The organism is Cystobacter fuscus, from assembly GCF_002305875.1.
Taxonomy (GTDB): domain Bacteria; phylum Myxococcota; class Myxococcia; order Myxococcales; family Myxococcaceae; genus Cystobacter; species Cystobacter fuscus_A.
The window spans coordinates 5,336,933-5,452,275 of sequence record NZ_CP022098.1 but is presented as its reverse complement, the minus strand read 5'-3'; the positions used below and the strand labels follow the sequence as shown (position 1 = coordinate 5,452,275).

At 67.6% G+C, this 115,343-nt stretch carries 66 protein-coding genes, 1 tRNA gene and 1 pseudogene (2 of these 68 running past the window's edge); 35 read left to right on the top strand and 33 right to left on the bottom strand.

Annotated elements, in window-relative coordinates:
* Positions 1–1,199, top strand: the 3' portion of a protein-coding gene (locus CYFUS_RS22210) for a diguanylate cyclase (protein ID WP_095987044.1). It extends 178 nt beyond the left edge of the window; only the last 1,199 of its 1,377 coding nucleotides appear in the window; the start codon falls outside the window, past its left edge; the stop codon is at positions 1,197–1,199.
* Between the two features lie 110 nt (positions 1,200–1,309).
* Positions 1,310–2,866, top strand: coding sequence for a hybrid histidine protein kinase/response regulator SinK (gene sinK / locus CYFUS_RS22205; RefSeq protein WP_095987043.1), 1,557 nt, complete (start codon positions 1,310–1,312; stop codon positions 2,864–2,866).
* A 101-nt stretch (positions 2,867–2,967) separates the two neighbouring features.
* Here the strand turns inward: sinK and groL are convergent, their stop codons facing one another.
* Together groL and CYFUS_RS22195 are read right to left on the bottom strand one after the other, a co-directional pair.
* Positions 2,968–4,608 (bottom strand): chaperonin GroEL, encoded by a 1,641-nt coding sequence (groL, locus tag CYFUS_RS22200; RefSeq protein WP_095987042.1) that lies wholly within the window; start codon positions 4,606–4,608, stop codon positions 2,968–2,970.
* Positions 4,609–4,775: 167 nt separating this feature from the next.
* Complete coding sequence (locus CYFUS_RS22195) at positions 4,776–5,132, bottom strand: response regulator (protein ID WP_043433682.1); 357 nt, start codon at positions 5,130–5,132, stop codon at positions 4,776–4,778.
* A gap of 79 nt (positions 5,133–5,211) precedes the next feature.
* On the opposite strand from CYFUS_RS22195, the gene CYFUS_RS22190 reads away from it, so the two are divergent.
* Together CYFUS_RS22190 and CYFUS_RS22185 are read left to right on the top strand one after the other, a co-directional pair.
* A complete protein-coding gene (locus CYFUS_RS22190; protein WP_157758590.1) occupies positions 5,212–6,297 on the top strand; it encodes a metallopeptidase family protein in 1,086 nt (361 codons plus the stop codon).
* 113 nt (positions 6,298–6,410) lie between these two features.
* Positions 6,411–6,752 carry a hypothetical protein gene (locus tag CYFUS_RS22185; RefSeq protein ID WP_095987041.1) on the top strand — a complete coding sequence of 114 codons (342 nt, stop codon included), beginning with the start codon at positions 6,411–6,413 and terminating at the stop codon, positions 6,750–6,752.
* Between the two features lie 716 nt (positions 6,753–7,468).
* On the opposite strand, the gene CYFUS_RS50820 is transcribed toward CYFUS_RS22185, so the two are convergent.
* Entirely contained in the window at positions 7,469–7,855 is a 387-nt protein-coding gene (locus CYFUS_RS50820) for a hypothetical protein (protein WP_157758589.1), read from the bottom strand.
* A gap of 266 nt (positions 7,856–8,121) precedes the next feature.
* Here CYFUS_RS50820 and CYFUS_RS50815 point away from each other — a divergent pair.
* The 4 genes from CYFUS_RS50815 to CYFUS_RS22165 all read left to right on the top strand — a co-directional run bounded on the left by CYFUS_RS50815 (position 8,122) and on the right by CYFUS_RS22165 (position 12,385).
* A tRNA-Sec gene (locus CYFUS_RS50815) sits at positions 8,122–8,217 on the top strand.
* 103 nt (positions 8,218–8,320) lie between these two features.
* On the top strand, positions 8,321–8,734 hold the full coding sequence (locus tag CYFUS_RS22175) for a hypothetical protein (RefSeq protein WP_157758588.1): 414 nt from the start codon (positions 8,321–8,323) through the stop codon (positions 8,732–8,734).
* A gap of 142 nt (positions 8,735–8,876) precedes the next feature.
* The gene (locus tag CYFUS_RS22170) at positions 8,877–11,048 is read left to right on the top strand and encodes a hypothetical protein (RefSeq protein WP_232537710.1); all 2,172 of its coding nucleotides are present in this window, start codon (positions 8,877–8,879) and stop codon (positions 11,046–11,048) included.
* Positions 11,045–12,385, top strand: coding sequence for a hypothetical protein (locus CYFUS_RS22165; protein WP_095987038.1), 1,341 nt, complete (start codon positions 11,045–11,047; stop codon positions 12,383–12,385). The genes CYFUS_RS22170 and CYFUS_RS22165 overlap by 4 nt, the downstream gene beginning before the upstream one ends.
* A 106-nt stretch (positions 12,386–12,491) precedes the next feature.
* Here CYFUS_RS22165 and CYFUS_RS22160 read toward each other — a convergent pair whose 3' ends face one another.
* Positions 12,492–26,438 (bottom strand): non-ribosomal peptide synthetase, encoded by a 13,947-nt coding sequence (locus CYFUS_RS22160; RefSeq protein ID WP_095987037.1) that lies wholly within the window; start codon positions 26,436–26,438, stop codon positions 12,492–12,494.
* Between the two features lie 515 nt (positions 26,439–26,953).
* On the opposite strand from CYFUS_RS22160, the gene CYFUS_RS22155 reads away from it, so the two are divergent.
* Positions 26,954–28,207 (top strand): MFS transporter, encoded by a 1,254-nt coding sequence (locus tag CYFUS_RS22155; RefSeq protein ID WP_232537709.1) that lies wholly within the window; start codon positions 26,954–26,956, stop codon positions 28,205–28,207.
* Here the strand turns inward: CYFUS_RS22155 and CYFUS_RS22150 are convergent.
* Both CYFUS_RS22150 and CYFUS_RS22145 read right to left on the bottom strand, forming a co-directional pair.
* The gene (locus CYFUS_RS22150; protein ID WP_157758587.1) at positions 28,173–29,045 is read right to left on the bottom strand and encodes an MBL fold metallo-hydrolase; all 873 of its coding nucleotides are present in this window, start codon (positions 29,043–29,045) and stop codon (positions 28,173–28,175) included. The genes CYFUS_RS22155 and CYFUS_RS22150 overlap by 35 nt on opposite strands.
* Before the next feature lie 36 nt (positions 29,046–29,081).
* The gene (locus tag CYFUS_RS22145) at positions 29,082–30,026 is read right to left on the bottom strand and encodes a hypothetical protein (protein ID WP_095987034.1); all 945 of its coding nucleotides are present in this window, start codon (positions 30,024–30,026) and stop codon (positions 29,082–29,084) included.
* A gap of 86 nt (positions 30,027–30,112) precedes the next feature.
* Here CYFUS_RS22145 and CYFUS_RS22140 point away from each other — a divergent pair, with 86 nt between their 5' ends.
* The 4 genes from CYFUS_RS22140 to CYFUS_RS22125 all read left to right on the top strand — a co-directional run bounded on the left by CYFUS_RS22140 (position 30,113) and on the right by CYFUS_RS22125 (position 34,600).
* The gene (locus CYFUS_RS22140) at positions 30,113–30,769 is read left to right on the top strand and encodes a hypothetical protein (RefSeq protein WP_157758586.1); all 657 of its coding nucleotides are present in this window, start codon (positions 30,113–30,115) and stop codon (positions 30,767–30,769) included.
* 12 nt (positions 30,770–30,781) lie between these two features.
* The gene (locus CYFUS_RS22135; RefSeq protein ID WP_095987032.1) at positions 30,782–31,579 is read left to right on the top strand and encodes an ASCH domain-containing protein; all 798 of its coding nucleotides are present in this window, start codon (positions 30,782–30,784) and stop codon (positions 31,577–31,579) included.
* Between the two features lie 53 nt (positions 31,580–31,632).
* Positions 31,633–33,072, top strand: coding sequence for an MBL fold metallo-hydrolase (locus tag CYFUS_RS22130; RefSeq protein ID WP_095987031.1), 1,440 nt, complete (start codon positions 31,633–31,635; stop codon positions 33,070–33,072).
* An 88-nt stretch (positions 33,073–33,160) separates the two neighbouring features.
* Positions 33,161–34,600 (top strand): hypothetical protein, encoded by a 1,440-nt coding sequence (locus CYFUS_RS22125; RefSeq protein ID WP_095987030.1) that lies wholly within the window; start codon positions 33,161–33,163, stop codon positions 34,598–34,600.
* Positions 34,601–34,636: 36 nt separating this feature from the next.
* Here CYFUS_RS22125 and CYFUS_RS22120 read toward each other — a convergent pair whose 3' ends face one another.
* From CYFUS_RS22120 to CYFUS_RS22100, 5 genes are all read right to left on the bottom strand, one after another.
* A complete protein-coding gene (locus CYFUS_RS22120; protein ID WP_095987029.1) occupies positions 34,637–35,524 on the bottom strand; it encodes a kinase in 888 nt (295 codons plus the stop codon).
* A 194-nt stretch (positions 35,525–35,718) separates the two neighbouring features.
* The gene (locus tag CYFUS_RS22115) at positions 35,719–37,782 is read right to left on the bottom strand and encodes an AMP-binding protein (protein WP_095987028.1); all 2,064 of its coding nucleotides are present in this window, start codon (positions 37,780–37,782) and stop codon (positions 35,719–35,721) included.
* Positions 37,779–39,005, bottom strand: a complete 1,227-nt coding sequence (locus tag CYFUS_RS22110) for an MFS transporter (RefSeq protein ID WP_095987027.1) — start codon at positions 39,003–39,005, stop codon at positions 37,779–37,781. The genes CYFUS_RS22115 and CYFUS_RS22110 overlap by 4 nt, the downstream gene beginning before the upstream one ends.
* On the bottom strand, positions 39,002–41,314 hold the full coding sequence (locus tag CYFUS_RS22105; protein ID WP_095987026.1) for a M20/M25/M40 family metallo-hydrolase: 2,313 nt from the start codon (positions 41,312–41,314) through the stop codon (positions 39,002–39,004). The genes CYFUS_RS22110 and CYFUS_RS22105 overlap by 4 nt, the downstream gene beginning before the upstream one ends.
* A complete protein-coding gene (locus CYFUS_RS22100) occupies positions 41,311–42,009 on the bottom strand; it encodes a hypothetical protein (protein ID WP_095987025.1) in 699 nt (232 codons plus the stop codon). The genes CYFUS_RS22105 and CYFUS_RS22100 overlap by 4 nt, the downstream gene beginning before the upstream one ends.
* Positions 42,010–42,065: 56 nt before the next feature.
* Between CYFUS_RS22100 and CYFUS_RS22095 the strand changes: the two genes are divergently transcribed.
* Positions 42,066–42,593 carry a hypothetical protein gene (locus tag CYFUS_RS22095; protein WP_232537708.1) on the top strand — a complete coding sequence of 176 codons (528 nt, stop codon included), beginning with the start codon at positions 42,066–42,068 and terminating at the stop codon, positions 42,591–42,593.
* A complete protein-coding gene (locus tag CYFUS_RS22090) occupies positions 42,593–43,579 on the top strand; it encodes an HTTM domain-containing protein (protein WP_095987024.1) in 987 nt (328 codons plus the stop codon). The genes CYFUS_RS22095 and CYFUS_RS22090 overlap by 1 nt, the downstream gene beginning before the upstream one ends.
* Before the next feature lie 79 nt (positions 43,580–43,658).
* On the opposite strand, the gene CYFUS_RS22085 is transcribed toward CYFUS_RS22090, so the two are convergent.
* From CYFUS_RS22085 to CYFUS_RS22065, 6 genes are read right to left on the bottom strand one after another with little or no spacing between them, the layout of a single operon-like run.
* Positions 43,659–44,561 carry an ABC transporter substrate-binding protein gene (locus tag CYFUS_RS22085; protein ID WP_095987023.1) on the bottom strand — a complete coding sequence of 301 codons (903 nt, stop codon included), beginning with the start codon at positions 44,559–44,561 and terminating at the stop codon, positions 43,659–43,661.
* A 15-nt stretch (positions 44,562–44,576) separates the two neighbouring features.
* The gene (locus tag CYFUS_RS51770) at positions 44,577–44,732 is read right to left on the bottom strand and encodes a hypothetical protein (protein WP_198316685.1); all 156 of its coding nucleotides are present in this window, start codon (positions 44,730–44,732) and stop codon (positions 44,577–44,579) included.
* A 26-nt stretch (positions 44,733–44,758) separates the two neighbouring features.
* Positions 44,759–45,532 carry an ABC transporter permease gene (locus CYFUS_RS22080; protein WP_095987022.1) on the bottom strand — a complete coding sequence of 258 codons (774 nt, stop codon included), beginning with the start codon at positions 45,530–45,532 and terminating at the stop codon, positions 44,759–44,761.
* Positions 45,533–45,547: 15 nt separating this feature from the next.
* Positions 45,548–46,327, bottom strand: a complete 780-nt coding sequence (locus CYFUS_RS22075; RefSeq protein ID WP_095987021.1) for an ABC transporter ATP-binding protein — start codon at positions 46,325–46,327, stop codon at positions 45,548–45,550.
* Positions 46,324–47,061, bottom strand: coding sequence for an ABC transporter permease (locus tag CYFUS_RS22070; protein ID WP_095992156.1), 738 nt, complete (start codon positions 47,059–47,061; stop codon positions 46,324–46,326). The genes CYFUS_RS22075 and CYFUS_RS22070 overlap by 4 nt, the downstream gene beginning before the upstream one ends.
* A gap of 44 nt (positions 47,062–47,105) precedes the next feature.
* Positions 47,106–48,983: an NAD(P)/FAD-dependent oxidoreductase gene (locus tag CYFUS_RS22065; protein WP_095987020.1), complete on the bottom strand. Its 1,878-nt coding sequence runs from the start codon at positions 48,981–48,983 to the stop codon at positions 47,106–47,108.
* Positions 48,984–49,181: 198 nt separating this feature from the next.
* Here CYFUS_RS22065 and CYFUS_RS22060 point away from each other — a divergent pair, with 198 nt between their 5' ends.
* A complete protein-coding gene (locus CYFUS_RS22060; RefSeq protein ID WP_095987019.1) occupies positions 49,182–49,850 on the top strand; it encodes an ester cyclase in 669 nt (222 codons plus the stop codon).
* Between the two features lie 19 nt (positions 49,851–49,869).
* Here CYFUS_RS22060 and CYFUS_RS22055 read toward each other — a convergent pair whose 3' ends face one another.
* The 3 genes from CYFUS_RS22055 to CYFUS_RS22045 form a co-directional block, all read right to left on the bottom strand.
* Entirely contained in the window at positions 49,870–51,438 is a 1,569-nt protein-coding gene (locus CYFUS_RS22055) for a protein adenylyltransferase SelO (protein WP_095987018.1), read from the bottom strand.
* Between the two features lie 110 nt (positions 51,439–51,548).
* Positions 51,549–53,450 (bottom strand): glycoside hydrolase family 15 protein, encoded by a 1,902-nt coding sequence (locus CYFUS_RS22050; protein ID WP_095987017.1) that lies wholly within the window; start codon positions 53,448–53,450, stop codon positions 51,549–51,551.
* Between the two features lie 161 nt (positions 53,451–53,611).
* Positions 53,612–54,139, bottom strand: a complete 528-nt coding sequence (locus tag CYFUS_RS22045) for a hypothetical protein (protein WP_095987016.1) — start codon at positions 54,137–54,139, stop codon at positions 53,612–53,614.
* 82 nt (positions 54,140–54,221) lie between these two features.
* On the opposite strand from CYFUS_RS22045, the gene CYFUS_RS22040 reads away from it, so the two are divergent.
* The 4 genes from CYFUS_RS22040 (at position 54,222) to CYFUS_RS22025 (ending at position 59,270) form a co-directional block, all read left to right on the top strand.
* Complete coding sequence (locus CYFUS_RS22040; RefSeq protein WP_095987015.1) at positions 54,222–54,431, top strand: hypothetical protein; 210 nt, start codon at positions 54,222–54,224, stop codon at positions 54,429–54,431.
* Positions 54,428–55,765 (top strand): hypothetical protein, encoded by a 1,338-nt coding sequence (locus CYFUS_RS22035; protein ID WP_095987014.1) that lies wholly within the window; start codon positions 54,428–54,430, stop codon positions 55,763–55,765. The genes CYFUS_RS22040 and CYFUS_RS22035 overlap by 4 nt, the downstream gene beginning before the upstream one ends.
* Positions 55,766–55,890: 125 nt before the next feature.
* Positions 55,891–57,939: a hypothetical protein gene (locus tag CYFUS_RS22030; RefSeq protein ID WP_232537707.1), complete on the top strand. Its 2,049-nt coding sequence runs from the start codon at positions 55,891–55,893 to the stop codon at positions 57,937–57,939.
* Complete coding sequence (locus tag CYFUS_RS22025; protein ID WP_095987013.1) at positions 57,936–59,270, top strand: hypothetical protein; 1,335 nt, start codon at positions 57,936–57,938, stop codon at positions 59,268–59,270. The genes CYFUS_RS22030 and CYFUS_RS22025 overlap by 4 nt, the downstream gene beginning before the upstream one ends.
* Here CYFUS_RS22025 and CYFUS_RS22020 read toward each other — a convergent pair.
* Together CYFUS_RS22020 and CYFUS_RS22015 are read right to left on the bottom strand one after the other, a co-directional pair.
* Positions 59,267–60,505, bottom strand: coding sequence for a dipeptidase (locus CYFUS_RS22020; protein WP_095987012.1), 1,239 nt, complete (start codon positions 60,503–60,505; stop codon positions 59,267–59,269). The two genes, CYFUS_RS22025 and CYFUS_RS22020, sit on opposite strands and share 4 nt — an antisense overlap.
* 47 nt (positions 60,506–60,552) lie before the next feature.
* Entirely contained in the window at positions 60,553–62,388 is a 1,836-nt protein-coding gene (locus tag CYFUS_RS22015; RefSeq protein WP_198316684.1) for a CotH kinase family protein, read from the bottom strand.
* A 269-nt stretch (positions 62,389–62,657) separates the two neighbouring features.
* On the opposite strand from CYFUS_RS22015, the gene CYFUS_RS22010 reads away from it, so the two are divergent.
* The gene (locus tag CYFUS_RS22010; RefSeq protein ID WP_095987010.1) at positions 62,658–63,521 is read left to right on the top strand and encodes an AraC family transcriptional regulator; all 864 of its coding nucleotides are present in this window, start codon (positions 62,658–62,660) and stop codon (positions 63,519–63,521) included.
* Positions 63,522–63,554: 33 nt separating this feature from the next.
* On the opposite strand, the gene CYFUS_RS22005 is transcribed toward CYFUS_RS22010, so the two are convergent.
* A complete protein-coding gene (locus CYFUS_RS22005) occupies positions 63,555–64,079 on the bottom strand; it encodes a metal-dependent hydrolase (protein WP_095987009.1) in 525 nt (174 codons plus the stop codon).
* Between the two features lie 95 nt (positions 64,080–64,174).
* Here CYFUS_RS22005 and CYFUS_RS22000 point away from each other — a divergent pair, with 95 nt between their 5' ends.
* The 6 genes from CYFUS_RS22000 to CYFUS_RS21980 all read left to right on the top strand — a co-directional run bounded on the left by CYFUS_RS22000 (position 64,175) and on the right by CYFUS_RS21980 (position 70,225).
* Complete coding sequence (locus CYFUS_RS22000; RefSeq protein ID WP_095987008.1) at positions 64,175–65,143, top strand: aldo/keto reductase; 969 nt, start codon at positions 64,175–64,177, stop codon at positions 65,141–65,143.
* An 87-nt stretch (positions 65,144–65,230) separates the two neighbouring features.
* Positions 65,231–67,387: a glycoside hydrolase family 15 protein gene (locus tag CYFUS_RS21995; protein WP_095987007.1), complete on the top strand. Its 2,157-nt coding sequence runs from the start codon at positions 65,231–65,233 to the stop codon at positions 67,385–67,387.
* 126 nt (positions 67,388–67,513) lie between these two features.
* Positions 67,514–68,065, top strand: a complete 552-nt coding sequence (locus CYFUS_RS21990) for a TIGR00730 family Rossman fold protein (protein WP_095987006.1) — start codon at positions 67,514–67,516, stop codon at positions 68,063–68,065.
* Positions 68,062–69,177: a class 1 isoprenoid biosynthesis enzyme gene (locus tag CYFUS_RS50810; RefSeq protein WP_157758585.1), complete on the top strand. Its 1,116-nt coding sequence runs from the start codon at positions 68,062–68,064 to the stop codon at positions 69,175–69,177. The genes CYFUS_RS21990 and CYFUS_RS50810 overlap by 4 nt, the downstream gene beginning before the upstream one ends.
* Positions 69,174–69,824, top strand: a complete 651-nt coding sequence (locus tag CYFUS_RS21985; protein ID WP_157758584.1) for an HAD family hydrolase — start codon at positions 69,174–69,176, stop codon at positions 69,822–69,824. The genes CYFUS_RS50810 and CYFUS_RS21985 overlap by 4 nt, the downstream gene beginning before the upstream one ends.
* Entirely contained in the window at positions 69,821–70,225 is a 405-nt protein-coding gene (locus CYFUS_RS21980; RefSeq protein ID WP_095987004.1) for a VOC family protein, read from the top strand. Before CYFUS_RS21985 ends, CYFUS_RS21980 begins: the two co-directional genes overlap by 4 nt.
* A gap of 3 nt (positions 70,226–70,228) precedes the next feature.
* Here the strand turns inward: CYFUS_RS21980 and CYFUS_RS21975 are convergent, their stop codons facing one another.
* The gene (locus CYFUS_RS21975; RefSeq protein WP_095987003.1) at positions 70,229–70,726 is read right to left on the bottom strand and encodes a response regulator; all 498 of its coding nucleotides are present in this window, start codon (positions 70,724–70,726) and stop codon (positions 70,229–70,231) included.
* A 516-nt stretch (positions 70,727–71,242) separates the two neighbouring features.
* Between CYFUS_RS21975 and CYFUS_RS21970 the strand changes: the two genes are divergently transcribed.
* The 5 genes from CYFUS_RS21970 (at position 71,243) to CYFUS_RS21950 (ending at position 77,861) form a co-directional block, all read left to right on the top strand.
* Positions 71,243–72,763, top strand: a complete 1,521-nt coding sequence (locus tag CYFUS_RS21970; RefSeq protein WP_095987002.1) for a glucan biosynthesis protein — start codon at positions 71,243–71,245, stop codon at positions 72,761–72,763.
* The gene (locus tag CYFUS_RS21965; RefSeq protein WP_095987001.1) at positions 72,751–73,260 is read left to right on the top strand and encodes a hypothetical protein; all 510 of its coding nucleotides are present in this window, start codon (positions 72,751–72,753) and stop codon (positions 73,258–73,260) included. Before CYFUS_RS21970 ends, CYFUS_RS21965 begins: the two co-directional genes overlap by 13 nt.
* 16 nt (positions 73,261–73,276) lie before the next feature.
* Complete coding sequence (gene mdoH / locus CYFUS_RS21960; RefSeq protein ID WP_095987000.1) at positions 73,277–75,325, top strand: glucans biosynthesis glucosyltransferase MdoH; 2,049 nt, start codon at positions 73,277–73,279, stop codon at positions 75,323–75,325.
* 36 nt (positions 75,326–75,361) lie between these two features.
* Positions 75,362–76,699, top strand: a complete 1,338-nt coding sequence (locus CYFUS_RS21955) for an SET domain-containing histone-lysine N-methyltransferase (RefSeq protein ID WP_232537705.1) — start codon at positions 75,362–75,364, stop codon at positions 76,697–76,699.
* Positions 76,700–76,871: 172 nt separating this feature from the next.
* On the top strand, positions 76,872–77,861 hold the full coding sequence (locus CYFUS_RS21950; protein ID WP_095986998.1) for a Ppx/GppA phosphatase family protein: 990 nt from the start codon (positions 76,872–76,874) through the stop codon (positions 77,859–77,861).
* On the opposite strand, the gene CYFUS_RS21945 is transcribed toward CYFUS_RS21950, so the two are convergent.
* Complete coding sequence (locus tag CYFUS_RS21945; RefSeq protein WP_095992154.1) at positions 77,854–79,221, bottom strand: TAXI family TRAP transporter solute-binding subunit; 1,368 nt, start codon at positions 79,219–79,221, stop codon at positions 77,854–77,856. The two genes, CYFUS_RS21950 and CYFUS_RS21945, sit on opposite strands and share 8 nt — an antisense overlap.
* Before the next feature lie 68 nt (positions 79,222–79,289).
* Here CYFUS_RS21945 and CYFUS_RS21940 point away from each other — a divergent pair, with 68 nt between their 5' ends.
* Positions 79,290–80,045 (top strand): thioesterase II family protein, encoded by a 756-nt coding sequence (locus tag CYFUS_RS21940; RefSeq protein ID WP_095986997.1) that lies wholly within the window; start codon positions 79,290–79,292, stop codon positions 80,043–80,045.
* A 1-nt stretch (position 80,046) separates the two neighbouring features.
* Here the strand turns inward: CYFUS_RS21940 and CYFUS_RS21935 are convergent, their stop codons facing one another.
* Together CYFUS_RS21935 and CYFUS_RS21930 are read right to left on the bottom strand one after the other, a co-directional pair.
* Positions 80,047–80,841, bottom strand: a complete 795-nt coding sequence (locus tag CYFUS_RS21935; protein WP_095986996.1) for a 4'-phosphopantetheinyl transferase family protein — start codon at positions 80,839–80,841, stop codon at positions 80,047–80,049.
* 115 nt (positions 80,842–80,956) lie between these two features.
* Positions 80,957–82,435 (bottom strand): hypothetical protein, encoded by a 1,479-nt coding sequence (locus tag CYFUS_RS21930; RefSeq protein WP_269770255.1) that lies wholly within the window; start codon positions 82,433–82,435, stop codon positions 80,957–80,959.
* A gap of 317 nt (positions 82,436–82,752) precedes the next feature.
* Between CYFUS_RS21930 and CYFUS_RS21925 the strand changes: the two genes are divergently transcribed.
* Positions 82,753–83,715 (top strand): TerC family protein, encoded by a 963-nt coding sequence (locus CYFUS_RS21925; RefSeq protein ID WP_095986995.1) that lies wholly within the window; start codon positions 82,753–82,755, stop codon positions 83,713–83,715.
* 82 nt (positions 83,716–83,797) lie between these two features.
* Here the strand turns inward: CYFUS_RS21925 and CYFUS_RS54605 are convergent, their stop codons facing one another.
* Positions 83,798–84,397, bottom strand: a complete 600-nt coding sequence (locus CYFUS_RS54605) for a DUF7710 domain-containing protein (RefSeq protein ID WP_420042712.1) — start codon at positions 84,395–84,397, stop codon at positions 83,798–83,800.
* A 373-nt stretch (positions 84,398–84,770) separates the two neighbouring features.
* Between CYFUS_RS54605 and CYFUS_RS52840 the strand changes: the two are divergent.
* Positions 84,771–85,259, top strand: a pseudogene (locus CYFUS_RS52840) (IS21 family transposase); the annotation flags it as partial.
* A gap of 221 nt (positions 85,260–85,480) precedes the next feature.
* Here CYFUS_RS52840 and CYFUS_RS50800 read toward each other — a convergent pair.
* From CYFUS_RS50800 to CYFUS_RS21890, 5 genes are all read right to left on the bottom strand, one after another.
* Complete coding sequence (locus tag CYFUS_RS50800) at positions 85,481–85,813, bottom strand: hypothetical protein (protein ID WP_157758582.1); 333 nt, start codon at positions 85,811–85,813, stop codon at positions 85,481–85,483.
* 30 nt (positions 85,814–85,843) lie between these two features.
* Positions 85,844–86,374 (bottom strand): IS630 family transposase, encoded by a 531-nt coding sequence (locus CYFUS_RS21910; protein WP_095986992.1) that lies wholly within the window; start codon positions 86,372–86,374, stop codon positions 85,844–85,846.
* A gap of 415 nt (positions 86,375–86,789) precedes the next feature.
* On the bottom strand, positions 86,790–98,585 hold the full coding sequence (locus CYFUS_RS21900) for an RHS repeat-associated core domain-containing protein (RefSeq protein WP_095986990.1): 11,796 nt from the start codon (positions 98,583–98,585) through the stop codon (positions 86,790–86,792).
* Between the two features lie 263 nt (positions 98,586–98,848).
* The gene (locus CYFUS_RS21895) at positions 98,849–99,772 is read right to left on the bottom strand and encodes a peptidylprolyl isomerase (RefSeq protein WP_095986989.1); all 924 of its coding nucleotides are present in this window, start codon (positions 99,770–99,772) and stop codon (positions 98,849–98,851) included.
* Positions 99,773–99,949: 177 nt separating this feature from the next.
* Positions 99,950–115,343 carry the 3' portion of an IPT/TIG domain-containing protein gene (locus tag CYFUS_RS21890; RefSeq protein WP_157758580.1) on the bottom strand. 13,241 nt of this gene lie beyond the right edge of the window, so only the last 15,394 of its 28,635 coding nucleotides appear in the window; the start codon falls outside the window, past its right edge; it ends in the stop codon at positions 99,950–99,952.

The following is a 115,343-nucleotide window of genomic DNA, read 5'->3' as shown; positions in this document are numbered from 1 at the left end:
GCATGGAGGTGCTGCGCTACACCAAGGAACACCACCCGGGCATCGAGGTGGTGGTCATCACCGGCCTGGACAAGGTGGACCCCGCGGTGCGCGCCCTCAAGAGCGGCGCCGCCGAGTACCTCGTCAAGCCCGTGGCCCCCGAGGTCCTCCAGCACGCGGTGAACCGGGCGCTCGCCACGCGCGAGCTGCTGCAGGAGAACGCCGCGCTGCGCCGCTACGTCTCGCTGTTGGAAACCGGACAGCGCATCTCCACCACGCTCGATCGCGGCCGGTTGGTGACGACCACGTGCGCGGCCTTCGTCGGCCTGGCCGCGGCCAGCGCGGTGATGCTCGTGCAGCGCGATGCCCAGGGCAAGGCGCGGGTGCTGGGCACGCAGAACCTGACGGGCCCCGCCCACGAGAACGCGCTCCTGGCCCGGCTCGCCCCGTACCTGCCGACGTTGAGCGAGGCGCGTCTCTTGGAGGGACTGCCCGGCCCCTCGCCCTGCGGGCTGGCCGTCCCCGCGCAGGATGGGGAGGATCTGCTCGGGTGCGCCCTGCTGCTCTACCCCTCCCGGCCTCCCGCGGACATCGCCGAGGCCACGAGCTTCCTGGCGCGCAGCCTCGCGCTCGCCCTGCGCAACCAGGGCCGCCTCGCCCAGGTGGAGGATCTGGCCTACCTGGACGACCTCACCCACCTCTTCAACACCCGCTACCTGCACCTGGTGCTGGACCGCGAGGTGAAGAGCGCCCAGCAGACCCACGGCGCCTTCAGCCTGCTCTTCCTGGACCTGGACTACTTCAAGACGGTCAACGACACCCACGGGCACCTCATGGGCTCGCAGCTGCTCGTGGAGATGGCGCACGTGCTCAAGGGGTGCGTGCGGGATCGCGACGTGGCGGTGCGCTACGGCGGGGACGAGTACGTGGTGCTGCTGCGCGGCACCGACTCGAGCGCGGCCCTGAAGGTGGCCGAGCGCATCCGCCGCGCCGTGGAGAAGCACCGCTTCCTCGTCCCCGAGGGCCATGCGCTGTCGCTGTCCACCTGCATCGGCGTGGCCAGCTTCCCCGAGCACACCCAGGACAAGGCCACGCTGCTGGATCTGGCGGATCGGGCCATGTACCGGGGCAAGAAGGGCAGCCGGAACGTCGTGTACCTGGCCGGCGAGAATCTCGAGGCCACGCCTCCGGCACGCCACAGCCAGCCCACCGGCGGTTGAGCCCAGGACGAGCGGCCAGCCAGGGGGCCCGCCCCAGGGAACGCCGGGACTCGGAATCCAGGCCCCCCGCGTTTGCGGCCAGGCCAGCGGCTCGGTCATGCTGAGACGCCATGGACACCCCGGCTCCGCTCGCGCTTCTGCTCCAGGCCCTGGAGGCCGGTGATCTACGGGCCGCCAGGGCCGCCGCCGCGGAGCTGCAACGCACCCGCCAGGGCTCCACCCAGCTCGCCGCCGAGGTGCTGCACGAGCTGCGTCAGCCGTTGCTCGGCGTGAAGGCCTATACCCAGATGCTCACCGAGGAGATCGGCCCGCGCGGCGCCCTGCGGCAGATGCTCGCCCAGGTGGAGCGGATGGAGCAGATCATCTCCGACTTCACCCGTCTGGCCAGCGAGCGCCCCGCGCCCCAACAAGCCGTGTCGCTGGTGACGCACGTGCAGGCCGCCGCGCGCGCCTTCGCGCTCAACCCCGATTCCGCGCGCATCCACCTCGAGGTGGAGGCCCGCGAGGAGCTCACCGTCAACGGCAATGGCCGGCTGTTGGAGCAGCTCGCCCTCAACCTCCTCAACAACGCGCGCGACGCGGTGACGGGGCGCGGGCTGGTGAAGGTGGTGCTCACGCTCGAGGACCGCGCGCCGGTGATGTACGTGGCCGACTGGGGCCGGGGCATTCCCGACGCCGTGCTCCCCCGCCTCTTCGAGCCCTACGTGACGGGCAGCAAGCGCGGCACGGGGCTCGGGCTCGCGGTGTGCCGCCGCATCGCGCAGGAGCACCACGCCCAGCTCGAGATCGTCCCGCCCTCGGTGCTGTCGCTCCAGCCCGCCCCCACCACCGTCTTCCGTGTCCGCTTCCCTCCCCCGGAGCCGACACCCGCCGCCCTCCCAGGACCCGCGCCCCTCGCGCCCTCCCCCACCCCGGCCACGGTCCGCCGCCGCCTGCTGGTGGTGGACGACGAGGAGATCATCCGCAGCGTCTTCAAGGACTTGATGGGCCGGGAGTGCGAGGTGCTCGAGGCGGCCCACGCCGAGGAGGCCCTCGCGCTCCTGGAGCGCGGGCGCGTGGACCTCATCCTCACCGACAAGAACCTGCCGGGCCTGTCGGGCCTGGAGCTCGCGCGGCGCGCCCGCCAGCTCGATCCCCACTCCCGCGTCATCCTCATGACGGGCTACCCCTCGCTCGTGACGGCCCAGGAGGCGCTCGAGCTCGGACTGCTCGACTACCTGCTCAAGCCCTTCGACGACATCCGCGAGGTGCGCGCCCGGCTGCGCGAGGCCCTCACCGGCACCACCCCGCTCCCCCGGGGACTGCGCCCCGGCAGCCGCCGCGTGGACGTGCTCGAGGACAGCCCCGCCTCCGCGCGACGGCTCACCGAGGCACTCGCCCTGCTGGGGCTGGAGGCCCGGGTACTGACCACCGCCTCCGCCGAACCCACCGCCGAGCCTCCCGCCGCCGTGGTGGTGAGCTGGGACTTCGCCGCCGCCCATGGACGACAGGCCCTCGCCCTGGCGAGACAGCTGGGTCAGGGGGCGCCCTTCGTCGTGCTCGCCGAGTACCTCTCCCAGGAGACGATGCTGGAGTCGCTGCGTGCCGGTGCCTCCGGGTGCCTGCCCCGGGAGTTGGAGACGCCGGAACTCAGCCGCGAGCTGTCACGCCTGCTCCACGTCGCCTGAGCGCCCCCGGCTTGCACCCTGAAACACCACGGCCCCGAGCACCTTCCCGTGAGGGAGGTACCCGGGGCCGCGAACCTCATGAGCCCGTGGGGACGAGCGGCTCAGTAGTCCATGTCATCGCCGCCGTAGTCCGGCGCGCCACCGGCCCCAGCGCCCTTGGCCTTCTTCTTCGGGCGCTCGGCCACCATGGCCTCCGTGGTCAGGAGCAGCGAGGCGACCGAGGCGGCGTTCTGCAGCGCGGTGCGCTCCACCTTCGTCGGATCGATGACGCCGGCCTTCTCCAGGTCCTCGAACACGTCCGTGCGGGCGTTGTAGCCGTACGCGCCCTGGCCCTCGCGCACCTTGTTGATGATGACGGGGCCCTCGAGGCCCGCGTTGCTGGCGATCTTGCGCAGCGGCTCCTGCAGGGCCTTCTTGATGATGTCCACGCCGAAGTCCTGCTCGCCACCCAGCTTGAGCTTCTCCAGCGCCGGGAGGGTGCGCAGGTAGGCCACGCCGCCGCCGGGGACGATGCCCTCCTCCACGGCCGCGCGGGTCGCGTGCAGGGCGTCCTCGACGCGCGCCTTCTTCTCCTTCATCTCCGTCTCGGTCGCCGCGCCCACGTGGATGACCGCCACGCCGCCGGCCAGCTTCGCCAGCCGCTCCTGCAGCTTCTCGCGGTCGTAGTCGCTCGTGGTCGTCTCCGTCTGCGAGCGGATGAGCTTGATGCGACCCTCGATCTCCTCGCGCTTGCCCGCGCCGTCGACGATCGTGGTGTTGTCCTTGTCGATGGTGATGCGCTTGGCGCGGCCCAGGTCGTTGAGCGTCAGGGCGTCGTACTTGTGGCCCAGCTCCTCGGTCACCACCGTGCCGCCCGTCAGCGTGGCGATGTCCTTGAGCAGCTCCTTGCGACGGTCACCGAAGCCCGGCGCCTTCACCGCCGCCACGTTGAGCACGCCGCGGATCTTGTTCACCACCAGCGTGGCCAGCGCCTCGCCCTCCACGTCCTCGGCGATGATGAGCAACGGCTTGCCCGAGCGCGCCACCTGCTCGAGGATGGGGATCATGTCCTGCATCGACGAGACCTTCTTCTCGCTGATGAGGATGTAGGCGTCGTCGAGCACCGTCTCCATGCGCTCGCGGTTGGTCACGAAGTAGGGCGAGAGGTAGCCGCGGTCGAACTGCATGCCCTCGACGACGTCCAGGGTGGTCTCCAGGCCCTTGGCCTCCTCCACCGTGATGACGCCCTCCTTGCCCACCTTCTCCATGGCGTCGGCGATGATGTTGCCGATCGTCTCGTCGCCGTTGGCGGAGATGGTGCCCACCTGGGCGATGGCCTTCTTGTCGGCGGTGCTCTTGGAGAGCTTCTTGAGCTCCGCCACCACCACCTCGACGGCCTTGTCGATGCCACGCTTGAGGTCCATCGGGCTGTGACCGGCGGCCACCAGCTTCAGGCCCTCCTCATAGATGGCGCGCGCGAGCACCGTCGCCGTCGTGGTGCCGTCACCCGCCTTGTCGCTGGTCTTGGAGGCGACCTCCTTGACCATCTGGGCGCCCATGTTCTCGAACTTGTTCTCGAGATCGATCTCCTTGGCGACCGTCACGCCGTCCTTGGTCACCGTGGGCGAGCCGAACGACTTCTCGATGACCACGTTGCGGCCCTTGGGACCGAGCGTCACCGCCACCGCGTCCGAGAGGATCCGCACACCGCGCAGAATCGCCTCGCGCGCCGACTGGTGGAAGAAAATCTCCTTCGCTGCCATCGCTAACCTCCTGAAAAGATTGAAGAATGTACGTCGGGGCCAGGAGCCCTTGAGTTAGCACTCGGCCCAGGCGAGCGCCAAAATAAGAGACGGACCCGGGTTGTCAACACGGAACGGTTGGCATGTGGGGGAGCGGACGGCTGGCGGGCCGCACGGGCGCCCCGGCGCTACTCGGCGAAGCGCACCAGGTTGAGCAGCTGGTTGAAGTCCAGGGGCTTCTCCAGGGTCATCGCCACGCCCTTGCGCAGGCCCTTGTCCTGCACGTTGCCATCGGCGTTGCCCGTCATGAGGATGACGGAGGTACCCTGGTGCCGGGGATCCGCCTTGAGCATCCCCGTGAACTGGATGCCGTCCATGTGGGGCATCCGGTAGTCACTGATGATGAGCCCCACGTCATGGCGCTCGAGGATGTCCAGGGCCTGCAGGGCATCGGACGCGGAATAGACGGTGTACCCGTGCTTCTCCAGGAAGCGCGAGAGCAGGGTGCACAGCTCGACATCATCATCCACGACCAGAATGTTCACGGACCCTTATGAGCGGTGTGCGGAGGGGGCGGAAGGTAACAGCCGAGAGCTACGTTGACAACGCGCGGAAGGGATTCGTATGTCGCCGAGCATGGGGAAGCGGACGTCGAAGCGGGCACCGGCGGATTGGGAGGCCCGGCTCGAGGGGGTGGCGGCGGCTTTCGACCGGGGTGCCCACCAGGAGGCCCTGGCCGGAGCGGACGCGCTGCTGGCCGAGGACGACTCCCTGGCCGAGGCCCTGCACTGGCGCGCGGCGGCCCTCACCGAGCTGGGACGGCTCGACGAGGCCCTGGAGACCTACTCACGCGCCGTGAAGGTCGCCCCGGATGACCTGGAGCTGCTGCTGTCGGCCACTGAATGTCTGGTGGGTCGGGTGGGAGACGATCGCGAGGCGGTGGAGGACGGGCTCGCCCTGTGCGCCCGCGGACGCAAGCTCGCCCAGCGCGCCGGGGACATCGAGCTGCTCTTCGAGTTCCTCCTGTGGGAGGGCATTGGGCTCAATCAGGTAGGAGAATGTGCGCGGGCCCTGACGAGCCTGGAGGCGGCGCTCGGGCACGTGCCGCGCTCGGTGGAGGCGAGGCTGGAGCGGGCGATCGCCCTGTTCGAGCTGTGCCGTTTCGGCGAGGCGGAGGCGGTGCTCGAGGATCTGCTGGGCGACGCCGCGGACGAGCCGTGGGCGCACCACTACCTGGGGCTGCTGGCGGAGCGGCGGGGGGATGGGAAGGCGGCGCTCGGGCACTTCGCGAGGGCGCGCGCCCTGGCGCCCGAGGAGTTCCCGCCCCCGGTGGAGCTGGGGGAAGAGGCGTTCGACAAGGCCGTCGAGGACGCGGTGAAGGCGCTGCCGACGCACGTGAAGGAGTACCTGGACAACGTGACGCTCGCGGTGGAGGAGATTCCCAAGGACGAGGACTTGATGGGCGAGTCCCCTCCCCTCTCCCCATGCATCCTGGGGGTGTTCCGGGGCTCGCCGGTGGGCGAGCGGCACAGCATCCTGGGCACGTTCGATCCCTATCCGGCCTCCATCGTGCTGTACCAGAAGAACCTGGAGCGCTTCGCGCGAACGCGCGAGGAGCTCATCGAGCAGATCGGCATCACGGTGATGCACGAGGTCGGACACTTGATGGGGCTCGACGAGGAGGACCTCTGGCAGCGGGGGCTGGACTGAGACGCGGACGTTGACGGGGTGCCGTGCTCGTGGCGGTAATCGCGCGCGGTAGGACCACTGGACCTGGTGGCTGGCCCGGTCTTCAAACGCGGACCAGCGACCGTCATCCAGGTGTGTATCCCTCTGAAACCCCTCGCGACACCGCCCTGACTGTCGCCGCTCAAGGTACAGATATTGGTGCCGAGTCGCTGCGCGACCGTGCCTTCACCCGGGACGAGCAGGCCGCCCACGCACCCGCCTACGTCGCCGGGCTCCTGGCGCTGAGCGGCGAGCGACTGAGGCTCGTGGCGATGGCCGTGGAGGAAGAGTTGGACCCGGAGCTTCTCCACGCGCTCCACAACGAAGCTGATGCCGAGGCGGACTCCGAGGGCGGGATCGTCTTGGAGGCTCGGATGCCGGTCCCTGATGAAGAGGAACCCGACCCGGATGATGGAAAGGGGCCACTGGTCACTTGATGAGCCATGGGACGCTTGTCTTTCGCCTCCAGTCAGAAATCCACGGCTACCGCCAAACAGACCCTCCACATGCCGTCCAATGAGTTTAGGGTTGCCACATGCCAATCAGCCTGAAAGTGCAAAGAGAATAGAATAGTGGGCCCCATCGTCCATTTTCGGTTCGCAGAGAGAGACTAGAGAGGCAAGGGGTCGGCGATTTGCCTTCTAAGATGCCGACCTCTGTATCCTAGGACTTTCCGCAGGTGACAGAATCATCAGAGCCAACCAAGTTCAAAAAGAAGCAAATGCCCCAAGCCGCAACGAAAACAGAAGGGTGAAGTAATGATGACTCAAAAATGGATGAATGGTGCGCTGATCGCGGTGGCCGTAGTGCTGGGCGCTTGGAGCACAGACGGAATCGCAGCGCCAGAAGCGCATGACAAAGCAACGACCTCGGCGACCCAAGTGGAGTGGTGGAGCTCCTCGGGTGAACGAACGGGACAACAGTCTTCATCGTCCGTGGATCAAAGCGAAAAGCCCAACTCTACTGTTGGGGGACAGTTCGGCTGCCCATTCAATGAATACCAATGCAACGATCATTGCAGGAGCATCGGTTATAAACACGGCGAGTGTGGCGGCTTCCTTTGGCAGGAATGTCATTGCCACAGGAAGTGACCTGCTGGGTGATGGACTTGTAGGTCGGCTCGAAGTTGTCGCCACTGAGTCGGTCAGCCAGCTCATTGAGTCCCCTCTCGGTCCAGAATCACGCGGCAGCTCGGAACGCCAGCTTCGGGTCCGCAACGCACTTCGGATTCATCATGATGTCGATGGACTTCATGAACCTGGAGAACCGCGCGTAATTCGACCGGCCCGTGAGCTGGATGATCCCCCTGCCCTTGAACAGCGGTCCATCGCCCTTCACCTGGTTGCAGCCCATCGACGATCCGAGCAGGCTTCTGAGCGAGCGCCTGCCTTACATCATCCTCGGTGACGCCCTCGCGAACCATGCGCCGGGTGCCATCCAGGGAGCTATCGGTGAGCTGGCTGTGCTCGGGATTGACCACATCGTTGACGATGCACTCGAAGTAGCTGACGAGCTGGCGGACGTGCTGCTCGGAGAGCACCGGCTCCAGGGCCTGGGCGGGCTCAGGAGCGACGGGAGCGGCGACGGGCAGGCGTGTGCTGGTACGCGACCCCCTCCACCGTCTTGCGGATCACGTACACCGTCCGCCCATTGCCTTCTGGTACTTGCGGCCTCCACTCCAGGTGCCCGTCCAGCGCGGCATCCTGCGGCTCCTTGGTACCATTCCTGGTACCGGAAGACCGTCAGGGAGCGATCAAGGAGACAATCCCCTTGTAACCGCCCGGAGTTCCGGCGGTAATCGCGCGCGGTAGGACGTCTGGACCTGGTGGCTGGCCCGGTCTTCAAAACCGGTGGGGGGCATGGAGACATGTCCCCGGGAGGTTCGATTCCTCTGTCCTACCGTCCCGTTTTCTCCTCTGAAAACGGGCGTTTGCGGCGGGTGACCATCGGACCCAGGTGTTCACCGCAGAGTGAGGCGCCCTTGCACCCCCGCTACGATGGTTTCATGACGTCCACTCTGCTGGTGCTGCTGTCCCAGCCACAACAGCCTGCGCTCTTCAGCGCTGGGGCCGTGCCTTCACTCGCGGCTTCAACGGTGGGTGGGTGGCGCAACCTGATGCAACGCCAACTGCACCTCTCCTTGGGCGCGAGGGTGTTTGGCAAGGGCCGGGTGAACGTGGACGGGCGCCTCGCCGCGCAACTGGCCCACCGCACCATGGAGGTGGCCCTGAATGGGCCGGCGTTGGGGCTGGGCCAACCAGAGGCACGCCACCTGTACTCGGGCCAGGTGCGCTGGCGCTTCAGCCGCACGCTGTATGCGCTGGCTGAGGGCGGCCCCCTGCTGTGCCCGCAGGCGGACGGGGCGCTGCGCCCAGCCGCCCACGCCCTCTTGGGGCTGGGGGTGGACCGTGCGCGCTGAGGCCTGGGCGCACGGGTGGGCGGCGCTGCTGGGGGCGGTGCTGCTCTCCACCGGCTGCGTCGCGCTGGCGCCGCGACCAGGCGGCAGCACCGCCGGCCTCCGCGCTCTGTCTACGTTAAGAGAGGCGGGGGGCAGTACACCCGTGCTTGGGGCGCCCTCCCCCTTTGCTTCCACGGAGGCGAGCGAGCAGGAGGCCCTCTTCTCCGCCAAGCCGGGCGAGCAGGAGCGGCTGCACCGCCGCCGCAGCGCCCGCGGGCTGGGCTCGGACGCAGCCCTGGCGAACTCGGGCGAAGCGCCCGCGTTTCAGGTGGCCAGCACGGGGGCCGCCCCGCAGGAGCCGCCCTCGTGCGGAGGGCAGGCCGTGCCCCCAGACTGGCCCGACTTGTCCTCCAGCCGAGAGGAGCTGCTGGCCCCCTTCCTCTCGTGCACCTCGCCCGGGGAAGTCCTCGCCCTCCAGGAGCGGGTGGACATGCCCCGCATTCTGGAGGCCCTGGACGACTGGCGCGCCGTGCGACTCGGCGCCCTGGGCCCACCGCGCGAGGACATTGCCCACCAGCTCAACGCGAAGCGCAAGTCCCTCCTCGTGAAGGCCCCTGAGGCCTATGGGCGCCTCAACGCGCAGGTGCTCGCCGTCTACAGCGTCGACTCCGCCTATGACGATGACTTGAGAGAGATTCTGTTCCTGCTGGCCCAGGACAAGCGGCTGGCAGAAACCCTCGCGCTGCTGCCCGCGTTTCAGGTGGCATTGGAGAAGCGGGGTCTGAAACCCACGGCCCGCGTGGATCGGGACTCCGAGCTCGGAGACCTGGGCCGGGGCCTGGTGCGAGCTGGGAAGGACGTGCTCTCCAGCTCACTCATGACCGGGGGCGGACGGGACTTCGCATTCCTCCCCATCCGACTCCAACTGCCGCCGGAGTACCAGGAGGCCCTCGCCACGGCCGAGCAGGAGTTGGTGCGCAAAGCCGCGGCGGACAGCATGGCGGTGAGTGCTTTTGATGACCTCACCTTTGGTGTGCCGCTGGGCGCCTACCACTCTGTCGCCACCACCCTCCATGGCGGGAAGTTGCTTTGGCGGGGAGAGCTGGAGGAGGGCGCGCGCGAGGTGGCTCCAGCACTGGTGCTGGGCCTCATCGCGGGTGGCAAAGGTCTGCGCAACCTCTCCAAGGCAGAAGGCGCCGCGGGTGTGCGCTTGCGCATCGCTTCCGGGGTTGAGGTCGCGGAAGCGCGCCTGCGGGCCGTGATGGAGACGGCGCAGCAGTTCAAAGGGGCGATGAGACTGGAGGGCCTGCGGGAGTTGGTGCGGGAGGTTCGAGCGAGCCGAGAGGCAGGCCGCTTCGTCGCCGTGGGCGGGGCCGACGCCGCGTTGGCGCTACATGAGGCCGGGGGAGATGTGGCCAGGGCTCGGCCGCTCATGTCCAGGGCGAAGCCCGGGGCTACGGGCTCCCAGCCCCTGAAGGCTGGCGCGGAGACCGGTGCCGGGGAGGCCGCACGCCCCTCCGCTACGAAGGCCGGTGCCGCAGGGCACCTGGGCACACTGGCCTCGCTCGTAGACGAGGGAGTCGGCCACACGCCGGCAGTGGTGGAGGCGAAGCTCGCGGCCGCGGAGCTCGAGGCCACGGGCCCGCGTCTCCCCAAGGACGTGGGCGTGCTGGAGAAGCACCGCCCCTCCCTCGACGCCCCGCCGCCCGAGGCCCGGGGCAACCCGCGCTGGCGCGAGTACGTCGACTACTACGAGAAGCGCCAGCGGGAGGTGGAGAAGGGCACGGCCGCCGAGGGCCCCCTCAAGTGGGAGCCCTACGAGCGGATGCGCGCGTGGTTTGCCCGGGGGATGGCCTTCGAGGCCGACATGGTGAAGCTGCTGAAGGCTGACGCGGAGAAGCCTCGGGCCCAGCGCAGCTTCCTCCGGGACTTCGACAAACCCCGCGTTGAAGTGCAGGTGGGCGTGAGGAAGCCGGGCCCCGGCCTGCGCTACGCGGATGTGCTCGTCATCGAAGAGGGCGAGCTCGGCGGGCGGCCACGGCGCGTGGAGACGTTCAGCTTCAAGAGCCGCGACCTCTCGGGGCTGGGGAGAGACGCTTTGACGGCGCAGATGGTTGAGGACGCGAGGGAAGCTCTGTCCAAGTACGGCGAGAGGCTGGACATCCGCCGGGACTCCCTCCAGCGCCTTCTCCCAGAGGGCAGCGAGGTGCCCGTCCACCGGGTTCGCCTTATCTATGAAGGGGGCGCGCTCAAGCCCACGAATCCAAACTACTTGAAAGCAGCCGTGATCGAAACCAAGAGAAAGGTTCTAGGAGTGGAGGTAATGTTCCAATGAAGGTGCTAGAGTTTCACAGCGTGAAGCCGGAGGACAGCCTCCTGCTAATCTTCAACGGTGCATTCAATCCACAAGCGGCACTCGAAAGCGAGCTGGAGCCTTTCCTCAACGCGCTTGAGAAGCACGCCGACGGGTGGATGCCGGACGTTGTCAACGGCAAGCGGCAACGCAAATACGCTCGCGCCGCCACTTGGAAGGCGCTGGAAGAGCGGCGCGATGGGGATAGCACGGCCCTTGGTCTCTATCGGACGAAGTGGCCCGCGCTGGACGGTCGGCTTTCGCTGTGGCTCCCACCACAGTCGCCTGAACTGGACCTCACCATCAACGTGAAGCCGCTCTCCTTCTTCGCGGAAGCGGATCGCTGCCGCCATTTCGTGGAGATGGTGCACGCCTGGGCCTCCCGCTACCCCGTCACTCATGCTTGGGCACACAGCAGTGATGACGCGGTGTTGGCGGGCTCTCCCAATTTCGGCCGCGATGACGAGACATTGTTCAGAGACGGTTTCGACAGAATCTACGAGGTGTGCTGGCTCAACGTCTTCGGCCCCAAGCTGGTGGAAACCGTGGGCCGCGAGCGCATGCTGTCCACACCGGCCCACCGGGTAGATGAATTGCCCAATGGTTCCGTCCTCCTGGTGACATGGCCCACCGTGGCGGATTTCGCCAGCAAGGAGGCACGGCGCGCACAGGCCCGCGCCCACGCCCACCTTCGGCCGGACCTGGACTTCGACACCATACTGCGCACCCTGGGCGAGCGTAGTGCGAGCCTCGCTCCTGTGGAGCCCCGCTTCCACCCGGACCTGGCCCCGCTCCTGTCGCGTGTAGTGAACCGCGCCGCCAGTCACGAGCGCCAACGCAGGATTGCCGAACTCAATGCGTGGCAGCCGCCCGAGCCCGAGGAGTGGCGCCCCGCCGACTGCGCCCTCCCCCCAGACATGGAGAGCCCAGAGCGCGCTCGCGAGCATTACAGCACCCTCGCGGAGCACCTCGTGGCGCTGCTGCACTCGGAGGTAGCCTCCGTTTTCGATGCAACGCCAGAGTCGCTCACGGACGCCGACTTCTACTTCTGGCGCGAGGAATTCCCGAAGAGCCGCCTGCGGGAAGCCATCGACGAGCACGCGGTGCCCGCTATTGGCGCATACCTGGGTGAGGTACTGGTGCGCCACCTCGGTGGCCGGTGGATACCGCGCCAGAAGCTCGAAGAGGCTCAGGTGCTCGTGGGCAACCGCGTCTGGTTGCCCTTCCTTCGGGCTCGCCGCTACATGACCTCGCGACAGGCGCTCCTGGACTACTCCCTTACTCAGCTCTACCGCGCAGCCGAGCGGCACCGCGGCTGACAATTCCGTTCGGAGGACGGAGGTTCGGGGCGCGCGGTGGAGCTGTGGCATGTCTGGCATGGGTGCCGATCAGGTCGTCGTCTCCCGATCGGCACCCTGCCCTGCATCAAGCGGCTTTTCCCGCGCCGCCCACCAGTCGCTCCAGCCCCAGGATGGTCGGCTCGCGGTAGAAGTCCTTCAGCACCACCCGGGCGCCAATCCGCTGAGCGATCAACGTCAAGAGTTGGATCGCCTTGAGTGACTGACCCCCCAGGATGAAGAAGTCGTCGCCAATACCGACGTTCTCGACGTGCAGCACCTCACGGAAGATCTCCGCGAGCGTGTGCTGCAGCGGGTTCTGGGGCGGCAGGGTCTGGCCGCCCTGCCACGAAACCTCGGGGAGCTTCCGCTCGTCGATCTTGCCGCCAGGAGTCCGCGGCATCGTCGCGATGAAGCAGAGTTGCTCCGGCACCATGTACTCGGGCAGGGAGTCCGCCAGGAACTTACGAATCTCCCGCGTCCCCAGCGGAGCCCACGCCGGTCCCTGGTAGGACTCGGCGAAGTGCTGGTACCAGATGCTCGGCTCGTCGTACTCGCCGACCCCCTTCTCCAGGTCCATGTGCACGGGGTGCATCCCGCCGGGGACGTGGTAGTCGCCAGAAGTCGGGAACTTCATCCCCGTCCAGCCCTCCCACTGGCTCACCGAGCCGACCACGCGCTGCGACCGGTTCTCGATACGCAGCGGCCGTCCGCCCACGCGCTCGTGAATGCGCAGCCAGGCATCCTCCGGCAGACCATCGGGACGACGCGCCTCGCACCAGGCCGCGAAGCTCAGGTCGGGACGGCTGCTCTTGCCCGTGGGCCGCACCGGCACGATGGCACGCGCCAGCCCCAGCCCGCGCGCCAACGCCTTGAAGGCTTCCAGCACGCTGCTCGCCAGGCCGCGGCTCTGGTACGCGGGGATGACCACGCCCGTCAGGATGAGCAGGGTATCGGGTGCCACCGCCTTGTCCGCCGACAAAGCCTCGCCCAGCGCGGCACTCCAGCCCGGCGGCAGACTGGACACCTCTCCGGACCAGCGCAAGGGCACGGCATTGCCCGCGGCGACGACCTGGTCCGCCTCGTTGACCAGCGCGAACTGGTACTCCGGGAACTCGGTCCAGATGCGCGGCCAGAGCTGCTTGACCGACGTGTCTCCGGCGAAGAACTCAGGCCAGGACTCGAGGTGCGCCGCCTCCATCTGGCGCAACAGCTCCGGACGCTGCGCCAGCGTGAAGAGCCGATAGGTCTCTCCCATGGCGACGAAGCCGTTGCACGCCGCGCTCAGCTCGATGTGGGCCACGAGCCGCTCGCTGCCGCTGTCGAGGTCCACCGCCCTGACCACGCAGCTCGAGATGGAGGGATGGGCCCCCAGCCGTGCGTTGATCTCCTCCAGCTCGACGCGGTTGCCGCGAACCTTGACCTGCTTGTCGCTCCGACCCTGGTAGTAGACCGTGCCCTCGGCGTCGTACTTGCCGAGGTCACCCGTGCGGTAGAGCCGCAGCGACCCCGTCCCGTCCAGCGAGTGCTGGAGGAACACCTCGGCGGTGCGCCGCGGGTCACCCAGGTAGCCGCGCGCCAGACCGGGCGACGCCACGTAGATGTCGCCCGTCACCCCAACCGGAACCGGACGCAGGCGCCGGTCCAGGATGAACATGCGCGCGTTGCCGATGGGCCGCCCGATGGGAACGATGGAGCCCTCGAAGTCGCGGCTGCAATCGAACGTCGAGGCATCGACCGTCACCTCGGTCGGGCCGTAGTGGTTCATCAGCCGCCCACGGAAGGTGCGCAGCAGCTTGTCGCGCACCTCGCGGTGGAGCGCGGCGCCACCGACGATGGTCAGCCGCAGCCGCTCCGGTTCGGCGAACAGCCCGGCGGCGCGAGCGTCCGCCACGGCGGCCAGGAAGAGCGGCACGCCCTGGAGCACGGACACGCCCTGCTCCACCAGGAGCTGTCCCACCTGGGTGGGATCATTGCGCTGCTCGCTGGACGCGACGGCGATGCGGGCGCCGGACACCAGCGGCCAGAAGATCTCCACGATGGAGGCATCGAACACGTACGAGCTCGTCATCAGGACGCAGTCCGTCCGCTCCAGCCCATACTGCCGCTGCAGGAACTCCAGGTAGTTCACCAGGCCGCGATGCTCGATCTCGATGCCCTTGGGCAGACCGGTGGTGCCCGAGGTGTAGATGACGTAGGCCACGTCCCCGGGGGTGGCCCGCACCTGGACCAGCGGCTGCTGCTCGGAGGCGAGGCTCCAGGTGTCCGCGCTGTCCAGGCACAGGAGGTCCACACCGCTCCCAGCCAGCCGGCCGCGGTGGGAAGAGACCGTGACCACCTGGCGGATGCCCGCATCGGCCAGGATGGCCCGGATGCGCGCCTCGGGGTAGTTGGGAAGCAGCGGGACGTAGGCCGCCCCACTCCGAAGGACGCCCAACAGGCTCGCGAGCAGCTCGAACGAGGGCTCGAGCAGGACGCCGACACGCTCGCCCTGGCTCACGCCTCGCGCGACGAGCTCGCCGCCAATCTGGTCCGCCCGGCGCTGGAGCTGCGCGTAGGTGTAGCGGCGCTCACCCTCGACCACGGCGATGTCCTCGGGGACGGCCGCGGCGCGCTGGGCGAACAGGTGCGCGACCGTCATGTCCTGCTGGAACGGCACCTGCGCCGGGTTGAACCCGGTGAGGAGCCGTTGCACCTCGGCCCGAGGCATCAGCGCGTAGTCCCACAGCGACTGGTCCGGAGCGGTCAGGACCTCGTTCACCAGGGAGATGAACTCGCGCAGCATGCGCTGGGCGGTCGGCCGCTTGAACAGCCCCGAGTTGTAGTTGAGCGCCAGCGAGATGTCGTCGCCGAACTGGTCCACCACGAAGGTGAGGTCGAACCTCGCCGTGGTCCACTCCGCGCCATGCATCCGCTCGTCGAGCGAGATCTTCATCCCCTCCAGATGGAAGTTGTCGAGGATGGAGGTCTTGTTGTTCTGCACCCCGTACATGACCGAGAACAGCCGGGGCCGCGACAGATCCTTGGGGAGCGGGAGCTGCTCGATGAGCAGGTTGCTCGGGTAGCGGTGGTGCTCGTAGCCCTCGATGGACACCGAGGACATCTGGCGGAGCAGCTCGCTGAACTTCATCTGCTCGTTCATGCGCGCGCGCAGCGGCAGCGGCGTGGCGAACAGCCCCAGCGTCTCCCGGAGTGCCTCGTCATCGCGGTTGGCGATCGGCGCGCCAATCACGATGTCGTCGTCGCCGGTGATCCGGTACAGGTAGGTATCCAGCACCGCGAGCAGGAACATGAACAGCGTCACGTTGTGCTCGCGCAGGTAGCTCTGGATCTTCGCCGCCGTCTCGCGCTCGAACCACGCGTCCACGGTGCTGCCCTCGTACGTGAGGACGGCGGGCCGCGGGTAGTCCGTGGGCAGGGATAGCGCCGGGGGAACGGTCTCGAACTGCCGCAGCCAGTAGGCCTTGGCCTGCTCGAACGCCCCGTCGCGCACCGCCTCGTGCATCCGCTGGGCGTAGTCGAGGTAGCCCACCCGAGGCCCCGGCAGGGCGGGCCGCTGTCCGGTGGCCAGCTGGTTATAGAGCTGGCCGAACTCCTTGATCATGTTGATCGTGGAGGTCTCGTCCCAGACGATGTGGTGGATGACGAAGACCAGCATGTGGCGCTGGTTCGGATACGTGACCAACCGGGTGCGGAAGATCGGACCGGTGCGCAGGTCGAAGAGCTGGTTGCCCAGCCCGTCCGCCACGTGCTCGGCGTCATCCGGGACCTCGGCGGCCGGGATGTGGCGACGGTCGACGAAGACGTCCGCGGCATCGAGCTGGATCGGAGCGCCCAGCTTCTGCACCGGCTTGCCATCCTGGTAGTCGAAGCAGGCGCGGAACACCTGGTGCCTGTCGATGAACTGGTTCCAGGCCTCCAGGTACGCCTCGCGGTTGAGCTCCCCGTCCAGGAACAGCGTCAAGGTGATGTTGTAGACCGGCGACTCCGGATCGAGCGCGTACGCGTACCACTCCGGAATCTGCTGCGGCGCCAGGTCGTAGACGTCGCGAGGCGCCACCTGCGTGAGCGTGCCGAAGTCCAGCTCGACCTGGGCCAGCTGTCCCGAGCCCTTCGAGGCCCCACGCAGCCGATCGATCTGCTCGGCGTACTCGCCCAGGATGGGCGACTCGAAGATCACGCGCAGCGGGATGTCGAGCTGGAAGGCCTTCTTCGCCTTGGTCGTCATCTCCGCGGCGGCCAGCGAGTGGCCACCGAGGGAGAAGTAGTTGTCGTCCAGACCCACGGAGGCCACGCCGAGCAGCTGCGACCAGATCTCCGCCAGGCGCCGCTGGGTGTCGGTGACCGGAGGACGGTGCTGGTGCGCCTCGCTCTGGGCGTTGCCCGTCGGAGGCGGCAGCGCCTTGCGATCCAGCTTCCCGTTGTCGGTGAGCGGGAACTCGTCGAGGAAGACGAAGTCCGTGGGCACCATGTACTCGGGCACCCGCTCCTGCAGGTGCAGGAGGACGTTGGAGAGCAGCGGCGCGGGCTTCACCCGGGAGACCATGTACGCCACCAGGCGGGTGTAGGCAGCCCCCTCGGAGAACGCCTTCACCACGGCATCCTTGATCTGCGGGTGCTCGCGCAGCGCCGTCTCGATCTCTCCGATGTCGATGCGCCGGCCGCGCAGCTTGATCTGATGATCCAACCGCTCCAGGAACACCAGGGAGCCATCGTCGAGGTAGCGCACCCGGTCGCCCGTCCGGTACATGCGCGCACCCGGGACGGTGGAGAACGGATCCGGCACGAAGACCCTGGCCGTCCGCTCCGGATCGCTGCTGTAGCCGCGACCCACACCCAGTCCGCCGATGCACAGCTCGCCCGCCACGCCCACGGGCACCGGACGCAGCGAGTCATCGAGGACGTAGATCTTGTGGTTCTGCAGCGTGCCGTTGATCGGCATGTACGTCAGGTTGTGAGTGGGCGCGGACGGGATGCGGTGATGGCACGAGTCATCCGAGCACTCGGTGAGCCCGTACATGTTCATCATCGGGATGCGCGGCCACAGCGCGAACCAGCGGTGGCACAGATCCGGCGGCAGCCCCTCGCCGTTCATGATGAGCCAGCGCAGCGACGACAGGTCGTACACGCCCGGCGCCGACTCCAGCTCCGCCAGCATCGCCTTCATGTGCGCCGGCACCGACTGGATGACGGTGATGCGCTCGCGCTGGATCTTCCCGAACAGGCTCTTCGGATCCCACGCGTCATCGCCCGTCAGGACGGCCGTCCTGCCGCCCATGAGGAGCGAGGAGAACATCTGCCAGATGGAGACATCGAACGTCTGGACGGCGATCTGCGCCACCACGTCCTGCTCGCCGATGCCCAGGTCGAGCGCCTTGGCGAACAGGTGGTTGATCATGCCGTGGTGGTGCAGCATCGCGCCCTTGGGCACGCCCGTCGAACCCGACGTGAAGATGACGTAGGCGAGCTGCGCCAGGTCGGTCCGCACTTCGGGCGCGGTGCGCGGCGCCGTCTCGGGGAGCTGCTCGAGAACCAGCACCTGCGACTCGGGGAAGAAGCTGGAGGCCTTCTCGGCGTGGGCCTGGGAGGCGATGGTGAACCGCGCTGCTCCCAGCTCGAGCATGCTGGCGGTGCGACGCTCGGGATGAGCGAGGTCCACCGGCATGTACGCGCCGCCGGCCTTCCACACGCCGAGGATAGAGGCCATGTAGTCCAGCCCGCGATCCAGCATCAACGAGACCACCGACTCCGGCTTCAGGCCCCGCTGGAGCAGCGTATGGGCGATCTGATTGGCCCGAGCATCCAGCTCCGCATACGTGAGGCTCCGCCCATTGCAGACGACGGCGACACGATCGGCATACTTCCGAGCACGCTGGGCGAACAGCTCGTGGAAGCACGCCAGCTCCGGCAGGGGCTTGTCGGTCTGGTTGCGCTCGACCACCTCCGCGCGCATGGCGGCCTCGCTCATGAGGGGGTAGTCCTCGAGCTGCCGTCCCATGTCTTCCGTCACGCCGCGCAGCACGTGGACCCAGCCCTCGTGCAGCCGCTCGACGGTGGAGCGCTTGAACAGGTCGGTGTTGTACTCCCACTCGCCCTCGACGAGCCCCTCGGTCTCCCACAGCGCGAGCAGCAGGTCGAACTTGGCCGTGCGCGACTCGTAATCGAAGTGCTGGGACTCGACGCCCGGCATGGACACCTTGGCGCCGAAGAGGTTGTGCAGGACGAACATCACCTGGAACAACGGGTTGGTCCCGGCATCGCGGTGAGGCAGCACCTCCTCGACGATGCGCTCGAAGGAGACGTCCTGGTTGTCGTAGGCCTCCAGCGTCCGCTTGCGGACCTGTGCCAGCAGCTGCCGGAAGGTCTGCCGCTCGGAGAGGTCCACGCGAAGGACGAAGGTGTTGATGAAGCAGCCGATCAACCCCTCGAGCTCCGGACGGCTGCGGCCCGCGATGGGCGAGCCGATGGTGATGTCCCGGCTGCGCGCGACGCGGTGGAGCAGCGTGGCCAGCGCGGCCTGGAGGACCATGTAGAGGGTGACGCCCTCCCGCTGGCAGAGCGCCTGGATGGCCGTGGACAGCTCCCGACCCAGAGAGAACGGCAGCTTGGCGCCATGGTGGCTCTGCATCCGCGGGCGCGGGAAATCGAGCGGCAGCTCCAGGTAGGGCACTTCCTTGCCGAGCACCTCGCGCCAGTACTGGAGCTGGCGGTCGAACAGCGCTCCATCCACCTGCCGGCGCTGCCAGGCCGCGTGGTCGTAGCTCTGGATGGGCAGCGGGGGCAGCTGGGGCGCACGCCCCTCGAGGAAGGCCGCGTAGCACTCCCCCACTTCCTGGATGAAGATGCCCATGGACCACCCATCGCAGATGATGTGGTGCATGTTCAGGAAGAGGACGTGGCTGTCGGGGGCGAGCCGGAACAGGGTGATCCGGAAGAGCGGCAGCTTGCTCAGATCGAAGGTGCGCTCGGCCTCGTGCTCGATGCGGTGACGCGCCTCCTGCTCCGGCTCCGCCACGGCTTGCAGGTCCACGAGGTCGACGACGAAGTCCACCTGCTCGTGGATGCGCTGGTAAGGCACGCCGTCCACCGTGAAGAAGGAGGTGCGCAGCGACTCGTGCCGCCGCATCACCGCCCGCAGGCTCTTCTCGAGCCGGGCCACGTCCACGTGTCCCTGGAGCCGCAGGGCGTAGTGGACATTGTAGCTGGAGTCCTCGGGGTTCAGCTCGTTGAGGAACCAGAAGCGCTGCTGGCCGAAGGACAGCTCCAGCTTCTCCCCGCGAGGCACCGGCACCAGCAGCTCCCGGGCCGACTCCGCCCCGAGGGCCTGCGCGCCCAGCGCCTGCACCGTGAAGTCCGCGATGGTGGGGTACTGGAACAGGCTGCGCAGCGGCAGCTCACGCTGGAAGCGATCGCGCACGCGGGCGATCACCTGCGTGGCCATGAGCGAGTGGCCGCCCAGGTCGAAGAAGTTGTCGTGGATGCCCACGCGCTCGACCTTCAGCACCTCGGCCCACACCTCGGACAGGTACGTCTCCAGCTCGTTGCGCGGAGCCACGAAGGACTCCCCGCCCCGCATCTGCTCGCGGGTGGGCACGGGCAGCGCCTTGCGGTCGATCTTTCCGTTCCGGTTGAGCGGGAAGCTCTCCATCACCATGAAGATGCCAGGCACCATGTAGCTGGGGAGCTGGCCCCGCAGCTTCGTCTTCAGCTCCTCGATCAGCTCGGCGGCGGGCGCGGTGGACACCACGTAGGCCACGAGCTGCTTGTCCGCGCCCTCCTTGCCGCGCGCCAGCACCACCGTCTGCTGGACCTTCTCGTGCTCGGCGATGCGCGACTCGATCTCGGACAGCTCGACGCGGTAGCCACGAACCTTGACCTGATCATCCAGGCGGCCCAGGAAGTCGAGCTGCCCCTCGAGGGTGTACTTGCCGATGTCGCCCGTCTTGTAGAAGCGGGCGCCGCGCACCGCGCCGAAGGGGTCCGGGATGAACACCGAGGCGGTCAGCTCGGGGCGGTTGAAGTAGCCGCGTCCGACGGCGACGCCGCCGATGTACAGCTCGCCCGAGACGCCGACGGGCGCGAGCTGCAGCTCCCGGTTGAGCGCGTAGACCTGCATGTTGCCCACGGGCCGGCCAACTGGCAGGCGATCCAGCTCACGCGACGCGTATCCATCCAGCGTCACCGCGGAGACGTCGTCCGAGCACTCGGTGGCACCATAGGTGTTGTAGAGCGGGATGCGCGGATACAGCGAGACCCAATCCCGGAGCATCTCCGGAGGCAGCGTCTCCGCGTTGGACACCACGGCGCGCAGGCGAGACAGCTTGCCCTGCCACCCGGCATCCCCGTGGATGACCTGCATGAGGGCGCGCAGCAGCGACGGCACCACCTCGATGACCGTGAGGCCATGCCGCTCCAACTCCACATAGAGGCGCGCCGGATCCTTCGCCACCTCGTCCTTGAAGACGTTGGTCGTACCGCCGACGAGCAGGGCGGACAGGAACTGCCACACCGAGATGTCGAAGCACTGCGAGGCGTCCTGCAGCATGACGTCCTCGGGGCCGAGCCCGAGGACGAGGATCTTGCTGTACAGGTGATTGAGCATCCCCCGCTGGTCGATCATCGCCCCCTTGGGAACGCCCGTGGTGCCCGAGGTGAAGATGACGTAGGCGAGGTTCCCCGGCTGGCTCCGAGGTGCCGGGTCGTGCTCCTCGTGGGACGCCGCGAGGATGTCGTCCAGGAAGTAGAGCGCGGGCGACTTCTCGCCCATGGCCTGGGCGGCCGCGCGAGCCTCCTTCTCGAGGGCACGGCCACACAGCAGGATGCGGCTGCCGCTCTGCTCCAGCAACTGCGCATGCCGCGCGGTGGGGTGGCGCGGATCCAACGGCAGGTACGCCCCACCCGCCTTGAACACGCCCAGCATCAGCGTGAGGAAGTCGATGCCGCGCTCGTCCAACAGGGACACCAGCGACTCGGCCTCGACGCCCTTGGAGATCAGGAAGTGGGCCAGCCGGTTGCTCCGGCGGTTCAGCTCGTCGTAGGTCAGCCGCTCGTCGCCGCACACGACCGCCGTGGCCCGCGGGTTCGCCGCGACCTGCTTCTCGAAGACGGCGGCGAACGCCGTCTGGATCCGGAAGTCGACGGTGCTCTCGTTCCAGTCCTTCAGGATGAGCTTCCGCTCCGCCTCGGGCAACAGGGGGAGCCGCAGCAGGGAGGACTCGGGCGTCTCGACGATGCTGGCCAGCAGCGTCTGGAAGTGGCCGGTGAAGCGCGCCACCGTCGCGGCATCGAACAGGCGGGTGCTGTACTCGAAGGCCGCCTGGAGCTGGCCCTCCTCCTCCCACATCTCCAGCTGCAGGTCGAACTTGGCCGTGGTGGTGCGGGTGTCGAACGGAGCCGTCCTCACGCCCGGCAGCGCCAGCCGCCACGCGCGGGTGTTCTGGAACGCGAACATCACCTGGAATAGCGGGTTCTGGCTGATGTCACGCTCGGGCTGCACCTCCTCCACCAGCTTCTCGAACGGCAGCTCCTGGTGGTCGAAGGCCTCCAGCGTGTGCTGGCGGACCCGGCGCAGCAGCTCCCGGAACGAGGGCCGCTGGGAGAGATCCGTCCGCAGCACCAGCGTGTTGACGAAGCAGCCGATCAGCTCCTCCAGCTCGGACCTGCCGCGGCCGGCCACCGGCGTGCCGACGGTGATGTCCTCGCTGCCCGAATAGCGGTGCAGCAGGACGTTGAAGGCCGCGAGCAGGAACATGAAGAGCGAGGTGTCCTCGCGCTCGCACAGGGCCTTGATGCCCGCCACCGTCTGGGGATTGATGGTGAAGCCGAGCCGCGCGCCACTCCCACTGCTGGCGGTCCGCACCGCGGGCGCCGGCCTGTCCGTGGGGAGCTGGAGCAGCTGCACCGGCTGGGCGAAGACCGAGCGCCAGTAGGCGATGTCCCCCGCCAGCTCACCGGACTCCAGGCGCTGCGTCTGCCACGCCGCGTAGTCATGGTAGTGGATGCGCAGCGGGCGCAGCTCGGCCTGGGCGCCACGGACCTGCGCGGAGTAGAGCTGGCCCAGCTCCTCGACGAACAGCGCGATGGACCAACCATCCACGAGGATGTGGTGCAGGCAGACGCCGAGCACGTAGCGATCGCTCGCGATGCGCACCAGGTTGATCCGCACCAGTGGGCGCGAGAAGTCGAACGGCTTCGCCGCCTCGAGCTCCAGCAGCCGGCGCGCCTCATCGAGCGGCGACCCGGCCGCGCTCACGTCCAGGCGGCCGAGCTGGACATCGACGCGCTCGTGGATCACCTGGTACGGAACGCCGCGGATGTCACCGAACGTGGTCCGCAGGCCCTCGTGGCGCTCGAAGACGGCCTGAAGGCTCCGCTCCAAGAGCGCGATGTCGAGCGCACCCTCCAGCAGGAGCGCGCCAGCGACGTGGTAGGAGGTATCCGAGGGATCGAGCTGCTGGACGAACCACAGCCGCTTCTGCGCGTAGGACAGCGCGAGCTGGCCCTCGCGGGACGCACGCGGGATGGCGGTGGAGGACGTGCGGCGCTCGAGCGACGCGAGGCTGCGGGCGAACTCCTCCAGCGTGGGGTACTGGAACAGGTGGCGCAGCGGCACCTCGCAACCGAAGTGCTCGCGCACCCGCGAGATGACCTGGGCAGCCAACAGGGAGTGACCACCGAGCGCGAAGAAGTCCGCGCGCGCCCCCACCCGCTCCACCCCGAGCACGGACTGCCAGATGGCGGCCACCGCGCGCTCGGCCTCGTCACGCGGCGCGACGAAGTCCAGCTCCGCCACCTGAGCCGTGGCGGAGCGCGCCACGAGGGCCTTCACATCCAGCTTGCCCACCGCGGTGAGCGGCAGTGCGTCGAGCTGGACGTACAGGTGAGGCACCATGTACGCCGGAAGCACCTCACCGAGATGGTGGCGCAGGGCCTCGGGAGAGGACTCCGGTGAGCCTGCCTGGGCCGGAACGACGTAGGCCACCAGGCGCCGGCCGCCCATTCCGTCGTCGGGCGCCAGCACCACGGCCTGGCGGATCGCCGGGTGGGCACGCAGGTGCATCTCGATGTCACCCAGCTCGATGCGCGCCCCGCGCACCTTGACCTGCTGGTCGCGGCGCCCGAGGAACTCGAGTTGACCGTCCACGTTCCACCGGGCGATGTCCCCGGTGCGGTAGAGACGCGCTCCGGGCTCGGTGCCGAAGGGATCCGGAATGAAGCGCTCCGCCGTCCACTCCGGCCGGTTGATGTAGCCGCGCCCCACCCCGATGCCACCGATGTACAGCTCACCGGCAACGCCAATCGGCGCCAGCCGCAGCTCGCCGTCCAGGATGTACACGGTGCTGCCCGTGCGCGGCTGGCCGATGGGAACGCGGGACTGCTCCGCTGGGGGCGGGGTCATCACGTCGTGGATCGTCGCGACGTCGGTGCACTCGGAAGGCCCATAGGCGTTCTGCAGCGGGATGCCGGGGAAGCGCGCCAGCCACCGCCGACAGACCTCGACGGGCAACGTATCGCCGCCCACCACCACGCGCCTCAAGGCGAGCGGCGCCGCCTGGGCCGTGTTCAGCAGCGCGTCGAGCAGCGCCGGCACCACGTCGATCAGCGTGATTCGCCGCTCGACCAGGGCGCCGTACAGGCGCTCGGGCTCACCCGCCTCGTCGTCGGAGAGGATGTGCACCTGTCCGCCCACCAGCAGGGGGGCCAGGAACTGCCAGGTCGTGGCATCGAAGATGTGAGGAGCGTGCTGGGCGACGCGATCCCCGGCGCCCAGGCCGATCTGCCCCACGAAGGCCTGGCAGTGATGGCTGAGGCTCCGGCGCTCCACCAGCGTGCCCTTGGGAACGCCCGTCGTGCCGGAGGTGAAGACGACGTAGGCCAGGCTGGAGGGAGGGACGCTCACGCCCGGGTTGTGGGCCCGCGTCTGCTCGCGGGACAGGGACTCGATGAGGTGCAGCGGCACCTGGGAGCCCGCCGCGGCCAGGGCGCCCCGCGCGTGCTCGGCGAGCGGCTGCGTGCACAGCACGGCCCAGGGGGCGCTCTCCTCCAGCACCCGAGCCAGCCGGCTGGCGGGCTGCCGCGGATCGAGGACGAGGTAGGCGCCTCCCGCCTTGAGGACACCCAGCAGGGTCGCCAGGAAGGAGACCTCGCGCGGGGCCAGGATGGCGACCACGCGATCCGCCGACAGTCCCGAGGCCAACAGGGTATGGGCCACCTGATTGGCGCGCTCGTTCAACTGCCGGTACGTGAGCGACTCCTCGCCACAGCTCACCGCCAGCGCCGAGGGGGTGCGCTCCACCTGCGCTTCGAAGGCGCTGATGACATCCGGCACCGGCTGCGCCGCGGGCGGGTTCCAGGCGGCTCGCACGAGCCGCTCCTCCCCTTCCGGCAGCAGCTCCAGCCGAGAGATCTCCAGGTCCGGCGTCCGCACGATGGACTCGAGCAGCAGCCGGTAATGCTCCAGCATCCTGCTCACCGTGCTCTCGGTGAACAGGTCGGCGCGGCACTCCAGGGTGGCGATCAGACCCTGCTGCTGCTCGGTGACGGCGAGATCCAGGTCGAACTTCGCGGTGCGGCTCTCGGTGAGGCACTGGCGCAGGTGGAGCCCGCCCGGCACGGCCTCCTCCTCGCTCTCGAGCAGCCGGTTGACGGTGAACATCACCGAGAACAGCGGCGCCCGACCAGACTTCTGGTCCGAGCGCAGGGCCGCGACGAGCCGCCCGAGCGGCACGTTCTGATGATCCAGGGCCTCCAGGACCGAGCGCCGGGTCCGCTCCAGCAGGGTGCGGAAACCAGGGCGTCCGGAGGTGTCCGCCCGGAGGATCAGCGTATCGGCGAAGAAGCCGATGAGCGGCTCCAGCTCGCGGCGAGGCCGTCCGGCGACGGGCGTACCAATGAGCAGATCCGTCTGCCCGGAGTAGCGGTGGAGCAGGACCTCGAAGGCGGACAGGAGGAGGACGAAGAGGGTCGTCTCCTGCTGCGTAGCCAACGCCCGGAGCTTCTGGGCGAGCGCGTCCGGGAGGCGCAGCGACTTCGTCACTCCCGCGCTTCCCTCGATGGACGGCCGGGAGCGATCCGTGGGCAGCTCCAGGATGGGCAGCTCACCGGACAGCTTGTCGAGCCAGTAGCGCAGCGAGCGCTCCTGCTGGTGCCCCTGCAAGAGTCGTCGCTGCCAGCCCACGTAGTCCGAGTACTGCACGGGCAGTGCCGGCAACTCCCCCACCCGGCCCGAGACCAGCAGGGACAACTCACGCATGAAGACGGAGATGGAGCCGCCGTCGGCGATGATGTGGTGGATGCCGAGGACGAGCGCCCGCTGCTCCTGCCCCAGCTCGATCAGCGAGAGCCGCAACAACGGCGCGCGCTTCAAGTCGAAGGGTCGCTGCTCCTCGGCGGCGACCAGCTCGCGCAGCCGCTGCTCCTGCTCCGCGGCCGGTACGGCGCTCAGGTCGACCACCGGCACGCTCAGGTGCAACTCCGGCAGGACGCGCCGGAAAGGCACGCCTCCCTCCACGCCGAACACGGTGCGCAGCGACTCGTGCCGCCGGACGATCTCATTCACCGCGCGCTCCACCGCCTCGGCGGTGAGCGGGCCTGTCACACGGGCGGCGCCGGCCAGGTTGTAGGCCGTGCTGTCCGGATCCAACTGGTGCAGGAACCACAAACGCTCCTGCGCGAGCGACAGCGCGAGGCCCTGGCTTCCCTGCTCGCCGGCCGACGGAGTCAGGGCCGGCACATCCTCGCCCACATACACCTGATGGGTAATCTCCTCCGCCACTGCCCGGAGGGTCGCCCCCGACAACAGCACGGTGGCGGGGAGATCGACCCCGATCTCCGATTGGATCAGGTTCTTCAGCTCCATGGCCCGCAGCGAGTCCAACCCGTAGGACGACAGCGAGGTGTCACTGGTGACCTGAAGGAAGCTCACCCGGAACAGGCTGGCGACCAGGCTCTTGAGAGCGCTGTCCACCAGCTCCAGGGTTTCCGGTTGCGGCTTCTCGCGCAGGACGCTGATCAGGGAGGGGGAGTCGAGGTTCATGGCGTGGGGCGCTCCATCCAAGCTTGGCGCGTAGGCTGAGAGGTCTCAGGTCCGTCCAGACTTCAATTATTGATGTACTTCCAGGCACTCCCTGCGATGCCTCGTCGCCCAGGCGCATGAGTGCCCGAGGAGTAGGTCATCGTGAGGGGCGAGCCGCGGCGTACGAGGGTGTGACCGCGAAGTTCACTCAGGGGCCGGTGCGCAACACGGCCGCACCCAACGACGCGCCCGCGATGGCCACCATGGCGGGGGTCGGCGGCGTTACCGTATCGCTCAGCAAGTCGATCAGGACGCACCTTCAACTTCAAGCCACCAGCGGCAGTCGTCACAATGGGAATTCATGGGAGTTCGCGTTTTTACAATGCACTCCCCGTTCGGGCAAGAGTCGGAGGGGAGAAGAGCCGCCTGGATAGACGCTTGCTTCCACTCAGGAAATTTTTGATAAGCAGGAAGTCCATGAGTGACTCCGGGGAAGCCTCTCAACACCCTCCTGCCAGCAGCTCCATGGTGAAGCCGTGAGCGCTTCCCTGGGGAGTGAGCCCTCCATGGGGGCGAGCGCTCCGGGGCGTGGCGTCCAGGGGAAGATCCTCGCTTATTACATTTATTACCTCGCCAGTCAGGCCGCGTTCCCTCGCGGCATCTTCGTGCTGTTCCTGATGTCGAGGCAGTTCTCGGGCGAGCAGATCGGCCTGCTGCAAGCCGTCCTGTTCTGGGCGACTGTCGCCTCCGAGGTGCCCACCGGGATGATGGGGGACAGGTTTGGCAGGAAGCAGAGCGTCTCCCTGGGGCTGGGGCTGTTCATCCTCTACTGCGCGGGCGTCATCCTGGCCTCGGGCTTCGTGCCCTTCCTGCTGCTGTATTGCACCTTCGGCGTCGCCAAGAGCTTCATCTCGGGCTCGGACCGCGCCCTGCTCTTCGACTACCTGAAGGCGCATGGCCGCGAGGGCGACTTCCTGCGCATCGATGCACGCTCCAAGGCGCTGGGGGCGCTCTCGCTCGCCGTGGCCATCGTCGTGGGCGGGTACCTCCAGCGCGTGTCCTGGTCGCTCGTCTACATCGCGTATGGCCTGGCGTTCGTCATCAGCCTCGCGGCCTGGTCGCGGCTTCAGGACCTCCGGCCGGTGGCGGACGGCGGGGAGGCTCACGAGCACGGGATCGGCATCGTCCAGCAGCTCGGCCGGTTCTTCCTGCGTCAGCCCGGACGCCGCCTGATGTGGATCGTCGTCGGGACCGCCTTCCTCGCGGGGGCCATCACCCCGTACTACATCTTCGCCCAGGCGCTCTTCCAGGGCTACGGGCTGGAGCCCTATCAGATTGGTTCCATCATCTCGCTGGCGGAGGTGCTGGCCTGCGGGGCCTATCTACTGGCCGAGTACGTCTCCCGCTGGCTCTCGGTCGATCGTGCGTTCTACCTCGCGGCGGCACTGACCGCGGGCCTGCTGCTGCTCAACCGCTTGAGCAACCTGTGGCTGATGATGTTCGTCTTCCTGCTCGTGGTCTCCATTGGCCCGCTCATGGAAGTGCTGCTCGGCAACTACTTCATCGGCAAGGTGCCGGGCCCCATCCGGGCCTCGGCCCTGTCATTCGTCTCGTTCGTGCAGTCCGCGGTCATCAGCCTGGGATATGTCTGCTATGGCTATGCGCTCGAGGCGGAGCAGCTCCCCCGGCTCATCGCCCTCAGCGCGCTCCTGCCCTGTGCGGCGGCCGGGTGTACCTTCGTCTACTTCAAGAGGGTCAAGGCTTCGGGTGCGACGCAGCACCCGATTTGAAGGCATCCACCAGCTCGCTCACGAACTCCGGTGAGAGCGGGAAGGGAATATCGGCCTGGGTCAGCTGATCGACGACCTCCTGCTCGGGCCGGCGCTCATCGAGGGTGAGGGTGGCGACGCGCCACAGGATCTCCCGCAGCGCGTTCATCTGCTCGCGCGGCAGTGGGGCGGGCGTATGCGAGAGGACGAACATCTCGGCATCGAACGCCAGGACATGATCCAGGAGCTGGAAGATGACCTGCCGTGTGTAGTGGCGCAGCCCGGAGACCGCGGTATAGGCCGCGTCGCCCGCGAAGACGACCTTGCGCTCCCGGGCGTAGACGAGCGTCGAGTCGGGTGAGTGATCGCCCCCCACGTGTTCCACCAGGCAGCGCACTCCGCCCAGATCGATCTCCAGTTGCTTCTGGAAGCCCACCGACGGGGGAACGATGACCATCTGGCCGCGGGACGGGTGCTCCGCCTTGATGTGCTCGAGGCTGAAGGACTCCACATCCCCGAGGCGGACGCGCTCGGCCAGACTGGCGTCATCCCAGGACAACCGAGACTGGGCGAGCACCTTGTCGCGGGTCAGCTCGTGGGCGATGAACACCGGCTGATGGCGGGCCTTGATCTCCGAGCCGCCCCAGACATGGTCCCAGTGAGAATGCGTGTAGATGACGTAGCGGACCGGCGGAGCCCCCTGCTTGCGCAGCTCATCGAGAAAAGGGCCCACATGTGCTGGCGAGGCGCCCGCGTCGACCATGAGCGTGGCGTCCGCTCCCGCGATGGCGCCAATCACCGGGCGATCCGTGGTCAGGTCCGGCATCGACCACCAGACCCCATCGACCAACTGATTCACTTCCAATTCCTGGGACATTCTCCGGTCACCTGGATGTTAGAGGGTCAGCCGTGAGCCATCGCTGGAACCACACGCGGCGAGGACCTCTTCATAGCGGTAGGGGACGACGTTCCCCAAGGACTTGCTCATCTTCTGGCCGTCCTTGCCCATGAGCAGCGGGGGAATGAGGAAGGTCAACGGCCGCCCTCCCTCCAGCATCCCGTAGAACTCGAGGATCTCCTCGAGCTTGCAGGACTGCTTCAGCACGAGCGCCCCCTCATCGGCCTCGAGGTAGTCACCCCCCAGCAGGACCACGTCCGGCTGCACCACGCGCAGCTTGAGGGCCAGGAGTGGGACGAAGTACATCCAATAACGCAGCGCTCCGTGCGTGCTCAGCGGGGTGTTGCACCCCTCGCACGTCGCCGCCTCGAGCTTCGGGGCCTGGCGCGCGTGGACGGGGACCTTGCAGGAGGGACAGACGAGCCCGAAGAACTCGCTCATCGACAACAGCTCGGGCGGCAGCTGCTCCAGGATCTCCTCTCGCAGGAAGTGCCGGAGGAACGCCACCGGCTCCTGCATCATGAGGCTCACCGCGCGCTGGAAGTGCGGTGTGCCCACCATGTCCGAGGTCTTGTAGTACTGGATCTCGATCCGGGGGAACTCCTTGCGCAGGTGGACCAGGTCGCCCTCCACCTTGCCGATGATCGCATCCACCTGGGTCGCCAGCTGGTAGGAGGCACCGGTGGCGCGGAAGACGGTGTCGTCATAGACCGAAGGCTCGAGATCATTGAGCGTGATGACATACCGGAACCGCGGCTCGAGGCCTCGCTGGGCCAGACTCCTCGCCAGCAGGTGGGGATACACCGCGAGCACGATCCGGTTGCCCGCGTGGTAGTCGTAGGGACGGATGCCCGAGTAGATCACCTCGTCACCCTTGAGAGACTCGGCCAGGCTGCGGAGTCCGCCGAAGTACTGCAGGACCCGATGAACCGGCTGCTGCATGAGCTTGCTCCCTTCGCTCGCGGCGAATGCTTGCTGTTGAAACCAGGGTTGAGTCGCGGAGGATCGGCTAGAGTGTCCCCCCACTCATGCTTTCGAACATATCACTTCTTTCCGTGCTCCCCCGGCTGTTTGGGAAGGGGGGCGGCGGTCAGCGGCTCGGAGCGCTGTTCGACTGCTTCGTCACCTTGCAGCGCAAGAGCCCCGAGTCTCTCTACTGGGTCTCGCCCCTCCGGGAAGCCGAGGGCCATTACGTCACGACCCAGTTCCATCACGCGGCAATCCGCCACTACAGCGGTCACGAGGTGGTGGTCTTCAGCAGGGAGCACAGCGCGTACTACTGGATGCCCGGTGCGCGGCCCGATGCCACCGGCTTCGTCCCCCCGGGTGTCCACCGGGTGGAGCTGCGACTGCCTGAATCCGACAAGACGGTACGCCTGCGTTTCGACAAACGTCACCCGACCGCCTTCGCCCTGACACACCAGGGCGCCGAGCCGGAAGGGCCCGTCCAGCCTGTCTTCCCCCGACCGTTGGCCGCCTCGGTCATCAACGAAGAGCTGCGGGAGCTCGTGCATGTCAGCCTGAACTTCCAGGTCCAGGCGCTGCGGGCGGGCGTCCTGCGCGACCGGGTGGCCTCGGTGATGGCGGATGGCACCGTCGCCGCGGCCTGCCGCAATCTCTCACCGCGGCTGGACACGGTGTTGGGGCTGCTCGAAGACGAGCTGGCCTCCCCCCGGGAGGAGTGAGAGGACGTCCGTATGAACAACGCCCCGTCCGCCCGAACCCGTGCGCTCATCCTGAGCCGCACCCACCAATGCCTGCTCGTGCGGACCCCCGAGGGCTGGAGTGTCCCCGAGGCCGTGGGTCCCTGGCCCATGCGGCCGCGAGTCGCCATCCACCAACACGTGCACGGGCTCACCGGGCTGACGCTGCCGCTGCCCGTGGGCTCGCTCGTGCCAGGGGATGGGCGCGCGCCTCGCGATTTCGTGTTCGTCGTGGACGCGGCGTCCGTGCCCGCCAGCCCGCACTTCACCTGGGAACCCCTCTCGCGGGCGCTCTCGCTCACGGCCCCAACGGGACTCGACCGGTGGCTCTGGACGACGTACGTCGAGTGCATGCTCGGAGGCTGGGAGCCCCCCTCGCGCGAGCTCGACGTCTTCTCTTTCGGCAACACGCCGGAGGTGGCCTCCCGGTTGGCGCACCTGGTCACCTGTGGCCGCAAGCGCGGCACCGCGGGGTGGCTGCGTGCCATGAAGCTCAAGGGCATCACGGCGCCCTGGCCCGGGCTCGTGTCCCTCGTGACCGATGGCTTCGGCCACCCGTGCTGCGTGATCGAAACCGTGGAGGTCCGCACGCTGCGTTTCGCGGACGTGGACCAGTCCTTCGCCACGCTCGAAGCAGAGGGGGACCTCACCCTCGAGGGCTGGTACGACGGGCACCTGGCCTACTTCCGGCGCGAGGCCGAGAGCCTGGGTCTCACGTTCGACGAGAACGAAGAGATCCTCATGGAGCACTTCCGGGTGCTGCGCGTCCTGGGCCGCGCCGACGACGCCTGAGCCTCCCTTTCCGCCTATACTCGGGGGCAGGAACAATCCCCGACGGAGGCAGTGTGTCAGTACCTGATCAGCTGGGCATCTTCTTCACCACGGGTGTGCTGGCGACCCGGCTTCAAGACTTCAGTCTGCTGCTCAGCTATCAAGAAGAGCTCTTGAATTCGTTTCTGGAGGCCGGGTTCGAGCCCCACCGCTGCGCGGACCTCTTGAAGCAGATGTTGGAGAGGGAACCCTCTCTCGGAGAGCTGTTCGATCTCGAGTCGGTGAAGAACGGGGGCTGCATCGCCAGCAAGTCCTTGCTGTACGACATGCACCAGGATCGCAGCCAGTGGGCGCTGGCGTTCTTCCACCCGGAGGCCGACCCCATCATGACGGGTGCCAGCCGGGAGCAGCTCCCCGAGGTGGCGCGACTGCTGCGCGAGTCTCTGCAGGGCAAGCCCTGGTCCGCCCTCTCCGAGGCCCTGTCCGAGCCGCGCATCATCGAGGTGACTGCGTCTGGCGGAGCCGAAGGGCTGAAGTGGCCCAGGTTCGAAGGGACGGGCATCCAGCGTCTGGAACACGCATCGCTCCTCATCGCTTCAGAGCAGGCGAAGATCCTGATCGATCCGGTGGGTCTGGCGGCTTGTGGACCGCTCGGCCTGTCGAATCTGGATCAATCTCCCTCCAATATGGATGTGGCGATCGATGCCATGCTGATCACCCACAGCCACCTGGATCACTGGCACATCCCTTCCATCATGCGCTACGGCGGTGATGGCCATGTTCCGGTCATCGTTCCCAGGATTCCCTTCCCCTCGCTCCTGGCCCAGGACGACATGCTCCAATCCTTGAAGGATGTCGGACAGAACGCCCTGGCTCCCGCCTGGGGGGAGACCGTGCGCATCAAGGACATCGAAATCGATATCCTTCCCTTCTTCGGCGAGCAGCCGACTCTCGATGGGCCTCTGCCGCCCGAGAATGTTCGCAACTGGGGGAACTGCTACCGCATCCACACGCCAGGGTTCTCGGTGATCGTGCTGGTGGACAGTGGCACCGACTCCCTGGGTTCCGTCGAGGAGGTGCTGAAGCAGTCCGTGGCCCGGAGGGGTGAGCCCGATTTGATCCTGAGCTGCTGCCGGGAAATGACCGGGGCTCCGTTCTGGCAGGGCTTGTTCACCTTCTGGATGGTGCTTCCCGTCTCGGAGCTGCAGAAGCTGGTCCGCTCTCGCGCGGGCAAGCACGGCCCCTCCGTGACGCTGGGGCCCCAGGGAATTGGCAACGTCTGCGTCTCGTCCAAGGCGAAGGCCTTCGCACCGTATGCCAATGGCTTCAGGGGTATCGGGCTCGAGATCGAAGACATCGGCTGGGGGGACGGAGAGCCGCCCGAAGCCCAGGTGCTCGGGCAGATCGAAAGCCGCATCGCCGAGCAGGGTGGAGAAACACGGGTGATACGCTGGTTGCCGGGGGACGTCCTGCGCTTCGACACCAGGCGGCAGTGTGCCGTGTCCAAGGGCTGAGTTTCCGCGAACGGAGCGAGAAGGTCCGCGCTCCCCGTGGGGAGCTGCTGCGCATCTCGTTCCGAGCCTGCTATGGAATGGGGGGCCGATGCGCCAGCTCAAAACCCACCCGGTCCTGTTCAACATTGCCTGGGCCATCTACGCGCTGGCCCACACGGTCGCGACGGCCCCGGATTGGAAGTGGGGAGCGTGGGTGCTGGCCGAGCTCATCCCCGCGGTTCCCGCGCTCTGGCTCCTGCTGCGTCCGGATTCGGCGAAGCGGCTGGCCACGCTGGCGGCCGTGTGGAGCCTGCTCACCCTGGTGAAGCTCCCGGTGGTTCCCAACCACTCGCTCCTCACGCTCTTCATGAACCTCACGATCCTGGTGTGCCTCTTCTCGGACGAGCGGGGACGCTCACCGGAAGGCCGCCTGGAACGTGGCTTCGAACGGTTCGCCCCGCTGCTCAGACTGCAGCTCGTGCTCGTCTACGCATTCGTCACCTTCCACAAGCTCAACACGGGGTTCCTGTCGCCCGAGCACAGCGCGGCCCATGATCTCTACCTGGAGACGGTGGACTCGTACCCCGTCCTGCCCGCGTCCCTGCCCGCGTGGATTCCCGTCTGGGGGACCCTGGCGTCCGAGGCCTGGCTGGCCGTGGGTCTGTGTTTCCGCCGCACCGTGCCCTACGCGGTGGGGTTCGGGCTCGTCTTCCATCTGCTGCTGGGGCTCCATCCCAACCCCTACATCCTCAGCTTCTCGATCATGCTCTTCGGGCTGTACTCGTTGTCGTTGCCGGGACTGCTCGAGCCGCTCCGTCGCCGTCTGGACCCCTCGCCCCAGGAGGCGGAACCCACCGTCACGTGGAGTCCCGTGCGGCGGGGGGTACTCGGGGGGGTGGCACTCGTGCTGCTCGGGCTGGCCCTCGTGACGCCCTTCCCCGAGCCGGGAGCAGATCCCGCGGCGTACATCCGTTTCGTGGGACGCCTGGCGTTCCTGGGCCTCACCTTCTGCTGCATGGCCAGCTGGCTGTCCCTGGAGGTATCTCGCGCGCGAGTCCAGGCCCTCTCCTGGTCGGCCTTGCGCCAGGCGCCCCGGGGTGCCCAGGTCCTGATCGTGCTCCTGGTGTTCAACGGCTTGTGCCCCTACCTCGGGCTGAAGACGGGCTCGGCCTTCGCGATGTACTCCAACCTCTACACGGAGGGGGGGCGGTGCAATCACCTGCTCATGCCCTGCAAGGGCCTGCGCGTCGCGCACTTCCAGGAAGACCTCGTGGAGATTCTCGAGTCCTCCAGTGAGGAGCTGAACCACGTGAAGGAGCGCGGGTGGATGTTGACCTGGTTCGAGTTCCGCCGGCTCCTGGCGCAGAAGAAGGAGGAGGGCGGCACGTTCTTCGTCCGCTACCGGCGCCACGGCGAGGAGCGAACGCTCCGGCTTCCCGAAAACGCCTCGGACGAGGCCTTCACGCCTCCAGCCTGGCTCGCTCGCAAGTTGCTGCACTTCCGCCCGGTCCCCATGAATCCCGAGATGCGCGCGGAACATTGGGAGTAACGAGGGGAGCCACGGTGAGCGGCCCCCTCGCCTCGACTAATCCTCGAAGTGCAACGGCTCCACCTTCGTGGTGGAGAAGCTCCACTGCCTCGAGAACCCCAGGCGTACGAGTTCCTCCCGAGCCGTCTGGATCCGGGTGTCCTTCTCGGGGCCGCGTGGATCGAACAGCAGGCCGACGACGGTGCCGCTGTGGGCCACCTGGATGCCGACGGCCCCCACGCGGCTCACCACCTCCTCGAGCTGCTCGAACCGCGGCGTGGGCAGATAGGCCTGGTTGATGCGCGCGCACGCGGTCGCCACCTGCCCCAACAGCCGCACATCCTGGGCCCGGATCGCCCGCCGCAGCACCCCGAGCAGCTCGGCGAAGGTCTCGATCTCCTTGGGACCGTAGCGCGCCGGGCTGAACTCGAGCGTGTCGACTCCGTTCCCGCTGTCATCCGAGTTGAAGCCGAGCACCTCACACTCGGGGATCGGCCCGCCCAGGTCCTCCAGCACCTCGCCCTCACGATGCGCGAACAGCACCGCGGACTGGTTGAAGATGGTCGAGTCACAAGCCGTCTCGGCCTTCACCGCCAGTCTGGCCACGACCTCATTGCCCACGTCCATCTGCAGTGCGGCGAAGACCGCTCGCAGCGCCGCGGTGACATCACTGGTCGAGGAGCCGAGCCCCCAGCCAGGCGGGATGTCGCTGCTCACCTCCAGATAGCCACCCGTCTCGCTCCGGCCGGCCCATTCCAGCGCCAGTTGCGCGGCGCGGCGCGCCTTCGTCTTCCACGCGGGGTAGACGACGATGCCCTTGCCGGTGCCCACATGAAACACGGCCTCCGAGCTCAAGCCTCCACAGGGCAGCGAACACAGGGCTCGGTGCAGACGCCCCTGCTGATCCCGCACGACGCCCTGGAACACCTCGCCATGATGACCCATGGCGTGGCCCGTCCAGGATGTCTTTCCCACCGGAACCGCGGGTTCTTCCAATTGCGCTGGTCCGGTCCCGACCACGACGAGAGAACGTCGTTTCAAGGATTCCATGCCCCCCCACTCTTAACATTTAGTAGGCATTGAAGTAAATCCTTGAAGCCCTGTTATGTCAGGAATTACAGCCCCCTCCGCCCACCCGTTCACTCCGCGTGCAACCCGACGAGTTGGGAGAGGAGCAGCTCGGCCAGGGTACCAATCGAGGCTGACTCCGGGATGGCCGCCGCGAGCTCGACGCCAAGCTCCTCACGCAGCCGGGTGCGCAGAACCTGGGTGGTTGCCTCGTTCAGGCCGTAGTTCCTCAGGGGCTGGCGCGCGTCGAGCAGGATGAAGGGGCGCTTGAGGACCTGGGACGCCAGGCTCTTGACGGTGTTCTCCAGCAGGGCCCGAGCTTGCGCCGGCGGGGCCTGCAGCAAGGCCCGCGTGGCGGCCGGGAGGGGGCCCGCGCCACCCGCCGCGGTCTCAGACTCCGAGGCGCCACCGTCCACCGCGATCCGCTTCAGCCCGCTCTCCAGGAAGAGCTGCCGGGTCTGGCGGCGCTGGATCTTCCCGCTGGACGTCTTGGGAATGCTCTGCTCCTGCACCAGCACGACTTGATGCAGCTCCACCCCCAGGGCCTCCGTCACCGCCTCCTTGATGGCGGCGATCACCCCCTCGAGCGGTTGATTCCGGGCGGTGCGGCGCACCTCCTGCACCAGCACGACACGCTCGGTGCCCTCGGGCTCCCCCTCCGACGGCGAGAGCGCGAAGGCCGCGCCACCACCCGCCACCAGCGCGGGGTGGCTCTGCTGGGCGGTCACCTCGATGTCCTGGGGGTAGTGGTTCTGCCCGCGGACGATGATCAGATCCTTGAGCCGCCCGGTGATGTACAGCTCCCCCTTGTCCAGGAAGCCCAGGTCCCCGGTGCGCAGGAAGTGGCGGGAATCGCCCGGGAGGACGGCGTGGAAGGTCTCCTCGGTGGCTGACTCGTTGCGCCAATAACCCCTGGCCACATGCGAGCCGGAGATCCAGACCTCCCCCAGCCGGCCTTCGGGCAGCTCGGTCCGCGTCTCGGCATCCACGATCTTGATGGACTCGTCGTGAAACGCCCGCCCACAGCTCACGAGGTGCTTCACCTCGTCCTGGGGGCCCATCACCTCGCGCACCTCGTGCTCCACCAGCCGGGCTCTCGACAGGGCCTTGATCACCGGCTCGCGCGGACCGGCGGAGCCCGAGACGAACAAGGTCGCCTCGGCCAGCCCGTAGCAGGGGTAGTGCGCCTGGCGCCGGAAGCCGCACGCCTGGAAGCGTTGGCTGAATCGATGCAGCACCTCGGCCTGTACGGGCTCCGAACCATTGAACGCGATGCGCCAGCACGACAGGTCCAGACCCCGGAGCTCCTCATCGGTGATCTTGGTGGTGCACAGCTCGTAGGCGAAGTTGGGTCCGCCGCTGATCGTGGCCCGGTGCTTGGAGATCGCCTCCAGCCAGCGCGAAGGCCGGGTCACGAAGTCGAGAGGCGACATCAGGAACGTGTGCATGCCCGAGTAGACGCCCTGCAGCATCCCCATGAGGCCCATGTCATGGAACAGCGGCAGCCACGAGACGTAGACGGAGTCGGTCGTCAGCTCGAAGGCGTCCGCGCTCATGGCGCTGTTCATCATCAGGTTGCGATGCGTCACCATGACGCCCTTGGGCGAGCCCGTGGAACCCGAGGTGTACTGCAGGAAGGCCACCTCGGAGGCCCGCGGCACGGGCCCGTCCCAGGTCCGCCCGGACGACACATCCACCTCGTCCACCGCCACGATCTCCGCGCGCACCTGACCGCCGGTGGCCTGGAGGCTGGAGTGGAGCTTGTCGCGAAGCGCGCGGGTGGTCAGGACACAGGTGGCCTGGCTGTCCTGGATGATCGCCAGCAGGCGCAACATGTGCCGGTTGTTGCGCGGCGGGTACGCGGGGACCGCGATCCGGCTGGCGAGCAGACAGCCGAAGAACGCCCGGATGTAGTCGAGCCCCGGCGGGCACAGCAGAAGGACCCGATCGCCCACGGCGGTGTGCTCGGAGAGCCGTGCCGCGACCCCCGTGGCATGCGCCTGGAGCGCCGTGAAGCCGAGTTGCTCCACGAGCTTCCCATCCGACAACAAGCTGTACACCGGGCGCTCACCGAAGGTCTCCGCCCGCTGGCGCATCAGATCGACCAGGGTCTCGGGATTCATTTTCGTGCTCATGCGAGTGCGCTCCTCGCTCTCCTGAAGTAGACGAACGCGCACCCGGCCGCCATACAGGGCAGGAGCGCGCTCGCCACGACGAACTGGCGGATGTCGATCAGCTCGAGGGCATAGCCGTAGCCAAGGTATCCCACGCTGATGACCATGGACTCCACGAAGGAGACAATGGACATGGCCGAGGCGCGGATGGGGCCCGGCACCTTGCCGATGAGGTAGTTGCCAACGAGCACCTCGCACAGCGGACCCAGCGCGGTCACGCTCAGGAAGGCGACCACCATCAGCCGCAACTCATGCACGCCATTGAGCACCAGCAGACCCGCCGCCAGCGCCGCGGCGAGGTAGAGCGCATGCTCGAGCGACAACAGGCGCGAGACGCGCTCGGCCAGCAGGTAGGAGCCAGCGGCCAGCACCTCCGCCACGGCGATGACCGTACCAATCTGGTAGGGCTCCAGCCCGTAGGCTTTGAAGATGGCCTGGGAGAAGATGTAGTACGGGGTGAGCGCCCCCACCAGGAGCGCGGACGCGACGATGAGCATCGTCAGGCCCTTGCCTGGCTGCTGGAAGAAGAACTGGCCGATCTGCTGGAGGATTCCCGTCCTGGCCCCCTGCGACGTGTCGGACCCCACCTCGGACTCCACGTCGCGCATCCGCGACCAGGCCACGAGGCTGACCACGAACGCCAGGCCGTAGGCGATGTAGACCAGCGACCAGGACACGCGCTGCAGGTACCCTCCTGCCACGATGGCGATCGCCATGGCGAAGGCCCCCAGCGCCCTGGCGCGCGAGTCGATGCGCAGGAAGTCCTCCTCGCGGCCATGGGCCTTCAGGTAATCGAAGAGGAGCGCGCGATCCGAGCCCGAGATGAAGCTCTTGGCGACGCCGTAGACGCAATACAGGAGCAGGAACGGCGCGAACCCGGAGAAGAGGATGACGCTGGCGCAGTAGGAGATGAACAGGCCCAGGCCGATGCCCACGCTCAGCTTCTTGCCGTACTTGTCCCCGATGATTCCCGTGGGCACTTCGGAGGCGACGGTGGCCCAGAACAGGGAGGCCTGCAACAGCCCGATCTGCTCGCCCGAGAACTGCTTCGACAGCAGGAAGAGCACGAAGATGCCACGATCGAACGCGGTCTGGCTGGCGACGAAATAGACGTAATAGGCGGTGATCCTCCTGTTGAAGAGCCGCTCGGACTCGACCACCCTCCCCTCAGCTGACTGGCTCATAGCCGCACCGCCTGGGTGACACGCACCGAATCCGAGAACCAGCCGAAGGGATAGGGGCTCTTGTCCGCGGGTCTCCGCTGGGGGAACAGCGGCTCCGTGGACTCGCTGCCGTACCGCACCTCGCTCAGGCGCAGCTCCACCTGGAGGTCCTCTTCCAGGAGCAACTTCATGTCGACACCGGTCGTGGCCGGCGTCCAGAACTGGAAGATCAACCGTCCCCAGTCGCTGCGCAGCTCGGCTGGCCCATAGTGCTTGCCGGCGACCTCGACCCCCAGGAGCTTCGCGGGGGAGACCCGCAGCTCGAGCATCGAGGCGTCGAGCCGTGGCAGCAGGCGGATCGCCACCTGCCGCCGCGCACCTTGCCGGGTATCGGCCAGCACCTCGAGGCCCGGAGCGGGGTATTCACGTACGGAGGTCTCCGCCACGAACACCTTCCAGTCCACGTACGGGAAGTAGTGCTCCAGTTGCTCCTGCCGCGCACCGGCCCCGAGGCTCGGCCCGGTCCACTCGTCGAGGAAGGGATCTCCCGAGACCCAGAACGCCTTCTTCTGGTCGATGTCCAGCAGGTACACCAGGGAGTTCATGCTCGGCTGGGACGAATCGAATACCCGCATGACGAACGCGGCCACGAAGAGAGCGCCCCCCGCGACGACCCCCAGGCGGGCACACCAGACCAGTGGCCCGCCCAGGATGAAGCGAAGGAACGGCACGAAAAGGGTCCACCCCAGCGACCACAGGGCGATGACCAGGGCGATGCCCGTCATGCCAAACGCGGCGTAGAGCAGCCGGGTGAGCGGGACGACCAGCAGGATGGAGGGAACGAACAGCAGCGGAGCGAGCCCCAGGGCCAGGGAGGACGGCGCGGACGGCTGTCGTTCCTCGCGCAGCAAGAGGGAGAGCAACCCCAGCCCGCAGAGCTGCGGCCACTGGAAGAAGTAGCTGGTGCCCGGCAACAGGAACACACTGAGCACGGCCAGCATCGTCCACGGCACCAGCGCGCCAACCGCCAGCTCCGCCGGTGTCAGGAGGCGCCTCACGGCATGCGCCCCCCACGCGATCACCGCCGCCGCCAGCACCAGCAGCCCGATGAAGTAGCGCTCCGTGGAGACGGAGGTCTCCCCGGGCAACAGCATGTACCGGGGCTCCAACCACCGCACCGCGCCCCACAGCAGCCAGGCCAGCAGCGCGGGGAGCACCACCCCCCCCAGCGCGACGGCCAGCGCCACACCACAGCGCCCCAGCCGCAGCTGTCCCGAGCGCACGCCCCGGAAGAGCAGCAGCCCCAGCCCCAGTGCGCACCCCAGCGCGAGTACCTGGCCCAACCAGAGTCCGTACCGGACCACGAACAGGCCGAGCACATCGAAGTAGATGACGGGTGGGCTGACGACGTGGCTCAGGTCCTCGTTCGCCAGTTGCCGCACCAGGGCCAGCATCTGCTCGCCCTGGTGCTGGATGCTGCGCGGGTCGACGCTGGCGGCCGACTCTCCGCGCGTGTGGTACACCTCCAACCCGTCGAAGTACGCGAAGTTCAGCCCGCTCATCCCGGCGTCACGGAAGACCGAGAAGTCGGTGCCGTTCTTCAGCAGGCCGTAGATCGCGCTCGCCAGGGAGTGGCCCACCGGAGACGGGCTCGCGGTGGCGAACTGCTCGATGAGCCAGCCGTTGTCCTGGCTGGTCTCGAACATGACCACGGGTCCCCGGTTGCCGCGTGCATCGAAGTTCAGCACCGTGGCGATCCGCTCGCGCTCGGCGGGGGTCAGCGCCTCCAGGAAGGCGCTGGCGCCCATGGAGCCCACCTCTTCCGCGTCGGCGAACAGGAAGACGAGGTCGTTGCGCGGGCGCGTTCCACTCGCCATCAGGCGCAACACCTCCAACATGGCGGCCACCGCGGTCCCGTCGTCGGCCGCGCCCGGACTGGTGGGGGCCGAGTCGTAATGCGCCACCACCAGCACGCTCCGCCCTCCCTGGGTGCCGGGCAGCCGCGCCACGACGTTGTTCACGGTGGCGATCGCGAACGGCTCCCACGCGCGGTAGCTCGCCTCGACCGACTGCAGCTCGACCTGGACCCCCGGGTTCTTCGCGGCCTCCTCGAGGATGTACCGGTACACCTCGCGATGCGCCCGGGTGCCAATGAAGTGGCTCTCGGCGGAGATGATGCGCAGCCGCTCGGCGACGTGCCGCCAGTGGAAACCCGACGCCTCGCCGCTGGCGCCCTCCGGGAGCGACCCCGTCACGGGCTGGTACGCCAGCAGCACTCCTCCCAGCAGCACGGCAACCGCGAAGCCGGCGAACAAACTCCGACGAATCATCGTGTCCCTGGAGTCCCGGATGCGGTCAGCGCGCCCTCGAGGAGCCCCAGCGCCGTGTCCAGCCGCGGCGAGATGTTCCGGCACGAGGATGCCACGGAGCCATCGGCCATCACGGCCGCCACCTGCTCACGCGGGAGGCCGGAGCGAAGCGCCTGGAGCTGGAAGTTCAGGCTGTAGTGCGCCAACTCATGCAGTTCCTCGTTGATGATCCACTCCAGGAGCTTGCGCGGAAGGACGCGCTGGACCGAGCCCTCCGGCTCGGCGCCCTGGCCCACCAGGACGAACGCGGTCGGGTAACGCTTGTCCAGCCGCAGATGCACCGTCCTGCCAGGCTCCGGCAGCTCAGCCGCCACGCGGTAGAGCCCCAGGGGCACGGAGCCCGTCGCATCGTGCTCGGCCCCGGGCATCCAATAGTACGTCGCGGACTCCTTGCCGAAGATCACGATCTCGTGGCCGCTGTACATCCGGATGGGCAGGTGCTGGAACTGGGTCGTGACGTAGTAGCCCTCGGCTTCCTCGAGCGGCGAGACCCAGTAGAGCGACTCGGGACTCTTGCGCTGCAGGAGGGCGAAGCACTCGAACAGCTTCCCGACACGCCCTTCGCCCAGGCCCGGCGTCCCCAGGGGTCCATCCGGGGTACCCTCGGGGGCACTCTCGAGGTGTGCACACGCACTCACCCAAAGAGCGATGGTCAACGCTGAGACTCTTGATATGTTGGAAAGCATCGGCAACAGCACCCTAACTGAAAAACATGGATATTTCCCAAGAGAACCGGGGCCTGAGTTCCCGCACCAAGGCCTTGCTGGTTGTCTGCCTGGTCATTTTTTTCGCGGTTGACGACTACTACATGTGGGTAGAGCGGGACAACTTTCCCTTTACCAGTCATGGCCTGTTCAACGCGCTGTTCACCGCGCGGACCAATCTGTTGCGCTTCGTCGTGCACGACGATCAGGGCGGCAGCGTGACCGTGGATAGCGGACGGGTGATTCCGATCGAGTGGTACCGCGCCGTGGGGCTGGCCGAGAACCTGCTGATCCTGGAGGAGGATCAGCAGAGGAAGGAGCAGTTCGCCCGGCTGCTGCTGGAGCGACTCAATAGCGAGCCGTGGCACGCCTTTGACGAGACGTACTCATCGATCCGCCCGCCGCCGGGCGGCAGGTTCATCGGCCTCGACCTCGTCTATCTCCATTTTGATCTGGCTCAGTACCGCAATGGCCAGCAGCCGAGTCCGCTCCAGGAGGAGCGCGTCTTCAGCTACCGGCTGCCGGGGACTCCGTGATGCTGCGCAAGAAGATTGAAAGCTTCCTCTTCGCTCAACCCAACGTCGACTTCCGCCTCTTCGTGGTCCGGCTGGCGGTGAGCCTCGTCACGGTGAGCTATGTGCTCGTCGGCCCGTTCGATCGCTTCCACGTCGATGCGGCCAGCCTGCTCTACCGTCCGGTGGGAACGTTCAGCTTCATTCCGGAGCTCGGGTACTGGGGCTACTACCTGTTGAAGTACACGGTGGTCGTCAGCGGCATCACGTTCGCCCTGGGCTTCAAGAGTCGGCTCTCCAATGCCGTCTTCGCCCTCAGCTACTTCGTCTTCGCGTACTACGTGGGGCACTTCAGCACCCAGCTGTTCAGCTACATCACCCATCTGAACTTCTTCGCGCTCATCCTCTGCTTCACGGATTCGGCGCGGTTCTGGTCGCTCGACTGGGTATTCAATCCCTCACGACGGGAGCAGCCGTACTCCCAGGCCCACCGCGAGTTCGCATCCTTCGCGCTGGCCTTCATGCAGCTCTACCTGATCGCGTTCTACGTGCAGGCCGGTGTGAACAAGCTCCGCATCAGCGGCGTGGACTGGTTCCTCACCGGATGGACTCCCTACTACGGGGCGATCGTCTCGGGGACGACGCCGGGCCTGGAGCTGGCTCGATTCCCCTGGGTGTTCAAGGGCATCACCCTGTTCACCGGGGCCTTCGAGATGGGCTTCTTCCTGATCCTCTGGAAGCGGCTCCGGTGGGTCTTCGCCGTCAGCGTGATTGGATTCCATTTTGGAATCCTGCTGACCATGAACATCTTCTTCTACCAGCTCTCCGCGGTGGTTCCGCTGCTCTTCCTCTTCGAGGAGACGCGCAACTACCGCAAGGCGCTGATCGGCCTCGGAGCGTACGCCCTCCTCATCGGAGGGCTGATGTCCCTGACGCCGTTGCACGCCCAGCCGCTCGGCACCACCGAGACGCCGCTCCAGCCCGCGCCTACGGTGCGGTCGAACAAGTAAGCTGCTCGCGAATCTTCTTCACGGTGCGCGTCGGCTCGCCCCTGAACGTATTGGCCACGACAGCGAGCAGCGCGGTCTCTCAGTCGTCCGCCTTCTCCGGATCCAAGCGTCCGGCCCCCACGGGGTAGTCCCACGCCGTCTCGTAGGCGGCGCCTTCCGCGAAGCGCGGGTCCACGTACTCCTCGAAGGCGATGGGCTCGTCGATCAACTTGTTCTCGAGCATCAGCCGGGTGACGAGCTCGAAGTCGTCCCTGCGAGGCAGCAGCGGATTGAAGCGCACACGGTCCAGCGGCCTCGTCAGCGCCCACTTCAGGAGCGAGGGCGGCTGGTTGTAATAGTAGCGCCCGACGAACTCTGCGGCGTACTCGCGCTCGCTCTGGCCCGAGTCCAACCACAGCCCCGAGCGGGCGATGCCATCCACCAGCACCTGGACCGCCTCGGGGCGCCGCTGGATGACGTCCTCGCGCACGACCAGCACACAGGACAGGTAGTCCGGCCAGTACTCGCGCGCGTGGAAGAGCACACGGCCGTAGCCCCCCATCTCCGCCTGCGAGGGAAAGGGCTCGCCCATGACGAACCCGTCGATGGCGTTGGACGCCAGGGCCGCCGCCACGTCGGCGGGCGGCATCTCCACGATGCGCACGTCCGCCGCGCGCACCCCGTGCTGCTCGAGGGCGCGCAGCAAGAGCAGCCGCTCGTCCGAGAAGCGGCTGGGAACGGCCATGGTCTTCCCCTTCAGGTCGGCCACCGTCTTCACGGGGCCTCCCTGCTTGACCACCGCCGCACTGCCATAGCGGTGACCCAGGAAGACGATCTTGATGGGAACGCCCTGCGACCGCAGGGCCACGGCCAGGGGAGCGACCAGGAAGCCCGCCTGCACTCGATTGGAGATCAATGCCTCCTTGATCTCCGGGAACCCCTGGAACAGCCGGGGGATGAACAGGTACTGATCGAGTGAGCGGCGGGCGATGTAGTCGGTCACCGGGCACGCGAGGTGTCAGGTGACTGGAATGTAGGCGACGTCGAGCTTGCGCTCGCTCTCGGGGCGCCAGTCGTTGACGACGCCGTCCCAGCGCACGTTGAGCCAGACGTGGAGCACGGTGAGGGTGAGAACCCAGAGCGAGAGCGCCGCGGCGAGTTTGCGAGGGGTCATGGTTCTCTTCAGGTGGAGGGAGTGCCTCAGCTCTCCCGGTGGAAGGCCCAACGGACGGAGCGGGCCCGTTCGATGCGGCGCATGAGCCCATCGAGGCCGAGACCGATGACGCCGATGAGCAGCATTCCGGCGACGACGAGATCGTAGCGCTTGCCGGCGTTGCGCGCATCGATGATGAGGTAGCCCAGGCCCGAGTCCGTCCCCATCATCTCGGCGGCGACGACCACCAGCCAGGCCACGCCCAGCGCGAGGCGCAGCCCGGTGAGCGCGTAGGGAAGGCACGCGGGGAGGATGACGCGGCGGAGCAGGGCCCAGCGGCCCAGGCCGAAGTTGTTCCCCACCCGGAGGTAGATGCCGGGAACGCGCTGCACGGCCTCCATCGTGTACGTCACGATGGGGAACAGGGATGACAGGAAGATGAGGAAGACCGTCGCGGTGTTCGCCACGCCGAAGAGCAGGATGGCCACGGGACTCCAGGCCAGCGGACTGATGGGGCGCAGCACCTGGAGGACCGGCCCGGCCACGCGGGCGGTGAGCGGGTACAGGCCCATCACCAACCCCGTCGGCAGGCCCAGGAACACCGCGAGCGCATAGCCCGACAGCACGCGCACGAGCGAGTCCCGGACGTAGGGCACCAGGTGGCCGCGAAGGGCGAGCTCCCGCACGCCCAGGAGCACCTCGAGCGGAGTGGGCAGCACCTTCGTCCCCGTGAGCTTCACGGAGGCGTGCCAGAGCAGCAGCACCACCACCCCCACGGCACAGGGCCACGGGAGGCCCGGACGCTTGCGCGAGCTGTTCATGGCCGCGTCACCGTCTCACACCTGATGGGCCAGACCCAGTTCATCCAACAGCTCGTCGCGATACTGGAGATAGCGCGGGGAGCTGAGATCACGCGGGTGTGGCAGCTCGATGTCCACCACCCGCTGGATGCGGCCCGGCCGGGACGACATGACGAGCACGCGGTCCGCGAGCTGGACGGACTCGTCGATGTCATGGGTGACGAAGAGGATGGTCTGCCGCTCGGCGGCCTGGATGCGCAGCAGCTCCTGGCGCAGGGTGTGACGGGTGATGGCATCGAGCGCGCTGAAGGGCTCGTCCAGGAAGAGCATGTCGGGTTTGACGGCGAGGGCCCGCGCGACCTCGAGCCGCTGCTTCATCCCTCCGGACAGCTCCGAGGGCCAGGCCCGCGCGAAGCCCGAGAGCCCCACCAGCTCCAGGTAGTGGGAGATCCGTCGCCGCCGCTCGGGCACGGGCAGGTCCGTCAAGCCAAAGCCGATGTTCTCCTCCACCGTGAGCCAGGGGAAGACGCCGCGCTCCTGGAAGACGAAGATGCGTCGCGGATCGGGCCGGGTGACGGGCTCTCCATCGATGAGCACCTGCCCCGTGGAGGGCTTCAGGAAGCCGCCGATGACGTTGAGCAGCGTGGTCTTGCCACACCCGGACGGTCCGAGCAGGCAGAGGAACTCGCCCTCGTGGCAGTCGAAGTCCACCGGAGCGAGCGCCTGGAGCGGCTGCTCCTCCCCCGGGAAGTGCACCGAGACGCCACGGGCCCGCAGCTTGATGGAGCCAGACTTCAGGGGGTTCTCGACACTCATCCTGGCTCCTCGCCGACCACGTCCTGGTGATGCATGAGCGAGCGGGCCACCCGCGCCATCACCCGGTCGAGCACCAGTCCGGTGAGGCCGATCAACACCATGCCCGCGACCACCAGATCATACCGGTTGCCGGCGTTGCGTGAGTCGATGATCAGGTAGCCCAGCCCGGAGTTCACGGCGATCATCTCCGCCGCCACGACGACGAGCCACGAGATGCCCAGCGTCAGGCGCATGCCGGAGAGCAGCTCGGGCAGGGCCGCGGGCAGGAGCACGCGCAGGAAGAGCCGCCGGGTGTCCAACCCGAAGTTCTGGCCGGCCCGCACGTAGACCTCGGGCACGTTGCGCACCGCGTTCATCGCGGCCAGCGTCAGCGGCGGTGCCGAGGCGATGAAGATGATGAAGATGGCCGAGACGTCACCCAGCCCGAACCAGAGGATGGCCAGGGGAATCCACGCCAGCGGGCTGATGGGACGCACGAGCTGGACGAAGGGGCCCAGGGCTCGGCCCGCGCGAAGGCTCCAGCCCAGGACGAACCCCAGGGGCAATGCCACGGCCACCGCCAGCAGGAAGCCCCACGTCACCCGGAACAAGGAGGCGATGAGGTGCTTGAACAGCACGCCCCGACGCAGCAGCTCCAGCAGCCCGAGCCCCACCTGCCAGGGCCGGGGCAGCAACGGCGCACCCGAGACATACAGCGCGAGATCCCAGAGCAGGACGAACAGGATCAGTCCCATCCAGGAGGCGCCCACGCGCCATCGGAGTTGGCTTGGCATCCGGGCTAGGAGGCGACCTTCCGGGCGGGGATCGGGGCCTCGGTCTCCTGGGGCTCCGCCCTGGCGATGGGCTCGAGGAGCCCGAGTTGGAGCAGGAGCTTCTGGACCTCGGTGTCGGCCCAGTCATAGGCATAGCCCAGCAGGAAGAGCACCAGCAGGGTCTGGCCGCGCACGGCGATGGCCCGGGAGAGCCGCTCCGATGGGGACTCGGGCAACCAGCGGCGCAGCCACGCGGGGACGCGCTTCAGGAACTTCTCCGGATGGATGAAATCCTCCGCCGAGAGGTCCGCGCGCTCCTGGCCACGCAGGAACGGCAGCTTCCACAACTGGGGCACCGGGGCCGCGAGCCGGACGATCGCCTTGAGCGTCGGCACGCGGATGCCGTGCTCGAGGCGCCAGCGCGCGCGCTCCCCGATCCCCGCCTGCAGGCGACCCTGGAGCTCCCGGACGCGCTCCGGTGACAGCCCATGCCAGGGCTTCGTCTGGGAGTAGAACATGTGCCGCGAGAGGTACTCGCGCAGCTCGCGAAGCTCGGGCGTTTCGCGGCGCGTGTCTCCCCCCGTCTCCACCAGCCAGCGCGAGATGCGCGAGCGGGAGGCCCCCGCGGACCAGAAGATGCTCAGGTCGAGCATGTGCGAGAGCACGAAGAAGCGGCTGTCCGCGATGGCCGGCGTGTACTTCTCGCGGATCATGTTGCGCATGATGTGCCAGTCCTGCCGGGTCGCCCGGTTCACCCGTTCGAGGTACTCCGGGTCCATCCCCCCACCCCGCAGATCCTGCTCGACGAGGTTGGCGATGTGCCAGGAGCTCACCAGCGCCAGCGAGATGCCCTGGCTGTAATAGGCATCCACGATGGAGGCCGCGTCTCCCATCATCCCGTAGCGCCTGGCGCTCACGAAGGTGTCGGTCATGTACTGCACGTCGCGGTACATGCGGAACTCGAGCATCCGCTCCTTGGCGAGGGCCTTGCGCAACGGAGGATGGCGGCCGATGAGTTCCCAGAGCTGGGCCTCGGGCGTCGCCCCCGGCGGCGGCTTGCGCTGGTCGAACGTCGCCCCGACACTGATGCGCTGCTTGGACAGACGGATGACCCAGATCCAATAACCCTCGCCCCACAGATGCAGGGTGTGCAGATCCCTCGAGGTCTGGTCGCCATCAGCGTACGTGTGCACCCACGGCTCGCCGAAGAGCTCATCGGTGATGCCCTCGAACTGGCCCCACACGGCCGTCGTCTGGAAGCCATCCTTCAGCTCGACGGAGTGCTTCTGCTTCCTGGCCAGCAGGCGATTGCGCCCCGAGCAGTCCAACACCCACCGGGCGCGCACCGTGCCCTGTTCGCGCGTGGCCTGACACTCCCAGTGCAGCTCATGGGGCCGGCCCTCCTCCTCCTGGATGACCACGTCGCGCACCTTCACGGTGTCCAGGAAGCGCACGTTGGGAAAGGACGCGAGAGACTCGCGCATCACGTCCTCCGCTTCCGGCCGGACGATCTGCACGTCCATGAGCGAGGCCCGGAAGTAGCGTTTGTCCGCGGCCTGCTCGTACAAGTAGTGCGGAGGATCCGCGTGGACACCCCACTCGGACGTCGCCTCGAAGCGCTCGGAGTGCTCCAGCCCGTAGGTGAACCACACGCCGTGCTTGGGAAAGCACTCTCCGGCGAAGGCATCCAACCCCCCCACCGTGCGCAGGAAGGGGTTGGTGAAGATGAGGAACGACTCGCCCACCTTGAAGCTGCGTTTCTGTCCCCGCGCGTTGTCGAGCAGGAGGACCTGGAAGCCCCGCTTCGCGTATTGCAGAGCGTTGAAGAGGCCGACGATGCCCGCGCCCATGATGGCCACGTCCGCGTCGACCGCCCGAGCCTGCTCCCCAGTGGCCTGATCCATTGCGTGTCCCCCCGCCCGTGGCGGTTCGTCCGATGGGGGCACGACCTTACCGGAAGCCCCCGGGCGCCGTGCAGTCACAAGCACCGGTGACGCGCATCAGCCCCTTCAGAAGTTCCAGCGGGTGGAGGACACGGCACGTGCGGGTCGCTGTTACAGTGAAAGCCGGCTCGAAGAGCCCCCCATCCCCCAGGAGACGTCATGAGCATCGCCAAGCCGGCCACGGAACCGCTCTGGTTGCAGGGACGAGACGCTGTCGTCGAGAACGATGAAGGCGTGAAGTGGCGCCACGGGCGCCCGGACTACCACCTGACGAACATCACCGTGCACAAGGAGCGCACGCGCCAGTTCCCCACGGGCTCCCTGGAGATGGTGGTGGAGAACCTCGTGCGCGTGTTCGAGATGGAGGTCTCGCACAAGGCCGATCCCGCGCAGTGGGTGTCGGTCGTGCGCGACCGGTTCCGCACCAACGTCAACGGAGGCTCGTGGGCCAGCGCCGACGACATCGCCGCGCGCGGCAGCTACAACGTCTTCCTCGGTGACACGCAGTACTACAAGGCCAGCGCGGAGACGTTCGACTCGTCGCACGACGTCTTCCACACCGCCTTCCCCGAGGGCTTCTTCTGGGAGGTGCTCGAGGTGTACTCGCCGCCGCCGGCGGTGAGCTTCAAGTGGCGCCACTGGGGCAACTTCACGGGCCCCTACAAGGGACAGGCGCCCACCGGGCAGCGCGTGGAGATCTTCGGCATGAGCGTGGCGCGCGTATCCGAGGATCTCCGGATGCTCGAGGTCGAGCACTACTACGACAACAGCCAGTTCCTCCGGCAGATCGCCACCGGCTGCCCGGTGCACGCCCCCGGGGCGAAGTAGCCCGCCCCGGGACGCGCCCTCAAGAGCTGCACGAGAGCGCCGAGCACCCGGGCTTCGAACGTGCCCACTCCGGCCGCCGGCCCGCGTACGCCTCGCGGCCCGGCTGCTCCTCGAAGGGCCGCCGCATCACCTCCAGCAGCGTGTGCACCTTCGAGTCATCGCCCGCGTGCGCCGCGTCGATGGCCTCCTGGGCCAGCCAGTTGCGCAACACGTACTTCGGATTCACCGCGTCCATGCGCCGCGCCAGCTCGGAGGGCGCCACGTCCTCGCGCCGGGTGCGCCGCCACCAGGCCGTCAGCCACTCCAGGCCCCGGGCCACATGCTCGTCGGGCACCTTCCCGTAGAAGGCCTCGCGCAGCACCGCGGGCCACTCGCTCGGAGCCTCCGGTGCCATCACCACCCGCGACAGCCCCCGGAAGAAGATCGTCATGTCCGTCTCCTGCGCGGCGAGCCACGAGAAGCAGCCCTGCACCAGCTCGAGGTCTCCCTCCTGGGCGAGCGAGGGCAGCCCGAGCTTCATCGCGAAGCGCCGCTCCAGCTCGGCCTGGAAGACGCGCTCGTACTCGAGCATCCCCGCCTCCACCAGCGCCTCCTCCTCGTCGAGGATCGGCAGCAGCGCGATCCCCAGCCGCTCGACATTCCACAGGCCGATGCCCGGCTGGTTGCCGAAGCGGTAGCGACGCTGCTGGGCGTCGGTGGTGTTGGGCGTCCACCCGGGATTGAAGTCGTCGACCCAGCCATAGGGGCCGTAGTCGATGGTGAGCCCGAGGATGGACATGTTGTCGGTGTTCATCACGCCGTGGACGAACCCCACCGCCTGCCAATGCGCGATGAGCCGCGCGGTGCGGCGCGCCACCTCCAGGAAGAAGGCGGCATACGTGTCCTTCGACGGCGCGCCGAGCTCCGGATAGAAGTTCTTCAGCGTGTAGTCCGCCAGGGCCTTCAGCAGCCCCACGTCCCCCCGGCTCGCGCACAGCTCGAAGTTGCCGAAGCGCAGGAAGGTGGGCGCCACCCGGCAGACGATGGCCCCGGGCTCGGCCTCGGGATTGCCGTCGTAGAACATGTCCCGGATGACCGCGTCCCCCGTGGCCACCAGCGACAGGGCTCGCGTGGTGGGCACCCCCAGGTGGTGCATGGCCTCGCTGCACAGGAATTCCCGGATGGAGGAGCGCAGCACCGCCCGCCCGTCTCCCCGGCGGGAGTACGGCGTGGGCCCCGCGCCCTTGAGCTGCAACTCGTAGCGCGTGCCCTCGGGGCCTTGCAGCTCGCCCAGGCCAATGGCGCGTCCGTCACCCAACTGCCCCGCCCATTGACCGAACTGATGCCCGCCGTAGTTGGCCGCGTAAGGCACCATGCCCGGCCACAACCCATTGCCCGAGAGCACGCGCACGGCCTCCTCGGAGCGCAGCGTCGCCTCGTCCAGTCCCAGCAGGGCCGCCACCTCGGGGGACCAGGCCACGAGCCGCGGGGCCGATACCGGCGTGGGCTGCACCTTCGACCACAGGGCGCCGTGCACCTGACGCGGCCGCCGATCGGTTTGCGGATCTCCAGGAGTCGAGTCGATGAAACGAGAGGTGAACTGAAGCATGGGGATTGGATGCCTGGCGGGCGCGGACGTTGCAAGGCGAGCACCCGGAAAGAAGTGGACGGACGGGAAGCCGTGCCCCCGTCCGGATGACCCTCGAGGGACCCCTCCCCTCAGTGCGCCGCCTCCCACGCGAAGTGGGACATGAACATGGAGCGGCGGCCGAGGTGGTAGGTGAGCGCGAAGTCCGCGTAGTCATACGCGCCAGGCCTGGGGAGATGGAAGCGCCTCCCCGCGGAGAGCTGCGCGCACGAGGCCACCAGCGCCATGTGCGTGAAGGCCTGGGGGAAGTTGCCCCTCGCCTCTCCCGTGTCCGGAACGGACTCCTCCGCGTAGAGGCCCACGTCGTTGGCCAGGCTCAGCAGGTAGCGCAGCAGCTCCTCCGCCTCCTCCGCCCTCCCCGAGTGCACCAGCACGTCGTGCATCCAGAAGGAGCACAGCAGGAAGGTGCCCTCCCCTCCGCTCAGGCCATCCGGCACGTGGTAGCGGAAGAGGAGCCGGCCCTTCTCCAACTGCTCGCGCACCACCGCCACCGTGCGCATCACCAGGGGGTGGCCCGAAGGCAGGAAGCCCAGCGCGGGAAGCTGCAACACCGAGGCATCCGCCCGCTGAGAGCCCACCGCCTGGGAGAACCACCCGAGGCACGAGCCCTCACGCAGCAGGTACTCGCGAAGCAGCGCGCGCTCGCGCGACCATCGCCCCACCGGAGCGGGAAACCGCCGCGCCCGCGCGATGCGCAGGGCCCGGTCCAGCGCCACCCAGCACAGCAGCTTCGAGTGGAGGAAGTGCCGGGGCTCGTCGCGAACCTCCCAGAGTCCCTGGTCCGGCTGACGCCAACGCCCGCACACCTCCTCCACCAGCCCGCGCAGGAAGTCCCAGTGCCCCGGGGTCAGGCTCCCGCCCATCTTCGAGAAGAGCCACGAGCCCTCCAGCAACTCCCCGAAGACGTCGAGCTGGAGCTGCTTCACCGCTCCGTTGCCGATGCGCACCGGCCGCGAGCCCTGGTGCCCATCCAGATGGGGCAGCTCCACCTCGGGCAGCAACCGGTGGCCACGGATGCTGTACATGATTTGAACGTCCTCGGGCCGGCCCGCGCTGGTGCGCGCCAACCAGCGCTGGAAGGCGAGCGTCTCCGCCTGGTAGCCCAGCAGCATCAGGGAGATGAGCGTGAGCGTCGTGTCCCGCAGCCAGGTGTAGCGGTAGTCCCAGTTGCGCACACCGCCCGGCTCCTCGGGCAGGGACGTGGTGGGGGCGGCCACGATGGCGCCCGAGGGCGCATACGAGAGCGCCTTGAGCACCAGGGCCGAGCGGCGCACCGCGCGCGCGTAGTCGCCCTCGTAGGCGCAGTGGGAGATCCACTCGCGCCAGAAGGCCACCGTGTCCTCCAACCGTCCGCGCAGTGCCGCGAGGTCCGGCATCTCATCGGGCGTGCGCTCGATGAGCGAGGGCGTCCAGGCCACTTCCACCCAGGCCTCGTCCCCGGCGCGCAGGTGCCAACGCGCACGCAGGGAATCCTCGTGCGCGATGAGCGGCCGGGTGGCCGTCACCCACAGCGCGTCCGCGCCGCCCACCAGCTCGGCCGTCCGGGGCGAGGTGAGGCGGATGCGGGGCACGAAGGCCCCGTATTCGAAGCGGGGGGCGACCACGACCCGTGACTCCACCTCGCCCGCGGTGCAGCGCAGCCGCCGGAGCAGCGAGTGCCTGGAGCCCATGCGGGCGCCCTGGGGACCCCGGGTGCGCACGGGCATGCAGTCCGTCACCTCCAACACCCCGGTGGGAGTGGTGAAGGTGGTGACGAGCACGTTGGTGTCGTCGAGGTAGCGGCGGCTCGAGGGGAAGTCGCCCTCGGGGCCTACCCGGAAGGAGCCGCCCCGGCGTACGTCCAGGACGCGGCAGAACACCGAGGCCGAGTCGAACCGGGGAAAGCAAGCCCAGTCGATGGAGCCATCCCGGCCCACGAGCGCCGCCGAGTGGCAGTCGCCCAGCAAGGCGTAATCAGCGATGCGCTGCCGCATGGGGCGACCCTCCTGTCCGTGCAGCCTTCATCAAAGTGGGCGCCAGGCCCTTGGCGTGAGGCGTGGAGCGCGAAAAGCGCTTCCCTACCAGGACGCCCAGGAGCGGGACGGTGAGCGCTGGATTACCCGCTCAATCGAGCATCCGTTCGAACGCCAGACGATCATGGATTGACGGATTGCGGCGGTCGCGCTTCCTCCTTCTTTGCGACCGGGTAGTAACACTTGCCCTGGTACTCGGCCTGATTCTCCTCGATGCAGGGCGGCCGCCGAGCCAGTTCCATCCAACACCCGCCATTGATCTCCAACTCGGCCAGTTTGGAATTGCAGGGCACCGTTGATTGGTTCGGCAAGGGCTTCTTGGGCAGGGGATACGCAATGGGCGCCGTCCCCTGCCCCTCTCTATTGCTCCATCCCTCTATGGGCATATGGACATCCTGGCGCGTCACCTCGCCGACCCCCCGTAGCCAGAAACCCACGCCCAGCGAGAGCAGAATCAGGGTCGCGATGGTCAGTCCCCGTCCCGTGATCGACGTCCCCGCTCGTCCCATCCCCTGTGACAGTCCACTCCGCGCCCCACGCACATGACGGGCCTCCTGTAGGCGGCCGAACTCGGGCCCCACTTGATCCCAGTGACGCCCGAGTTGGAACTCCCCCCTTCGCGTCCCCCTCTTGTTTTCTTCGGCCACCATGTATTCGCCCTCCTGGAGTCCGGACTCCGGCTCCCAGGCAAGTCCATTTGACCTCCGGAGTCAATAGATGTAACAAGCCCTGTTGGGTTCAGCAGACACGAGCCATCAGGCCGCCATCGCGGAGAGAACGGACAAGCCGCCCCTCCAGTGGGAGGGGGACTTCGACAAGCCGCGCGTCGAGTGGTACGTGGGCGTGTGGGAACCCACCAGCAGCCTGCGCTTCGTGGACGTCCTCATCCTCGAGGAGGGGCCGTTCTCCGGACGCCCCCCTCGCGAGGTGTTCTTCCAATGAAGGTACTGGAACCTCGCGACTTGAAAGAAGAGGACAGTCTCCGGCTGGATTTCAAAGGTGCTTTCGACTCGCGGGCACTGGAGAGCGAACTCGAGCCCTTCGTTCAGGCGCTCGAGGAGTACGCCGATGGGTGGATGCCTGACGTCGTCGGCGGCAAGCGGCAACGCAAATACTCCCGACGCTCCTTCTGGAAGACCCTGGAGGAGCAACGCGACGGAAACAGCACGTCCATCGGACTCTACCGCACGCAATGGCCCGCATTGGACATGTCCCTCTGGCTCTGGCTTCCACCAAGGACCCCAGAACTGGACGTCGCGATCAAGGTAGAACCACTTTCCTTCTTCACGGAGACGGAGCGCTGCCGGAAATTCGTGGAGATGGTGCGCGCATGGGCTTCGCGCTACCCGGTTTCCCATGCTTCAGCCCATAGCGTTGCGGATAGGAGACTCGCGGATGCGCCCAATTTCGGCCGCGATATGCAGACGGCGATTCGAGACGGTTTCGACAAAATCTACGAGGTGAGCTGGCTCAACGTCTTCGGTCCAAAGCTGGTGGAGGCCGTCGGCCGCGAGCGCATGCTGTCCACCCCCGCCTGGCGGGTGGAAGAACTCCCCAACGGCTCCGTGCTCCTGGTCACCTGGCCCACCGCCGCGGACTTCACCAGTCAGGAGGCTCGCCAGGCCCAGGCCCGTGCCCATGCCCACCTCCGCCCGGACCTGGACTTCTCCACCGTGCTGCGCACCCTGCAAGAGCGCAGCGCCACGCTCGCCCCCGTCCAGCCCCGCTTCCCCCCGGACCTCGCCCCCCTCCTCTCCCGCGTGGTGGACCGCTTCCCCTTCCACGAGCGCCCACGGAAAATCGCCGAGTTCAACGCCTGGCAGCCCCCCGAGCCCGATGAGTGGCTCCCCCTCTCCGACGCCCTTCCCCCGGACGTGGACGACCCCGAGCGCGTCCTCTCCTCCTACCGCCTCCTCGCCGAGCACCTCGTGGCCATGGTGCACTCCGACGTGCCCTCCCTCTTCAAACAAACTCCAGAGTCTCTCACCGACCTCGACTTCTACTTCTGGCGCGAGGACTTCCCCAACACACGCCTGCGTCATGTCCTCGATGAGCACGTCGTGCCAGCCGTGGGCGCCTACCTGGGCCAGGTCCTCGTCGAACACCTGGGCGGCCAATGGCTGCCTCGCCAGAAGCTCGGCGAGGCCCAGGTTCGTGTGGGCCAGCGCGTCTGGTGGCCCATGATCCGCGCCCGTCGCTATCTCCGCTCGCGTCAGTCCCTCCTCGACTTCTCCCTCTCTCACCTCTTCTGCTCCGCGGAGCGGCACCGCTCTTGAGATTGCACAGGCTTCCTGCGCGCACAGGTATCCAATCACCCAAACCCAGCAAGGATGGCTTCAAACGGCAAAACCCTGCTATTGACTGATTGAGAGCGGTTGTGCTTGCCAAGAAGGTAACCCTCATGCGGACGAAAACCCCATCGCGCGCTCCCGGAACGAGGCTTGTCACGACGTCCGGCCTCGGCCTGGAACTGCTGGCCCTGACGACGCTCATGCTTCTCGCGGGGTGCGCCACGGGCCGCCCCCAGGAACGTCCCACGAGCGGCCTGGACGCGTACGCCCAACCCTTCGCCGTCCAGGGCGGTTGCGGCGGCACGTCCCGAGAGGCCGAAGCGCTCCTCGCCTCCCTGCTCGCGAGCACCTCGCCCTCCGACTTCGTCCGATTGCAGCGCGGGGTGGACATGGTCCGGCTGGTGGAGGGGCTGGATGACTGGAGTGCCGTCCGGCTCGGTGCCTTGGGCCCCGTGTCCGCTCCCGTGGCGGCGCTCCTCAACCGCAAGCGCGCCTCCTTCCTCGCCACCTGCGTCCGAGAGGACGGCTCCGTACTGGCCGAGGTGTTCGCCCTCTTCGTTCTTCATTCCTCCTCCGACCAGGACTTGAAGCAGGTGTTGCACACGCTGGCGCTGGACAAGCGCTTGGGCTCGACGCTGGGGGACATGGCCGTCGTGCGCGAGCAATTGCGGCGGCGAGGGCTGCCCCTGTCGGACTTTCCGGACCGGCCCGCGCGCCCCCGCGAGGACATGACCCGAGGTGCTCGCGAGGCCCTCACGGAGGCCGTGTCCGCCACTCCCCTGCTTCAGTGGGGAGCGTCCAGCGGGTATGACGCCCGCAAGCGGCAGTTGCCCCCGCCCTACCAGCGGGCCCTCACGCAAGTGGAGAACGCGCTGGTGGAGCAGGCCTTCTCCCCGCGCCACGTGGCGATGGGCACCCTGGATGAGCTGACCTTCGGGGTGCCCCTGGGCTTCTACTACCTGGCGGCGGGCACGGGCGAAGGCGTGTCTTCCCTCGCTCGGGGCGAGTACGAGCAGGCCGCGCGCGAGCTGACACCCGCGGCCTTGATGGTGGCCCTGTACGCCGGGGGCAAAGGCGCGCGTGCGCTCAAGCCACGCCTGGAGGAGTTGAGGCAAACAGCCAGGCACCTGCGCGAGCAACTCGGAGCAGACGGCCTGGAGGCCGTGGCTCGCTACCTCCAGGCGGACCCGGAGGCCGCCCTCCTCGTGGCGGAGGGGGGAGAAGCCGGTGCCCTGGCCCTCGCGGAGTCTCGGGGGAACGTGCCCGGGGCGCGAGCCTGGCTGTCCCAGGCCCAGGGCGCGCCTCCGGGCTCCTCCCCACCCAAGGGCGGCCTCGCGAAGGGCTCCGCGCCCGGAAAGGCCGCCGCCCTGGCGGATGAAGTAGTGGAGTTGCCTCGGGAGGTGCTGGACACCAAGCTGCTCCAGGGGGAACTGGAGTCCACGGGGCCCCGGCTGTCCGGGGATGTGGCGATGCTGAGAAGGCAACTGGCAGCCCTGCGCGACGCCCCACCGGCCGGTGCGCAGAGCCATCCGCTCTGGAACGAGTACGTGCGCTACGGCCAGGAGCGCCTCGTGGAACTCGAGCAGGGCACGAAGGCGAAGCGGGGAAGAGCCGTCGAGCCACCCCTCCAGTGGGAGGGCTACCAGCGGATGCGGGGGCTGGTGACCCGAGGCCTGAAGTTCGAGCGCGCCATGGCGGAGGTGTTGCGAGCCGACGCGGCCCTGCCTCGGGCCCAGCGCCGTTTTCTCGGGGACTTCGACAAGCCCCGCGTCGAGTGGTACGTGGGCGTGTGGAAACCCACCAGCGGCCTGCGCTTCGTGGACGTCCTCATCATCGAGGAGGGTCCGCTCTCCGGACGTTCCCCTCGCGTGGAGACCATCAGCTTCAAGAGCCGTAATCTTGCTTTGTTGGATGAAAAAGCGTTGGACGCGCAGATGAGCACGGACGCGAGGGATGCACTGAGGTATTACGGAGAGACGCTGGACATCCGTCGGCCCTCTCTCCGCTCTCTTCTACACGAAGGCAGTGAAGTTCCGATCCAACGAGTTCGCCTCATCTACGAAGGCGGCGATCTCAAACCAAGAAATGTCAACGCATTGAAGAGAGCCATAGATGACATCGAACTGAGGATCAAGGGAGTGGAGGTACTGGTTCAATGAAAGTGCTGAGCCTGCACGACTTGAAACCGGAGGATCACCTCTGGTTCACCTTCGACAGCGCGTTTGACCACCAAGCTGAATTGGAGCGCGAACTCGACTCCTTCTTCCAAGCTCTCGAGGGGTATGCGGATGGATGGTTGCCAGACATCGTTGAAGGCAAGCGACGACGCAAATACTCCCGCCCGTCCGTCTGGAAAGCCCTGGAGGAGGAGCGCGACGAGAACAGTACGAGACTTGGATTGTATCGCACGAAATGGCCCGCGTTGGACATGATGCTCAGGCTCCATTACCCACCGCTGCCCCCGATGCTGAGCGTCACTCTCCACATCCAACCCCTGTCCTTTTTCGCGGACGAGGCGCGCTGTCAGCAATTCGTGGAGATGGTGCGCGCGTGGGCCTCTCGCTACCCGGTCTCACATGCCATGGCGCACAGCATGGCGGACACGGAGTTGACGGGCTCTCCCGACTTTGGCCGTGACAAGGAAACCCGACGCAGAGACGGTTTCGACAAAATCTACGAGGTGAGCTGGCTCAACGTCTTCGGTCCGAAGCTGGTGGAGTCCGTCGGCCGCGAGCGCATGCTATCCACCCCCGCCTGGCGGGTGGAAGAACTCCCCAACGGCTCCGTGCTCCTGGTCACCTGGCCCACCGCCGCGGACTTCGCCAGCGAGGAAGCTCGCCAGGCCCAGGCCCGTGCCCATGCCCACCTCCGCCCGGACCTGGACTTCTCCACCGTGCTGCGCACCCTGCTCGAGCGCAGCGCCACGCTCGCCCCCGTCCAGCCCCGCTTCCCCCCGGACCTCGCCCCCCTCCTCTCCCTCGTGGTGGACCGCGTCCCCTTCCACGAGCGCCCACGCAAAATCGCCGAGTTCAACGCCTGGCAGCCCCCCGAGCCCGATGAGTGGCTCCCCCTCTCCGACGCCCTTCCCCCGGACGTGGACGACCCCGAGCGCGTCCTCTCCTCCTACCGCCTCCTCGCCGAGCACCTCGTGGCCATGGTGCACTCCGACGTGCCCTCCCTCTTCAAACAAACTCCAGAGTCTCTCACCGACCTCGACTTCTACTTCTGGCGCGAGGACTTCCCCAACACACGCCTGCGTCATGTCCTCGATGAGCACGTCGTGCCAGCCGTGGGCGCCTACCTGGGCCAGGTCCTCGTCGAACACCTGGGCGGCCAATGGCTGCCTCGCCAGAAGCTCGGCGAGGCCCAGGTGCGTGTGGGCCAGCGCGTCTGGTGGCCCATGGTCCGCGCCCGCCGCTATCTCCGCTCGCGCCAGTCCCTCCTCGACTTCTCCCTCTCTCACCTCTTCCGCTCCGCCGCGCGGTTCTAGGGAACGTTCGAGGGAAAGAGATCCTCACGTGGCGGCCTCCGTCCACGCGCCACACGCTGGGCCTCCGGCCGCGCATGGGCCTCCACCGCCTCCAGCACGCGCAGCACCCGCGCCGCCGAGCCGTCGAGCTGCTCCCGCATCACCCCATGCTCCTCGAGCGCGGCGAACAATGCCGGCAGATCGCCCGTGTGGCGCATCCCCCGCGCACAGCTTCCTCCGGGGCGGGCCCGCTCGATGACGCTGTTGAAGTCACTGCCCAACATGACGGCCTCGGCTCCCGCCTGCCGCGTGTAGTGAAGCCAATGCGCCACATCGTCGTCACACGTTCCCGGCTCGAATCCCTCCCAACGCTCCTCCGCCGGCACCTCCTGAAAAGGCGACCGGAAGAGCCCAATGCCAATCAACCCTCCGCCCGCTCCCACCCGGCGCGCGAGCGGAGCGCTCAGGCATCTCGTGTCCGCCCACCCCGCCCCGGTATGGGAGTAGATCACCGGCACTCCGGCGGGCTCGGTCAAGGCGAGCACCTCGACGATGGTCTGGTCGCTGGCGTGGGCCACGTCGATGAGGATGCCCAGCTCCATCATCCGCCGCACCACCTCCACGCCCAGCGGCGTCAGCCCGCCATCCCCTCCGTTGGTCAGCCCTCCCACCAGTGGTCCGAACTGGTCATCCGCCGCGTCCGCCACGGAGTTGTCGAAGAAGTGCACCAGGGTGATCGACCGGGCCCCCGCCGCGTACAGCAGGTCCACGTCCTCCACCCGCCGGATGCCCTCGCCCCCCTCTACCGCGGGAACCAACACGAGCTGTCCGCTCGCAAATGACCGGCGGGCCTCCCCGGCACCGTGCGCCAGGACGAAGTCCGGACTCCTCCGGGCGAAGTCCTCGAGCAGTGCCAGTTGGTGGAGCGCCTCGCCCAGGGCGCTCCGGCCCGGACGCAACGCATTCGGAGGCCAGACCGTCGCGAGCACCAGGCGCACCCCCGCGCGCCGCAGCGCCTCGGGCTCCACCTGATTGACGAGGCGCTTCCCGGGTGCGTCCGCCAACTCGCCCCCTCCCGGCTCCCCCTGGAAGAAGGGGCGCAGCGCCTCGCGCATGGTCACGTGGACATGCAGGTCCGCCCGTCCATCGGGAAGCGACCCTCCCGCGGAGGGCACCTCCAGCGCGGGCCGGAGGCCACCACATCCCAGCAAGGCCAGCCCCCATCCCAGCCCCACCGCCTTCGCACACCAGGTCATCGCGTCCACCTCCGGCACGGGAGCATGCCGGAGTCCGGGCGCGTTCCCTACGGGCCCGTCTGGGGACCGAAGCTCTCCGCCCCTCGGGACCTACGCCCGTAGGACTCCCCCGGCTCGAGCGGCGCCAGCCACAGCACGTCCAGGGCCATCAGCCCGTCCGCCGAGTACAGCGCGAGTTCGGGGGCCTTGGGGTCCAGCGTCGCGCCCAGCGCCTGGGCTCCCACGGCGCCCTGGCGCAAGGTGAGGACCTGTCCGGGTTCCAGGGTGGACGCCGGCAGCGTCCACTGCTCGGGCAGCCGGGTGTGGCCCGTGAGCATGAGGCCCCCGAGCGCCACGGGCGCCGTGCCCCGATTGTAGAGCTGCACCCAGAAGGCCCCCGAGGCGTCACGTCCCACCCGATCGATGACGAGCGCGCCCTGACCATGGGACTCGATGTCCTTCAGGTGCTGGAGCAGCCAGGCGCGGCGCTCGCGCACGAACCGGTGGAGGTATTCGGCGCTGCGCGCGGCGTGCTCGGTGCTGACGTAGGGATCCAGCGCCTTGCCGTCCGGGCCCGGCAGGATGTAGGGCGCCAGCATCGCGTGCATGGCGTCGATGCGCGACCCGAGGTTCTCCTCGGTGAACCACGTGTCGAGCAACTGGCGCAGCCGGGCGGCGTAGCGGGCGCGCAGACCCGGGTCGTCGTAGATGCGCGTGGAGAGCGTGCTCCACCCGGGCTTCATGTCCTCCATGCCCTCGAAGACGCGGCGCTCCGCGCGCAGCTCGTACACCTTCGGATCGTACGGGGTGAAGCTGAAGAGCGGGTGCGACTTCTTCACGCCCTGGATGACGGCGTTGGTGCGGTTGTAGAGCGACAGCGCGTTGTTGAGATCCCACGGCACGTGCGTCCACTTCTCCGTCTTCCGGTCGTAGACGAGGTAGCTGCGCGTGTCGCCCTGGAGATCATGGGAGATGAGCGTCTCCATCGCCAGCCAGGTGAGGTAGTCCTCCAGCTCCAGGTGCTCTTCCACGAAGGCCGGGAAGGCGTGCGGCGGCGTGCGGTTGATGCCGTCCAGGAAGCTCCACAGCTCATCCCAGGGCGCCTTCTCGTTCGTCTTCTTGTCCCAGGGCTCCTGGTAGAACTCCTGGGGCGGCGGGCGCATCTCGCCATCGTGCATGCCGGCGCGGTACAGGTCGCTGTCGTCGTCGAAGCCGTGGGCCTCGAGGAAGTCCTTGTTGACGGACTCCAGCTCGGTGAAGACGCCCTCGTAGCGCGTGATGACGGAGCCGTCTGGCTGCACCAGGTGCAGCTTCACGTGCGCATAGCGGGCGTTCGACGCGCGCAGCCCGATGCTCGCCGCGAAGTCATACCAGAGCTTCTCGGTGAGATAGCCGCTGTCCTTCCACGCCGCGAGCAGCTCGATGTTCTTCTTGCCCTCGAAGCGCTCCTTCTTGTCGAAGCGCACGTCCCAGGACTTCTTCACGATGCGCGGATCCGTCTTGGTGGAGCGTCCGCGGAAGCTCAGCTCCGCCGTGTACGCGCGGCCCTCGAGCGTGAAGTGGCCCATCACGCTGAAGTCCTGGGAGGGCGGATCCTGGATGTGCGCGTGGAGCGCCTCGTAGTCCGCCTGGCTCAACGTCAGCTCGTAGACGGGAATGGCCGTCTGCAGCGCCGGCCAGCGGGGCTGGGTGGGCGAGGGACGCGACGGGGGCGGCTGCGTCGGTGGATCCGTCGGCTGGGATGGCGGCTCGCCCCGAGGCTCCTCGGGGCCCGGCGGTATCGAGACATGTTCTCCTCCCACGTCGGATTGAGCGGGAGGCGACTCGGGCATGACGGAAGGCTCACTCGAGCCACCGCATGCGCCCACCAGCAAGAGGAGTCCAGCGAAGAGCGCGATTCTCATGGCCTCGCACCAGGAGCAAACAGCGCGCCAGGGCAATTCCAACGTTCGCTGGCGCAACCGGTGGGTCCCGCCGCAACAGGATGGGAAAGAAAATACCCAGACAGGGCGAGCACCACCCGATTCCATTCCCCATCCGGGGACACCGCCCGGGTGATCAAGCCCCGAGGTGACGCCCGGACAACACCGCCATCTCCCTGACGGAGCACCTGCTATGGTCGCGCGCGGTAACGGCCACGAGGAGATCGACATGCCCGCCCTCCAGGACACCGATGGCTGAGAAAGTCCGCGCCGAGTACCGCCAGGGACATGGCCGTCCCCTGTTCGTGCTCGAACGGGGACCCACCGAGGGTTCGTACTCCCACTCCTTCGCGGTGACCCACGACTACGCCGTGCTCGCCTTCCATACTGGGGGCAGCACCACCATGGAGCAGCGGGGACAATGGACGCTCGAGGAGGGAGATGTCCTCCTCATCCCCGCGGGCGCGCCGCACCGGACACTGACCGCGCGGCAATCACGGCTCTGGGGTGTCGGCTTCTGTCCGGTGTGCTTCCTGGCGGACGAGGCCTCCGAGGAGCTGCTCGCGCCCTTCGAGCACGTGCGCTCGGGGGCCGCGGCGGTGGTGAAGATTCCCGAGGGGCGCCGGCCCTTCATGGAAAGCCTCCTGCGGGAGTTGAGGCTCGAGGTCGAGCGCGAGGGCGGAGGCAGCTTCGCCATCGAGCGCAGCCTGCTCACGTTGATCCTCGCCGAGGTGGCACGGGCCGCGTCCTGGGGACAGCGCGCCGGGGCGTCCGACAGCCTCGTCACCGAGGCGCTGCGCTACATCGAGCGGCACTGCCTGGAGCCGCTGTCACTCCGGGACGTGGCGGCGGCGGTGCACCGCTCGCCGGCCCACCTCACGACGGCGGTGCGCGAGGCGACGGGGCGCTCGGTCCAGGAATGGATCATCGCGGGGCGCCTGGGCGAGGCGCGGCGGCGGCTGCTTCACACCGATGAGATCGTCGCCGTCATCGCCGAGCGGGTGGGCTACGCGGACCCCACCCACTTCATCCGGCTCTTCCGGCGGGCCCACGGGATGACGCCCGCCGCCTGGCGCGCGCACTACCGCCACGGCTCCCCACCCACGCCCACGTAGGGCCAGAACCGGTCCAGGTGTTGCAAGCCCCGGTCACGAGGATTCGCCGAGGAAGCGGGCTCGCAGGGCGCGCGTCACCTCGGCGTCCCAGCGCACGGAGAACAACTCCACGATGGTGCGGCGCCAACGCAGGGAACACGCCAGGCACGCCGCCGTGGCCGCCATGCCGATGAGGGAGTTCTGCCAGGAGGCCAGGTTCCACTGCCCCTCCCAGAACCATTCCCGCATGGACGTGGGCCAGAAGTAATAGAGGGGCCAGCCGGGACCGCTGCCCACCAGATCGCACAGCAGATGCAGGTGGAAGGCGGCGAGGGACAGCAGCGCCACCGCCCCGCGCCGCCGCGCGAGCGCCGTGCACACCGCGGCCACGACGAGCGCCCCCACGTAGCCATGCGAGAGCACGTGGTGGTAGCGCCCGTACATATCCACTCCCCCCAGCAGCGACAGCCCATCCAGATCGGGCGAGAGTCCGGCGAGAGTGATGAGGATCCGGTCACGGCGCTCGGGCAGCGCCTGCGACATCAACCAGGACAACTCCGCGTGGACGATGGGATTCATGGGGAGAACATATCGCGGGTCGGCCCCTTCACTTTTTTGCCCCTCGGGTACGAAGCGGGGGAGATTGGACGCCGCACGAGGGAGGAGCAGAACACATGGAGAAGCTGCGGAAACTGGGTCGTTCGGACATCGAGATCTCCCCCATTGGTCTGGGCTGCTGGCAGTTCTCCGCGGGTGTGGGTCTGGTGGGTGGGTTCTGGGAAGCCCTGCCTTCCCCGGTCGTCGAGGAGATCATCGAAGCCTCGATCCAGGGAGGTCTCAACTGGTTCGACACCGCCGAGGCCTACGGCAATGGCCGCTCGGAGCAGGCGCTCGCCGCCGCCCTGCTGCGTCTGGGCAAGAAGCCGGGCGACGTCGTCGTCGCGACCAAGTGGATGCCCGTGGGGCGGCTGGCCTCCAGCATCGGCGCGACGATCGGCGAGCGGCTCTCCGCGTTGAGCCCCTTCGGCATCGATCTGCATCAGGTCCACCAGCCCTACGCGCTCGCCACGGTGGACGCCCAGGCCGAGCAGATGGCGAAGCTGGTGCAGGAGGGGAAGATCCGCACGGTGGGCGTGAGCAACTTCTCCGAGAAGAAGATGCGCGCGATGCACGCCGCGCTCGCCCGCCGGGGCGTGCCGCTCGTCTCCAACCAGATGCAGTACAGCCTGCTGGACCGGAGGATCGAGTCCAACGGCGTGCTCGCCGCCGCCAAGGAGCTGGGCATCACGATCATCGCCTACTCGCCGCTGGCCCAGGGGCTCCTGTCGGGCAAGTTCCACGATGATCCCTCGCTCATCAAGAGCCGCGTGGGCCCGCGCAAGTACCTGCCGAACTTCCGCGCCAAGGGGCTGGAGAAGAGCCGGCCGCTCGTCGAGGAGCTCAAGAAGATCGCCACCGCGCATGGCGCCACCCCCTCGCAGGTGGCGCTCAACTGGTTGTGCTCCTTCCACGGCGACACGGTGGTCGCCATCCCGGGAGCCACCAAGCGGCGGCACGCCGAGGAGAACGTGGGCACCATGGGGTTCACCCTGTCCGCGGACGAACTGCGACGCATCGACGAGCTGTCCCAGCGCTACCGCTGACAGTCGGGCCGCGAGCGCGCGCGGGACGGCTTGCGCTCCACCCCATTCGTGCCTCCCTTGCCGGAGACCGACTCGAAAGGGGTACACATGTCGTCCAGAGGATGGCGGTCCAGGAGGCGGTGGGCGCCGCTCGCGGGAGGCGTGCTGCTGGCCTCGTGCGCCACGCCGCGCGTGCCGGCGGGACGGCCCGGAGCGGCCGCGGTGTGGACCCCCGCCAACAAGGTGGGCTTTGGTACGGCGCGCGCGGAGACGAGCCGGGTCTGGCACACGCTCGGCGCCCGCGGGGAGCTGACGGAGGTGTACTTCCCGACGCTCGGGACGCCCAGCGTGCGGGAGTTGTACTTCGTCGTCTCCGATGGCCGCACCTTCGCCGAGCGGGAGCAGGACGCCACCGAGCACGACGTGGAGCTGGTGGATCCCCGCAGCCTCACCTACCGCCAGGTGAACACGGATCGCTCCGGGCGCTACCGCATCACCAAGACGTACGTGACGGAGCCGGAGCGGGACGCGCTGCTGCTCGACGTGCGCTTCGAATCCTTCACCGGAACACCCTACGCCCTGTATGCGGTGTACGACCCGTCGTTGTCCAACGACGGCATGGACGACACGGGCCGGAGCGAGGGCGGGGAGCTGCTCGCCTCCGATGCGAAGAACGCCAGCGCGCTGGTGGGGCAGCCCGGCTTCACCCGGACGACGAGCGGCTACCTCGGCGCGAGCGATGGCTGGACGGACCTCCAGAAGGACTTCACGCTCGATGGGGAGTTCGCCGAGGCGCCCTCGGGCAACGTGGTGCAGACGGCGCGGGTGGCGGTGGATGGGCGCGAGACGCAACAGGCGACCCTGGTGCTCGGCTTCGGGGCCACCGAGGCCGAGGCACGGCGGGCGGCGCGGGACTCGCTCGAGCGGGGCTTCGAGGACGTGGCGCGGCGGTACGCGGAGGGCTGGCACGCCTATCTGGACGCACTGCCCGCGGCGCCCCCGAGCACCCAGGTGTGGCGGGCAACCTATGACGTGTCGGTGATGGTGCTGGCGGCCTCGGAGGACAAGACGTACCGGGGCGCCTTCATCGCGTCTCCGAGCATGCCCTGGGCGTGGGGCACGGGGGAGATCGACAAGCCATCGGCCGCCTACCACCTCGTGTGGTCACGCGATCTGTACCAGATCGCCACCGGGCTGCTGGCGGCGGGGGACCGGGCCGGGGCCGGGCGCGCCCTGGATCACCTCTTCCAGGTCCAGCAGAAGCCGGACGGCTCCTTCCCTCAGAACGCGGACGTGGACGGGACACCGCGCTGGGGCAGCCTGCAATTGGACGAGGTGGCCCTGCCGCTCGTGCTGGCATGGCAGCTCGGCCGCGACGATGCGCGCACGTACACCGAGCATGTGCGCAAGGCGGCGGACTTCCTGCTCGCCCACGGCCCGTCGACGCCCCAGGAGCGTTGGGAGAACCAGTCGGGTTACTCTCCCGCGACCCTGGCGGCGGAGGTGGCGGGGCTCGTCTGCGCCGCGGACCTCGCGCGCCGCAATGGGGACACCGCGTCGGCCGAGCGGTACGAATCGACCGCGGACGCGTGGCAGCGCCAGGTGGAGGGCTGGACGGTGACCCACACCGGCCCTCTGGCTCCACATCCGTACTACCTGCGGCTCACCAAGGACGGCGCGCCCGACCACGCGACGACGTACTCCATCGGGGATGGAGGGCCTTCCGCCGTGGATCAGCGCCAGGTGGTGGACCCGAGCTTCCTCGAGCTGGTGCGACTGGGGGTCAAGCCCGCGGAGGATCCGCTCATCGCGCAGACGCTGGCGGTGGTGGACGCCCAGCTCAAGGTGGACGGTCCCCAGGGGGCGGTCTGGCGCCGGTTCAGCGCCGACGGATACGGGGAGACGCGCGAGGGCGCGCCGTGGGGGTTGAGCAAGCCCGACACCGGGAGGACAATCGGACGGGGGTGGCCACTGCTCGCCGGGGAGCGGGGCGAGTACGCACTCCTGGTGGGACAGCCCGCCGGGGACTACCTCGCCACGATGGCCCGCTCGGGCAACGAGGGGCTGATGCTCCCCGAGCAGGTGTGGGATCTGCGGCCCCCCACGGGACAGCCTGGCTACCTCGCGGGCGAGGCGACGTTCTCGGCCACGCCTCTCACCTGGACACATGCCCAGTTCGTGCGTCTGGCCTGGTCCATCCAGGAGGGGCGTCCGGTGGAACAGCCCTCGGTGGTGGCTTGCCGCTACACGTCCGTTTGTCGATAGCGGAAATGACCTGTGGCGTCAGCTCACCGACATGCCCGTTGTGGTCCGGTCCCATTCGAGTAGACAATGGGGCACTCGGAACCCCCCCTCCCCCTTTTGACCCACCCCTCGCCGTCTCGCCGAGTCATGACGAAATCCGTTTGTGTCTTCTGTGGCTCCGCGCCAGGTGTGCATGAAGCGCACTTGAGCACGGCCTCCGCCCTGGGTGCCCTCCTGGCGGATCGGCAACTGCAACTGGTCTACGGAGGCGCCCGCGTTGGAATGATGGGCGCGGTCGCGGACGCGGCCCTGGCCCGGGGAGGACGGGTCGTCGGGGTGATGCCCCGGGGGCTGGAGCGCTACGAGGTGGCCCACCGGGGCTTGAGCGAGCTCGTCTGGACGGAGGATCTCCACGAGCGCAAGCGCCAGATGGCGGAGCGCTCGGATGGCTTCGTGGTGCTGCCGGGGGGCTTTGGCACCCTGGAGGAGGCGCTCGAGGTCATCAGCTGGAAGCAGATGAAGATGATGGACAAGCCCATCGTGCTGCTGGACGTCCGGGGCTTCTTCCAGCCTCTGGTCGCCCTGGCCGAGGCGGTGGCGCGCGAGGGCTTCGCGCACGCGCGCGTCGAGACGCTGTTCACGGTGACGTCCCGGCTGGAGGAAGTCCTCCCCGCGCTCGGGTTGGGAGACGGCGAATGAACAAGGATCTGGTCACCCTGCAGTACCCGCAGATGTTCCAGGGCGTGTTCGCCCGCCGGCGCGAGGTCTTCGTGCCCCTGGTGGAGGACGCCCGGCGCTCGCTGCACACCCTGCCCGTGCCCGAGGCGCTGCGGCCCTTCTACGACACGGTGGTACGCGACAACCCCCAGCCGTCGTTCATGCTGCTGCCGCTCATGTTCCTGGCCATGGCGGAGGCGTCGGGGGGCATCCAGCCCGTGCATCGCCGCTTCCTGCCCGTGCTGCTGCTCACCATGGAGATCTGCGCCATCGTGGATGACACGGTGGACCGCACCCCCATGCGCTCGGGCCGGCGCACCTTCGCGCTGCGCTTTGGCGAGCCCAGCACCACGCCCTTCGTGGGCTCGTTGATCGCCCTGGCAGCCCAGGAGGCCGCGCGCGTCGAGCCGTACCTGCTCGGGGCCACGATGAACCTGTTCACCGAGCTGTACGCCCTGCAGATCTGGGAGCGCCAGCACCTCTACCCCAACGAGGCACTGTTCGCGCGCTGGCTCGACAACCGCTACCGCGAGAACACGCTGGGAGTGTCCTTCGGGCTCGACACGGCGCTGCGGCTCAACGGGCGGCCCCCCCTGCCCACGCGCGTGGTGGAGGCCTTCGGGCGCATCTTCCAGGACGTGGATGACCTGGTGAACATCATCGAGGACCGGCGCACCGAGGGAGAGAACGACGACGTGTTGATGGGCGCCGTGACGCGGCCCCTGCTGGTGACGCTCGAGAACCAGCCGAGCCTGCGCACCGACGTGGCGAACCTGTGGCGGGTGTGCCGCGTCATGACGGGGGCCTCGGCGTCGGCGGTGCACAAGACGCCGGCGCACCTCAACCCCACCATCGCGAAGATCTACCGCCCCATCCACGAGGCCATCCTCGACGAGGGCGTGCGCGGCACCGTGCGGCACGTGCTGGCCGACTACCGCACCACCGTGATGTGCTCGCCCCCCGAGTTCCGCCCGGCCATCCAGGAGATGACCCGCACCTGGGTGGACCGGCTGCGGCGCTGCAAGGGCAACGAGCTGCTCACCGAGGAGGAGATCCGCCACTCGCTCGGCGACGAGCCCCAGGAGGCCGCGTGACGGACGCCGTCATCTTCGACCGGGATGGGGTGCTCGCCGAGTTCGATCTGGCGGGCGCGCACCGGGAGCTGAGCGGGCTGTTGCCCTTCGGACTCGAGCAGCTCGGAGCCCACCTGCGGGACTGGGCGCCCCGGGCCCAGGCCATCATCGACGCCGCGAGCGAGCGCGTCTTCTGGGACTCCTTCTGGGCGCACCTGTGCCAGGCACACGGCCTGGATGAAGGGGTGCGCGGCCAGCTGTGCCGCTTCGAGCCCCGCCGCACGCTGCGAGCCTTCGCGGACGCGCGCCCGGCGCTCGAGCAGGCGCGCCGTCACGGCTACCGGGTGGGCGTGTTGTCCAACTTCACCCTGCTCGATCTGCCGGGCTCCCTGGAGGCGCTGGGGCTGGGAGAGCTGGTGGACGCGGCCCTGTCGGCGGCGGTGATTGGCGCCGCCAAGCCCCGGCCCGAGGCCTACCTGGCCATGGCGCGCGCGCTCGGCGTGGCGCCCGAGGCGTGTCTGTTCGTCGACGACCGGCCGGAGTGCGTCGAGGGGGCGCGGCAGGTGGGCATGCGCGCGTGGCTGTTGGATCGACGGGGCAGGTCCACGGAGAAGAACCGGCTGCGCGGCCTCGGCGAGCTGTTCGACGTGTCGCGGGAGCACCCATGAAGCCCCTGCTGCCCGCGCTCCACCACGTGGCGATCATCTGCTCGGACTACGCGCGCTCCAAGGCCTTCTACACCGAGGTGCTGGGCCTGCGCGTCGTCCACGAGGTGTATCGGGAGGCACGTGACTCCTGGAAGTTGGATCTGGAGATCAGCCCGGGCGTGCAGGTGGAGCTGTTCTCCTTTCCGAGCCCGCCGCCGCGGCCCACGAGACCCGAAGCCCAGGGCCTGCGCCACCTGGCATTCGCCGTGCCCGACGTGCAGGCGGTGGTGGCCGAGTTGAACCGGCGCGGCGTGAGCACCGAGCCCATCCGCGTGGATGAGTACACGGGCAAGCGCTTCACCTTCTTCGCCGACCCGGACGGCCTGCCCCTGGAAGTCTACGAAGTGACGCCTACGAAGTGACGTCTACGGGATGACGTCGGACTCGGTCATCGCCAGCGCCGCGGAGCGCACGTCCTCCAGCTCGAAGGACTGATCCAACACCAGGTGCACCGGCAGGCACTCCATGCGCGCGCGCAGCCTCGGGTTGGTGAAGGCGCTCACGAGGATGACGGGCACCCACGGATGCGCATGGCACCAGCGCTCGAGCAGCGCCAGCCCCGGCTCGCCCAGCATCCGCGCGTTGCAGATGAGCAGATCCGGCGGCGTGACGCCCTCGGGCACGAGCTCCTGGGCCAGGCGCGAGAGCGCGCCGCGCGCGTCCTCCACCACATCCACCTCGAAACGATCCTGGAGGAGCAGATCGCGCAGGCCATGACCACGCTCGCGCAGGTTCTCCATCACCACTACCCGCCAGGGCGTGGCCCTGGGGCGCTCCGGGGGAGAACTCCGGTTTCCCCGCACTCTCGACGGGGATGAGTCATTCTGCTGGGCAACCACCGAATAGGCGCGCTTGACCACCATCGCGTCCTCCTGAGGACCTCTTTAGCAGGAGTCGTACCGTTCCGCTGAAGTGAATTTTTTCAGTGCAGTGAGATTAATCTCCGGAACTCCCTGAATGTCGTCCGCCATTGTGTCACCTCTTGCCGCTCGAGGGGACAGGGAAAAGCGCCCCACGGGGTATTCCGCAACACTTGGAACTTACCGACAGGGCTGAACGCACATTGCCCCTGAACCCCGGGGCACGCCCGGGCCCATGCCCAGGCCCAAGTGTTGTGGAGCAAATGGACAGGATCACCTCGCCCCCTGTTCTTCTGCTCCCCACTCGCGCCAGAACCGGGTGCGTCCTGGCCGCTCCAGACAGCCCGTCAACCCCTTGAATTCGTTTGTACAACAACCTCTTTCACGTGAGGTGAGAGGGGAAGCTCGTGAATTTGCTGGGCACACGGGCAGCCTGGCCTGATTGGCACGGGAGCTGCTAGGGGCCGACCTCGTTCGCACTTTCGCAGGCTTGCGAGGAGGTCACCCGAAGTGGAGCCGATGACGTGGGCAAAGAGGTGGGTGCGCGGAGCCTGTGCGCTCGGGGTGCTGGGGTCGCTGGTGGCCAGCGCCGCGCCCCGCGCCACCCCGCCCGCCTTCAGCGCGGAGACGGTCCGCGCGCGCGCCCGCGAGCTGGCGCAGAAGCCCTACCGGGCTCCGGCGCCCCTGCCCCAGGGGGCCTTCGCGGGGCTCACGTACGATCAATACCGGGACATCCGCTACCGCCCGGAGCGGGCCTTGTGGCGCGAGGCGGGCCTGCCCTTCCAGGCGCAGTTCTTCCACCCGGGCCTCTTCTACCCCGCGCCCCTGCCCATGCACGAGGTGGAGGGCGGACGGGTGACGGCGGTGCGCTTCTCCCCGCAGCTCTTCACCTACGGCCCGCTGGTGAAGGAGCCGCCGCCCTCGTCCGTGGAGGGCTTCGCGGGCGTGCGGCTCAGCGGCCCCATCAACCGGCCGGACTACTACGACGAGATCGTGGTCTTCCTCGGGGCCAGCTACTTCCGGGCGCTGGGCCGCGGCAACGTGTACGGGCTGTCCGCGCGCGGGCTGGCCATCGACACGGCGCTGCCCGAGGGCGAGGAGTTCCCCCTCTTCCGCGAGTTCTGGCTGGAGAAGCCCAGGCCGGGCGCGGACCGGGCCGTGGTGCACGCACTGATGGACAGCCCGAGCGTCACCGGTGCCTACCGCTTCGTCATCATCCCGGGCGAGCGCACGGTGATGGAGGTGGAGGCGGTGCTGCACGCGCGCAAGCCGGTGAAGCGGCTGGGCGTGGCGCCGCTGACCAGCATGTACCTCTTTGGCGAGAACGATCGCGGAAGCGCCGAGGACTTCCGGCCCGAGGTGCATGACTCGGACGGGCTGCTGCTGTGGATGAAGGACGGCGAGCACCTGTGGCGTCCGCTGCAGAACCCGTCCCAGCTGAGCGTGTCCAGCTTCCAGGTGAAGGGCCTGCGGGCCTTCGGGCTGTTGCAGCGCGATCAGGCCTTCCCGAGCTACGAGGATCTCGAGGCGCGCTACGACAAGCGCCCCAGTGTGTGGGTGGAGCCGGTGGGCGAGTGGGGCCCGGGCACGGTGCAACTGGTGGAGATTCCCACGCACGAGGAAGTGAACGACAACATCGTGGCCTACTGGGTGCCCGAGAAGCCCTTCGGGCCCGGGGCGCCGCTGAGCCTGTCCTGGAAGCTGCACTGGGGCAGCGAGGCCCCCGAGCGCTCCCAGGTGGCGCTGAGCACCGCCACGCGCATCGCCGCGGGCAGCACGCCGGGCGCGCGGCGCTTCGTGCTCGAGTTCTCGCGCGGAGGCCCCGAGGGGGGCGAGGGCCCGGTGGAAGCCGTCGTCACGGCGTCCTCGGGTCAGATCCTCCGGCCCATCGCGCAGCACAACGCCGCCACCGGCGGCTGGCGCGCCACCTTCGAGCTGGTGCCCGCGGCGGGCACCCCCGCTCCCATCGAATTGCGCTGTTTTCTGCGACGCGGAACCGAAACCCTCACCGAGACCTGGAGCTACCCGTGGACACCGTGACGACGTCGACCTTCTCCGCCTCCGTCCTCTCCTCCGGCTACTCTCTTCCCGCCGGGACGCGCGAGGCGCTCGATGCCTTCTTCCGCTCCTTCGGCTTCAGCCAGGAAAGCGATCTGTCCCGGCTGGCCGTGTGGGCGCTCGGCGCGCGGCGGGTGGACTCCCGCGAGGCCGCCCTGGCGCTGGCGCGCGAGCGGATGGAGCACTGGCTGGCCGAGGCGCTCGGACCGACCCACGTGGGCAACGGCTCGCTGCTGGCACGGGGCCGCGCGGCGTTCGTGCTGTGTGATGGGGCGCGCTGGGGCGCGGCGGTGCTGATGTCCGCGCCGGGCACGCTGCCCGTGGAGTTCACGCGTGCGCTCCGGGCGTCGGTGCCCGTGCCCGCCCCGCGGGCGCTGCCCACGACGATGCCGGAGCAGACCCTGACCACCTGGTCCCTGGGCGAGCTGCTGCGCCGCTGGTGGCGGGTGGGCGAGCCGGACGTGTCCGTCTCCCGCTGAAGCACCTGGAGGCCTCATGCACGCGCATTCCTTCTCGCCCGGGTCGGCCGGGCTGCGGCGGGCCCTCGTCCTCGGCCCGGCCGTGCTGTCCACGCTCGTGGCGACCGGGGAGCTGATCCGGTTGTTGTGCGTCCGGGGCTTCACCCTCCCCGAGGGGGTGATGACGGGCCTGTTCGCCCTGTGCTTCGCCTGGATCTCGCTCTCCTTCTGGGCGGCGGTGGCGGGCTTCGTCCAGACGCTGCTGGGCAAGCGGCCGCCGGGTCTGCGCTGGCCGGACGCGCGGGAGGAAGCGGCGCCGCTGACGAGCCGCATCGCGGTGGTGATGCCCATCCACAACGAGGACCCGACGTCGGTCTTCGCCAACCTCCAGGCCACCTACGAGTCGGTGGCGGCCACGGGGCGGCTGGAGTCCTTCGACTTCTACGTGCTGAGCGACTCCACGCGCCTGGAGGCATGGGTGGCCGAGGAGCTGGCGTGGTCGGACCTGTGCCGGCGCGTGGGAGGCCAGGGCCGCATCTTCTACCGGCGGCGCTCGGACAACACGGGCAAGAAGGCGGGCAACCTCGCGGACTTCTGCGAGCGCTGGGGCCGCCGCTACGACTTCATGGTGGTGCTGGACGCCGACAGCCTCATGGCGGGTGACACGCTGGTGCGTATGGCGCGGCTCATGGAGCTCAACCCGCGCGTGGGCATCCTCCAGGCCCCGCCGCTGTGCGTGGGGCGCACCACGCTCTTCGCCCGCCTGCAGCAGTTCGCCGGCCGCGTATACGGGCCCGTGGTGGCCGCGGGCGCGGCGGCCTGGCAGCTCGGCGAGTCCAACTACTGGGGCCACAACGCCATCCTGCGCGTGTCGGCCTTCACCGAGCACTGCGGACTGCCGGTGCTGCCGGGCCAGCAGCCCTTCGGGGGCCACATCCTCAGCCATGACTTCGTGGAGGCGGCGCTGATGCGGCGCGCGGGCTACACGGTGTGGCTGGTGCCGGAGCTGGGGGGCAGCTACGAGCAGTCCCCGCCCCACCTGCTCGCGTACGCGCAGCGCGACCGGCGCTGGTGCCAGGGCAACCTGCAACACCTGGGACTGGTGCTCGCCGGAGGTCTGCACCCGTCGAGCCGGGGACACTTCCTCATGGGCGTCATGTCCTATGTGGCCTCACCCCTGTGGCTGCTCTTCCTCGCGGCGGGGCTGGGGGCGGCGCTGTGGGACCGCTTCGTGGCGGCGGAGTCCCCACTCGGTGCCCAGGCGCTGCTCGCCGGGGAGCCCTCCTTCGACGTGCCGGGCGCGCTGCGACTGATGTCCGTGTCGCTCGCCATGTTGCTCTTGCCCAAGGTCTTCGGCCTGCTGCTCGCCCTGGCGGATCGGGAAGAGGCCGCGCGCATGGGCGGCCGGCTCCGGCTGGTGCTCGGCGTGCTGGTGGAGAGCGTCGTGTCCACGCTGCTCGCCCCGGTGATGATGCTCTTCCAGTCGCACTTCGTCTTCGGGACGATCCTCGGCTACCGGGTGTCCTGGTCGAGCCAGCAGCGCGGCGACGAGGCCCTGCCGTGGACGGAAGCGGCGCGGCGCCATGCGGTGCACATGGGCGTGGGCGTGGGCGTGGCGGCGGTGGCGTTCGGGGTGAATCCAGGCCTGCTGCCGTGGCTGGCCCCGGTGGTGGCGGGGTTGCTCCTGTCCATCCCCCTGACGGTGTGGACGTCGCGCGCCTCCTGGGGCGAATGGACGGCGCGGCTCGGCCTGTTCCTCATCCCCGAGGAGTCGGCCCCTCCCCCCGTGCTGGTGCGGGCCACGGAGCTCGCGCGCAACGAAGTGGAGCCGGTGGAGGACGCGCTGGAGCGGGTGCTCCAGGACGACCGCGCGCACGCGCTGCACCTGGCCCTGCTGGAGTCCTCGCCCGGTTCCGAGGGGACGTCGCTCACGCTCGCCGCGGCCCGCCGCAAGCTCATGGAGGGAGCTTCCGAGCGGCTCTCCGCGCAGGAGAAGGCGGCCGTCATGCTGGACGCGGAGACCCTCGCGGAAGTGCGCGGCCAGTACGTGGTCTCGCGCAAGCCCGCCCCCGCGACAAGCGCCTGATCGCGGAGGCGGACTTGGAGTAGCGTGCCGGGCACCATGAGCGCCGACACCGCCGCATCCTCCTCGAATCAGAAGCTGTCGAACCTGCTGCGCTGGCTGGAAGAAGGAGGAGCCCGCTTTCCCAAGCTCCAACTCGTCCGGCGTGAGGACGGCGAGCGCGCCGTGCTCGCCCAGGCGCCCATCTCCACCGGGGAGACGGTGCTCCAGGTGCCTCGCACCCACATGCTCACCCTGGAGCTCGCGCGGGAGTCGGACATCGGGCGCGCCATCGCCGAGAAGCTCGATCCGGACAACGAGGACCTGTACCTGGCCTCCTTCCTCCTCCAGGAAAAGCACCGCGAGGGCTCCTTCTGGAAGCCCTACATCGACAGCCTCCCCGAGTCCTATCCCCAGATGCCCCTCTTCTATGGGAGCGACGAGCACGCCCTGCTCAAGGGCTGCTTCGCGCTGACCCTGCTGACGCACCAGGCCCAGTCGCTCCAGGAGGACTACCTGCGGTTGTGTCGCAGCGTCCCCGGCTACGAGCGCTTCACCCCCGGGGAGTTCGTCTGGGCCCGGCTCTCGGTGTCCTCGCGCCTGTTCAGCCTGAAACAGGGCGGCTACCTCGGACAGACGCTCGTGCCGCTGGCGGACATGCTCAACCACCGCCGCCCGCCCGATGTGCTCTGGGAGACCTCGGAGGATGGGGAGTCCTTCGTGATGAAGGCGAACAACGCCGTGGCCGCCGGCGACGAGGTCCACGACAGCTATGGAGCCAAGAGCAACGATCTGATGCTGCTGCACTTCGGCTTCCTGACGGAGGACAACGAGCACGACGAGGCCTTCCTCGGCCTGCGCATCCTCGATGGGGATCCGCTCGCGGCCACCAAGCAGATGCTGCTCATGCTCCCCTCTCCCACCACCGCGCGCCCCTTCAAGATCTCGCGCCCGTACGTCCATACGACCACCCGCATGGCGTTCTCCTTCCTGCGGATCGCCGCCGCCGTCCCGAATGACATCGAGGACATCTCCAGCCGGGTGATGTCCGGCGAGCGCGCCCTCGGACCCCTGAGTGTGGAAAACGAGGAGAATGTCCTCGAGCTGCTCGCCGCCACCTGCCAGGCCCGGCTCTCCATCTTCCCCACCTCGCTCGCGCAGGACGAAGAACTGCTGCGCGGCGGGTCCCTCTCGCCCAACGCGCGCAACTGCGTGCTCGTCCGGCGCGCGGAGAAGCAGCTCATCGCGGACTACCTCGAGATGACCCGCACCTGCCTCGAGCTGCTGCGCACGCCCCGGGAAGAAGTCGAGCGGCTCGCCGCCCTGTCCGACTCGCCCTGGGGCTGGTTCGACGCCTACGTGCGCACGGATCTGCTGAAGCTCATCCTCGGCGAGTGATCAGGCGGGCGGCCAGCCTCTCGCCCGGTGGGCCTGCTGGCCGCCAGGACGGAGCGTCCGCCCGTGAAAACTTCGAGCAAATAGTGCCGGAGCGTCACGGGGTTGGCACAAAGCCCGCCTAGCTTGTCGGTCGAGTAGGAGTGGTCCCACCACACCGAAAGGTTCGTCACCCATGGCCGATCCGACCTCGCGACCCGTCTTCGCCGCCATCGACGTGGGCACCAACGCCGCCCGCCTGGAGCTGGCCCGGCCCGGCGCCTCGGGCGTGCTGGAGACCATGCTCAAGGAGCGCGACGCCATCCGTCCGGGTGAGGGCGTCTTCTCCCAGGGGACGATGTCTCCGGGGGCCGCGGATCGGCTGGTGAGCACGTTGCGCCGCTACGCGGCCGTGTGCCGGCGTCACGAGGCCCGGGTCCGGGCGGTGGCCACCAGCGCCCTCCGGGAGGCGCGCAACCAACGGGACATCCTCCAGCGGGTGCGCGAGGAGGCGGGGCTGGAGCTGGAGGTGGTGAGCGGCGAGGAGGAAGCGCGGCTCATCTGCCTGGGCGTCCTGCACCGCACGCCCCCGCGCACGCGCTCGCTGCTGGTGGATCTGGGCGGAGGCTCCACCGAGGTGGTGCTCGCCACCGGAGAGCGGCCCGATGCCATGTGGAGCCTGCCCCTGGGCGCGGTGCGGCTGACGCAACTGTTCGACACCTCCGGCGAGGTGTCCCCTTCCCGGCTGCGCTCGCTGCGCGACTTCGCCGAGGCGCGCCTGCTCGAGACGATCCCCGCCGCCCTCGCCTCTCCGCCCTTCACGGCGATCGGCTCCTCCGGCACCATCCGGGCCCTCGTGGACTTCGCGGCGCGTGATGGCTCCTGCATCGCGAGCCGGGAGGATCTCGCGAGCGCCGCGCACGTGCTGGCGCGGATGTCACCGGAGCGGCGGCGCGAGCACTTCGACGCGCGACGGGCCGACATCATCGTCGCCGGCGCCGTGCTGCTCGAGCGGCTGGTCCATCACCTGGGCGTGGACGGCATCACCGCCGTCAAGCGCGGCCTGCGGGATGGCCTGCTCGTGGAGCTGTGGTCCCACCAGGACGGCACGGCGGGCGACGAGGCCTCCCGCCTGGGACACGGGCGCGTCTTCCCACGCGAAGCACGCGCCGTGGGCCTCAACTGACCACCACCCGCTGCGTCAAGGCCTCGCTTTCATCAGGGGCACCCGACAGCCGCCGGGTGACGCGCCGGCGGACGACATCGATGTGCTCGCGGAAGAAGTAGAGGTTCTCCGCGTACGCCAGGGGCATGGGGATGCGGTTCACCTCGCGCTCGGCCTCGTCGAGCCGCGAGAGCATGTCCTCCAACATCTTGCGGCCCGGGTTCTCCTCCAGCTGCAGCTCGATCTCCTTCAGGCGCGCGTACCAGCGGACGATGCGCGAGCGGATCCGCCACTGCACCAGCGCGGGCACGGCGCGGCCCAGCGGAACCACCACGGCGATGATGGGCACGAGCATCAGCCAGAGCCGGTCCACGAGGTTCGCCGCCCAGAAGGGCAGGTAGCGCTGGAGCAACGGAGGGCCTGATTTGTAGTAGCGGCGCGCCTCTCCGCTCAGCGGGTACTCGCCCTCGAGCGCCGCGGGGAACTCACCCGAGCGATCCAGGATGCCCGCGCCGCCATGCACCTCGCTCGCGGCGCTCAGCAGGAGGTAGGCGAGCGCCGGATGGAGCGAGTCCCGCGCCACGAGGCTCGCCATGGGCGCGAGCAGCACCACATCCTGCTCGGGGAGATCCGCCTCGAGGTTCAACACTCCCCGGGGCAGCACGAGCCGGGACAGGTAGGGGAAGCGGCGGACATAGGCCTCGCCCCGCGCGAAGCTGAGCAGGCGGATACCGGGCTCCGCGATGAGCTTGCGCACGAAGGGAGCCTCGGCGGAGGCGACGAGGAACACCGCGTCGAGCTCGCCCCGCTTGAGGCGCGCGAGGGCCTCGTCGCGCTCGAGCGCGAGCAACTCCGTGGGCGATTGCTCCACGGCATTGGCCTTGAGCAGCGTGAGGGCGAGCGCGCGGGTGCCACTCTCGAGCGAGCCCACGGCGACGCGCTTGCCGCGCAGCCCGCGCACGTCATCGAGGGGCTCGCCCCGGTAGAAGACCCACAGGGGGATGTGGGTCAGACCCCCGAGCGAGACGATGTTGGGCGCCTGGGGACGCCCCGCGGCCGAGCCGCTCTGGACGAAGGCCACGTCGGCCTCCGCCTTGTCGCCAGTGAGCATGTCCAGACTGGTGAGCGAGCCCTGGGTCGGGCGGATCTCCAGGGTGACGCCGTGGCGCGCGAGGATGTCCCGGTAGCGACGCGCGAAGTAATTGAAGCCCCCCTCATCCTGGGCGGCCGCGACGACGAGCGTCTTCGGGGGCGCGGGCTTGATGAAGTAGAAGGCCACGGCGAACGCGGCGATCGCGAGCAGGATCGAGGGCCCGAGGACGAGCCACAAATCGCGCCGCGAGGTGCGCCGGAGCTGGTCCTTGAGAGTGTCCGTCTTCAGCATGGTGGATGCGAGTATAGGGGCTCGGAGCGTCTTGACGCTCCCGGGATGAAGGGCGACAGTGTCCCGTGCCTCCCGTTCCACATCCCTGGTTTCCCCTCCGGCAGCCCAACCCCCACGCGCGCCTGCGTGTCTTCAGTTTTCCCTACGCGGGCGGAGGCGCCTCCATCTACAACGGATGGACCACGGCCCTGCCCGCGGGCATCGAGTGGGTCTCCGTCCAGATTCCGGGCCGCGAGCGCCGGATCCTGGAGAAGCCCTTCCAGCAGCTCCCGCCGCTGCTCGATGTCCTGGAAGAGGCCCTGGCGCCGCTCCTGGACAAGCCCTTCGTCTTCTTCGGCTACAGCATGGGCACGCGCATCGCCCTGGGGCTCGCGCAGCGCTGGCAGGCCCGGGGCGCGCCGCTGCCGCTCGGCATGGTGATGGCCGCCGCGGGAGCACCCCACCGGCCCCGCGAGTCCCGGGGAGCGCTGAGCGACGCGGAGTTCATCGAGCTGCTGCGCAAGTACGAGGGCACGCCCGCGGAGATCTTCGCCCACAAGGAACTGCTGGACATGGTGTTGCCCACCCTGCGCGCGGACTTCGCCATCGCCGACGCCATGATGCCCTCCCTGCCCGTGCGCTGTCCGATCTCCGTCTACGGCGGACTGGAGGATCCCTACGTGACGCTGTCGATGCTCGAGCCCTGGAGCGAGCTGACGACGGGGGAGTTCCGGACGCGCAGCTTCCCCGGCAAGCACTTCTTCCTGCGCACCGCGCGCGAGCCCCTGCTGAGCGCCCTGCGCGAGGATCTCGTGCGCTGGGCGCCCGACGTGGGCACGTAGCTCAACGCTCCCCCGGAGCCACCCTCCAGGGAGACTCCTCGCTGGCCAGGGGGACGCACCGCTGGCAGCGCACGGAGAGCGGGAGCCCCCGGGTGCGGCGCACCGCCACCGCCGCCGGGTGCTCCGCCGACAGCCGCAGTTGCACGAACTGCCACGCCTCGGGCTCGTCCACCATGCGCGCATCGAAGGAGATGCGCGGCGGCTGCCCCGGCGCCAGGTGGAAGGCGAACTGATCCAGGGGCAGACTCAACCCGGCGCCACGGGCCTTGATGTAGGACTCCTTGAGCGTCCAGTAGTCGAAGAAGCGCTCGCGCTGGAGCGCTTCGGGCAGGGAATGCAGGTCCGCGACTTCCGAGGGCGCGAAGAAGGACTCGGCCAGCTCCACCGTCTGGCCCATGCGCCCCGAGTGCTCCACGTCCGCGCCCACCTCCATCTCATGAGCCACCGCGCACACCGCCATGCCATCGGTGTGAGAGAGATTGAAGCGCAACCGGGGCAGTCCCTCTCCCGCGATCTCCGGGCGCCCGTAGGCGTTGGTGGAGAAGCGCCAGTCCTGGGGCGCCACCGGCGCGTAACGCGACAGGCAGACGCGCACCAGGGCATGGGACACGAGGAACTGCTGCCGGTGTTTCTCGAAGCGGAAGCGCTGATGCCGATCCCGCTCCTCGGCGCCGAGCAGGGCCAGGTAGGCCGCGAGCAGCCGGGGCTCCGTCACCCGCTCCGGCTCCACGATCCACAGGTGGACCTCGTCGGGGCGAGGCAGCGGCGAGGGAGGAGGAGAAGGAGGGAGACTCATGTGGGGGCTCGGCCTTCTCCCTATCGCGTCGAGGACGCCCGCGCCAGCGGCGACCGGGCGCCTTGCTTTCTCGGAAGCCGAGGGGACGCGGTGCACCCGTGTCCCCTCCCCTGCCTCAGTAGCCCCGGAGCACGGTGAGGCCCTGGTCGGTGACGACGTAGAGCATCGCCGGAGAGGCATTGGGATCGTAGAGCAGTTGCTTCACCTTGTTGCCCGTCACCTCCGCCACCCGTGAGAGCTGCTTGTTGGCATCCAGCCGCCACAAGCCCCCCCCATCGGTGCCGATGAAGAGTGAGCCCTCATCCGTGGCCGCGAGCGACGTGAGCCGCTGGGTTGGCAGCCCCGTCACCGCGGTGCCCTTCTGGGGCCGGCTTCCGGCGGAAAGGATGGTCATCTCCCAGAGGCCGAAGCTGGCGCTGGCCAGGTAGTAGCGGCCATCGCGCGTCTGCTGGAAGCCCCGCCAGTAGTCGAACTCGGCGAGCGGGTTGACCTCGGGAAGGAAGGAGGACTCCACCTTCATCCTGTTGACGGATTTGTCCATCCAATCCCAGTAGCCGATGTCCGCGGTGGGCGTGACGATGCCGAACGTCCAGTCATTGCCGATGAGCACGTCCCCATCCTGGGCGATGCCCACCGCGTAGCTGTAGCCGATGTGCTGGCCGCCATGCTCGTCGAACCAGGTCGGATGACGATGGCTGTTGTAGTCCAGGCCGCGCACGCGGGTGACGCCGTGATTGGTGCTGACGTACACGTCGCCCTTGTCCCGGCCGCGCGCCACCTTCACGCAGCCGAGCACCGCGCGATCCTCGTCGTAATGCCAGTCATTGGAGTTGTGGATGCCCGTGTTCCCGGGCGGGTTCCAGGTCAGCTTGCCTTCCTGGCTCCACCGGTAGGAGTGCGTCAGGTGCTCCTCGAGCCGGATGCCCTCGGCCGTGAGGTGGACCGCGTCCAGATCGCCCTCCGCGTAGGTGGAGTCCCCATGGGACTGGCGTCTGGGCTCGTCGAGTTCCCGTGCGTAGTAGCCCACGTAGGCGCGGCCGGCGCTACCGCCGCAGATGACCGTGGAGGAGAAGCCCCTGCCCGCCTGACCGATGTTGCTCGCCCATTGCGGCTGGATGTCTCCGGGCCGGAGCACGCCGATGCGGTTGCCCTGGAGCAGCCAGATGTTGAAGGCGTCATCCACCGCCACGCCCTGGGGCTGGCCCACTCCGAAGCGCTGCGTGTAGTTGACCACCGGCTCCTGGGGCCAGATGTCCACGCCCGGGAAGTCGTCGACCGTGCCTCCCCCGGGCTCGTCCGGAGCGTCGCCGGTTCCGCCCCCTCCGTCCGTGCCCCCATCCCCGGGAGTGCCCGCGTCCACGGGAGGCGGGCTCCCCGCGTCATCGGGCGGAGGGGGGGTTCCACCGTCCTCGGGAAGGGGCGTGCCCGCGTCCCCGGGGGGCGTCCGTGGATCCGAGGGAACCTCGGGCTCCGTGGGTGTCTGACGCGCTGAATCCCCGGGCACGGGCTCGGTCAGCCCGCCGCCGCATGCGATCCCCAATGCCGTGAAACCGAGAACCGCTCCCCACGCCCCCACCCATGCTCGCATCCTCATCCACCTCCACGCCGACTCCTCGGCCCGGAGACGCAGGAGCAAGCGCCGTACCGGACACAAAGCCCACTAGTGGATGGGCTCGAGGCGCGAGTGGGAATGGAGATTCCCAGGCAAGGCCTCATCCGTGCACTCGTTGAGGCCGGGTGTCACACGGCTCGGAACCCGCCCCGGATGGCGAGCCGATGGGTCCGCCATTCTTCGGTTTTTCCGAAGGGTTCTACCCTGATTTCCTATTTGCCGAACTTTCGGAGGCCTCTTAATTCAGGGGGAAGCGCGCGGTACGGCGATCCCCCTTTCCATCCGAAGGATACGACTCCATGGAAGCGCACAGCGTAGGCAGCCCCGTCCTCTGGGGCGGATTCATCCTGTTCGTGCTGGCGATGCTCGCGCTGGACCTGGGGGTCTTCCACCGCAAGACGCATGAGGTGAAGTTCAAGGAGGCGCTGACGTGGAGCGGGGTGTGGATCTCCCTGGCGCTGCTGTTCAACCTGGGCATCTGGTGGAAGTTCGGCTCCGAGCCGGCGCTCAACTTCCTGTCCGGCTACCTCATCGAGAAGTCGCTCTCCATCGACAACATCTTCGTCTTCGTCGTCATCTTCTCGGCGCTGAAGATTCCGGTGTTGTACCAGCACCGGGTGTTGTTCTGGGGCATCCTGAGCGCGCTGGTGCTGCGCGCGGTGATGATCTTCGCGGGCGTGGCGATGCTCGAGCGCTTCCACTGGCTCATCTACGTCTTCGGCGCGTTCCTCATCTTCACGGGGGTGAAGCTCTTCGTGCAGCGCAACCACGAGGAGCACCCGGAGAGCGGCGCGGCCATGAAGCTGGCGCGGCGGATCATCCCCTCGTCGAAGGAGCTGGACGGGGACCGCTTCTTCACGGTGCAGAACGGCCGGAGGCTGGCCACGCCGCTGTTCATGACGTTGATATTGGTGGAGCTGACGGACGTGCTGTTCGCGCTGGACTCGATTCCGGCCATCTTCGCGGTGACGACGGATCCGTTCCTGGTGTTCACCTCGAACATCTTCGCCATCCTGGGCCTGCGCTCGCTGTTCTTCGTGCTGGCGGGGGCGGTGGAGAAGTTCACCTACCTGAAGGTGGGCCTGTCCGGGGTGCTGGTGTTCGTGGGCGCGAAGATGGCGCTGGTGGACGTGGTGAAGATTCCCTCGCCGGTGTCCCTGGGAGTCATCGCCCTGCTGCTGGGCGTGTCCATCGTGGCCTCGCTGCTCAAGTCGAGGAAGCAGGAGCGCGCGGCCCAGAACAAGAACATCGCTGTCAACTAACGCCGAGAGCAGTTGAGGTCGGCGCAGATTGTCGAAAGCATTGAACACGCCGCGCGAATCAGCCCCTCGGGAAGAATCTCTATCAAACGTCAGCATCAATGCTCGGCAACTGCGTCCCCTCAACGTACTCGTAGCTCTCCCCCGCCGGCTCAGCATAGCTCTGGGCAGCGACCGAGTGCGCAGGCGGCAGCGCCCTTCTCGCCAAATGACTCTCCATTTCGTATAGGGATGTATCGAGAGGGTATGCTACAAGCGTGCCCGAGAACTTCGTCTTGGCGAGCCAAGCATCTGCCACTTGCTTCCGTGAAAAGACAGCAGTTGGCCGCGCCGCACCCTGGCCCGTAAAGAGCCAAACGGCTCCGCGCGCGTGAAATCGCGGCAACGGAAGCCCCTCAGGTATGGGCTGCACCTCGAAAGTCGCCTCCACCCCCAGACTCCGTAGGGCCACGATAGTCTGCTGTGCATCTGGAGGGTCAGCCTGGACAAGGGCGAACGTTCCAGGCTCATCCCAAGTCACTTGGAATCTTAAACCACTCTCCGTTTCGAAGGCCCAGAAGAACTCTCGCCCACCTGCGGTACGAGACGGATCATCCTCTACATAGCCAGGCGCACCCAACGGGAGAAGCACTTCACGGGTGGCCTGGAACCATACGAGGCAATCTCCGGGCCTGATATATGGCATGGCAATGGGGAAGCGCAGCCGACGCATGAAAAGCTTCTATCTCCGACAAGAAACATAATAGCAAGAACAAACCCCATCGGCCCACTCATTCTGTCCACCTCGGCATCCGCCCACACCGACACATAGCCTGGCAACGACATAATCATACAGGACACCAGGGCCAGCGGTTCTTCTATTATGACCTGCTACATAGCGGATTCATCGCAAAGCTTCGACCGGGCGGAGTACGGAGGGGGTGGGGGTGTAGAGCGACAGCAAAATTGACCCCCTGGCGACACTAAAACTGACCCCCTCCCGGGGCCTCCAGACCAAGGAGGTCAGGTCGATGGGAGAAACGGCAACAGTTGTGGCACCCCGCGCGGCGGAGGTGCCGATGGTGGAGCAGGAAGTGGTGCGACGCATCCGCGTGTTGGCGGAGGCGGGCTGAGGCCCCAAGCGGATGCACGTGGGGTGGGCGTGGCGCGCAACACGGTGCGGCGCTACCTGCGTGCGGGCCGTGCGGCTGACAAGCAGGTGCGGCCCAAGGCACGGCGGCTCACGGGGGGCCGAGCAGCAGCGCGCGGTAGAGTTGTGGAATGGAGCGGCGGAGGGCAACGCCGTCGTCGTCAAGACGCTGCTGGCCCAAGAGGGCGTGGAGGCCAGCGTGCGCACCGTGCAGCGAGCGGTGGAGCAGAGGCGACGGCAGGTGCACGCGGCGCAGGTGGCCACGGTGCGCTTCGAGACAAAGCCGGGGCAGCAGATGCAGGTGGACTTCGGAGAGAAGAAAGTGCGGCTGGGCGGGCAGCTGGTGAAGGTGTTCCTGCTGGTGGCGGTGCTGAGCTTCTCACGCCGGCTGTTCGTGCGAACCTTCCTCAATCAGCGCGGAGACGACAGGCGTGTGGGCCGTACCGCGCGCGAACCAAGGGCAAGAACGTCGTCGTCAATTAGGCTGCGGCTCCCTTCCTTACGCAAGAATCAACCACATAGGAATCCTCTTGGGTTCATCAGAAAGGCCACAGTCGACCGTGACCTTCGGTAAGGACGCTTGACTACTACCGCACCCGTCATGCTCACGTACCAGTCACACGTCAGCCCAGCGAGCGCTCACACCACTCCTTGAGGATAGTTTTCATCCCATGACTTAATCACAGCATCACAATCTCTCGCCAACTTCGGCCACCTGGCCTTGATCCGCCCGAGAACCTCAACAAGTCGTTCACGTGTATCACATGGGAAAGAGTCCCGCATCAACAAGGCAACATGCGCCTTTTCTGGATCATCTCCTTCGAGCCATCGCAACCTAGCCTCGGCGATTTGCATCATACACTCATCATCAAGCGCCCAACTCAACTCATCAAAAATCTCCGCAAGCCCTTCAAGCGGAACGGAATGCGCTCTTCTTGAGAAGAGAAACTCAGCAATATTGACAATATCCATTTCAATTCCCGTGGAGACTACTGAATGTTCCTATATATTATATCCGCAATACCGAAACCAGCCGACGATGTCGTCATGAGTGATGAGGTCCATGGCCCTGGCAATGGCGTCATCGAGAGTCTGTAGGGTACGCGCGCCCATGCTCTTGAGCAGCTCCTTGAGCTTGTTCCAGAGCAGTTCAATGGGATTGAGGTCCGGCGAGTAGGGTGGAAGGAAAAGAACATGGGCACCGGCGGCGCGAATACACTCCAGGATGTGCGCGGGCTTGTGCGCCCCCACATTGCCCATGACCACAATGTCGCCCGGATTGAGTTTGGGGACGAGCATGTGCTCGACAAAGGCCTCGAAGACACCGGCCGTCGTGGCTCCTTCGATAGTCATCAGCGCCCGAATGCCGTCCAGAGCCAGCGCGCCCAGTACGGTGGTGACGACGCCGCGATTCCTGGGGACATACCCCACCACGCGCTCGCCTCGGGGAGCACGTCCGCGAGTGCGCGTCATGCTCGTGTGACAGCCGGTTTCGTCGAGGAAGACGAACCGTCGCGGGTCGAGCAGGAGCATCAGCAGGAGGAAGACACGCCGCAGTGCCTGAATCCGAGGGGAGCGCTGCTCCGAAGCTACGAGCGACTTTTTTTGAGCCCCAGTCCCTGGCGTCGCAGTGCCCGCCAGACCGCCGAGGATACGGCCATGACGCGATGCGCCTACGATGGCTCGGTCTTTTCGTCATCACCTGGTATTGCGTACCCCGCTTGGCGAAGCAACCGCCTCAGGTACGCATCCACATACTCATCGCTAAACTCGCCCCTCCCGCCAGGCTGCCGCCAATGCCATATTACTTGCCTTGCCACACCGTCAACCTCATAGAAAAAATCCATGAACTGGCTCGCAATCCATGACTTTCCAACGCCGGGATTCGACTCCAAAAGGGCCTTGAAAACACTCGAAGGACTCGCGCCTTTCAAGATAGGCTCAAACATCATTCAGCCTTCCCGAATATCACCACGACCTGCTCACTCCCTTCGTTCACGCCATCCACCCGTGGATAACCAAGCTTTTGCGCCATTCTTCCGGTCCACGTCTCAAGAGCAGATTGCTTCTCGCCCAACCTGTGCGCGTACCTATTCTCCCAATACTCCGCGGCATTGACACTGTCGCTCTTGGTAATCCAGAATCCCCGTATCTTCTTGATCACGACCCCCTCGCTCTTCAAGCGAACCATTGCGCCCAACAGCATATCGACTCCAGAGGCCTTGTGGACGTCTTTATTTGAGCTCGAGCGAATATTAAAACCAAACACCCCATCCCGATCCACCGCGGCCTCGATGCCATGGAATTCCGGATCACCATATACAAGCGACACACCTCCCTTCTTTTCCCTCGTCACGCGGAACTGGGAGCTGACATCGACTCTCGCGACCAAGGGAACATTCGTCTGCTGCGGAGCCGGCGCCTGCTCTGCATTGCTCCTTTCGGGCGCTTTGCCATCTGTCTTCTCGCGCTGGTTGTTGCCTTCACTCTCGTTCAGCGCGTTCGTCGCAGCCAGAACCAGCGGAGGAAGTTTCGGGCCTGTGACGGTGATGGCTATTCCGCCGGACTTCAGCATCTGGTTCGTACCAATAGCCGTGAACGCAGGTATGCGCTTCGCCTGGAGGCGCATGGACGAACCGGACTGGAGGAGCATTACCGTCTGAGCTACGAAGTCTCCGACTCCTTCACCCGCTGAATAGGAATCACCGCGCTCAAGTGCCTCGTTCATCTGATCAAGGCCAGCAACGAAACCCTTTACGAATATGCCAGGAATCTGACTGGGGTTCTGCGCAATGGCGTCAATGAGTGCAACCCCACTTCGTGTGGCGTCGTACTGGTCACGATACTGCTCGCCCCCAAATACCGCGTAAGTGATTCCACCGGTCACGTTGTAGGAGACGTTATAGGTGAGGATGCCCAGGCTCCCAACCACCTTGCCTACACCTACCGCATAACCCCCGAACGTCTTCGCGGATTCAACGCAATTAGCGCTTGAGACCACATCGTTCGAGAAGAAATTGACACAGCGCCCATCCGGATCGGTGTACCGAAGCGGATTATTATTGGCATACAGCCAGGGCTGCATACCCATCGGCGTCTCCAGGTACGCCTCCGCCCCCACCGGATCCTGGCTGAGGAACCGGCCCGTCTCGGGCGAGTACCAGCGCTGCTGGGCGTAGACGAGATTCGCCCCCTTGTCCCACAGATGCCCGGTATACCCCAGGCCACTCTTGCCACCGGCAGGCGTCGGAGAGTCCTTCGTATAAGCGCCCCAGGCGTCGTACTGATAGGCCGTGGCCGTGGTCGCGTTCATCCTTCCGACGGCACTGCCGAGACCATCGGTCAGGATGCGATCATCCCGGTACGCCGTGACCAGATCGCCCACCCGCTCATACATCCCCCAAATATAGGTTCCGGTACCTGGGAGCCTCGGGGATGAACGATACTCGGTCTCCGCGACCAGTTCCTCCCCCGCGTAGAGCCAGTATCCGCCAGGGTTCTCGCTGTTGTTGCTCGTGGCCTGACGCCGCAGACCGGCGTAATCGTATGTATACCTGTAGACCTCATCCGTGCTCGACGGGAGCGGCGACATCACGAGGGTGGAACGCGTGACCCTGGCGAGACGGCCCGCAGGATCCCACTCATAAATATCACTCGTATCCGTGGACGGGTTGATCTGGTACTGCACCTGACCAAAGCGATCCGTCTTGAACGTCAAGAGGTCCGTATTCGAGACCGCATCACGGATCGCTTCAATGCCACCATAGGTGTCATATTTATACACCCGATTGGAGATCAGGTTCGGATCCGAGTCCGAGAACCGCCAGTACGCATCTGCATCCAATGGGCCGCCAACGCCGTAGCTGGCCACCTTCTTTTCGCCCAGACGTGTTCCTTCGGAATTGAGCGAGTAGAACACCGCGGACCCATCCGGATAGTGCACTCCGGTCAGTCGGTCAGCGCCGTCGTACCCGTAACGGGTAAGCCCCGGAGATACGATCTTGGATCCTCTGCTTTCCTCGGTCAGCCGGTTGCCACGTCCGTCATACGTGTACAGGTAGGACATGAGGGCGTTATTGAACGGGCTGCCGCAATTGGGCACTCCTCCGGTCGTGCTCCCCCCGGCCGCGTTCATGACAACCGAAAGACGGCCAGCGTTGTCATAGCAACGCTCTTGCATCACCACATCGTCGCCAACGGTCTGAAGACGTGTCCCACCCGGCTCCCACCTCACCATGGTCGGCTGACGAGCCGTACTCGCGGGGATGAGCCCGCTGAGCCGATCGAACTCGTCATAGGTATAACCAAGGCTGGGCGTGGAACTCGTCCCCCTGTATACCGAGGCGCGCTGACCACTCGCGGTGTACTCATACCGGAGCACGTCGGAGTCCCGCGCAAGGGAAGTCATCAACCCGCGGGAGTCATATTCGAAGACGTTGTTCACGCGCACGTCATTGGCGCGCAACTCTACGATCCGCAGTGGCTGATCCGCCCCATTGTACTCATAGTCGACCTGGAAAAGGTCCTGAACGGCACGGCCGCGTGTCGTCCCGGCATACGTCGTCCGGGCGACACGGCCGCGTCCATCCAACAAGTGGACCATCTCGTTCACCGAGTCCGTGCCGCTATTCGCTGGGAAGGGGAGCGTTCTCGCCGCACCATCGACATACGTCGTCAGCCAACTCGCCGTGGAAGCGTCTCTGCCCACGCGCTTGCGCTCGGAGAGCCGGTTGGCGAAGTCGTACGAGAATTCCTGCCTCGGCATCACCGAATCCCCGTGAAATATCACCGACTTGAGCCGGGTCAGCGCGTCGTACGTGTACTCGAAGACACTCTCCAAGGGGGCATCGGCACTCACGAACCGCAGTTCACCGCGCGCGCCATACTGATAGCGCCACCTGGCTTCATCCGCGGTCCCAGCACCCGGGCGCACGTACTCCAAGAAGCCGCTCGCGGGGTCGTAATCGTATGCCGTGTGCTGCACTCCCGGCATCCACTCGGAGCCCGCCAGGCGGCCGTAGGTCTCGGTCTTCACCACACCCCGGGGGTAGTACTCATACGCCTGGGTCCGGTCATCCGGATCCGTTCGCCGGGTCAATCGACCACTCAGGTCGTAGACATACTTCGTCAGCTCGCCGGCATAGTCCGTCTCGCGAAGCAATCCCTGGTCATACGTGAACAACGTGGCGGGACGTCCAGCGGGCTGCTGAATCGACAGGAGTCCACTCGCGTCATAGACGGCCGTGTCCGTGTAGCTCAGACTCGCGGCCTTGCTCCGCACCACATTGCCCAGGGAGTCGAGGGAGATCTCCATCGTCCGGTGACGCTGCGTGTCCGATGAAGGGGGAGTAGAAGCGCCGGTCGTCCAGGAGTACGCGATGGTGGCGTTTCGTCCCGTCCAGGTGGTCTTCGTTTGATAGCTGTAACCCAGCCCTCCCGCCGACCAGCTCTCCACTTGATCGAGCGGACGCCCGAGGTCATCTCGCTCCAGCGTCTGCCAGGTGGCCTTCCACGACCCCTCCTGGGTCAGACGCCGGGCCTCCCAGGGCCCATCCAGATCGAACGTGGTCAGCCGGCTGCCACCCCCCCCCGAGACTCTCTCCGACACCAGCCGCCCGCGTGCGTTGAAGCGCCGAAGCGTTTCCGTCCCCTCGGGACCTGTCTCCTTGATTTCTCCCGGCTGTCCCGTCAGCGCATAGGTCCATCTGGCCTCGGGCGTGCCCTCGTAGGCATGGAGGGTCTTCGAGGACAGCTCTCCGAAGTCGTCGTACTCGTACTCCTCGCCATAGCCCGGGTGCGGTCCCACCGTGAGCCGCGGCCGGCCATCCCTTTCCAGCAGGTAGGTGATCTTGAACGGCTCCCCAGGCGCCACGTCCGCGGGCTCCCGGCGCTGGACGAGATTGCCCATGGGATCATGCCAGTACTCGGTGATCGGTCCCGCGGAGCCCTCGCTCTGGTGCCAACGGACCTGTCCCCGCTCGTTGTAACGGTACTCGTCGACCGACAGGCCAATGCCATCCAGCATCCGTTTGACTTGGCGCACACGCCCCGCGGTATCCAGGGTCAATGTCTCGGATTCGGTCCGGGTGGGCGACCGCGCGATACCGGTGTCGATGACGCGCTCGATGGAAACGGTGTGTGCCATGTCATCGTAGGCACGCGTCTCCTCGCTCACGAGGATCTTGTCCGACAAGGGGAAGTCGGAGCGAGTCTTCACCTTGCGCCGGTGGAGGGTCAACCGACCCAACACATCCCTGTACTCGTACTCGTCCTCAAGCCCGAGCACCCCATCCACCCGCTTCGTCAGGCGGCCCGCCGAGTCCCGGGTCTCGGTCCCGAGCACCCCGCCCGGCTTTCCCTTGCTCCGCGTCTCGACCGGCCGACCGAAGGCATCGAGCCTGGTCACCTCGGTCCTGAGCGTCCGCGACTCACCCCACCAGGTGCGCATCGGCGTGCCCTGGACGTCGAGTTCCACCCCTTCCACGTCTTTATCACCGTAGTCCCACGACACGGCCCGCCCGAGTTCATCATGGCCAATCGTCGTCGTGCGCTGGAGGTGATTCGTGATGCTCGTCACCCGCCCGTCGTTGTCGAACGTATAGGAGACTTCCACGTCACCCGCGAGGCCAACCTCCACCCTCTCGAGCCGGCCATTGGCATCATAGACATACTTCCGCGGGATTCCGCGCTCATCCTTCGTGGTTTCCAGGCGGCCATTCACGTACCCATAGGTACGGGAGACCGTGGAGAACGAGGGCTCCGTGGGCAGCGAGAAGAATGGGGAGAAGACGGGGGCCGCGCCCACCGTATAGGACTCGCGCGTCAGCAACCCATCCGTGATGACCGAGGTCCGCACGTGTGGCGGCGAGGGATCCCTCTGCGCCCGGTATCTGGCCAGCGACTCCCGGATGGTGAGCGTTCTGTCCTCCTCGAGGTACTCGTACGTCCAATCCTCGTCGGGTTCTCCCCGGCGGATGTGGCGCACGACGCGTCCCAGACCGTCATAGGTCCAGGACTCCTCGGCGCCCGTCTCCACGTCCTTGATGCCGATCAGGCGGCCATAGGCATCGTAGGAGAACATCCGGTGCAGCGTCGCGAGCGCCGATGCCGCCACCTGATCGGCGGGCAGGCTCAGGGTCAGGGTCTCGAGTTGTCCGAGTCCCGCCTCATCGTTGTACTGGTACGTCACGGACCGGCCCTGTTCGTCCTTGTCCACATACTCGGGTCGGCCGCGAACATCGTAGAGGGCTCCCGCCAGGAGGGTCTTCGTATCCCCGACGCCCGAGGCTGACATCTGCTGAGGATGGCCCTGCGGGTCCGGGGTGGTCGTCCATGAGACCGGACCGAGACCGGTTGGCAGGGTCGTCTGGGTGGGCACCCCGGGTTTGACGCTGTTGTCGTAGGCGAAGGACACTTCCGGGGTCGTGCCGGACCCGAAGACGGGTGACACCCCCGAGCCCGCCAGGAAGCCGGTGTACTGGATCTTCTCGGGCCGAAGGCCGCCGAAATTCCCGGCCGGGCTCTTGGGAACCACCGTCGTCTGCACCCCCATGGCGCTGGTGGTGGTATGGACCATCACCTGGCCAGTGAGCGAGTCGTCATTCTGGTAGGTCGTCGACGAACTCGTTCCCGGGATGGGAAGGCTCGTCTGATTGACACTCCCATAGGGATTCACGCTCAAGTGGGTCGCGACCCCGTCCGGACGGGTCACGAGCCGGCTCGTTGGCGTCTGATACTCCAGGGAGAATGGCTGGTCCTGCTGGCCCGTCATCGACACCTTGGCCACCAGCTCATAGGGCTTCAGGTGCTCGTAGCGGCCCGCGGCGCTCGAACCCGAAACACGGGTGTATTCAGCCCACCACTGCACGGATGAGGTGGCGTCCATCTCGCCAGGCGTGGCGCCGTGAATCAGCCAGGCCCGGTACAGTTCATTGGACGCATTCCAACGCTCTTCCCCGACCAGTCCCGAGGGGATGGAATGATAGGAATAGGTCCAGAGCGGGAACGGTCCCTTGGGGCTGGCCGTTCCATTCGATGACGCACCCCAGTCCCACTGCGTGCGCAGCGCGTGGAGCAGGTTGCCGTTGGGCTCGCGCTCGAAGTCCACCTGGTACAACACCCGGTTGGCCGAGGGCTTGTGCAGCAACTGCACACGAGACAGCCACTTGAAGCCCCGCGACCGGGCGAACACCCGCACGCGGGTGGGTGCATTCTCGGTGTCGATGCCCTCGTATTCGAACTTGAGCTTCGTATTGCCGGGATTCCAGTTCACTTCATCAATCAGGTCTGAGCCCTCCTTGTACGAGAGCTCGGCCCGGTTGCCGATTTCCACCACCGGGCCGTCACCCGGATCCTCGCGCAGCTCGCCGAACGCATTGAGCAACCACTTGCGGCGCCCGGGCTTTTCCTCTCGCTGCGCTGGCTGGGTGAAGAGGAACAACTGCCCCTGGGCGGTCCGCATCTCGATGCGCGCCGGCGCGGAGGGCGCGTTGGTGGCGGACAACCCGGACAGCGGCGCGTTCACGAAGAGGACGTTGTTGTGTGACGTGTCCGCGAAGCACTTCACCCGCTCCGGCATCCCCTCCAGGTCAGCGGCCACGCAGCCAGGGAAGGGATAGGCCTGTCCGCCCAGCACCACCACGTAGCGGTGCTGGTACTTCTCCTCCAACACCCAGCCGTCATAGTTATGGCTCCACCCCAGGCCCATGGGGCTGAGCAGGTTGTTCTGGTTGTTGTACGTGCGGCTGAAGCCAATGGTGCGCGCGCCGTTGGGCACGGAGAAGTCCGTATGGGTGAAGGACAGGTGTCCATCCGCCACGTTCACCCCGGCCACCGTCTGCTGGGCCCGTGCCGCGGCGTTCACTCCCGTGAAGGTGCCCAGGGGATTGCCCAGCTTGTATTCGCGCGTCAGGACCCGGGGCTTCAGCGCCTCCACCTTCACCCAGATGGAGAGCTGGGTGTTCTGGGTGCCTCCCTGCATGGCGGCCACCGCCGAAGGCAGCGGCATGTGGAAGTTCCAGACCCCACTGGCGGGCTCCGGATCATACGACAAGGGCACCAGGTCATTGGCGTCCTGCTGGGCGAGCAACTTCCACTCCAGCCCATCGAGGCGGATGGGGACCTGCTTCAGTTCGACATCACTGGCACCGGGCCTGCGCGCGGTGAGGGTGAGGAGGCCCTCCGTGAACTCGCTCTCCTTGAGCGAGAAATTGGCCATGGGCGCCTGGGAGATCTCACGGCCCGGCGCGGGCTGCCCGCCCTGAAGCTCCGGCGCCGCCTCGGCTTGCGCCAGGGTGTATTCATGCCCCGCGCTCAAGAAGTCCGTGCGCGAGGCGAGTCCCTCGAAGTTGAACCGGTAGAGGATGTTCTCCGCGTTACCGCTCAGGTACAGCTCGAAGTAGAGAAGATCATCGGAGGCCAGGACCTCGGGCAGGAAATCCCCGCCGCACGAGCCCGACAGCACCAGGGTCTCGTCATTCGGCTGGGCGGAGAAGGGACAATCGATACCAAAGCCATCTCCTCCCAACCGGACCACATACTCGCCCGGCATCACTCCGCCCCTGAGCTCGCCGTCGGGCTCGAGGAGATGGAGGAGGAAGTCATACGCCGTATCGTTCTGCGTGGCGGAGGGGGAGGGTTGACTGGTCAGATCGGAGTCTTCCCCCTGGTCGCGACCCAGGACGATGATCTGCGAATCCGCGACTTCAATCACCCGGAAGGCGTGCTCCCGCGCCAGATCGAAGCGCTCGAGCTTGTTTCCATCTGGTTCGATGTGGCGGTAGACGTTCTTCAGCCCCACCGCATGGGTGGGGATCCGCCCCGCCTCGGCGCCCTCGACGGGTGCTTCCTCCGCCGAGAAGTTCGGTGGGGCCTGGTTCTTCTCGCTCTCCTGGATGAAGCCATCCCCGTTGGCGTCATGATCCGAGAAGGAATGTCCCACGACATGCAGGTAGTAGTTGGCTCGTGGCAGGGCGTTGAGCGGCTTGTCCTCGTCCGAGGACGTCCTGTAGTACTCCGGGAGTTGGACGGACTGGGTGAACCGGCCTCCCGACTTCACCGGGAAGAGCTTCACCATGGGCTGTTCCAGCGCGGCGCCCGTGACCTTGATCAAGCGGCCGGCCAGCGGCGGTACGCCCGCCGGCACATCGAGCAGGGGCGGATCCTGATTGATGCACCCCTGGCGCGCCGAGGAGCTGGCGGTGGGGGGAAGCTCGGAGCAGTAGACTTCCAACGGCAGACCCGCGTCGCCCTGATCCACCAGGGCGTTGGGACAGGGACCGCCATCACAGGAGGCTGGGGTGAGTCCGCCGGTACCGCCATCGGTGGACTCTGTGCCTTCCTCGGGGGTGTAGGGCTTGACCCGCACCCGCCACTGCGTGGACACGGCGACCAGGTCGTCATTCGTGGTGGCGGAGCCTCCCTGGCGGATCAGGCTCTCCAGCTTCTGCTTCCGGCTGCCTTGCGCCTCCATCTTGCGAGAGACGCGCAGATCGATCTCCGGAGGAAACATGTCGATGATGCCCACCGGGATGGTCAACTGCCGCTCCGTGCAGCGTGACAATTCATAGCTCCGACCGTTCTCTTCCACGGTGAGCGGGGGCTGGTTCTCGTCCTCCTTGCACGGGTCGGTCTTCGTCTGGTTGATGGCCGGCACCGTCACCGTCTTCATTCCCGAGTAGCCGGTGGCGTGGTTGATGGCGAACACCACCACCCGGTCCCCGGCTCCCAGGCTCATGAAGTTGGTGCGGTTGTTCTCACAATTCACCGCGAAGTAGTCCTTGTCCTCCTGCGTCTGAGCGTCCCCCCGTGCTTGTATTTCCAGGCATCGCTCGCGCACGTAGCGCTTGGTGCCATGGGTGGGCCCCAGACGCAGCCGGGTGAACTCGCCGTGGGCGTCGGTGGACGACGGCGACGCCGTGCATCTGCGTGTATCCGGCTCCGCCGTGGAGTAGTTGGCGATGGGGTGCTCGAGATCATCTTCCCGGAAGAAGTGCACCTCCGTGCCCTTGATGTCCTTGGGCGAGATGGACAGGTACTCCCCGGGGTGGGACAGGTCGGGCTGACTCGGCGCCTCCGTGTCCTCGCCGCACCAGGTCTCCAGCGGCGCTCCCTTGCGATCTACGAAGCGCAGCGCTCCCTTCAGGAAGCGCGCATCCACCAGGATGTTCCCAGTCGTGCTGCCCCCCGGAGTGACCGAGTAGATCTCACTGCACACGCCAAACTGCTGCATCACGGCGTCGTAGCGGGGCGTTCCATCCTCCCCCACCCGCTCCACCAGCTTGGACGCCAGGGGCACCTCGGTGCAGGAGATTCCGGTCTCGCCACCTCCAAGCACCGGCACCACGATTCCATACGTCCCCCGCTCCCCCGTCACCCCGGCACCGCCCCCCGCGGGCCCCGTCACCGTCACGCGCAGGTCCTTGAACCGGATGGGGCTCTGCGCCTCGCCCTCCCGCTCCGTGGAGCCTGGAGCCCGTTCCAGCAACAGCGTCGCACCTGGCCCCTCGCTGTCCCACTCCAGGGTCGCCAGGACCTCCAGCACCCGCAGGCCCGCCGGCGAGCTTCCCATCATCTTCAGCTTCGTCGTGCCCGCCTGGAAGGTGAGCTGGGTGGTGACGAGTGCCTCCCCATCTCCATCCACGTCCCAGTCCTCGCCCGTCGGCGGCATCTGCCGCACACCACCCGGGTCATGCACCTCGAGTTGGGCCCGGACCTTTCTGTCCAGCGTGGCATCCACGGTCCGCTGGATGTGGCTCACCTTGAACGCCACCGGCATCGTGAAGGGAGGCTTGTCCCAGCGCAGGGTCATGTTGAGCCGTGAGGGCTCCGGCAGGAGCAAGGAGAAAACAATCTCCTGGTCCATGGGGGAGCGCACGGTGCCCTCGATCCGGCCCGGGACTTCGTTCGTGCTCAGCGAGTCGAGCGCGGACAGGCCCGGTTGGAAGGGGTTGGCCCGCGTCTGGGCATGGGCCTCCCCCACCAGAACGGGGGACAACGGCAACTTCCACCAGGGCTGCCCCGGCGAGTGAGGCACGCGCCGCAGCCAACCCAGGCCGCCATCCGTCGGGGTCCCGCCATCCATCCTCCCCCCCTCGGTGCCCAGAGCCCGCGCCACCGCGTCATGCTGCTCCTGGGACAGCGGCGAGTACGCCAGGAACTCCAGCGACTCCAGGGGCAGGGGCGCCTCGGTGACGATGGTGGTGCCCTTGTTCTGGACCCGGCCGAAGCCCACCCGCGCCAGCAGGTGGCGATGCGGATCATACGCCAACACCAACGCGTAGCGGCCATCGGGCAGGCCGGGCGTGAGGTTGGGCAGCGAGAGCGTCACCGGGGTGTCCAGCCGGAGGCCCGCCGGCCCCATCTGCCACACACCGCCCAGCGCGACATGACCCTCCCGGGGCACGGGCAGCAGGTGGCTCGGCAGCCACGTGGCCGTCACGAAGTCCGCCGTCTTTCCGCCCGCGAAGGACAGCGCGCCCCCCGCCCTCGATACCCGCAGCCCCGGCTGCCGTCCCGCGAAGGTCAGGTCCGTGTTGTCCGTCACCCGCACCCACTGCGCCGACGCCTTGTCCGTGGGCGTCAGCCGCAGGGGCGCATCCACCGTCTCCGCTCCCTGGGCGATGAAGAGGCGCCGCCTCACCGTGGGGAAGCCCTGGCCCTCCTTGCCCACACCCCCGTCGTAGCGCACCACAACCTCGCCCCCCGCGGGGACGAACAGCGCCCAGTTGCCGTTGGGCTCCGTGCGCGTGGACAGGTTCCTGCCCTCGAGCGTCACCTCGACGCCCGCCAGGGGTTGCAGCTCGGCGTCCGTGACGGAGCCACGCACCCGCGTGAGCGCTCCACGCACCGTGAAGTCGCTGGAGAACCCCGCCGCCAGGCCAGGCCCTTCCGCCGGCAGCACGCCGTCCACCGACACCGTCAGCCGGGCCTGCTCCGGCAGGGGCCGGGCCGCCACGAACATGGCCGTCTGCCCACCGGGGGCCAGCGAGTAGCCTCCCGCCACGCGCTCCCCACCCGTCCGGACGATGAGGTGATCCTTCAACGACTCCCACTTCACTGGCTTGTTGAAGGACACACTGATGAGGCTGTCGGGCTCCACTCCCGTGGCGCCACGCGACGGGCTCACGCCCGTCACGGAAAGTGGCTCCTGGGAGGCGCTCCGGTAGTGGATCCGCACCGAGGCCGAGGAGGACAGGCCCGCCTCGTCCACGGCCCGCACCTCGATGGTGTTGTCTCCCAATCTCAGCGCGTAGATGGTTTCGTACTCCCCGGGCTGCTTCTGGATCGCCTCCCGCTCACTCACCCACACCTTGCGGATGGCGGACGTGGCGGACGTCGCCCGGACCCGGACCGTCGCCTGGGGGCCCGGCGATTCCGAGCCCGAGAGCGGAGAGAGAATGGTCACCTGCGGTGGCAGGCTCGCAACCCGCAGCACGTGCGTGCGCTGCGTCTGGTTGCCCGCCTCGTCCCACGCCCGGACCACGACGGCGTTGTCACCCGCCGTCAGGGGCACCGTCGCGAGGAAACCACCGGCCAGCACCGGCACCTCGAAGCCCTGCACACTGACGCGCACCTGGCTCGAGTCATCCCCCACCGAGCCGCGCAGCACGTAGGGCGAGTGGGTCACCACCTCCGGGCCAGGACCCGGCACCCGGAGCACGAGCACCGGGGGCAGCGTGTCCTGGGTGGCCACGCCACTGTTCGGCCGTTCGCTGGCCGCTGCGTTGCCGTCGCGGGCCGCCACGGGCCGCGATGGCTCCCCAGGTGCCCACCTCCTGTCCGAGGCCGGCGGGGAGGAAGCCGTGCTCGTGCTGTAGGCTCCGCTGCCCGCCGAGGTCGAGGAGGGCCGCGCGTCACGAGGGTCCGTCGTTGGCTTGCGAGCCGGTCGCGGTCCGGCCGGATCGGCGGAGGCCACCTCCGTCGTCCTCGCGCCTGGAGGAGTTCCGTCACCACACGCCGCCAGTGCCAGCGCAAGCGCAAGCGCCCACCATCCCTGCATGACCCGCTTCATGGGGTTTCTCCCGCGTCCGTCGCGGACCCTGATCCCACCGCGGGGACCTCGAGTCGCTCCGGGTACGTCTGAACCGCGATGTTCTCGCGCAGCTCCGTCAGCAGCCGCGTCTCGGCTTCCCGCCGCGCCTCCGCCGCCAGCCGACCCCGCACCTCGTCGAAGCCCGGCGTCACGACGCGCACGTCCTCCACCGCCTCCACCAGATGCAGCCCGTAGGACGTGGCGAAGGGCTTGGACAGCTGGCCCTTCTTCAGGGCGACCGCCTCCGCGAAGAAGCTGGCATCCACCTGCCCCTCCTCCACAAGGCCCAGGTCGCCCCCCTTCTCCGCGCTCACCCTGTCCTCGGAGCCCTCGCGGGCCACCACCTCGAAGGACTCCCCGCCCAGCAGCCGGGCATACAAGCCGTTGATGCGCGAGCGCGCGCGGGCCAGACCCTGCGCGCCCTCCCTGGGCGGCAGGCGCACCATGAGGTGGCGCACGTGGACCTGCCTGCGCGACAGGCCCTCGCGGCCGCGCGCGTAGCGCTCGCGCAGGGCGACCTCGGATTCCGCCTCCGCCAGCCGCTTCTCCCTCAGCGCGTGAGCCAGGACCTCACGCTCCACCGCCGCCAGCCGCGCCCGGACAACTTCGTCCTTCTCCAGCCCTTCGCGCCGGGCCTCCTCGGCCAGCAACTGCTGATCCACCAAGGCCCCCAGCGCCTCCGACGCAGAGGGCCTCGCCCCCGGGCTCCAGGTCTGTCGGAAGAACTCCACGTCCGCGCGCCGGAGCTTGCTTCGGCCCACCTCCGCCACCACCTTGGTGTCACCGCATCCGGACAGCGCCAGCCAGGTGAACACCATTCCCAGCGCGGACAGGACACACCCGGGGCGTGACTCGAGGGACTGCTTCTTCAGGGAGAGAGCCCCCCAGCACCGCGACATACGAAAGCGACTCCAGGAAATCTTGAACGCGACGCGAGATTCGCCCACGTCCAGCAAGGTTGTCTAGCTGACAGATGGAATTCACTCTTGGCGAAGCTCGGGGGATGGGGCCTTGACGAAACGAGCGGCAACGGAGGGCGGGCCCGGCGAAACGACCGCCGGGCCGCCCCTCGGGACTCACGGAGTGCTCGGGAGCGGCGCCTCGCACTGCTCGAGGGTGGGCTCCGTGCACAGTCCCGTGTCGCCACCGATGAGCGTACCCACCGTCACCCGGCTGTCCTTCCAGACGTAGGCGGAACCGCCGATCCACAACTGGTCCAGATGGAAGGACGCCGCGTTTTGCGGAGGCAGCAGGGGTGTGGGCGTGGCGTGGGACAGGTGTCCTCTGTTGTCGATCCAAAGCTGCCTGGACACAGACACCGGTTCGCCACCGCCCTCGGGAACCTCGAATTGTTCGAGGAACACCGTCCCCGCGCCACTGTGTGCGCTCTGCGCGGAGACGAGATAACGCGAGCGGACCTCGGTTCCAGAGAAGTCATGGAAATTCGCGAACCGCAAGGAGATACGACCACCACCACCGCTCCCAGGGGCGCCCCTGGCGTGAATCCTGCCACCGGTGTCGATCAACGCCCCCTTCGGAACCTCGATCCACACACTGCCTCCCGAGCCACCCCAGGGGGTGGGACCCTCGCCCGGAGAACCATCGGCCAGGATCTCTCCTTGCAGGACGAGCCACCCGGTCGAGAGCTTCACGGAACCGCCACCGTTGCCACCCCTGTAGTGGTGTTCCACCCCGTCATCGACCACGGTGTAACCCACGCCACCCGAGCCAGACTCCGCGGGTTGGGTGAAATCACCATGAGTGCTCATGGCGGGAGTCGATTCCGACGAGGAGCCATATCCACCATGGCTGCCACTCACGCCCGCCCTGGCCAGGTCCTGATAATCACCTAGCGAGCCCAGGCCACTGACGTCTATTTTCGAACTGAACCCGATGACGATCTGCTCCGTGACATTCAGATCGATTTTGTGGGTCGCCGTCGTGGTCGGGGCTTCGAGGGTCAGAACCGAGTTGTAATCCATGTCCAGCTTCGACCATGTCGCCTGAGTACTGCCGCCCAGCGACAAGGTGGCATTGGACAATCGGACAACGGTCGTGTTCGGCAAGCTGGACGGATTGAGCAGATGCACCACGCCCCTGGCACTTGACGCGGAGAAATCCAACGACAGCTCCGTCAGCAGGGGCAATGACATCGACTGGAAGGTCGAGTTCGCCTTGATGTCCAGGCGCTCCGTGTCGGACGAGAGGGTGCCGGCAACGGACATGGGCGCCGCCAACACCAAACTTGTATGCCCATTACTGTTTTTCTGTCCAGGCAGCGTCAGATTTCCGGCGAACTCCGCGAAGGTGCGCTGCCACTGGACGAAACTCTGGACGATGACATCGTTCACGACGCGTACCTTCGCGCCATAGGAAACCGTCAACGTCTCATACTCGCCACCAGGTATCGGAGTGGCCCTGGCCATGCTTACGAACTCCAGGCTGTTGGTGTCGCTGCCAGAGACCTTGAAGTCGTGGCGCTCCGCCGCGAGTGACTCCCCTTGCTGCATGTGAACCGTCCCTGCTCCCGCGAGGTGGCTCACGTAGTGGGCGGAAAAGTCGTTCGCGGACCAACAAGAGCCATTCGAGGACGTGTATCCACACCCTTGAGCGACGGGCCCACTCACGACCGAAATCCGACCACCACCGCCCTTGGTCCCACCCCGGGCTTCCACTTCGCCAAGGATCACCAGGGTCTGCGCCTTCAGCTTCACGCCACCACCCGCGCCGTCGTAACCACTCGCATCCGAAGCGTCAGTGCCGTTCGCATACACCCAGCCGTCCATCTGCAGGGTCTTCGCGTTGATGCGGACCAGGCCACCGCCGGACCCACCCGCCGACGAGGCGGTTCCCGCACCACCCGCCCCGGGGAACCAGGGATCGATGGCATCATCGTACACCTCCATCGGCGTCTGGTCGGGAGCATTGGAAGAACCATAGCCACCATGGCTTCCGGAGGTTCTCCCCGTCAACGCGGGCACGTTGCGGAGCAGCTCGGTGCCATCCATCCGCACCGTGCGCCCGGCATGGGAGATCTCCGAGTCGTTGGAGACCGCCCCACCCAGGAAGCCCTTCCCGGACACATCAATGGAGCTTTGCGAGTCCACGAACATCGTCTCCTCGATGGAGAGATCCATGAACTTGACGCTTCCCTGCGTCGCCTCCTGCATGGAGTGGGTGAGCTTGCCTCCTCCCATCACGAGCAGATTCTTGAACGAGTGCGAGCCATTGATGATCAGCGTTCTTCCATCCTCGACGAGCAGATCCTTGCCGTCCAAACTCCTATCATCCTCGGAGATGAGCGTGCCATCAGGCGGCGACACCGGATCAATCACGTCAACGACCTGAGAGATCTCCTCGTACTGCTCCGCGCTATCAAGCGCAGCCAGTCGCACGGTCAACTTTCCTTCCTGGACGGGAGTGTAGGAGCGAAGCTCCAGCGGCCTGCTGGGAGTGGAGTCGTTATTGACTGCCACATTCATCTGCTTTGGCAGCTCATCCGTTGCTCCGTCCACGCGGAACTGCGCCCATTTCAGCGGACTGCGATCATCCGCGGCGAAGCCCTTCAGGTCCAACGGGACCCCCTTCTTGACGTACCGGGGCAACTCCAGCCTGAGCCGGGGCCTGGTATTGGAGTTCACCCTGATAACACCCGACGGGAAGGTTTCCGCAACACCGGACTCGGAGGTCACCGTGACGATCATTGTCAGTTCGCTGGTGGAGGGAACTTCGTAGTTCTTCACCTCCAGCCGGCAGTACGTTTCTCCGGAAGCGCACGCCACGACGGTGGGCAATGACTGCTCACCCGAGTACTGCTTCATCGTCAACTTGACGCTCCCCATCGACACGGGGTGGTAGCCGGTCACCTTCAGGGTTCCCGTGTCCTTGACACGCACGTCATTCGGCCCGTCGACAGGGTCCCGAACGAACTCCATGTACACCACCGTCGGCTTGGGTTCGGGCGTCTTGAAGCCTACCTTGCACGACTGTCTGCTCGGACGGCCCGTGGAATCCATTGCCTCGGCCGTGAGCGTGACCGACTCATGGCCCGGGGCGTACAAGGCCATCTTGTACTGGCCGCCCACTTGTCCATTCCTGGCGTTGAGACCCGACCAGGACAACTCCGCCGTCTTCTTGTTGTTGTACTCGGAGTAGATGACCAACGACGTCAAGTCCTCATCCTTGTCGCTGGCACTCGCGGACACGGCGATTCGCTGCGCCTGGTAGGCATCGAGCACTGTCTGACCGTCGGTGCACGGCTTGCCACCCACGAGGAACTCGCTGACGGTCGGCGGCTCGCCATCCGGCCGGATGGAATAGGTCACCGTCTCCAGCGGGGTCTTCGTGCCATCGGCCTTCTCGGCAACGACCTGGAGGGTGACGTACTTGCCCTCCGAATCCGCGGGCAACACCAACGGGTGGAACAAGGACACCTTTCCTGGCGTGCCCACGGCGCTGGCCAGGAGCTGGTTCGCCGCTCCCGGAGTCGGACCCTCCGACACCGCGCTCATCAGCAGGCGCAGGGTCAGGGCACCGCCATCCTGTGCCACGAGTGACAAGCGATTGATGTACGGCCCCGCGCGCACAAGGGAGGGCAGGCCCGACGAGAGCGTCGGCGCGCTCACGTAGGCCTTCACCTTCACATCGGTCCGCTCGGCCACGAACCCACGGCCCGTCCCATCGTAGAGCCGCGCGACCAGGGTTCCCGTGAACGGCGCGGTCACCGCCGGAATCCGCACCGTCCCCTTGAAGGACAGGGGATTGTCCGTCTGTGCGGTGAGCGTGCCCAGCGCGAACTTCTGGTCCGCCCCCGGCCCCTCCAGGCTCATGTACACCGAATAGGGCGGCGGCGGCACGCCGCCCGTCCCCGCCTCCGTCCCCGTCACCGTAACCTCCACGGGGTATCCGGCGGGATACTCGGCAACGCAGCTCGAACCACACGAGGGTGGCGCGGAGACCGAGGCGATCTTCACGCTCAAGGAGCCGCTGCCTTCCGCCTCCCCGACCCGGACCTCATGCACCGTGGACGAGCTCATCCCTCCCGCGCCGAGTGTCCGCAAGCGCAGGCGGAAGACCTCCCCCGGCGAGGCGGAAGCGGGAACGGTCCAGGAAGCGTGGAGCGCCCCGTTCAGACGCACCCACGGCTGCTCGTTGACCCACAACTCGGCATCGTCCAGCCGCGGGCCCGAAGCCGTGCCCTCCACGGAGATGGACGTGCCCGCCGCCGCCTCGGACACCGTGAGCGGGGCCACGAGCCGTCCAGACGGAGGCACGGCCTCATCCGGCATCGGGAACACCAGCACGCCCGCGCTGGAGTCCGCCACCACCACATGGCCATTGGCCAGCACCATGTCCTCCGCGTTCTGCGCGGCGTAGCTGCCGACACGCTCCGGATGGGAGGGATCCGCCAGGCTCCAGGCCTCCAGAGCCGCGCCCTTCCTGCCAATCAACGCCAGCCCGCCGAAGAGACGGATGCGATGCACGCCCTGGCCGTCTCGCCCCGGCGTGAAGGACTTCTGGACCGGCTCGCTCCGCTTGCTCACGTCGTAGACGGCGAAGCCCGACTCGCCACCCACCACGGCCAGGTTCCCCTCGAGCGCGACCGCCTCGATGTCGGACCCCACCTCGGTGCTGGCCACGGACGCGCTGAGCACGAGGGTGCCCGAGGCGTCCACCTGCACCAGGGCGAAGCCCGACCTGCTCTGGGCCACCACCGCCAGATCCTCGTCGCCCGCCACGTCGAGCGTGGTGGTGCCCAGACTCAGGCTCTTCGCGTTCGTCACCCCCGGCAACACCGCCGAGCGCACACCGCCCGCCGCCATCGTCCACAGGCGGCGCGGCGACACGTCGAAGCGCTCCACGGCTCCGAGCGCCGCCAGTTGCGACTTCCGGTTGTTGTCCACCTCGGACAAGACACCCGAGGACGTCTCGGTCTGCAGCGACAACTGGGTCCCGTCCAGCCAGAACACGTCCTGGCCCAAGCGCTCGACCTGCGAGACATGCAGGCCCGCCTTCACCTGGGCGCTCCGGGTGGGCGCATTGGGCTCGTCGAGCGCCACGCCCAGCAATCCCTCGCCATCCGCGGCCAGCAACAGGCGCCCTCCCCAAGCCGCCAGTCCGCGCGCGGGTCCCGCGGAGACACCCACCACCGCCGGCTCCAACACGACCTGAGGCACGGGCAGCACGCCCACCCGGAGCCCCGTCTGCCCCGCGGCCAGCAGCAGGCCACCGGCTACGGTGAGCGACCCTTCCCCGAAGGCGCTCACCGAGAGCAGCCGGGGACGAGCAGGCGAGTTCACATCCACCACGCGCAGCATCCCATCCGCCGACCACACGTACGCCCGTCCCGCGGCAACCGTCAGGCCGCGGATGTCGCTCGGCAGGGTGAGCGCGCTTCGCTGCACCAGCGCGTTGCCCGAGGGAGTGAACGCCAGCAGCGACTGGTTGACCGCGACGAAGAGCGTCTCCTCCTCGAACTCCGCCGCGACCGCCGTCCCGGAGAAGGACGCGGTGAGGGTGCGGGCTGCCGTCCCATCGGTGTAGGTGCAGCTCACGCGGTCCGGCAGCGAGAGCATCACTCCGCCATGGCACCCGGGCAGGACCCTGGTCACCACGCCGCTCGCCGGAGCCATCCGAGACACCCCTGGCGCGGCCGGCGTGTCCAGCCGCAAGCTCCACAAGGAGTTGTCCTGGGCGTCGTGGATGACGATGGTGCTGTCACCCGCCAGCGAAGAGGCCCTCTTGTCCAGGTGGCCGATGCGCTCGGGGACGCCCGACACATCCACCACATCCACGCCCGCCGCACCACGACCCACGATGGCCAGGTGGCCTCGCAGGCTCAGCCCCGTCGGCTCTCCCGCGAGCGTCACCGAGTGCACGTCCTCGATGGTCGGGTTGGCGCCCCGGATCAACGTTCCCACGGACAGGCCCGAGGCGGTGGCGACCGCGATCCGATCGCCCAGCACCGCCATGTGCCGCGCTCCCACGAAATCGCCTCCCAACGCCTGGCCCCACTGCGTGGGCCAGACGCGAGGCGTGACACGGTACTGCCTGGACAGCGTCTGGGATTGCCGGGCGCCGTTGGTCACGGTCGCATCCAGGCGCAGCAGCGTCCCGGCCAGGACGTCTTCGGGGAGCACATACGACAGCGACGAGGACCCTGACACCCCGTTCACCTTCAGCTCCACCTTCGTCACGCCCGCGGCATCGGTGTTCTCGACCCAGGCCCTCAGCAACGAGCCCTCGGCGATCTCCTCCCCGGACGGCTCGACCTTCAGGCTGGCACAGTGAGCGGAGGCACCCGAAGCCGTCCCCAGGACGATGCACGGAGCCGCCTCCACGTGGAGGGACAGGCGGGCGGGCTGCAGCTCGCGGCCGTGGGCATCCCACCCCTCGACCGTGACCCACACATCCTTGCTTTCCGAGACCCTCGGCATGCGCAAGGTCACCGACAAGGAGCCCAACACGAACTGCTCCTGCTGCTGCTGGCCGTCGACCAGGAAGATCAGCCTCGCGAGCTCGCTCGACTGGCTCAGCGATGCACGGACCTTGACGAGGCCACCGCCGGGGATTGCATCCAAGCCCTCCCGCTCCAGCGACACGACCTGCCCCGTGGGAGCCGTATCGGGCTCCACGTCCACGTCGGCGAACACCGACGGCCCCGGTTTGTTCTGGGCATCGAAGGGCGTGGCCGTCACCCGCACCTTGCTGGGCAGCAACGAGCCCACCGCCATGCTCGGCGCCTGCAACAGGGCGGTCAGATGGGGAGCGTGGGCGTCCGTGGTCCCGGGAATGCCCTGCACCTCGTACTCGACCCTGTCCACCAGGCCCGGAACCACCGGTACCGGCACGACCTTGAACCAGCTGCCCTCCTTGATGAGGCCCTCGGGCACCTCGAGCGACGCCAACATCGCGTCACCTGGCTGAGGCTCCCGCGGAGAAACCTCGTACTCGAGGCTCTTCTCGGTGTGACCCGATTGATCCCTCACGACCAGGACCAGGGTCACGGGCTCCCCCGATACCGACAGGTCCACCGTGGAGGGAACCCGACTGTCGAGCACCTCCACCACCTTGCCGTTGACGTGCAGTTCGGCCGTGTAGGCATCGAGCGGCGCCTGCGCGCTGGCCTCGGCCGTCACGCTGGCCTTCAAACCGAGACGTGCCCCCTTGATCGGGTTGAGCTCGGAAGCGGACAGGGACACCTGGGGCTTCGCGCCTCCGCGACCCAGGCGCAACCGACGCAGGCCATCCGACGAGGCGGCCAGGATGTCTCCACCCCGGGCCACCACGTCCCCCGCCATCTTCGGAAAGAGGCCGACCAGGGTGGGCTCGGACACGGTATCGAACACCTGGAGGCCCTCGGTGGTGCCCACCAGGAGCCACGGACCCAGCGCCGTGACGGACCGGAACGCTGTCCCCAGCGCGACGGTCCTCTGCGCCGCCTGGAGGCCCCCACTCGTCACCTTGAAGCACTGGATCTCCGTCCCCACGACACACGCCCGCTCCTGGCTCAAGGCCACTCGCGTCGCCTCCGCGACGGACGGCGAGGTGCCCACGACTCGAGGTGCATGCAGCCAGGACACGTCCAGCATCTGGAGCGTCGTCCCAGTCAGCACCAACAGATGCTCCCCATCTGCGGCGAGAGCGCGCACCTCTCCCAGGGGCAGACGGGCCGCGAGCGCTCCATCCGATGCGCGGCGCAACTCCACGCCTTCCCGTGTTCCCACGGCCAGGCCACCACGCACCGCGACCAGCGCCGTCGGTCTGCTCCAGATCTCGATGGGCTCGCTGCTCAGCTTCTGACCGGAGGGCGACAGCAACCACAGCGCGTTCGCTGCCAGGTCCCTCAACGCCACGGCGACACCATCCTGGGTGATCGCCACCCCCACCGCCTGCCCCGAGAACGACTCGGAGCCTTGCTCCAGCCCACTCTTCAACGAGCGCACCCGTAGGACGGCGCCTCCAGCGCCATTGTCACGCAGGAGCGCCCACTGCTCACCCCGCACCGCCGACAGGTAGCTGCCCTGCTCGCCCGACGCGACCTCGTCGGGCTCGGCCGACGCGAAGAGCGCAAGGATGCCGCTCTTGCTCGACTGGAGTTTCTGCCCGCCGGCCATCGCCTCCGCCGAGATGACGACGGAGTCACCACCCGCTCCACGTGGGAGCGCGTAGGTCCGTCCACCCTCCGTGGAGGACAGGGACGAAGTCCCCACCGTCACGGACGTCGTGAGCTGTTGCGCGTTCGAGGAGGCATTCACCACGAGCGTGGACCCGCCCAGGAAGACCGGTCCACCAGGAACGGATGTCAGTTCCAGATCGGGTTTGCTGTCATCCGCCTTGACCATCAACGACAGGAACGTGGGCTCGCTCTCGAGGCCCACGACATCCTCCGCGATGGCCTTCAAGGTGAACACCCCACGCTCGCCCTGTTTCACCGCGGGAACGACAAACGTGTGGTCATAGGGCGGGCGCGTCAACACCACCGCGTCTTCGTCGGGGCTGCCCTCCATGTGCAAACGGACCCGCGCGATGCCCCGTTGCGCGTACGCCTGGACGGAGACGCCCAGGGGCTTGCCTTCCGTGACGAAGCAGTTGTCGCTGACCACGGGAGTGGTCGAGAAACAATCCGGATTGACGGCGGGGCTGGTAAAGAAAACCGTCGGCGCCGGGCCCGGAGGCTCGACCGTGACGGTGACCTGGCCCTCTCCAGCATTCGGCGTGGGGCTGGCATCATCCCTGGCAACGGCCTTGAGGGTATAGGCCGTCTTCGCGGTGACATTGGGAGCCACCCACTGCATCGTCCTCGGCCGACCGCTGAAGGAGCCGCCCGGCAACGGCGTTTCCACATTGGCCACGATGGACGAGAAGTGGGTGGTCACGACCGTGTTGGCTTCTTCCACCGCGACGCTCAGCGCCAGGGAAGTCCCCGACACCACGTGCATGTCCTGGACGGGCGAGAGCCACGTCACGCGGGGCGCGGTCTTGTCCTGGAGCACGTTGATCTTGATGGACTGAGGCGTCGCGGGCTGCCCTTCGGCATCTGTCGCCATCGCCGTCAGGACATGGATCGTTCCCACGGGCACGCGCCACTTGTAGTCCAGGGTCTTGTTCTTCTCCCCCTGGCTGGCGGTGACCGTGCGCAACACCGTGGTTCCCAGGCGCAACTCGACGGACTGGAGGGCCTGGGTGGAACTGGCCTGGATCTGCACGTCCACCAGGGCGCCCACTTCCGCGCTGACAGGCGGATTGTTGAACTTGACGGTCGGAGGAGGGTTCGAGGTCGGGATCACCGTCCAGCGATGAGTGGTTTCGTTACCGGCCTCATCCTTCACGGTGGCCTCGAGCGGCTGGGGAATTCTCTCCTGACTGTGGAGCCACTTGAAGTGGAAGAACCCATCGACCGAGGGGTACACCGTCGTGGTACCGACCTTGAAACGCACCGGACCGAACAGGCCGCTATTATCGGAGGCGATGAGTTCGAAGGCCACCTCCACGCCCGCGGCGATATTGATCGACGAGAGAGGCTCGAATGAATCGCTCCCGCCCACGAGCTTCAAGGCCAGCCGGGGCGCCTCGTCGTCCTTGGTCTTGAAGGTCCGCGATGCCGCGACCATCACATTGCCAGACGTGTCCTTCGCCCCCTGAACCGTGAGCAGGAAGTCGGTGGTGTGCGACAACTCGCCAGCGGGCGTGAACGTCATCAATCTGCCATTGACGACCGGAGCCGCTCCGCTCACGGGCGCGCCCCCCTTCGCGGGAGCGAGCGTCACGGTACAGCCCGTGCCACAGACAATGTCCTCGCTGAAGAGCATCGTGAAGGTCGGCGAGCGCGTGATGCGACCCCCGCCCTCCGTGGGCTTCGGTCCCCACTCCACCACCGTGGGGGGAGAGAGATCCATGCGCTTCACGAGGATCGTCCTCTCGGTGCTGCCCTGCTTGAGGGTGAGCACGACATCTCCGGCGCTCCCCGAGGGCACCTGGACCTCGACGAGCCCCGCCGAATAGCTGAGCAGCGGGAGGGACATCTTGTCGAAGGACACGGACAGGCCCCGCGTGAACCCACTGCCGGAGATCCGCACCAAGCCGCCCTTGAGATCGACCTCCGACGGAGACACGGAGGTGACGGTGAAGGGCGCCATGTAGATGAAGCCACCCGGAACGTCGATCCCGCCCTCCTCGCCCAATTGCACACGAACCAGGGCCTGTCCTGGCACCGTGGCCCCGGGCACGAGCACCGTGAGTGCGGTGTCCGATTTCGTCCCTTCTTGGATCGGCGCGAGCTTGTCGTTGAAATAGACCGCGGTCGCCCTGCTCAGTCCCGAACCCGTGATCTCGACGGGGAAACCGCCCTCCTGGGAGCCGAAGTCCGGCCGCAGGCTGGAGACCCGCGCCTGCGGTGCGCCCGCGCGTCCCACCACCGGGAAGGACCACGCCGCCAGCTCGCCTCCCAAAAAGCCTGTCGGCGCGAGCTCCACCCGCGCCGTGTAGGTCGTCCCCACGGCGAGCGGTCCCGGAACCTTGCGGCTGAAGGTCGAGCCCATCCGCTCCACGGGGCCGAGAGTCACCGGATCCTGGTAGCTATCGAGCAATTGGATGCCCGGGTCGACACCCGCCTGCTCGAGGGGCACCGACACCGACAGGGTTTCGCCCGCGGTCATCCCGCCACCGGGCACCGGGCTGGCGGTCACCACGCTCGGATAGGGCAGCGTGCTGTAGAGCACGGTCTTGGAGGAGGTCGCGATCGTCGCGAGCCCCCTGCCCATCAACACGCGAGGCCAGGGCATCGTGTCGGCCACGAAGGTCCGCGTGCGGAGCCTCTTGCCGGGTTCCAAGGTGCTGTCGGAGATGCCGGTGGTGTCGATCCACCAGGCCCGCTCGGTACCAGCCGCCAGGAGCCACGGACCCTGGAAGGCCACCGAGCGCGGCCCGCTCAGCCCCACGGGAGTCGTCCAGGTGCCCAGCGTCCGCACATCGCCGGGTTGGGCCACGTCGAACAACGTCAACCCCTGCTCCGTCGCGACCACCACCTGGGTGCCGGAAGCCGCCAGCCCATACGCGGTGGAGCCAGAGGGGAACGCGCTCCACGAGCCCAGCGCGGAGAGGGAGCGATCCGCCAGGTTGAGCAACTTCAGGTGAACGGACGCGCCGTCCTGCTCCAGGACCGCCAGCATGTCACCCGCCAGGCCCAGGGCCTTGACCGAGCCCCAGCCCACCTGTGTCTGCGTCATCACCTCCAGCTTCTTGTCCTCGTTGGTCTGCAACAGGAGCAACTCCGCGCTCCCCTCCACCGCGAGGACCGTGAAGCGCTCATTGGCCGCCAGCGCGGAGATCTGCGTGGTGGATGCCGCCAGCGCCACACGGCTCGTCTCCACGGGCGTGCACGTCATGCCCGAGGCCATGCCGCACGTGCCGAGCGAGTAGCGAACCACCTCACCCCGCCCCGCGAGCAACGCGGCGTCACCCACCACCGCCAGCCCCCTGGGATTCACGACGCCCGCGACCTCCCACGACGCGCCGGGCACATCCGGGTTGTACACATCCCGGGCCAGGAGTTTGCCGGAGCGCGCGGACAGCAGCGTGCCGCCCACCCAGGCACTCACGTCTCCGGCAATCGGCAGGGACGCGACCTGCTCGAGCGTGAAGGTGAAGTCCTTGCCGTATTCATGGGACGCGCCCAGGCCACGAGCCGCCCCCGGGGTCTCGACCGAGACCTTCACGGGTCCCACCACCCGGGTGGGAGCGGACACTTCCAGCGCGCCGCCATTCTTCAGCACGATGTCCGAGGCCGTCTGGTTGCCGAACTTCACCGTCGTGCCACTGAAGAAGCCCTTGCCCTGGAGGGTCACGCGCGTGGAGGAGCCCACCGGGATGAACTCCGGCGACACCGAGTAGATCTCCGGCTCCTCCAGGTAGCGGAAGGCGCCCAGGCGCGTCACGGACAGCTTGTTGGGGTTCTCCACCTTGACCGCCGCGGCGCCCGCCCTTCCAGACGGCACCGTGCACGTCAGCGTGGACCACTTGTTGTCCTGCGTCCGACCGTGTTCGCAGTCGGAGGCCTGGGTGTCACCGATATGCACGGTGGCTCCCTCGACGAAGCCCTGGCCGAACAACACCGTCTTCGTTCCACCGGCTTCCAAGGCATACGCCGGCTCGGGGTGGTCGAGTCGCGGCGCCGTCGTGTCACCCGGGGCGGAGGCCGAGGTGGAGAAGTGGACCTCGGCGTGAACCTTCAGCGGCCCCCCCTGGATGCTGGCCAGGGACGGCTCGATGGACAGGACGTACTTGGAATCCGGCTCGAGCCACGAGGTGGGCTTCAGCACCACCCGGGCACCGCCTTCGTCCGACTGGCTCTCCTTGAACACCGTCACCGGCTCACCAGCAGAATCCTCGCGCGAGAGCTTGATGGCCCCCAGCGTGTTCGAGGCCGGCAGCTCGGAGAGCAGCACCTCGGGCACGGTCGATATCGCCACCCGCTCACCCTGGGCGGGAACCGTTCCCCGCAGCTCGATGGAGTCCATCGCCACGGAGAGGAGCTGTCCGGCCAGGCTCGCGTTGGAGACGGAGGAGCCCGCGGGGACGGGTAGCTCCACCACCCCGCTCCCGCTGTTCAACACCCACGTGCCCACGAGCAGATAGCGGCCCATGAAGGCCAGGGTCCGCACGTCACCGAAGACCGGCGTGTCCGCCACGAAGAACGGTGTCCCATCCAGGGGCACGGCGAAGCGCTGCACCTTGCCACCGCCCGCCGCGACGTAGGCGATCCCCGCGGTGACCCAGGTCTGCTCCGCGGACCGCGCCTTGTCGCCGGACGCGAGCACGAGCGCCTCCTTCGACTCCAGCGTGCGTGTCTGCTCCACCCAATTGAAGATGGCCACCCTGGCCGCGAGACCCAACGACACGAAGATCCGCGAGCCCTCCGTGGAGATGTGCCGGGCCCTGCCCCCGAGAGACGACTCGGCGAGCTGCTTCAGATCTCCCACGCGAGCGTCCAGCACATGGAGCTTCTCTTGAGTCGATGTACCGCTCGCGACCAGCAGGCGATCCCCATGAACCGCCAGGGCCGTGGCACCGCCCGGTACGTCCCTCGAACCCACCTGCAGGGGCAGCTCGGTCTCGGAGAGGATGTACGCCGTGACGCCTTTGCCGTGTGCCGCGTAGAGCATGTGACCCGACACCGCGACGTCCACCACCTCGCCCTGTGCGGACGGGAGGGTTCCCAGCAAGCTGGGCTCCGCCTTGGCGGAGATGTCATAGACCCGAAGGCCGGCGGAACCGGCCGCGAGGAAGAGCCGCTGACCGCTCCTGGCCAGGCGCCACGCGCCATTCGTGGCGCTGAAGACGTCGCGCTTGAGCTCCAGGACGTTCGTGGGATCCGCCGGGTTCGCCACGAGCAGCGCGCCGGACGGATGGCGGAGGGTCTTGTGCGTCGCGGGGTCGATCTCCGCCTCGCCACCCACCGCGGCGTAGATGACGCCATCGGCCACCAGGACGTCCCGCGTGGGGGGCGTGTCCAGCCGGGCCACGGCACCCGAGCCATAGGTGAACGGCTTGCCCGGATCGGAGATCTTGGGCTGGTCCTCTCGCGTGATGCGCACCATCACGGAGCCCTGGTCATGAGGCGGCGCCAGCGCGAGGGCCCTGGCCGTGGACAGCACCCGGACATCCAGGGACCTGCCCCGGCAGGCGCCATCGGAGGGGAGGCAGTCATTCCTGTCCGCGTCGAAGAAGACCTTCAGGCCCGGCGCGAAACCCGCGCCACTGAGTGTCACCCACGTCCCCCCCGCTTGCGGAGAGAGGTCGGGTGTCAGCGAGTCGAGCACCGGCTTCGCGAGGAACAAGAAGCCCCCCGGCAGGCTCGCCGTCATGCCAGAGGCGGTAACGGAATCATGATCCAGCACCTCCACGAGCGCGGGACCCGCCTGGTGCTTGTTGGCCAACAGGGTCATTCGCAGCTGCTGGCACCCCGCCAGTTGCGGCTTCTGGCAACCCTCCGACGCTGGCGAGTCGATCAACGTCGGCATGTAGACGATTCCGCCCACCCGGACCTGGGTTCCCGAGCGGAAGCCCTGGCCATGGATCGTCAACGGGATGTCTTGATCCACCTGGCCCAGCGAAGGCATCACGCTCGTGATGACAGGCTGAGAACCGCCGTCCTCCGCCACGGAGAACTCGAAGAGCAACGGATGCGCCTGGGTCCGGCCGTCGACGGACTTGAGCCCCGTCACTTCCACGAGCACGAACTCCGACGGCTGGAACTCTTCCTCGGGCGTGAAGAGGAGGGTCGAGCCATGGACCGCGTACACCACCTCCGTGGTGCCTTCGATCGGGCGAGCCAACCCACCAGGCTTCCTGGCGGTGACCGTGAAGCTCTTCTCGAAGCCGGCGTCGGCCGGATCCTTGATGACCGGAAGCGTGAAGGAGACGGAGATCTTCGTCTTCCGGGGAGCGATCGAATTGGACGCGGGCGACCATTCCACCGGGAGCAGCTCCGCTGGGGGAACGGACACCACCGTCGTGCCCGTATCGGCCGTGGCGACATAGAGCGCTCCTCCGGCCCAGGTCATACCCGACGCGGGCGCCTCCATGTCGGTGGTCTGCAGCAACACCGGTTGCGGCTCATTCCCAGCGCTGACATCGAAGACGTAGACGCGCTTGCCCGCGGTGACGTAGGCGCGCCCCGCGCGCACCGTCAGCCGGCTGCGCACGAGCTCCTCGTACGAGACGAGGTTCTTGTCCACCACCACGCGGCCCTTCGGCGTGCCCTCACGCGTGTAGATGCTCAAGTACAACCCGGTGCCCCGGTTGTTCTGGAAGTCGGAAGACAACGTGTAGAAACGATCCTCCCCGAGATCGAGCGCCAGGGCGTCCGCGTCCAAGGGCACCGACGCTGGCACCAGCGGATCATCGACCAGACGGATTTCGGGGCCAGTCAGGTCGAAGCGCTGCACGTATCCCTTGCTCGCTTGCGGATCCGTGATGCTGACGAACGCGGTGTTGCCCTCCACCCGCACGCCCGTGGCCAGCCCCAGCGTCGGAGACTGGTACACCTCGAAGGCCTGCGAGGGCGTGGACACGTCCACGGCGGTGAGCCGTTGGCCCTCGGCGAGCAGGGCCAGGTTTCCGCTCACGTCCAGTCCTCGCACGGGGGCCTGGGTCCGCACTCCACCCAGTCGCAACGGGCGATCCACCAGCGAGGTGTTGAAGATCTCGAGCCCCTCGTGGTTCGGCGTCGCCACGCCCACGTAGAGCGTGTCCTCCACCAGCTTCAGCTCGGACGCCACCCGGGGCGGGAAGCCCGGCAGGTTGATGGTGCTACCCACCGGCAGGTCGTACGAATAGGTGGCCACCCGCAGCGGCGTCTCCTCCTCGCCGCGGGTGATCGTCACGTCCACCACCCCGGACCGCATCATCCTGGGCGCGGTGAACTTCAAGGTGGACAGGCTCACGATGTCCACATCCGTCCGCGGCAGC

Coding starts and splice junctions, on each gene's coding strand:
- sinK (WP_095987043.1), top strand. CDS start 1,310: ATGGACACCCCGGCTCCGCTCGCGCTTCTGCTCCAGGCCCTGGAGGCC.
- groL (WP_095987042.1), bottom strand. CDS start 4,608: ATGGCAGCGAAGGAGATTTTCTTCCACCAGTCGGCGCGCGAGGCGATT.
- CYFUS_RS22190 (WP_157758590.1), top strand. CDS start 5,212: ATGTCGCCGAGCATGGGGAAGCGGACGTCGAAGCGGGCACCGGCGGAT.
- CYFUS_RS22175 (WP_157758588.1), top strand. CDS start 8,321: ATGACGTCCACTCTGCTGGTGCTGCTGTCCCAGCCACAACAGCCTGCG.
- CYFUS_RS22165 (WP_095987038.1), top strand. CDS start 11,045: ATGAAGGTGCTAGAGTTTCACAGCGTGAAGCCGGAGGACAGCCTCCTG.
- CYFUS_RS22160 (WP_095987037.1), bottom strand. CDS start 26,438: ATGAACCTCGACTCCCCCTCCCTGATCAGCGTCCTGCGCGAGAAGCCG.
- CYFUS_RS22145 (WP_095987034.1), bottom strand. CDS start 30,026: ATGCAGCAGCCGGTTCATCGGGTCCTGCAGTACTTCGGCGGACTCCGC.
- CYFUS_RS22140 (WP_157758586.1), top strand. CDS start 30,113: ATGCTTTCGAACATATCACTTCTTTCCGTGCTCCCCCGGCTGTTTGGG.
- CYFUS_RS22135 (WP_095987032.1), top strand. CDS start 30,782: ATGAACAACGCCCCGTCCGCCCGAACCCGTGCGCTCATCCTGAGCCGC.
- CYFUS_RS22125 (WP_095987030.1), top strand. CDS start 33,161: ATGCGCCAGCTCAAAACCCACCCGGTCCTGTTCAACATTGCCTGGGCC.
- CYFUS_RS22120 (WP_095987029.1), bottom strand. CDS start 35,524: ATGGGTCATCATGGCGAGGTGTTCCAGGGCGTCGTGCGGGATCAGCAG.
- CYFUS_RS22115 (WP_095987028.1), bottom strand. CDS start 37,782: ATGAGCACGAAAATGAATCCCGAGACCCTGGTCGATCTGATGCGCCAG.
- CYFUS_RS22110 (WP_095987027.1), bottom strand. CDS start 39,005: ATGAGCCAGTCAGCTGAGGGGAGGGTGGTCGAGTCCGAGCGGCTCTTC.
- CYFUS_RS22105 (WP_095987026.1), bottom strand. CDS start 41,314: ATGATTCGTCGGAGTTTGTTCGCCGGCTTCGCGGTTGCCGTGCTGCTG.
- CYFUS_RS22095 (WP_232537708.1), top strand. CDS start 42,066: ATGGATATTTCCCAAGAGAACCGGGGCCTGAGTTCCCGCACCAAGGCC.
- CYFUS_RS22090 (WP_095987024.1), top strand. CDS start 42,593: ATGCTGCGCAAGAAGATTGAAAGCTTCCTCTTCGCTCAACCCAACGTC.
- CYFUS_RS51770 (WP_198316685.1), bottom strand. CDS start 44,732: ATGACCCCTCGCAAACTCGCCGCGGCGCTCTCGCTCTGGGTTCTCACC.
- CYFUS_RS22080 (WP_095987022.1), bottom strand. CDS start 45,532: ATGAACAGCTCGCGCAAGCGTCCGGGCCTCCCGTGGCCCTGTGCCGTG.
- CYFUS_RS22075 (WP_095987021.1), bottom strand. CDS start 46,327: ATGAGTGTCGAGAACCCCCTGAAGTCTGGCTCCATCAAGCTGCGGGCC.
- CYFUS_RS22070 (WP_095992156.1), bottom strand. CDS start 47,061: ATGGGACTGATCCTGTTCGTCCTGCTCTGGGATCTCGCGCTGTATGTC.
- CYFUS_RS22065 (WP_095987020.1), bottom strand. CDS start 48,983: ATGGATCAGGCCACTGGGGAGCAGGCTCGGGCGGTCGACGCGGACGTG.
- CYFUS_RS22060 (WP_095987019.1), top strand. CDS start 49,182: ATGAGCATCGCCAAGCCGGCCACGGAACCGCTCTGGTTGCAGGGACGA.
- CYFUS_RS22055 (WP_095987018.1), bottom strand. CDS start 51,438: ATGCTTCAGTTCACCTCTCGTTTCATCGACTCGACTCCTGGAGATCCG.
- CYFUS_RS22050 (WP_095987017.1), bottom strand. CDS start 53,450: ATGCGGCAGCGCATCGCTGATTACGCCTTGCTGGGCGACTGCCACTCG.
- CYFUS_RS22045 (WP_095987016.1), bottom strand. CDS start 54,139: ATGGTGGCCGAAGAAAACAAGAGGGGGACGCGAAGGGGGGAGTTCCAA.
- CYFUS_RS22035 (WP_095987014.1), top strand. CDS start 54,428: ATGAAGGTACTGGAACCTCGCGACTTGAAAGAAGAGGACAGTCTCCGG.
- CYFUS_RS22030 (WP_232537707.1), top strand. CDS start 55,891: ATGCGGACGAAAACCCCATCGCGCGCTCCCGGAACGAGGCTTGTCACG.
- CYFUS_RS22025 (WP_095987013.1), top strand. CDS start 57,936: ATGAAAGTGCTGAGCCTGCACGACTTGAAACCGGAGGATCACCTCTGG.
- CYFUS_RS22020 (WP_095987012.1), bottom strand. CDS start 60,505: ATGACCTGGTGTGCGAAGGCGGTGGGGCTGGGATGGGGGCTGGCCTTG.
- CYFUS_RS22015 (WP_198316684.1), bottom strand. CDS start 62,388: ATGAGAATCGCGCTCTTCGCTGGACTCCTCTTGCTGGTGGGCGCATGC.
- CYFUS_RS22010 (WP_095987010.1), top strand. CDS start 62,658: ATGGCTGAGAAAGTCCGCGCCGAGTACCGCCAGGGACATGGCCGTCCC.
- CYFUS_RS22005 (WP_095987009.1), bottom strand. CDS start 64,079: ATGAATCCCATCGTCCACGCGGAGTTGTCCTGGTTGATGTCGCAGGCG.
- CYFUS_RS22000 (WP_095987008.1), top strand. CDS start 64,175: ATGGAGAAGCTGCGGAAACTGGGTCGTTCGGACATCGAGATCTCCCCC.
- CYFUS_RS21995 (WP_095987007.1), top strand. CDS start 65,231: ATGTCGTCCAGAGGATGGCGGTCCAGGAGGCGGTGGGCGCCGCTCGCG.
- CYFUS_RS21990 (WP_095987006.1), top strand. CDS start 67,514: ATGACGAAATCCGTTTGTGTCTTCTGTGGCTCCGCGCCAGGTGTGCAT.
- CYFUS_RS50810 (WP_157758585.1), top strand. CDS start 68,062: ATGAACAAGGATCTGGTCACCCTGCAGTACCCGCAGATGTTCCAGGGC.
- CYFUS_RS21980 (WP_095987004.1), top strand. CDS start 69,821: ATGAAGCCCCTGCTGCCCGCGCTCCACCACGTGGCGATCATCTGCTCG.
- CYFUS_RS21975 (WP_095987003.1), bottom strand. CDS start 70,726: ATGGTGGTCAAGCGCGCCTATTCGGTGGTTGCCCAGCAGAATGACTCA.
- CYFUS_RS21970 (WP_095987002.1), top strand. CDS start 71,243: ATGACGTGGGCAAAGAGGTGGGTGCGCGGAGCCTGTGCGCTCGGGGTG.
- mdoH (WP_095987000.1), top strand. CDS start 73,277: ATGCACGCGCATTCCTTCTCGCCCGGGTCGGCCGGGCTGCGGCGGGCC.
- CYFUS_RS21955 (WP_232537705.1), top strand. CDS start 75,362: ATGAGCGCCGACACCGCCGCATCCTCCTCGAATCAGAAGCTGTCGAAC.
- CYFUS_RS21950 (WP_095986998.1), top strand. CDS start 76,872: ATGGCCGATCCGACCTCGCGACCCGTCTTCGCCGCCATCGACGTGGGC.
- CYFUS_RS21935 (WP_095986996.1), bottom strand. CDS start 80,841: ATGAGTCTCCCTCCTTCTCCTCCTCCCTCGCCGCTGCCTCGCCCCGAC.
- CYFUS_RS21930 (WP_269770255.1), bottom strand. CDS start 82,435: ATGAGGATGCGAGCATGGGTGGGGGCGTGGGGAGCGGTTCTCGGTTTC.
- CYFUS_RS21925 (WP_095986995.1), top strand. CDS start 82,753: ATGGAAGCGCACAGCGTAGGCAGCCCCGTCCTCTGGGGCGGATTCATC.
- CYFUS_RS54605 (WP_420042712.1), bottom strand. CDS start 84,397: ATGCCATATATCAGGCCCGGAGATTGCCTCGTATGGTTCCAGGCCACC.
- CYFUS_RS50800 (WP_157758582.1), bottom strand. CDS start 85,813: ATGGATATTGTCAATATTGCTGAGTTTCTCTTCTCAAGAAGAGCGCAT.
- CYFUS_RS21910 (WP_095986992.1), bottom strand. CDS start 86,374: ATGCTCCTGCTCGACCCGCGACGGTTCGTCTTCCTCGACGAAACCGGC.
- CYFUS_RS21895 (WP_095986989.1), bottom strand. CDS start 99,772: ATGTCGCGGTGCTGGGGGGCTCTCTCCCTGAAGAAGCAGTCCCTCGAG.